The organism is Streptomyces sp. NBC_00328, assembly GCF_036139655.1.
Lineage (GTDB): Bacteria > Actinomycetota > Actinomycetes > Streptomycetales > Streptomycetaceae > Streptomyces.
The window spans coordinates 3,105,578-3,220,920 of record NZ_CP108013.1 but is presented as its reverse complement, the minus strand read 5'-3'; the positions used below and the strand labels follow the sequence as shown (position 1 = coordinate 3,220,920).

Here is a 115,343-nt window from a genome sequence, read left to right as displayed (position 1 = left end):
CGATTTCCACAGATTCCCCATGGTTTCCACCCGTGGGGGATGCTCGAGGGGGAGAAAGCTACATATGGCACAGAGTCTGCAACGGTGGAGAGGGACGGCTGCCGTCCTGGGGGCCGCCGGACTCCTTGCGCTGGGCATGGGGGCGCCCGGCGCGTCCGCGGCGGTCACGCCGCGGATCGACCTCAAGGTCCTGGTCGTGGACAACGGCGCGGGCCAGGTCGGAGCCATCACCGCGGAGCTCAGGAACTCCGGTGTCCCGTACACCACGGTCAACCTGGGCGACACGAACCGCCCGACCGTCAACGCGACGTTCCTGAGCGACACCGTGAACGGCGTCCCGCGCGCCAAGTACCAGGGCGTCGTCCTGCCGAACGAGGCTCCGTTCGGCGCGGGTTCGGCCGAGCAGACCGCGCTGGAGTCGTACGAGAAGACGTTCGGCATCCCGCAGGTCGACGCCTACACCTGGGCCCACCCCGAGGTCGGTCTCGACTACACCGACCAGAACGGCGGCTGGTCCGGTGTGCTGGACGGCCAGACCACCCAGATCACCGCGGCGGGCACGACCGGCCCGTTCCGCTACCTCGACGGACCGCTGACCTTCGAGGACAACGACCCGGCCGTGCAGGAGACCTACGGCTACGCGGCCCACCCGAGGGAGGGGTTCACCAGCTACCTGAACGCGCCCAGCGGCGGTTCGATGCTCGGGCAGTACGAGCACGACGGGCGCCGCGAGCTCGTGGTCACCTTCGCGTACAACCAGTACCAGAAGCAGTTCAAGGTCCTGGCGCGCGGAATCGTCGAATGGCTCACCCAGGGAGTGCACCTCGGACAGGCCAGGAACTACTTCGCCGTCCACGTCGACGACGTCTTCGCGCCGGACGCCCGCTGGGACTCCCAGCGCAACTGCACCCCGGGCGACATCGACTGCGCGGGCGGCAACGGCGAGGACACCACCACGCCGATCCGGATGACCGCGGCCGACGCCGCCTACGCCGCCCAGTGGGAGGCCGACCACGGGTTCACGCTCGACATGGTCTTCAACGCGGGCGCGGGCGAGGAGTGGAAGGCCGAGAACGGCGGCACCGACGCCCTCACCACCCGACTGCTCGCCGACAAGGCCAAGTTCCGCTGGATGAACCACACCTACACGCACCCGTTCCTCGGCTGCGTCCAGGACACCACGACCGTGCCCTGGACCTGCTCGAAGAACGCCGACGGCTCGACGAAGTACATGAGCCGGGCCGACATCTCCGCGCAGATCTCGCAGAACAACAACTGGGCGTCCTCCCACGGCCTGTCCACCGACCGCACCGAGCTGGTGACCGGTGAGCACTCGGGCCTCAAGACGCTGCCCCAGCAGCCCGTCGACAACCCGAACCTCGCGCGCGCCATGTCCGACAACGGCGTCAAGTGGACCGGGTCCGACAACTCCCGTGAGCCCGAGCAGCGTTCGGTCGGCAACGGCGTGATGACCGTCCCCCGCTACCCGATGAACGTGTACTACAACACCGGCACGCCCGAGGAGATGGCCGACGAGTACAACTACATCTACACCTCGAAGGCCGCCGGCGGCAGCGGCCTGTGCGAGAACAACGCGACGTCCACCTGCCTGCCGGCCCCGCTGAACACGGCCACCGGCTACGCCGACTACATCGTCCCGGCCGAGGCGCGCACCGCGCTCGGGCACGCCATCGGCAACGACCCGCGTCCGCACTACGTCCACCAGTCCAACCTGGCCGAGGGGCGCATCCTCTACCCGGTCCTGGACAAGGTGCTCGCCGACTACAAGGCGATCTACGCCGACAACACCCCGCTGCAGAACCCCCGTCAGAGCGCCATCGGCACCGAACTGCAGCGCCGTACCGACTGGCAGACCGCCCTGGCGAGCGGCAGGGTCACGGCCTACCGCATCGGCAACCAGGTCACCGTCACCGCCCCGTCCGGGACGCAGATCCCGGTGACCGTGCCCGAGGGGACCACCAAGCAACTCCTGCTCGGTACCACCCCGTTCGGGACGGCGTACGCGGGAGCGCGCAACGACTGGACCAAGCCGGAGCTCCTTCAGTCCGCGGTCAAGCTGAACCTGCCCGCGTAAGCACGGCGATACCGCGGCTCACGACGCGCACCCCGGCCCCGACCCGGCCGGGGTGCGCTCGTGAGCCGTGCGACGGGGAGCCGGGGGGGCTCTCCGAAGAAACAGTCCCAGGGGGGAACCACACATGATGCGCACAGGCCGTCATGTCACCATGCTCACCGAAGGCACCTACCCACATGTCCACGGCGGGGTCAGCACCTGGTGCGACCAGCTGATCAAGGGCATGCCGGAGGTCGACTTCCACATCGTCTCGCTCACCGGCAGCGGCCGCGAACCCGTGACCTGGGAACTGCCGCCCAACGTCTACCGGCACACCCGCGTACCGACCTGGGGACCGCGCCCCGGCCGCGCCCGCCCGCCACTGGGCCGCGCCCAGCGCCGCTTCGCCGAGATCTACGAACGCTTCCTGCTCTCCTTCCTCGACCCCGACTCGCCCGAGGACTTCGGCGACGCCCTGTACGAACTGGCCGCGCTCGCCCGCGACGGACGCCTCTCGGCCGCCCTGCGCGGCGAACCGGCGCTGCGCTCGCTGATGTGGATCTGGACCATGCCGCACCTGCCGACGGCGGCGGCCCGGCCCACCGTGCACGACGCGCTCACGGCGACGGACCTGCTGGAACACGCGCTGCGCCCGCTCGGCGTCCGGATCCCGGAGGACTCCGTCGCCCACGCGGTCAGCAGCGGCCTCGCCACGCTGCCCGCCCTCGTCGCGCACCACCTGGACGGGGTCCCGTTCCTGCTCACCGAGCACGGCATCTATCTGCGCGAGCGCTACCTCGGCTACCGCGGCGCCGGACAGCGCTGGCCCGTCAAGGCGTTCATGCTCGGCTTCTACCGGGAGCTGAACTCCCTCGGCTACCGCGCCGCCGACCTCATCACCCCCTGCAACCAGTACAACCGCCGCTGGGAGGAGCGCGGCGGCGCCGACGGGGACCGGATCCGCACGGTCTACAACGGCGTCGACCCGCACGCCTTCCCGCACGCGGGACCCGAGCCCGCCGTGCCCACCCTCACCTGGTGCGGCCGGGTCGACCCCATCAAGGACCTGGAGACCCTCCTTCGCGCGTACGCCATGGTGCGCGCCGAACTGCCCGAGACCCGGCTGCGGCTCTTCGGTCCCGTGCCGCCCGGCGGGGAGGCGTACCGCACCCGCCTGGAGAAGCTCGCCGCCGAACTGGGCGTCACCGACGGGCTGACCTTCGAGGGGCGCATCACCGAGGTGTGGCGCGCCTACGCGGCCGGCCACGTCGTCATGCTGTCCTCCATCTCGGAGGGCTTCCCGTTCTCGATCATCGAAGCCATGTCCTGCGGCCGTACGACGGTCTCCACGGACGTGGGCGGGGTGCGGGAGGCGGTCGGCGACACCGGGATCGTCGTCCCGCCCCGCGAACCGGAGAAGATGGCCGCCGCCGCCCTCACCCTGCTGCGGGACGAGGAACGGCGCCTGGACCTCGGCGAGTTGTCCCGCCAGCGCGTCATCGACCGGTTCACGCTGCGCCGTTCCGTCGACGCGTTCAGGACGGTCTACCAGGAACTGGCGGGCCGGCCCGCGGTGTACGAGCCCGCCGTGGAGACCGTCGACGACTGGACCCTCGAACTGCGCGACCCCTGGTACCAGGCCGTCGCCACGGACGGGACCGGCTGGTGAGCGGCTCCCTGCGCACCCAGCCCGGGGCGCCCGAGGCCACCCGTCCCCTGGTGCCGGGCCAGCGCCGCCCGGCGAGCTGGGGACGGCCCGACCCGATCGGCGAACTCGCCGCGGACCTCGCGGAGTTCGTGACCGCCGCCGTCCATCCCGACGAGGTGGCCGCGCTCCTCGAATCCGACGGCCTCTCGGACGACCAGATCCGCGAACGGTACGGCGTCACCAACTCCTTCGCCCTCGCCGAGGAGTTGTTCGAACGGGTCGAGCGCGGTTATCCCGAGCCCGGGGAGCCGGCCCCCGACCCCTGGCGGACCGGTTTGATCGGCTGCCTCCTGCGCGGCATCGTCTTCGCCCTCCCCGGCCTCGGCTACGTCCTCGCCGGACCCCTCCTCGCGGGACCGAAGGGCGCCTTCGGACTCCCGGCCGGCACCGTTCCGATGCTCGCCGGGGCGCTGTGCGGCTGGACCTGGAACCAGGGGCTCGCCCACCGCGCGTACACCTGGATGGGGCTCGGCGACCGCTCGGCCGCCCGCCGCGCGCTGCTCGTCGGCACCCCGGCCGGTGTCCTGCTCGGCTCCCTGGTGGCCTTCGCGGCGGCGGGATCGGCCGGAGGGGGCGCCGTCGCCTTCGCCGCCGGGCAGTCCGGCTATCTGGGCGCGGCCACCGTTCTGCTGGTCATGGGCAGGGAACGCACGCTGCTCGCCGCCCTGGCCCCCATGACGGCGGGCGCCGCCGTCACCGTGTTCCACCCGGTCCCCGACCTGGCGCGCATGGCCCTGCTGCTGGGCTCCCTGGCGGCGGTCGCCCTGCTCGGACTCCTCGAAGTGGCCCCTGCGGTACGCGAGCTGGGCGAGGGGAGCTGGGGCGCGGGACTGGTCGCGCTGCTGCCGTACGGCCTTCTGCGGGGCGGCGCCGAGCCGTCCGGGCGGGCCGGTGAGCCGCGCGCGGCCTCTGCGGGCCGGCCGGCCGCGGGGAAGCCGGGAACCGCTCCGGGCCGCCTCGGCACCCTCGCCGCGCGGCTGCGTGCCCGCCGGTCCGCCGCGCGCCGGAACGCCGGAACCCTCGCGTACGCCCTCTTCGGGCTCGGCAGCGGTGTCCTCGTGCTGTACGCGGCGCTCGGAGACGTCCTGACGGGAGCCCGTACGGCGGTCGCCGCACCGGCCGCGGTCGCGCTGACCCTCAGCATGGGCCCCGCCGAGTGGCTGCTGTTCCGGTTCCGCAGCGGGAGCCTCGCCGGACTGCGCTCCAGCACCTCGGCGAGGAGCTTCCGGCGGGCCTCCGCCGGCACGCTCCTGAGATGCCTGACCGGCTACCTCGCCTCCCTGCTCGTGCTCGGCCTCGGCGTCTCCGCGCTGTGGCCGCACGCGCCCGCGGCCGCGGACGGGGTCAGGCTCGGCGGACTGCTCCTGCTGGGGGTGGTCATGTGGACCGGGCTGCTGCTCCAGTCCTTCGGCGCCGTCACCGGCACCGCCGCCGTCGTCTGCGCCGCCGCGCTCGCCCAGACCGCGGCACTGGTCACGCGCACGGGCGACGCGCACTGGGTCGGCCTGATCGTGTACGGCTCGGCGGCGGGCGCCCAGACCCTGCTCGTCTGCGCCCGGCTGGGAAAGGTGACGGCCCACCGGTGAAGTCCCTCCTCGTCCCGTACTACGAGCACCCCGCCGTCCGCCCGGCCGAGTGGGACGCGCTCGTCGCCGCCGCGCCCCGGCTGTACGGCGTGGTGCTCAACCCCGCCAGCGGCCCCGGCGACCGTCCGGACCCGGAGTTCGCGGCGGTCGCCGGACGGCTGCGGGCCGCGGACGTCCGGGTCCTCGGGTACGTCGACACGGCGTACGGGCGCAGGCCGCCCGGGGACGTCCGGCGCGAACTGGCCCGGCACCGCGACTGGTTCGGCACCGACGGTGTGTTCCTGGACCAGGTGGCCGCCACGGAGGCCGGGTTCGGCTACTACCGGCGGCTGGCGACGGCGGTGCGGGCATCGGGCGGCGGCACCCTCGTCCTCAACCACGGCACGGCACCGCACCCCTCGTACGCCCGTATCGCCGACGTCCTCGTCACCTTCGAGGGGACCTGGGCCACCTACCGCAGGAAGCCCCCGCCGCCGTGGACGGGCACCGGCGTGCGCCTGTGCCATCTCGTCCACGGAGCGCCGGCCGACGCCGACACGGCGGCGCGGGCCGGGGAACGGGGGGCCGGACTGTACTGCGCGGTCCCCGGCACGGGAGACCATCCCTGGGGCACCCTGCCCCACGGCCTGGCCCCCGCCCCGTGACCGCCGGCCCCCGCCCCGTGACCGTGGTGATCAGCCCAGCGAGAGCACCACGAGCGCGGTCGTCGCCGCCGTCTCCGCCAGGCCGCCGAACACATCGCCGGTGACACCGCCGAAGCGCCGGGCGCAGTGCCGCAGCAGCAGTTCGGCGGCCAGACACGACAGGCCCACCGCCACCGCGGCGCGCACGAGGTCGTACGTCCCCACGAGCGCGCCGGCGCCCGCCGCCACACCGGTCACGGCCGCCGCCACCAGCAGCGCGCCGCGCACCGGCACGGTGCCGGCGACCGCCGCGCCCAGCCCCCCGGGGCGGGCCGCGGGCACCCCGGTGCGGGCGGCGAGCGTGAGAGCGAGGCGGGCCGCGGCAGCCGAGACGACGGCCGCGAGGACACCCCGGCCCCACGAGACCTCGTACGCCTGGGCGAGTGCGGCCACCTGGGCGAGCAGGACGAACAGGAGGGTGATCACGCCGAACGGCCCGATGTCCGACTGCTTCATGATCCGCAGCGCTTCCTCGGCGGGCTTCGCGCTGCCCAGCCCGTCGGCGGTGTCGGCGAGACCGTCGAGGTGCAGGCCCCGGGTCAGCGCGGCCGGTACGGCGGCGGTGGCCACGGCCGCGAGCAGCGCGCCCGATCCCATGGCCAGCAGCGTCACGCCGGCCAGCGCCGCGCCCGCCCCGACCACCAGACCGGCCAGGGGGGCGCAGAGCATGCCGCCGCGCGCCGCGTCACGGTCCCAGCGGGTCACCTTCACCGGGAGCACGGTGAGGGTGCCGAAGGCGAAGCGGAGGCTGTCGGGCAGCGAGGCGCCGGAGGCGGTCTTGGACATCGGCGCAGGGTACCCGGACGCCCGGCGGGCGGATACGGCGGCAGTGGATAAAGTTCGCATATGGGTCATTGGTGGTATCGGAACATCGTCGAGCCCGGGAAGCTCCCCCTGTTTCTGGCGCTGGCCTCGTTCATCGTGACCTTCGCGGTCACGCGCGCCATCGTGCGGATGATCCGGGCCGGCAAGGGACCCTTCGGCAACGTCAAGGCCGGTGATCTGCACATCCACCACGTGGTTCCCGGTGTCGTGCTCACGGTGATCGGCGGCTTCGGCGCCGTCGCCGGCAGCCGGTACGGATTCTGGCCCTGCGTGAGCGCCGTGGTCTTCGGCGTCGGAACGGGCCTCGTGCTCGACGAGTTCGCGCTGATCCTGCATCTCGACGACGTCTACTGGACCGAGGACGGGCGCAAGAGCGTCGAGGTCGTGGTGCTCACGGCCGCTCTCGTCGGCCTGATGCTCAGCGGCTTCTCGCCGCTCGGCGTCAACGACCTCAGCGACCAGGAGGCGCAGAACCGCGCCAGCGCGATCGGGACCATCGCCCTGAACTTCTTCTTCGCGCTGCTCACCCTGAGCAAGGGAAAGGCCCGCACGGCGATCTTCGGTGTGATCGTTCCCTTCATCGCCCTCATCGGCGCCGTCAGGCTGGCCAAGCCCGCGTCGCCGTGGGCCAAGCGCTTCTACCGGAACCGGCCGCGCACCCGGGCCCGGGCACGGCTGCGCGCCTACCGGCACGACCGCCGCTGGGCGGGTCCCGCCCGCAGGGTTCAGGAGTGGATCGGCGGCAAACCCGACCCGGCCGCGGCCCGCTCCCTGCCCGAACAGCGGTGACGCGCGGCGGAGAGGCAGCACACCACCAGCACCGCGGCGATCGCCGCCAGGTGCTCCTTGCCCGCCAGGTTGTCCTTGACGATCACCTCGGCCGCCATGGCCCCGATCACGATCCCCGCCGTCGCGTACGCCCGGTAGCGCCAGCACAGGAACACGGCCAGGCCCACCACCGCCGCCGACGGGCCGGTGTCGACGACCAGCGCGTCCGCCCCGGGCAGCCCCGGCGGACGGTGCGGGCCGAGCGCGATGCCGGCACGGGCGTACAGCGTCCCGGCCAGCGTGGCGACGTACGCGACGACCAGGGTGCGCCACCAGCCCAGACAGATCTCGGCGATCCCGAAGACGACCAGGATCTGTGCCAGCGCGCCCCACACGGGCAGATCCAGCGCCGGCACGAACAGGGAGAGCGGGGTGCGGACCAGGGCGAGCCACAGCGGGTCCCCGGCCCGGACGGCACCCGTGTTCTGCACCAGCCGGTAGCCCCAGGACTGGTTCTGGACGACCTGGAGGACGGCCGTCAGGCACACCGCGCCGAGGGTCATCGGGGCCGCCCGCCACCCTCTCGCCCGCAGCGCCCGGCGCACGGTCGCGTACAGCAGACCCCACTCGGCGCGGGCCCAGTGGGCGGGTGCGCTCATCCGGCCGCCCCCACGGCTCTCCCCCCGCGGGTCCGCGCCGGTCTCATCTGTGCGACTCCAGGTGCTTGCGGTGCAACCACTTCGGCAGGCCCGGTGCCTCCAGGAACCCCTCGGCGCGCGCGGACGCGACCCCGATGCGCAGCAGGTCCGCGCTCTTCTCGAAGAGCAGGAACCGCGGCTCCCAGATCGGCCGGTACTTGGCGTTGGCCCGGTACAGCGACTCGATCTGCCACCAGCGGGAGAAGAAGCTGAGCAGCGAGCGCCACAGCCGCAGCACGGGGCCCGCGCCGAGACGCGCCCCCCGCTCGAAGACCGAACGGAACATGGCGAAGTTGAGGGAGACCTGGGTGATCCCGATCTCCCGGGCGCGCCGCAGGAGTTCGATCACCATGAACTCCATGAGCCCGTTCTCCGCGTCGCGGTCGCGCCGCATCAGGTCGAGGGAGAGCCCGCCGGGCCCCCAGGGAACGAAGGACAGCACCGCCCGCAAGCCACCCTCGGCGTCCGTGCATTCGAGCATCACGCAGCGCCCGTCCTCGGGGTCGCCGAGCCGGCCCAGCGCCATGCTGAAACCGCGCTCGGTCGCGCCGTCGCGCCAGTCGTCCGCGCGCTGGAGCAGATACGCCATCTCGGCGGCCGGGATGTCCTCGTGCCGCCGGATGCGCACCCGGTACCCGGCCCGCTTGACCCGGTTGTAAGCCTGCCGGACGGTCCGCATGGCCCGTCCTTCGAGGGTGAACTCGGCCGTCTCGACGAGGGCTTCGTCGCCCAGTTCCAGGGCGTCGAGTCCATGCCGGGAGTAGACGGTGCCGGCCTCCTCGCTCGCGCCCATCACCGCCGGGATCCAGCCGTGCTCCCGGGCCTCGGCGAGCCAGGGCTCGATGGCTCCGGGCCAGGCCTCCGGGTCGCCGATGGGGTCGCCGCTCGCCAGGGAGACCCCGCCCACCACCCGGTACGCCACCGCCGCCTTGCCGGTGGGCGACCAGACCACGCTCTTCTCCCGGCGCAGCGCGAAATAGCCCAGCGAGTCCCGGTCCCCGTTGCGGTCGAGGAGTTCCCGCAGCCGTTTCTCGTCGTCCTCGGTGAGCGGGTCGACGGCGCGCCGGGAGCGGAAGGCCGCGTAGAGCACGGCGAGGACCAGCAGGGTGCTGAGCACGTTGACGGTGACGTCGGCCCAGTTCGGTGTCGAGATCCCCGGGTAGTGGGAGTCGTCGGCGGCGACCGAGACGAGCCGCAGGGTGCCGTAGCGCCAGCGGTCCAGGAAGGTCGAACGGTGCGCGTCGTGCGCGTCGTTGGTGACGGTGACCAGCAGCGCGGCGAGCAGCGAGGTGACCAGGAGTCCCCCGAGCGCGACGGCCGCGGCCAGCTTCGGGTTCGACCGGTCGCCCTTGGCGTAGAACTCCCGGCGGCCGACGGCCAGGGAGCCCACGAAGGCCGCGGTCAGCGCGAGCGAGACCCAGTTCTGCGCGTACTGGCGGATCTCCGGGAACGCCATCGCGATGCCGAACAGCAGCAGGAACAGCCCGCTGAGCACCGAGTTGAGGATCCACGCGGCCCGCTTGCGCCGCCGCATCGTGATGGCCAGGAACATCGTGAACACACCGGAGGCGAAGCCGGCGGTCAGCAGATACGGCGTGAAGTAGTTCTCGGTGTTGTGCCGTCGGACGTCCTGTCCGAGCGACACCCAGGCGGCGCTCAGAAAGTTGATGAACGTGACCGCGCGCAGGTACCACACGGCGAACGCGGCGGACCGCCGGGAGGCAGCCGTGGACCGCCGGTCCCCGTCACTCCGGCGGCCCGAAGCCCGCTCCTGCTCAACGGCAACGGCAACGGCAATCCGGGCATCTCCCATAGAGCGGGATGATATGGGGCACAACGGCCACCGCGAGGGAGGTCCGGTCCGACCGCGGGCACGTGAAATTCAGCCCCGGCCGGGCAAGGCCCAGCTCCGGCCGCAGCAAACCCGTCCCCTCCGACCCACTTCTCGGGCACAGGAGGAATCCAGCCGCTCCGACCCGCCTTCCGGGCACGGGGAGAATCCAGCTCCTTCCGCCCGCTTTTCGGGTCCGGAGGGAATCCAGCCGCTCCGACCCGTCTTTCGGGTGCGGGGAGATTTCAGCCCCTCCGGCGTTTGAGGAGCGGGGTCTGGGGCGGAGCCCCAGGTACGGGAAGGGCAGGGGCGGAGGGGGCGAAAGAAGGGTGCGGTGATGACCGGCCGACCGGATCCGGAACCCGGCCGGGCCCGACTCCGGCCGGAACCTGGCCAGGGCTGCATGTCGGAGCCGGGCTCGGGCTCCGGCTCGGGACCTGGGCCGGAGCTACGCGTCGGAGCCGGCGCTCGCACCGGGCTCGGAGCCGGGGTCGGACGCGGGGTCGGGCTCGGAGCCAGACGCGGAGCCGGGGTCGGACGCGGAGTCGGACTCGGGCTTGGAGGGCTCCTCCGGGGTTTCCTCCGTCGCCGGAACAGAGGCTTCCGGAAGCTCCGCCGCGAGGCTCGCCGCAGCCTGGACCAGCGGCAGGGCGAGCAGCGCACCCGCCCCCTCGCCCACCGACACCCCGTGGTCGAGCAGCGGTTCGAGAGCCATCCGGTCCAGCGCCTTCGCCTGGGCCGGCTCCCCGCTGCGCTGCCCGGCGAGCCACCAGTCCGGCGCACGGAAGGCGACCCGCTGGCCGACCAGCGCGCACGCGGCCGACACCACACCGTCGAGGATCACCGGCATCTTCCGTGCCGCGCTCTGCAGCAGGAACCCGGTCATCGCCGCCAGGTCGGGCCCGCCCACCGTCGCCAGGAGCTGGAGCTGGTCCCCGAGCACGGGCCGCGCCCGCCGCAGCGCGTCGCGTACCGCGGCGCACTTGCGCATCCACGCGAGGTCGTCGATGGCCTGTCCGCCCCGCCCGGTCACGACGGACGCGTCGGTCCCGCACAGCGCCGCGATCAGGACGGCCGCAGCCGTGGTCCCGCCCACGCTGATGTCACCGAGCACCACCAGATCCGTACCGGAGTCCGCCTCCTCGTCCGCGATGGCGACCCCGGCCCGGAACGCGGCCTCCGCCTCCTCCAGGGTCATCGCGTCCTCGACGTCGATCCGCCCCGAACCGCGCCGGATCCGGTGCCGTACGACCTCGCCGGGCAGCCCCTCGGGGTCGGCCTCCAGCGACATGTCGATCACCCGCACCGGCACGCCGAGCCTGCGGGCCAGCACCGACGCGGGGCTCGCGCCCTCCAGGACCGCCCGCACCAGCCGGCCCGCCCCGCCCGCGGGGCGCGCCGACACGCCGAGGGCCGCGACCCCGTGGTCGCCCGCGAACAGCAGGGCGCGCGGGTGCTCGATCGGCCGTACCGGCACCGCGGACTGCGCCGCCGCCAGCCATTCACCCAGGTCGTCGAGGCGGCCCAGCGCGCCGGGCGGCACGTTCCGGCGCTCCCGGTGCGCCTCGGCGTCCCGGCGGACGCCTCCGTCGGGACGCTCGATCAGATCGGTGAAGTCGTCGAGATTAAGCGAGCTCATTCGCCGAACAGTACCGGCACTGATCGAACGTGTCCGCGCCACGTCGTTGCGCTCCGGATCCCCATCGCATACGTACCGTTTGTATCGGATTGTCGTACGGCTCGTCCCCGACAGGAGCGTCCATGCCCCCCACCCCCCAGCCGATCGCCGAACGCCGTGCCGCCTACGCGGCCGAACTCGCCCAGGGCACCGCCCGGTTCCACGAACCGCGCCGCGCCGACTGCCCGTGGTGCGGTTCGAAGCGCCTGCGCACCCGGCTGCGCACACCGGATCTGCGGCAGCGCAAGCCGGGAACGTTCGCCGTCGACGTGTGCGGGGACTGCGCCCACGCCTTCCAGAACCCCCGGCTCACCCCCGAGGGGCTGGCCTTCTACCGGCGGGACCCCCGCGAGGACACCCACGACGGCCTCGCCGAACGGCTGCTCCGTGCCCGCGGCGGCGCCGGACACCACCTCGCGGCAGCCCGCGCCCTGCTGCCCTTCGCGGAACCGGAGAGCTGGCTCGACATCGGCACCGGGCACGGACACTTCCCGGCGGCGGCCAAGGAGGTCCACCCGTACACGTCCTTCGACGGCCTCGACCCGACGCGGCGCGTCGAGAAGGCGCGGGCCGCGGGACGGGTGGAGGAGGCGCACGTCGGACGGCTCACCGACCCGCGGATCGCGGAGCGGCTGCGCGCCCGCTACGACGTCGTGAGCATGTTCCACCACCTGGAGCACACGCCCGAACCGCGCCAGGAACTGCGCGCCGCGCTCGCGGTGTTGAGACCCGGCGGACACCTCCTGGTCGAAGTACCCGACCCCGACTGCGCGTTCGGCGCGCTGCTCGGCAAGTGGTGGCCGGCGTACGGCCAGCCGCGCCATCTGCACCTCATGCCGCTGCCCAACCTGCTCGGCGAACTCGAGTCCCTGGGCTGCGTCGTCGTCGCCACGGACCGGCGCGAACCGCACATCCCCCACGACCTCTCGGCGGCTCTCGCCCTGGCGCTCGGACGTGCCCTCCCCGGCCCCGACGCCCCCTGGTGCCCGGCCCCGCCGACCCCCTTCCAGCGCACCGCGCGCCGGGCCCTGAGCCGGGCGTCCCTCCCGCTCCTCGCCTCCGCCGCCGCGCTGGACCGGCTGTCGGCCCCCCTGCTGCGCCGCACCCGCTTCTCGAACGCGTACCGCGTCGTCGCCCGCAAGGAGGCCTGAACCGCCGCCGCCCGCGGTCAGCCCCGCAGCGTCAGGGCCTGCCCCGCCACCACCAGCAGCACGTGCTCGCACTCCCCGGCGAAGGCCGCGTTCAGCCGCCCGAGTTCGTCGCGGTAGCGGCGACCGGAGGCCGTGGCCGGCACGATGCCCGAGCCGACCTCGTTCGAGACGGCCACGAGCGTGCGGCGGGTGCGGCGGACCGCGGCGACGAGTTCCTCCACGCGGGCGCGCAGGGCGCGTTCACCGCCCCCGGACCACTCGGCGTCGTCCCACGCGTCGACCGAGTCCATCGCGTCCGTCAGCCACAGCGAGAGACAGTCGACGAGCAGCGGCGGGCCGTCCTCGTCGAGGAGGGGGACCAGGTCGCACGTCTCGACGGTCTGCCAGGAGCCGGGCCGCCGCTCACGGTGGGCGCCGACCCGCTGCGCCCACTCGGCGTCCCCGCCGCGGGTGCCACCCGTGGCGACGTACAGGACGTCGGCGAAGGTCTCCATCCGCCGCTCCGCCTCCACCGACTTGCCCGAACGCGCCCCGCCGAGCACCAGCGTCCTGCGCGGCACATCGGGCACGTCCTCGTACACGCCCACGTCGAGCGTGGCCCCGTCGGGCACGGCCCGCGCGCCCGCCGCGGCGAGCCTCCTGCGCAGCTCGGCCCCCGGGGGCACGTCGTGGCCGAGGTGCACCGCGATCACGTCCGTCGTCGGGTCGACCGCGCCGGCCGCGCGCAGCTTCGCCAGGGCGTCAGGACGTCCCACCACGTCCAGGAGCACCATGTGATACGCCTCGCCGTTGTCGTCCAGGCCGGCCGGCGCCGCCCCCGGCGGCAGGTACAGCAGCCGCTGTCCGGCCGGGCCGGTCACCGCGTATCCCGTACCGGGCGCGTCCATCGCCACCGCCCGCACCCGGTGTCCCGTCATCAGCGCCAACTCCCGTCCGTCGGGCACCCGGCCGGGCTGCGGCAGCCCGGCCGGCACCTCCATCGCGGGCCCGTCGTGCGGGTGGGAGAGCAGTACCTGCCGTACACCGCCCAGCGAGTGCCCGGCGCGGGCCGCCGCGAACGCGGCGCCGGGGGTGAGGTCGAGCAGCAGCGTGCCGTCCACGAGCAGCGCGGTGGCCGCCCGCGCCTCCTCGCCGAGCGCGCTCGCGCAGGCAGCGCAGGGACAGTCGGGGCGGGGCAGGCCCGCTGGGGCACCGGTGCCGAGCAGAGTCAGTTCCACGCCGCCGATCTTTCCGTGTCCCCGCACGTCTTGCGCGTCCGGCTAGGCTTCGGACGGAAGACGGATCTTGTCCGGCTTCCGCTGTGCAGTGTGCTCACACCTTGGAGGCGTACATGGCGGCATGGACGTGGCGGTTCGAGAAGTCCGACGGGACAGAGGTCCAACCCGCGGTGCAGCCCGAGGAGTTCACCACCCAGGGTGACGCCGAGTCCTGGATCGGTGAGGTGTGGAAGGACCTTGTGGCGGGCGGCGCGGACCAGGTGTTCCTCTTCGAGGACAGCACGCAGATCTACGGCCCGATGAGCCTGCACGCCGAAACGGAGTAGGCCGGTAGGGGTTGCCGGGGACACACCCCGGCAACCCGCCTCCCACCACGGCACCCGTGCGAGCGACATCAGCGGCCCGGGGCCGGCCGGTGGCCGGGGTCGATCAGCGGCCCGGGGCCGGTCAGCCCCGCACGCCGCACAGATGAAGAAGGGCCGCCACCTGGCGGTAGGGGTCCGTCCGGCCGGCCCGCTCCTCGGCGGCCAGCATCGTCTCCGCGTCCGGCGGCACCGGCGCGCCGTCGGCCGCCGTGTCCGTGAAGACGCGCACCCCGTACCAGGCGTGCAGAGGAGCCCCGATCCCGGCGAGCGTGCCGGTCAGCGTGGCGAGCCGGTCGGCGCGGACGTCGAGACCGAGCCGGTTCGTGTACGCGGTCGTGTCGAACGAGGCCAGCGCCGTCGCCCAGTCCCCGCCGATCCCGGGCCGCATGGCCAGCGCGTCCGCGTTGCGCACCAGCAGCGAGAGCAGCCCGCCCGGGGCCAGCATCCGCGCCAGCCCGGCCAGCAGGGCGTCCGGCTCCTCGGCGTACATCAGGACTCCGTGGCACAGCACCACGTCGAAACTGCCCGGCAGGAAGTGCACACCCGTCTCGTGCCCGTCGCCCTCGACGAGGCGCACCCGGCTCCGGATGCCCTCGGGCTCGGCGGCCAGCGCCTCACGGGCCACCGACATCATCGTGGCGTCCCGTTCGAGCCCGGTCACCTGGTGGCCGGCCCGCGCGAGCCGCAGGGCCTGTGTGCCCTGGCCCGCCCCGACGTCGAGCACCCGCAGGCGCTGCCCCACCGGATAACGCCCGGTTATCTGCTCATCGAGCTGCCGGGCCACCAGTTCCTGCCGTACGACATCCCGCAGCCCGCCCAGCCTGCTCAGCCAGGCATCCGCCGCGCCCCCGGAGAACGACGTAGTGCTCAGGGCCGCTCTCCGCGCTTGACCTGCGGCTTCGGCAGCCGGAGTCGACGCATCTGGAGAGTGCGCATCAGCGCGTAGCGGACCGCGCCCTTGGTGTTCTCCTCCGGGAAGCGCGCGTTGAGCTGCTTCCTCAGGCGGATCGCGATGACGAACGAGTCGACCACGATCATCACGATGACGACCAGCCAGAGCAGCAGCGCCACGTTCTTGAGCACGGCGACCGGCACCACGCTCAGCATGAGGATGATCACGGCCAGCGGCAGGAAGAGCTCGGCGATGCAGAGCCGCGAGTCCACGTAGTCACGCGCGAACCTGCGCACCTTGCCCTTGTCGCGCACGGGCAGGTAGCGCTCGTCGCCACTGGCCAGGGCCTGGCGCTGCCGCTCCATCGCCGTACGCCGGTCGTCACGCTGGCGCTTGGCCGCCTCCTTGCGCGTCGTCGGCGTCTGGGCGACGCTGCGGCGCTGGGTCTGGGCCTCACTGCGCTTCGGCGTGGGGCGGCCCTTGGGGGCCTGAGGGTCACGGGTCACTTTGGAGTCGGTCACCGGCGCCTTGTCGGCGGGGGCCTTCTCTTCCTTCGCACGGCTACGGAACACAAAACCCAAGGGTACGGGGTCCGCGAGCATGGACGTCGATCGAGTGGGGAACGATCCGGCAACACCGTGCGTCTGTGGTGGACAGAGGGGACGTCGTTCCGGGGTGCACCCCCGGGTACCACCTACTCCTTACGCCGGAGCGGTGGCGGGCGCAGTCGTCCTTGGGGATGAGCGCATCCGTCCCCGAACAGTGCGGTAATGGATGCAGGGCCCGTACTGTGGGTCCTGTTGTAGTACCTGGAGCTGGAGTCCGTCAGAAGGGGGCGCGCGAAGCCCATGAGCGGTGTCATGAAGCGTATGGGGATGATCTTCCGCGCGAAGGCGAACAAGGCCCTTGACCGGGCCGAGGACCCGCGCGAAACCCTCGATTACTCCTATCAGAAGCAGCTGGAGCTGCTCCAGAAGGTCCGGCGCGGTGTCGCCGACGTGGCGACCAGCCGCAAGCGTCTCGAACTGCAGCTGAACCAGCTCCAGAACCAGTCCTCCAAGCTGGAGGACCAGGGCCGCAAGGCCCTCGCGCTCGGCCGCGAGGACCTCGCCCGTGAGGCGCTGTCGCGCCGTGCGGCGCTCCAGCAGCAGGTCACCGACCTGGAGACGCAGCACCAGACCCTCCAGGGCGAGGAGGAGAAGCTCACCCTCGCCGCGCAGCGTCTGCAGGCCAAGGTCGACGCCTTCCGTACGAAGAAGGAGACGATCAAGGCGACGTACACGGCGGCCCAGGCGCAGACCCGGATCGGTGAGGCCTTCTCCGGCATCTCCGAGGAGATGGGCGACGTGGGGCTTGCCATCCAGCGTGCCGAGGACAAGACCGCGCAGCTCCAGGCGCGGGCCGGCGCGATCGACGAGCTGCTCGCCTCCGGCGCCCTCGACGACCAGTCCGGGCTGGCGAAGGACGACATCCAGAGCGAGCTGGACCGGATCTCGGGTGGTTCGGACGTGGAACTGGAGCTCCAGCGCATGAAGGCCGAGCTGGCCGGCGGTTCCTCGTCGCAGAAGCAGGCGATCGAGGGCGGCACGGGCCAGTCCCAGCCGTCGTCGCAGCCGCAGGACACTCCGCGCTTCGACAAGCAGTGACCTGGCGGGCCCATGCCTGAGGAGGCGACATGATCGTACGGATCATGGGGGAGGGGCAGGTGAGGCTGGACGACGCCAGGCTCACCGCCCTGAACAAGCTGGACAACGAACTGCTCACCGAGATGGAGAGGGGTGACGAGTCCGGCTTCCGCCGCACTCTGGCGGCCCTCCTGGACGCGGTGCGCGGTGCGGGGACCCCGCTCCCCGACGACTCGCTGGAGCCGTCGGAGCTCATCCTCCCGTCTCCGGACGCCACGCTCGAAGAGGTCCGCGAGATGCTGAGCGACGACGGCCTGATCCCCGGCTGACCCGCTTTCCGCTCCGGCTTCCGGGCCCGAGGGCACAGCCCGCCGGCCCGGGACACGGGGACGCACAGGTGCGGGGGAGCACGCGGCACGGACCGCGTCACGCTCCCCGGACGCGGCACCGGTACGTCCGGCACCGCCCCTGGCCCCCGGACCCTGGCACGGCACCCGAGCGCGTTGCCGGGACGCACGTGCCGCCCCGCGCCGCGGCCGGGAGACGGACCGGGTGCGGCGCCGGGACGTCCGGCACCGCCCCTGGCCCCCGGCCCCTGGCACGGCACCCGAGCGCGTTGCCGGGACGCACGTGCCGCCCCGCGCCGCGGCCGGGAGACGGACCGGGCGCGGAGTGGTGGCGTACCGGCCGGTCCCCAGCCCGGCAGGGCCCCGTACCGTGGACCGGATGAGCACTCTGGAGCGTATGAGGGACTGGCTGCGGGACCACTGCCTCGCCCTGGACGCCGCCCTCGCCGCCGGCGTCCTCATCAGCATGGTGGCCGGCTCCTTCGTCGACGCGCACGGCGCCGACGGAACGACCTGGAGCGCCCGCACTCCCGACATCCTCAGCCTCGCCCTGATGGTCCTCGCCGCAGCGGCCCTGGTCTTCCGCCGCCGCGCCCCGATGAAGGTCCTCGCGGCGACCGTCGGTGTCTCTCTGGTGGAGCTGGTGACCGCCGACCCCCGCGCCCCGGTCACCATGTCCGCCGTCGTGGCCCTCTTCACCGTGGCCTCGGCCACCGACCGCCCCACGACCTGGCGCGTCGGCCTGCTCACCATGACCGTCCTCACGGCGGTCGCCATGCTCTCCGGACCGCTGCCCTGGTACGCCCAGGAGAACCTCGGCGTCTTCGCGTGGACCGGCATGGCCGCGGCGGCCGGTGACGCCGTCCGCAGCCGGCGCGCCTTCGTGCACGCGATCAAGGAACGCGCGCTGCGGGCCGAGCGCACCCGGGAGGAGGAGGCGCGCCGCCGTGTCGCCGAGGAGCGGCTGCGGATCGCCCGCGATCTGCACGACGTCGTCGCCCACCACATCGCCCTCGTCAACGTGCAGGCCGGAGTCGCCGCCCACGTCATGGACAAACGCCCCGACCAGGCCAAGGAGGCCCTCGCCCACGTACGGGAGGCCAGCCGGTCCGCGCTGAACGAACTGCGCGCCACCGTGGGCCTGCTGCGTCAGTCGGGCGACCCCGAGGCCCCGACCGAGCCCGCCCCCGGGCTGGCCCGGCTCGACGAGCTCGCGGACACCTTCCGCAACGCGGGGCTCCCCGTCGAGGTGGCCCGTTCCGACTCCGGCACGGTGCTGCCCGCGGCCGCCGACCTCGCCGCGTACCGGGTGATCCAGGAGGCCCTGACCAATGTGCGCAAGCACGCGGGCCGGGGAGCGAAGGCCGAGGTCAGCGTGGTCCGCGTCGGGCCGGTGGTGGAGGTGACCGTCCTCGACAACGGCCCGGGCCGGGACACGGTCCCCGGACAGGACACCGGCCCGGAACAGGAGTACGGCCGGGGAGACGAGCACGGCTCCGGACCGGACACCGGACCGCAGGAGGGCGGCGGTCACGGGCTGCTCGGCATGCGCGAACGCGTCACCGCGATCGGCGGGAGCTGCACGGCCGGTCCCCGCTACGGAGGCGGTTTCCGCGTCCATGCGATCCTTCCGGTCAAGAACCACGCGTCTGCCCTGGGGGACCCCGTATGACGATCCGTGTCGTGCTCGCCGACGACCAGGCATTGCTGCGCAGCGCCTTTCGCGTGCTGGTCGACTCGGAACCCGACATGGAGGTCGTGGGGGAGGCGTCCGACGGCGCCGAGGCCGTCGCGGTGACCCGGGACGAGCGGGCCGACGTGGTGCTGATGGACATCAGGATGCCGGGCACCGACGGACTCGCCGCCACCCGGATGATCACCGCCGACCCGGGCCTCGCGCACGTACGGGTCGTGATGCTGACGACGTTCGAGGTCGACGAGTACGTGGTGCAGTCGCTGCGCGCCGGCGCCTCGGGCTTCCTCGGCAAGGGCGCCGAGCCGGAGGAACTCCTCAACGCCATCCGGATCGCCGCGGGCGGGGAGGCGCTGCTGTCCCCGGCGGCCACCAAGGGCCTCATCGCCCGGTTCCTCGCGCGGGGCGACGACGAGGGGCCGGGGGCCGCCCGCTCCGAGCGGCTCTCCGCGCTCACCGGACGCGAGCGCGAGGTGCTCGTCCAGGTCGCCGCGGGCCACTCCAACGACGAGATCGCCGAGCGCCTCGAAGTGAGTCCGCTCACGGTGAAGACCCACGTCAACAGGGCCATGGCCAAACTCGGCGCACGCGACCGGGCCCAGCTGGTGGTCATCGCGTACGAGTCGGGGCTGGTACGCCCGAGGGTGGACTGAGCGTTACCTGCGCGTACTGCGCCTGGAGTAGGTTCCGGGTAAGGAAATGGACCCAGGGGCTACGGATCGTCGCCCGTTCATGGCCCAAGGTGTGACGTGGGGCGTTCCCCAGTTCACCGCCTTCCGCTCGAACCACAGAAGAGAGACCCACCACCCATGTCCTGGCTGTCCAGATTCAGCCTCGCGCAGCGGGCCCTCATCGGGCTGATGTCGATCATCGCGCTCGCTTTCGGGGCGATAGCGATCCCCCAGCTCAAGCAGCAGTTGCTGCCCACCATCGAACTGCCCATGGTGTCCGTGCTCGCGCCGTACCAGGGTGCGTCTCCGGATGTGGTCGAGAAGCAGGTCGTCGAGCCCATCGAGGACAACCTCGAAGCCGTCGACGGCATCACCGGTGTCACCTCCACCGCGAGCGAGGGCAACGCCGTGATCATGGCGTCCTTCGACTACGGCAACGACACCAAGCAGCTCGTCGCCGACGTCCAGCAGGCCGTCAACCGGGCTCGCGCCCAGCTCCCGGACGACGTCGACCCGCAGGTCATCGCCGGTTCGACGGACGACATGCCGACCGTCGTCCTCGCCGTCACCTCCGGCAAGGACCAGCAGGCCCTGGCCGACCAGCTCGACCGCACGGTCGTCCCCGCCCTCGACGGCATCGACGGCGTCGGCCGGGTCGCGGTCACCGGTGTGCGTGACCTCCAGGTCACCGTCACGCCCGACGACAAGAAGCTGGCGAAGGCCGGCCTCACCACGGCCGCCCTCGGCCAGGCCCTCCAGGCCGGCGGAGCGACCGTCCCAGCCGGCTCCTTCGACGAGGACGGCAGCAACCACACCGTGCGGGTCGGCGGCGGCTTCACCTCGCTGGGGCAGATCCAGGACCTGATGGTCACGGGTCAGCCCGGCAAGAAGCCGGTGCGCCTGGGCAGCGTCGCCACCGTGAAGCAGGAGCCGGCCAAGGCCGACTCCATCACGCGCACCGACGGCAGCCCGAGCCTCGCCGTGATGGTCACCATGGACCACGACGGCAGCGCCGTCGCCATCTCCGACGCGGTCAAGGACAAGCTCCCCGGCCTGCGCGCCGACCTGGGCGCCGGATCGGCGATCACCGTCGTCAGCGACCAGGGCCCGGCGGTCTCCAAGTCCATCCACGGGCTGACCACCGAGGGCGCCCTCGGCCTGCTGTTCGCGGTCCTGGTCATCCTGCTCTTCCTGGCGTCGGTCCGCTCGACGCTGGTCACCGCGGTGTCCATCCCGCTGTCCGTGGTGCTGGCCCTGGTCGTGCTGTGGACGCGTGACCTGTCGCTCAACATGCTGACGCTCGGCGCGCTCACCATCGCGATCGGCCGGGTCGTCGACGACTCGATCGTCGTCCTGGAGAACATCAAGCGGCACCTCGGATACGGCGAGGAGCGCCAGGAGGCGATCCTCACCGCGGTCCGCGAGGTGGCCGGAGCGGTCACCTCCTCGACGCTCACCACGGTCGCCGTCTTCCTGCCGATCGGGCTGACCGGCGGCATGGTCGGCGAACTGTTCGGCTCCTTCAGCCTCACGGTCACGGCGGCGCTCCTCGCGTCCCTGCTCGTCTCGCTGACGGTCGTCCCCGTGCTCTCGTACTGGTTCCTGCGCGCGCCCAAGGGCACCCCGGCGGACGCCGAGGAGGCCCGCCGCCAGGCCGAGGAGAAGGAGGAGCGCAGCCGTCTCCAGCGCTTCTACGTCCCGGTCCTGCGCTTCGCCACCCGCCGCAGGCTGACCAGCGTGCTGATCGCGGCCGCGATCCTCGTCGGCACCTTCGGTATGGCGCCCCTGCTGAAGACGAACTTCTTCGACCAGGGTGAGCAGGAAGTCCTCAGCGTCAAGCAGCAGTTGAAGCCGGGCACCAGCCTGGCCACGACCGACGCGCAGGCGAAGAAGGTCGAGAAGCTCCTCGACGGCGTCAAGGGCGTCAAGGACTACCAGGTCACCATCGGCTCCTCCGGCTTCATGGCGGCCTTCGGCGGCGGTACGGACACCAACCAGGCGTCGTACCAGGTCATGCTGGAGGACTCCGCGTCCTCGAAGGACGTCCAGGACCGCGTGGAGAGGGAGCTCGGCAAGCTCTCCGGCGCCGGCACCATCACGGTCGCGGCCGGCGACGGGTTCGGCAGCCAGGACCTCAAGGTCGTCGTGAAGGCCGCGGACGGGGATGTGCTGCGCAAGGCGGCCGGCCAGGTCCGCGACGAGGTCGCGAAGCTCGACGACGTCACCGACGTCACGAGCGACCTGTCCCAGAGCGTGCCGCGGATCTCGGTCAAGGCCAACTCCAAGGCGGCGGCGGCCGGTTTCAACGACGCCACGCTCGGCGCGGCGGTCGGCCAGGCGGTACGCGGAACCACCAGCGGCAAGGCGATCCTGGACGACACCGAGCGGGACGTCGTCATCAGGTCCGCCGAGCCGGTCACCACGATCCAGGAGCTGCGCGGGCTGCGGCTCGGCGCGGTGAAGCTCGGTGACATCGCGGACGTGAAGCTGGTCGACGGGCCGGTCTCGATGACCCGGATCGACGGACAGCGGGCCGCCACGATCACCGCCAGGCCGACCGGTGACAACACCGGCGCGGTCAGCAACGACCTCACGGCGAAGCTCGCGAAGCTGAAGCTGCCCGCCGGCGCCACGGCGTCGATCGGCGGTGTCTCCTCGGACCAGAGCGACGCGTTCAAGAACCTCGGCCTGGCGATGCTCGCGGCGATCGCGATCGTCTTCATGCTGCTGGTGGCGACGTTCCGCTCGCTGGTCCAGCCGCTGATCCTGCTCGTGTCGATCCCGTTCGCGGCGACCGGCGCGATCGGCCTGCTCATCGTCACGGGCACCCCGATGGGTGTCCCCGCGATGATCGGCATGCTGATGCTCATCGGCATCGTGGTGACGAACGCGATCGTGCTGATCGACCTCGTCAACCAGTACCGGGCGCAGGGCTACGGCGTGGTCGAGGCCGTGATCGAGGGCGGCCGGCACCGGCTCCGCCCGATCCTGATGACGGCGCTGGCGACGATCTTCGCGCTGCTGCCGATGGCGCTGGGCGTGACCGGTGAGGGCGGCTTCATCGCGCAGCCGCTCGCGGTGGTCGTGATCGGCGGACTCATCAGCTCGACGCTGCTGACGCTGCTGCTCGTGCCGACGCTCTACGCGATGATCGAACTGCGCAAGGAGCGCCGGGCGAAGAAGAAGGCGGCGAAGCGGGAGTCGCCGAAGAAGGAGTCGCCGAAGAAGGAGTCCGAGCCGGCCGCGTCCGGCGAGAGCTCCGTAGGCGACGAGGACAAGTCCCCGGAGCCGGCCGGAGTCTGACCGGGTTCCAGGAGGCGGCCCCCGCCCCGGCGTTCACGCGCCGGGGCGGGGGCCCGCCGTTTTCCGGCCGTCGTCGCAGGCGGTCCGACGGCAGGGGGCGCCCCTCGGGCATGAGGGGCGCCCCTTGTGTGCGACTGCGCCATGGGCGCCACGCGGCACGTCTACGGCAGTGCCAGCATCCGCTCCAGCGCCAGCTTCGCGAACGCCTCGGTTTCCTTGTCGACCTCGATGCGGTTGACGAGGTTGCCCTCGGCGAGGGACTCCAGGGTCCACACCAGGTGGGGCAGGTCGATGCGGTTCATCGTCGAGCAGAAGCAGACCGTCTTGTCGAGGAAGACGATCTCCTTGCCCTCGGGCGCGAACCGGTTCGCGAGACGCCGTACGAGGTTCAGCTCCGTGCCGATCGCCCACTTGGAGCCGGCCGGGGCGGCCTCCAGGGCCTTGATGATGTACTCGGTGGAGCCGACGTAGTCCGCCGCCGCGACGACCTCGTTCTTGCACTCGGGGTGCACGAGGACGTTGACGCCCGGGATGCGCTCGCGCACGTCGTTCACCGAGTCCACGCTGAAGCGGCCGTGCACCGAGCAGTGGCCGCGCCACAGGATCATCTTCGCGCCGCGCAGCTCCTCCGCGGTCAGCCCGCCGTTCGGCTTGTGCGGGTTGTAGAGCACGCAGTCGTCCAGCGACATGCCCATGTCGCGGACGGCGGTGTTGCGGCCGAGGTGCTGGTCGGGCAGGAACAGCACCTGCGACCCCTGCTCGAAGGCCCACTCCAGGGCGCGCTGGGCGTTCGACGACGTGCAGATCGTGCCGCCGTGCTTGCCGGTGAACGCCTTGATGTCCGCGGACGAGTTCATGTACGAGACGGGCACGACCTGCTCGGCTATGCCGGCCTCGGTCAGCACGTCCCAGCACTCGGCGACCTGCTCGGCGGTGGCCATGTCGGCCATCGAGCAGCCCGCGGCGAGGTCCGGCAGGACGACCTTCTGGGCGTCGCCCGTCAGGATGTCGGCGGACTCCGCCATGAAGTGCACACCGCAGAAGACGATGTACTCGGCCTCCGGGCGGGCCGCCGCGTCGCGGGCCAGCTTGAAGGAGTCGCCCGTGACGTCGGCGAACTGGATGACCTCGTCGCGCTGGTAGTGGTGGCCGAGCACGAAGACCTTGTCGCCGAGCTTCTCCTTGGCCGCCCGTGCCCGCTCGACCAGGTCCGGGTCGGACGGCGAGGGCAGGTCGCCGGGGCACTCCACGCCCCGCTCGCTCTTCGGGTCGGCCTGGCGGCCGAGCAGCAGCAGGGCGAGGGGCGTCGGCTGGACGTCGAGCTCCTGGGGCTGGGCGGTGGTCACGACACGCACCCTTTCTGTTCTGCGGGTCGCCGGGCTCGAAGGGGAGCGGTCCGGCGGTACGATGCCTTTTCGTCTATTTGACGCTATCTATCATAACCGCTTCACGTCACGTTGACGATGGCCATAGCGTCCATGTGACGTGAATCCCGGTCGCCTCTCCGGCAGGTGGCAGCCGGGTGTCCGTGGGGTTGTCCACAGGCATGTGTTCGTGCGCGGGAGCATGTGCGAGCATGAAGAGAGAAGGCACAAGACATGAGCTCGGCCCGGAATGAATCCGCGGCCCCGCCGGTTGCAACCGTCGGCAAGCAGTCTCCGTACAACCCGGGAGAGAAGCAGATGTCCGTATCGGACGAGACCACCACCGTGAGCGACGGCATCATCCTGTCCGACGCCGCCGCTGCCAAGGTCAAGGCCCTGCTCGACCAGGAAGGCCGCGAGGACCTGGCGCTGCGCGTCGCCGTTCAGCCCGGCGGCTGCTCCGGCCTGCGGTACCAGCTCTTCTTCGACGAGCGCTCGCTCGACGGCGATGTCCTCAAGGACTTCGACGGTGTGAAGGTCGTCACCGACCGCATGAGCGCCCCGTACCTGGGCGGCGCCTCGATCGACTTCGTGGACACCATCGAGAAGCAGGGCTTCACGATCGACAACCCGAACGCGACGGGCTCCTGCGCCTGCGGCGACTCCTTCAGCTAGTCGGCCGGCACAAAAGCCGGTACGGACGAAAGGCGGCGCCCCCTGTGACGGGGACGCCGCCTTCGCGTGTCCGGGACCGGTTCGGCCGCTAGCGGGGCCCGGCCGACGTCGCCGCGGAGGGCCCGGGGAGGCCGAAGCGCCCGTGGTGGACCGCCTTGCCGTCGCTCCCCACGACCTCCCGGCCGCCGAGCGGCTCGTCCAGGCGCACCGTCTTCTCGTAGATCTTGGCGATCAGGATGCAGACCTTGTTCTTCCAGGGCTTCTCCGTCACGGTGACGGTGACCTTGCCGGAACTCTCGCTCGCCGACACCGTGTAGTCGGCGCACACCCCGCCGGTGAAGCTGACCGTCAGGTCCCTGCCGTCGGCCGTGTAGCCCTGGACACCGACGTCACGGGTGGCCGCCGGTGAGGACGGCTGCCCCGGAGGCTGCGTCGGATCCGCGCTCGGCGGCGCCGGCGACTCCGGTGAGGCCAGGAACGCCGGCTCGACCGCCGGATGCGTCACGGTGTACGTGTCCTGCGCGCCCGGCGACCGCACCTCGAACAGCCAGGACGGCACCAGTGCCTGCCGCCCGTTCGCGCGCTGCGCCGCCAGTCCGAAGGTGGCCTTCTCGACGGTCACCGCCTCCGGCTTCGGCGCGGGGGAGGGGTGCTCGCACGGCGTCTCGTCCCGGTCCTTCAGCGGTACGGGGCTGGCGCAGCCGCCGATGCCCATGCGCCCCTCGCCCGTCGCCGACGCCGACCCGTTCATCAGGTCCAGCGTCTTCTTCGCGCCGATGACCGGGTACGCGTCTCCCTCCACCGGTGTCTTCAACTGGCCGCTGCCGCCGACGACATGACCGTCCGGGCCGATCCGCAGGCCGGTCGTCCACCCGTACGTGGGCAGTCCGCCCACGACCGGATCGGCGTTCACGACCCGCACCCGGTTCATGAGCTGGCTCGCGTCGAGCTTCGCGTCGTCCTGGCCCACCGCCTTCAGCACGGGCGCGGCAGCCCTCTCGGCCGCCGCCTCGCTCACCGGACCCGGCGCGGAAGCGGAATCGGAATCGGACTTGGAGCCGGAGCCCACGGCCGCGCACACCGTGACCTTGGTGCAGTTGTCGCCTCCCGGCAGGGAGGAACTGAAGGTCCAGGTCCCCGGTGCGTCCGCGGTCACCCGCAGATTGGGTTCGGTGCCGTCCGCGGCCGTGCCGACCGTCCAGGCGTCCCCGGCGAGCCGGGGTGTGCCCGCCAGGCCCAGGGCCTTCGCGAGCCGGGCCACCTCGGCCCGGGTCACCGTGCCCTCGGCCCACCGCACGTGCGCCGAGCCGGGTCCCGCGGGGAGTGTGCCGCTCGCGCGGTAGGTCGTGCCGTAGGGGTTGGGCTCGCCGGGCGCGATGCCGGCGGTACCGCCCGTGGACCCGTTGCCGGTGGTCGCCGCGGCGTAGCCGTCGAGGGCCAGGCGCGGGGGAGCGGGGTCGGCCGCGGGGGTGCCGGAACGGCCGCCGCCGGACGCCGTCGCCGCGACGTACGCGCCGCCGCCTCCGACGAGCAGCACGGCGGCGACGACCGAGGCGACGGCCATCGGGGTGTGCCGCCCACGCGCCCTGCCGATCCCGTCGTCCGCGAAGGGACCCGCGACGGACACGTCGGGGTGCTCGGTGCGGGAGTCCTCGTCATGATTGCCGGCGCCGTCATGGTCGGCGTCGCTTCGCGAGGTGCCCACGTCGGCACGCACGTCGGCGCCCGTGTCGGCACCGGTGTCGGAACCCGCGGGGGCTTCGGCGGAAACCTCGCCGGAGCCTTCGCCGGAACCCGCGACGGTGCCGGACGTGCCGGGGGCGGTCGAGTCGACGGCACCTTCCACCGCCCCGCCGGCCGCGTCCTCGGCGGAACCCTCGGCCGCGTCCTCGGCGGAACCTTCAGCTGCGTCCTCGGCCGCGTTCTCGGGGGAACCCTCGGCCGCGTTCTCGGCGGAACCTTCAGCTGCGTCCTCGGCCGCGTTCTCGGGGGAACCTTCGGCTTGGCTCTCGGCGGAACCCTCGGCCCGGTCCTCGGTGGGCCCCTCGGCGGCATCCTCGGCCCGCCGCTCGGCGGGATCCGCGGCGGCCTCCTCGGCGGCATCCGTGACGGCGCCCTCCGGAGGACCCGCGACGGCGTCCTCTGCCGCGCCCTCGACGGGACCCTCGGCGTGACCCCTGACGGGATCGGTCGCGTCGTTGTCGGGTCGCTCGGTGCTCACCGCATCGCTCCTTCGGCTCCACTGCTGTCCCACGACCCGGCCCTGTCGATGACGGGCACTCCAGGGTCGTACGGCGCATCCCTTTTACGGGGGACGGCGATGGGACGCAGCGGGGGAGCGCACGGTTCCCTGCGAGCGCACCCCTTCTTCACCCGGTCGGCGCCGCCGGACTCTCACCCGTCCGGCGGCGCCGACCGGACGCCGCCGGTCAGTCGCCGTAGTCGGACATCGCGTCCAGCAGCCGTGCCGAGGCGGGCGGAACGGTCACCCCGTGGATGAGGGAGGGGGAGACATGGAGCGGCGGGACAGGCGCGGGGGCCGACCAGTGACCGGCCATCCGGGCGCAGTCGCCACGCAGCGACGCCAGATCGCCTTCCAGGTCGCCGACCGGGCCGAGCGGGGTGGTGCCATGGACCTTGAGGTTCGTCATACCGGAACCGTATGCACCGTTGCCGTCACGAAGAAAGATCTACTATCGGGTAGTTTTGGCCCTTCAGGGGCCGTGTGCGGACCCGGTAGCGTTAAGTGTCAATCCCCTCCCCTCGCAGGAGCGTGTCCTAGCCGTGCGTATCGCAGTCACCGGCTCCATCGCCACCGACCACCTCATGACCTTTCCCGGCCGTTTCGCCGACCAGCTGGTCGCCGACCAGCTGCACACGGTCTCCCTCTCCTTCCTGGTCGACAACCTCGATGTCCGCCGCGGCGGCGTCGGCGCGAACATCGCGTTCGGCATGGGCCAGCTCGGTACCCGTCCGATCCTGGTCGGAGCGGCCGGCTCCGACTTCGACGAGTACCGCGCCTGGCTGGACCGGCACGGCGTCGACACCGCCTCCGTGCGTATCTCCGAGGTGCTGCACACCGCGCGCTTCGTGTGCACCACGGACGCCGATCACAACCAGATCGGCTCCTTCTACACGGGCGCGATGAGTGAGGCCCGCCTCATCGAACTCAAGGCCGTCGCGGACCGCGTCGGCGGTCTCGACCTCGTCCTGATCGGAGCGGACGACCCCGAGGGGATGCTCCGCCACACCGAGGAGTGCCGCTCGCGCGCGATCCCCTTCGCCGCCGACTTCTCGCAGCAGATCGCGCGCATGAACGGCGACGAGATCCGGGTCCTGCTGGACGGGGCGACGTTCCTCTTCTCGAACGAGTACGAGAAGGGGCTCATCGAGTCCAAGACGGGCTGGAGCGACGAGGAGATCCTCTCCAAGGTCGGCCACCGGGTGACCACCCTCGGCTCGCGCGGTGTCCGCATCGAGCGCGTCGGCCACGACCCGATCGAGGTCGGCTGCCCCGAGGAGGAGCTCAAGGCGGACCCGACGGGCGTCGGTGACGCGTTCCGCGCCGGCTTCCTCTCCGGTCTCGCCTGGGGAGTCGGCCTGGAGCGCGCCGCCCAGGTCGGCTGCATGCTCGCCACCCTCGTCATCGAGACGGTCGGCACCCAGGAGTACCAGCTGAGCCGGGCCCACTTCATGGACCGTTTCACCAAGGCGTACGGCGACGACGCCGCCCTCGAGGTCCAGGCGCACCTGTCCTAGACCCGTTCACCGGGCCGAGAGCCGGGCCCGCCTCCGTCCGACGGAGGCGGGCCCGGCCCGCGTTCCGACGGAGGCGGGCCCGGCCCGCGTTCCGACGGAGGCCGGTACGGCCCCCGTTCCGACGGAGGCCGGGCGGCCCGGGGCGCGGGGCGCTTCTACGACAGCCGGCGGACGACGTAGGCCGAGCCGTGATCCGCCGGCTCCTCCCCCACGTACTCCTGGCCCCGCATCTCGCACCACGCGGGGATGTCGAGGCGGGCCGCCTCGTCGTCGGACAGGACCCGGACCGTGCCGCCGACCGGCACGTCCCCGATGACCTTGGCCAGCTCGATGACGGGGATCGGGCAGCGCCTGCCCAGCGCGTCGACCACCAGCGCGTCGACGGACGCGGGGACCTTCGACACCGCCGCCGGCGCCCCCAGCTTCTCGCGGACCCCCGAGACCACGCCCGGGAGCACCGACAGGAAGCGGTCGACGTCCTCCTCGCCGGTGCCGGGCGGCAGCGACACCCGCACATTGCCCTCGCTCAGGACACCCATGGCCTTCAGGACATGGCTGGGGGTCAGGGTGCTGCTCGTGCAGGACGAGCCCGAGGAGACCGAGAAGCCCGCGCGGTCCAGTTCGTGCAGCAGGGTCTCTCCGTCGACATAGAGACAGGAGAAGGTGACGATCCCCGGGAGCCGGCGGACCGCGTCGCCGACCACCTCGATGTCCGGCACCAGCGCGGGCACCCGCGCCCGGATCCGCTCCGTCAGTTCCCGCAGCCGTACCGCCTCCGCCGCCGCCTCCGCGTGGACGGCACGCAGCGAGGCCGCCGCGGCGACGATCGCCGGGATGTTCTCGAAGCCGGCCGCCCGCCCCGACTCCCGCTCGTCCGCGGGCCCTTGGGGCGCGAACCGCGTGCCCTTGCGTACGACGAGGAGTCCGACACCCGAGGGGCCGCCCCATTTATGGGCACTCGCGGCCAACAGGGACCAGTCGCCCTCCACCCGCCCCCAGCCCAGCGACTGTGCCGCGTCCACCAGCAGGGGCACCCCCGCCTCCCGGCACATCTGTGCCACCTCCGCCACCGGTTGCTCCGTGCCCACCTCGTGGTTGGCGGACTGGAGGCAGGCCAGCGCGGTGCCCGGAACCAGGGCCTCGGCATAGGAAGAAGGGGACACCCGTCCGGTGCGCTCGACCTGAACGCGGGTCACCGCACCGCCCGACGCCTCGTGGGCGTCCGCCGAATGGAGGACCGACGAGTGTTCGACGGCTGACACGATCAGGTGGTCTCCGACGCGCCGCCGGCCCGCCAGGGCACCCTCGATCCCCGAGTGCACCGCGCGGGTGCCGGAGGTGGTGAAGGCCAGTTCGTCGGGACGGCAGCCCACCGCCTCGGCCGCCGCCTCGCGCGCCGCGTCGAGGAGCAGCCGGGCCCTCCTGCCCTCACGGTAGAGGCGGGCGGGATCGGCCCACCCCTCGTCGAACGAGGCCTGAAGGGCCTGCCGGGCGACGGGGTGCAGCGGGGCCGCGGACGCGGCGTCGAAGTAGGACACGCCCCCACGCTAGCTCCGCGACAGGCAACGATTGGCCGTCGCCCACCCTTCCAAGGGGGCGTCAGAAGTCATCCGGACCGGGGCATTCCAGGTGTCCTGACATGGCCTTGCAGGCGAAACAGCACTCCTTCGGGGAGTAGGGCGGCGCGTTGGGCACCCTCCCCGCGCGACCCCAAATAGCGTCCAGTAGGGTTTGGTCCGCATAAACATCCAAACCCCTGCCCGACGCAGGGCGGCGACCGACCAGCGAGAAGGCCGCAGCCAACAGCGCGGGCGAGACTCTCGGGAAGGCGCTACGTGAGTCCCAACGGCTCCGACCGCTCGCCGCGGCGCCCGATGCGGCGGAAGCTGCTGCAGGCAATGACTGCGGGCCTGGTCCTGGCGACAGCCACTGGTTGCTCGTACAACTGGGAAGACTTCCCCCGCCTTGGTATGCCCACCCCGGTCACGGAGCAGGCTCCGCGGATCCTCTCCCTCTGGCAGGGCTCGTGGGCGGCCGCGCTCGCCACGGGCGTGCTGGTCTGGGGCCTGATCCTGTGGAGCGTCATCTTCCACCGGCGCAGCCGGACCAAGGTCGAAGTTCCTCCGCAGACCCGGTACAACATGCCCATCGAGGCGCTGTACACGGTGGTCCCGCTCATCATCGTCTCCGTGCTGTTCTACTTCACGGCACGCGACGAGACGAAGCTCCTCAGCCTCAAGCCGAAGCCCGACGTCACGGTCAACGTGGTCGGCTTCCAGTGGAGCTGGGGCTTCAACTACATCGAGGACGTCCCCGGTTCCTCCGGGAACGCCAAGACCGACCCGAACCTGGCCGCCATTCCGGACCGGTTCAAGAAGGACTTCCCGGCGAACGCCGGCGGTGTCTACGACGTCGGCACCCCCGCCACGCGGAACCCGCAGACGGGCAACCCCGGTCCGACCCTCTGGCTCCCCAAGGGCAAGACGGTCCGCTTCGTCCTCACTTCGCGCGACGTCATCCACTCCTTCTGGGTGGTGCCGTTCCTCATGAAGCAGGACGTCATCCCGGGGCACACCAACGCCTTCCAGGTGACCCCCAACCGTGAGGGCACCTTCCTGGGCAAGTGCGCCGAGCTGTGCGGCGTCGACCACTCCCGGATGCTCTTCAACGTGAAGGTCGTCTCCCCCGAGCGCTACGAGGCCCACCTCAAGGAGCTCGCGACCAAGGGACAGACCGGTTACGTCCCGGCCGGCATTGAGCAGACGGGCCACGAGAAGAACCGGGAGACGAACAACCTGTGAGCATCCTCAACGAACCCCAGGGTGCCGCCGAAGACTCGTACGAGAACGAGCTGCCGGTGCGGCGCAAGCAGCCCGGCAGTGTTGTGATCAAGTGGCTCACCACCACTGACCACAAGACGATCGGCACGCTCTATCTGGTCACGTCGTTCGCGTTCTTCCTGGTCGGCGGCGTCATGGCGCTGCTCATGCGCGCCGAGCTGGCGCGTCCCGGACTGCAGATCATGTCGAACGAGCAGTTCAACCAGGCGTTCACGATGCACGGCACGATCATGCTGCTGATGTTCGCGACGCCGCTGTTCGCCGGTTTCACGAACTGGATCATGCCGCTGCAGATCGGCGCGCCCGACGTGGCGTTCCCGCGGCTGAACATGTTCGCCTACTGGCTGTACCTCTTCGGCTCGACGATCGCGGTCGGCGGCTTCCTCACCCCGCAGGGCGCGGCCGACTTCGGCTGGTTCGCCTACAGCCCGCTGTCGGACGCGGTCCGCTCGCCGGGCATCGGCGCCGACATGTGGATCATGGGTCTGGCCTTCTCCGGCTTCGGCACCATCCTCGGCGCGGTCAACTTCATCACCACGATCATCTGCATGCGCGCTCCCGGCATGACGATGTTCCGTATGCCGATCTTCGTGTGGAACGTGCTGCTCACCGCGGTTCTGGTGCTGCTGGCCTTCCCCGTCCTCGCGGCGGCGCTGTTCGCCCTGGAGGCGGACCGAAAATTCGGGGCGCATGTCTTCGACGCGGCAAACGGCGGAGCCTTGCTCTGGCAACACCTCTTCTGGTTCTTCGGCCATCCAGAGGTGTACATCATCGCCCTGCCGTTCTTCGGCATCATCTCCGAAGTCATCCCGGTGTTCTCGCGCAAACCGATGTTCGGTTACATGGGCCTGATCGGCGCGACCATCGCGATCGCCGGTCTCTCCGTGACGGTGTGGGCGCACCACATGTACGTCACCGGTGGCGTTCTGCTCCCGTTCTTCTCCTTCATGACGTTCCTCATCGCCGTACCGACCGGCGTGAAGTTCTTCAACTGGATCGGAACGATGTGGAAGGGCTCGCTGTCCTTCGAGACACCGATGCTCTGGGCCGTCGGCTTCCTCATCACCTTCACCTTCGGTGGTCTGACCGGCGTCATCCTGGCCTCGCCGCCGATGGACTTCCACGTGTCCGACTCCTACTTCGTGGTGGCGCACTTCCACTACGTGGTGTTCGGCACCGTGGTGTTCGCGATGTTCTCCGGCTTCCACTTCTGGTGGCCGAAGATGACCGGCAAGATGCTCGACGAGCGTCTCGGCAAGGTCACCTTCTGGACGCTGTTCGTGGGCTTCCACGGCACGTTCCTGGTGCAGCACTGGCTGGGTGCCGAGGGCATGCCGCGTCGTTACGCGGACTACCTCGCGCAGGACGGCTTCACCGCGCTGAACACGATCTCGACGATCAGCTCGTTCCTGCTCGGCCTGTCGATCCTGCCCTTCCTCTACAACGTGTGGAAGACGGCCAAGTACGGCAAGAAGGTCGAGGTCGACGACCCGTGGGGCTACGGCCGTTCGCTCGAGTGGGCGACCTCCTGCCCGCCGCCGCGGCACAACTTCCTCACCCTGCCGCGGATCCGCAGTGAATCCCCGGCCTTCGACCTGCACCACCCGGAGATCGCCGCTCTCGACCAGCTCGAGAACGCCGGTCACGGTTCGTCGGCCCTTCCTGGCGGAAAGGAGGCCGGCAAGTGAAGGTCCAAGGCAAGATGTTCATCTGGCTGGCGCTGTTCATCCTCATCATGGGGGTTGTCTACGGCGTCTGGTCCAAGGAGCCGGCCGGCACCACGGCCCTCTTCATGGGCTTCGGCCTGAGCATGATGATCGGCTACTACCTGGCCTTCACGGCCCGGCGGGTCGACGCCATGGCACAGGACGACAAGGAGGCCGACGTCGCGGACGAGGCCGGCGAAGTGGGCTTCTTCAGCCCGCACAGCTGGCAGCCGCTCTCGCTCGGCGTCGGCGGCGCGCTCGCCTTCATGGGCGTCGTCTTCGGCTGGTGGCTGCTGTACTTCTCGGCGCCGCTGATCATGCTCGGCCTGTGGGGCTGGGTCTTCGAGTACTACCACGGTGAGAACCGCACCCAGTAGCACCCGCGATACGCACGGGAGCCCGGACACTCCGTCAGGAGTGTCCGGGCTCCCTCGTTTGCCGTGACTTCCGTCCCTCGCTCGGCTCACCCGGCGCGCCGTGCTTGACGGACGTTCATAGCGTGGACTCATGAACCACTCACCGCGAATCCGCACGGTCGTCAGCTGCACCGCGCTGGTGGTCGCCCTCGGCGCCGGCGCCGCCGCCTGCGGCTCCGACGACCACCCGCTCTCGGCGAAGCCGTACGACGCGGCGGGACAGATCTCGTTCAAGGGCCTCTCCGAGGACAGCAAGAAGCAGACCAAGGTCGACCCCGACAAGCCCCTGGAAATCACCTCCGAGAGTGACGAGGGGCGCATCACCGACGTGACCGCCACGGACGCGTCAGGACGCCATGTCGCGGGCGAACTGGCCGCCGACGGCAGCCGCTGGCACAGCACCTCGCCACTCGCCGCAGGCGCCCACTACACGGTGAGCGTGAGCACCGAGGACGAGGACGGCGCCCCCGGCCGCAAGGTCATCGGCTTCGACACCAGCACGCCGAAGACGAAGAAGCTGCTGAACGTCGCATTCGGTCCCAAGGCGGGCAAGTACGGCGTCGGTCAGCCGATAACCGCCGAACTCAGCGCCCCCGTCAAGGACAAGGCGGCCCGCACGATCGTCGAACGCGCCCTCAGGGTCGACTCCACCCCCGCGGTGGACGGCGCCTGGCACTGGGTGGACGACAAGACGCTGCACTACCGGCCCAAGGAGTACTGGCCCGCCCACGCCACCCTGACGGCCCACAGCAACCTCGCCGGCGTCAGGATCGGCGAACGCCTCTGGGGCGGCGACGCCAAGACTGTGAAGATCACCACGGGCGACCGCCTGATCGCCCTGACCGACGCCGCCACCCACTCCATGACGGTCTACCGCAACGGCCAGGACATCAAGCGGATCCCCGTCACCACGGGCAAGCCCGGCTTCGACACGCGCAACGGCGTCAAGGTCGTACTCGGCAAGGAGTCCCTCGTACGGATGCGCGGTACCAGCATCGGCATCGCCGAGGGCAGTTCGGACTCCTACGACCTGGAGGTGCGCTATGCGACCCGGGTGACCTGGAGCGGCGAGTACGTCCACGCCGCGCCCTGGTCGACCGGCTCCCAGGGGTACGCCAACGTCAGCCACGGCTGCACCGGCATGAGCACCGAGAACGCCGAATGGTTCTTCAACACGTTCAACGAGGGCGACATAGTCAAGGTCGTCAACTCCGACGGCAAGACCATGGACGCGTTCGGCAACGGGTTCGGCGACTGGAACCTCGACTGGAAGAACTGGCGCGACGGCAGCGCGCTGATGGCCGGGTCCCCGGACGCCCCGAACCCGGCCCAGCGCGCCAGACTGCGCCCCGAAAGCGTGTGAGGCCGCGCCCCCACGGTGGGGGCGCGGGTTCCTCAGGCGCTCAGAAGGTTCCTGCGACGCAGCAGGGAGGCCAGTGAGGCGGCGAACTCCACCGGGTCGACCGGTAGGGTCACCGCGGCGTCGGCACGGCTCCAGGTGGCCAGCCAGGCGTCCTGCGGGCGCCCGATGAGCACCAGCGCGGGCGGGCAGTTGAAGATCTCGTCCTTGATCTGCCGGCACACCCCCATGCCGCCCATCGGCACCGCCTCGCCGTCCAGCACACAGACGTCGATGCCGCCCTTGTCGAGCTCCTTGATGACGGCGGCCGGCGTCGCGCACTCGATGAACTCGACGAGGGGAACGTCCGGGGCGGGCCTGCGCCCGGTGGCGAGCCGCACCTGCGCGCGGGTGTTGGAGTCGTCGCTGTAGACCAGCACCGTGGCGGTCGGCTGCATTCTTCCTCCGAGACGTCAGCGTCGTACGGACATCGTGCGATCGGGCTGATCGTCCCCGGCCCGATGCGCGGATGCTACTCCCTTGAACACCTCGTCAGCACCGGTTCGGACACGGCTTCGATGGTCCATCCGGGCTGGACACACCCGGTCAACACCCCGAACGGCACCCCCCGGCGTGAGGGCGGGATAAGCGACCGACATAATGTCGGTCGTGGCGACAGCAACGACAGTAGAAACCGGGCACGCGCACCCGTCGGTCAATCGGCCGAACCTCACCAGCGTCGGAACCATCATCTGGCTGAGTTCCGAGCTGATGTTCTTCGCGGCCCTCTTCGCGATGTACTTCACCCTGCGATCGGTGACCGGGCCGGATCACTGGAAGGAAATGGCGTCCAGCCTGAACCTTCCGTTCTCGGCGACGAACACCACGATCCTGGTGCTCTCCTCCCTGACCTGCCAGCTCGGCGTCTTCGCCGCCGAGCGCGGGGACGTGAAGAAGCTCCGGATGTGGTTCATCGTCACCTTCATCATGGGTGCGATCTTCATCGGCGGTCAGGTCTTCGAGTACACCGAACTGGTCACGAAGGACGGGCTCTCGCTCTCCTCCGACCCGTACGGCTCGGTGTTCTACCTGACCACCGGCTTCCACGGACTGCATGTGACGGGCGGACTCATCGCCTTCCTGCTGGTCCTCGGTCGCACCTACGCGGCTCGGAGGTTCACTCACGAGCAGGCGACCGCCGCCATCGTCGTGTCCTACTACTGGCACTTCGTCGATGTCGTCTGGATCGGCCTTTTCGCCACGATCTACCTGATCAAGTAATCGGGCCCACCGCCCGAAACATCCAGAAGCACCGACGCAGAAGATCCTGACACCGGGGTAATCCGTGAAAAAGCTCTCCGCACGACGACGCCATCCGCTGGCGGCGGTCGTCGTCCTACTCCTCGCGCTGGCGGCCACCGGGGGGCTGTACGCCGCGTTCGCACCCGCGAGCAAGGCGCAGGCCGACGAAACCGCCCAGTCCCTCGGGATCACCGAGGGCCAGAAGCTGTACTCCGTGGGCTGCGCAAGCTGCCACGGAACCGGCGGTCAGGGCAGCTCCGACGGTCCCAGCCTGGTGGGTGTGGGCGCCGCGGCGGTCGACTTCCAGGTCGGCACCGGCCGTATGCCGGCCCAGCAGCCGGGCTCTCAGATCCCGCGCAAGAAGGTCATCTACACGCAGGCCGAGATCGACCAGATGGCGGCCTACGTCGCCTCGCTCGGCGCCGGCCCCGTGATCCCGACCAAGAACCAGGTCAGCCCCGAGGGCGCGGACATCGCCAACGGCGGTGAACTCTTCCGTACCAACTGCGCCCAGTGCCACAACTTCACCGGCAAGGGCGGCGCGCTGACGCACGGCAAGTACGCGCCGAGCCTGGAGGGTGTCGACCCGAAGCACATCTACGAGGCCATGCAGACGGGCCCGCAGAACATGCCGTCCTTCCCCGACACCACGCTGACGGAGAAGAACAAGCAGGACATCATCGCGTACCTCGACGCGGTCAACGGTGACGACACCGAGAGCCCGGGCGGTCTTGAACTGGGCGGCCTCGGGCCGGTCAGCGAGGGCCTGTTCGGCTGGGTCTTCGGTCTCGGAACCCTGGTCGCCGTCGCCGTCTGGGTCGCCGCTCGGACCGCAAAGGCCAAGAAGTCATGAGTAGCCAAGACATTCCAGAAGAGAACGTGCCCGCTGAGCGGGCCTCCGACGACCACGCCGGTCACGGTCACGGTCCGGTAGCCGTCGCGGACGAGCAGAACCCGTTCGCGGACCCGGGGCTGCCGCCCCACGAGCACCGCATCCAGGACATCGACGAGCGGGCCGCCAGGCGGTCCGAGCGTCTGGTCGCCATGCTGTTCGTGCTGTCGATGGTGGCCACCGTCGGCTTCATCGCCTCCTACGTGGCGATCCCGAACGACAAGTCGGTCTACGTGTTCCCGCTCGGGCACATCAGCGCGCTGAACTTCGCGCTGGGCATGTGCCTCGGCGTGGCGCTGTTCGCGATCGGCGCGGGCGCGGTCCACTGGGCCCGCACCCTGATGTCCGACGTGGAGATCGCCGACGAGCGCCACCCGATCGAGGCGGAGCCCGCGGTCAAGGCCAAGGTCCTGGCCGACTTCAAGGAAGGCGCCAAGGAGTCCGCGCTCGGCCGCCGCAAGCTGATCCGCAACACGATGTTCGGCGCGCTGGCCCTGTTCCCGCTCTCCGGCGTCATGCTGCTGCGCGACCTCGGCCCGCTGCCCGGCACGAAGCTGCGCCACACGCTGTGGTCCAAGGGCAAGCTTCTCGTCAACATGAACACGAACGAGCCGCTGCGTCCTTCGGACCTGGCCGTCGGTTCGCTCACCTTCGCCAAGCCCGAGGGCCTGGAGGAGCACGACGAGGACTTCCAGAAGGAGATCGCCAAGGCGGCCCTGATGGTCATCCGGCTCCAGCCGGACGACATCAAGGACAAGCAGGAAGTCGAGTGGTCCTACGACGGCATCGTGGCCTTCTCGAAGATCTGCACCCACGTCGGCTGCCCGATCTCCCTGTACGAGCAGCAGACGCACCACGCGCTGTGCCCGTGCCACCAGTCCACCTTCGACCTCTCCGACGGTGCCCGGGTCATCTTCGGCCCGGCGGGTCACGCCCTGCCGCAGCTGCAGATCGGCGTGAACGCTGAGGGCTACCTCGAGGCGCTCAGCGACTTCCAGGAGCCCGTCGGTCCTGCATTCTGGGAGCGCGGATGAGCACTACCACCACCTCCGACTCGCGCTCCTCGCGCGAGAAGGCACCCGCCGGTGAGCGGGTGGCCGACTGGGCGGACGGACGCCTCGGGATCTACTCCCTGGCCAAGTCCAACATGCGCAAGATCTTCCCCGACCACTGGTCGTTCATGCTGGGTGAGGTCTGCCTCTACAGCTTCATCATCATCATCCTCACGGGTGTGTACCTGACCCTGTTCTTCCACCCGTCGATGAACGAGGTGGAGTACCACGGCAGCTACGTCCCGCTGCAGGGCCAGCTGATGTCCGAGGCGTTCAACTCGACCATGCACATCTCCTTCGATGTGCGCGGTGGTCTGCTGATCCGTCAGATCCACCACTGGGCCGCGCTGATCTTCCTCGCCGGCATGTTCGTGCACATGATGCGCGTGTTCTTCACGGGTGCGTTCCGCAAGCCGCGTGAGGTCAACTGGGTCTTCGGATTCCTGCTGTTCGTCCTCGGCATGTTCACCGGATTCACCGGTTACTCGCTCCCGGACGACCTGCTCTCCGGCACCGGTGTCCGCTTCATGGAGGGCGCGGTCCTGTCCGTGCCGATCGTGGGCACGTACCTGTCGTTCTTCCTGTTCGGCGGCGAGTTCCCGGGCGGCGACTTCGTTGCCCGCTTCTACTCGGTGCACGTGCTGCTGCTGCCGGGCATCATGCTCGGCCTCGTGGTGGGCCACCTGATCCTGGTCTTCTACCACAAGCACACGCAGTTCGCGGGCCCCGGCAAGACGAACAACAACGTCGTCGGCATGCCGCTGCTGCCGGTCTACATGGCCAAGGCCGGAGGCTTCTTCTTCCTGGTCTTCGGTGTCATCGCGGTCATCGCGGCGATCGCCTCGATCAACCCGATCTGGGCCATGGGTCCGTACCGTCCGGACATGGTGTCCACGGGCGCCCAGCCCGACTGGTACATGGGCTTCTCCGAAGGCCTGATCCGTGTCATGCCGGGCTGGGAGATCAACCTCTGGGGTCACACGCTCGTCCTGGGCGTGTTCATCCCGCTGGTGATCTTCCCGCTGGTCCTGGTCGCCATCGCGGTCTACCCGTTCATCGAGTCCTGGGTCACCGGCGACAAGCGCGAGCACCACATCCTGGACCGCCCGCGCAACGTCCCGACCCGGACCGCGTTCGGTGCCGCCTGGATCAGCTGGTACTTCGTCCTGCTCGTCGGCGGCGGCAACGACATCTGGGCCACGCACTTCCACCTGTCGATCAACTCGATCACCTGGTTCGTGCGCATCGCGTTCTTCGTCGTGCCGGTGCTCACCTTCATCGCCACCAAGCGGATCTGCCTCGGCCTCCAGCGCCGGGACCGGGACAAGGTGCTGCACGGCCGCGAGTCGGGCATCATCAAGCGCCTGCCGCACGGTGAGTTCATCGAGGTCCACGAGCCGCTCAGCCAGGACGCGCTGCACACGCTCACCGCGCACGAGCAGTACAAGCCGGCCGAGATCGGCCCGACGGTCGACGAGAACGGTGTCGAGCGCAAGGTCTCGGGCACGCAGAAGCTGCGCGCCAAGATGAGCCAGGGCTTCTACGGGGAGGAAGGCCAGATCCCCAAGCCCACCGTCGAGGAGTACAAGGAGATCACGAGCGGCCACGGCCACCACTGATCCCCGGCTGTTCGCCACGGCTGGAGCCCCGTCCATGACATGGACGGGGCTCTTTGCCGTCCTCCGGGCTGGATAGGGTGGACTCACCCGGTGCTGCGGGGCGATCCACCCCGCGTCACCCACGACCCGTGTCACCCGCGACCGCGTGACCCACGAACCCAGGAGCGACCATGAGCGCTGTGAACCCCGCTGGAGGCGACACCGCGGCGGGCCGTTCCTGGCCCGCGGTACTGAACGGCCTGCTCGAAGGCCGCGACCAGAGCGCGGACGACACGGCCTGGGCGATGGACCGCATCATGCGCGGCGAGGCGACCGACGCGCAGATCGCCGGGTTCGTGGTGGCCCTGCGGGCCAAGGGCGAGACCGTCCAGGAGATCACCGGACTCGTCCGGGCGATGTACGAGCACGCCAATGTCATCGAGGTGCCCGGACACACCGTCGACATCGTCGGAACGGGCGGCGACGGCGCGAAGACCGTCAACATCTCCACGATGTCCTCGATCGTGGTGGCCGGCACCGGCGCCAAGGTCGTCAAGCACGGCAACCGGGCCGCGTCCTCCGCGTCCGGCGCGTCGGACGTCCTGGAGAAGCTCGGCGTCAATCTCCAACTGCCGGTGAAACGGGTGGCCGAGGTGGCCGAGGAGGCCGGGATCACCTTCTGCTTCGCGGTCAAGTTCCACCCGGCGCTGCGTCATGTGGCCGCGGCCCGCGGTCAGTTGGGCATCCGGACCACCTTCAACGTGCTCGGTCCGCTGACCAACCCGGCGCGCGTGAAGGCCCAGGCGGTCGGCGTCGCCGATCCCCGGATGGCGCCGATCGTGGCGGGCGTGTTCGCCGAGCGCGGCAACTCCTCGCTCGTCTTCCGCGGCGACGACGGCCTCGACGAGCTGACCACCACCGCGGGCTCCCACGTCTGGGTGGTCCGCGACGGCAAGGTCACCGAGGAGCGCTTCGACCCGCGCGACGTCGGGCTCGACATCGTCCCGGTGGAGGCCCTGCGCGGCGCCGACGCCTCGTACAACGCGGAGGTCGCCCGGCGCCTCCTGGACGGCGAGCGGGGGCCCGTACGGGACGCGGTCCTGCTGAACTCGGCGGCGGCCCTGGTGGCCCTGTCGCCGACCGGCGCGCCGCTCGCGGACCAGCTCCGCGACGGAATGGAGAAGGCGGCCGAGGCGATCGACTCCGGGGCCGCGAAGCGCACCCTGGAGCGCTGGGTGGCCGCCAGCAACGCCTGATCCACCGGTGACACGGAGCGAGGCGCAGTCCAGAATCCGGACTGCGCCTTGCGCGTGGAAGATCCTCTGGCAAGATGCTGTATCAGGTCATGAGTGACAGCCATCAGGCCCCGGCCGGCTGTCCGGCAACCCTCCGTCCGTGGCGGGGTGCCCCGGGTGAAGACCAGGTCGTAGGCAGCGAGGCCTACGGCAAGCGCGGACCCCTCCCGTCCTCCGGGCGGATGCAACCAGGGGTCCTGGTCGTTCGAGGGAGCCTTCTGTGAGCAAGCGAATGCGATAGGGCGCCGAGCCCCGCCTCCGCACACCCTTTTCACCTTTTCCCGCGCTGAGCCCAGCCCTGCCTCCGGGCGGCCGGCTCGCGCGGTGATCCCGCCTGCCTCTCACAGGAGCTCGCCATGTCTGTCTCCACCGTTGCCGCCGACCAGTCCGTTTGTGCCCCCCTGGCCGTTCTGGGCCGGGATGTCACCGTCCCGCTCGTCACCGGCGGCGAGGTGACCTACGCGGCCCTCGACTACGCCGCCAGCGCGCCCGCCCTCCAGCGGGTGTGGGACGACGTGGCCGCGTACGCGCCCTACTACGGCAGCGTCCACCGGGGCGCCGGCTACCTCTCGCAGCTCTCCACCGACCTCTTCGAGAACGCCCGCAGGACCGTCGAGGAGTTTCTCGACTGCCGCGCCGGTGACCAGGTGGTCTTCACCCGCTCCACCACCGACTCGCTCAACCTGCTCGCCGCCGCGCTCCCGGCCGACTGCCAGGTCTTCGTCTTCGAGACCGAGCACCACGCCTCGCTGCTGCCCTGGCGCGACGCCCGGGTGACGTACCTGAACGCCCCGCGCACCCCGGGCGAGGCCGTCGCCACCCTGGAGCACGCCCTCGCCGCCCGCGACCCTCACGGACCGGCCCTGGTCTGCGTCACCGGCGCCTCGAACGTCACCGGGGAGCTGTGGCCGGTGCGGGAGCTGGCCGCCGCCGCCCACGCCCACGGCGCCCGCATCGTCCTCGACGCCGCGCAGCTCGCCCCGCACCACCCGGTGTCGGTCCAGGACCTCGACGTCGACTGGGTCGCGTTCTCCGGGCACAAGCTGTACGCGCCGTTCGGCTCCGGTGTCCTCGCGGGCCGCTCCGACTGGCTGCGCGAGGCCGACCCGTACCTCGCGGGCGGCGGCGCCAGCCGCAAGGTCACCCGGCGCACGGACGGCGGCGTGGACGTGGAGTGGCACGACAGCGCCGCCCGGCACGAGGCCGGCTCGCCGAACGTCATCGGGGCCTACGCGATCGCCTCGGCCTGCAAGGCGCTCACCGAGGAGGGCTTCGACAGCCTTCTCGCCCGTGAGCGGCACCTGATCCGTACCGTCCGCGCGGGCCTCGCCGAGGTCCCCGAGGTCCGGGTCCTGTCCCTCTTCGGCGACGACGCCCCGCGGGTCGGCGTCATCTCCTTCGTCGTCGAGGGCTGGAACAGTTCGCACTTCGCGGCCGCGCTCTCCGCCGAGTACGGCATCGGCGTCCGCGACGGCCTCTTCTGCGCCCACCCGCTCGTCCGCACGCTGCTCGGCAGCGCCCCGGAGACCCAGGGGGAGTGCGGAGCCCCCGAGGCGGCGCCCGGGGAGAAGTCCCTCAACGCCATCCGCGTCAGCTTCGGCGCCGGTACCCCCGACGAGCACGTCGAGCGCTTCGTCCGCGCGGTGCGCGAACTCGTCAGGGACGGCGCGCGCTGGCAGTACCGCACCGAGGACGGCCGCTGCGTCCCGGCGGTCTGACGCCCACGGCGGCCTCGCCCGGAGGCGGTGCCGCGTCGGTCAGGAGTCGAGACCGATCGCGAACGCCGCCTCCAGGTCGTGCTGGGAGTACGTACGGAACGCCACGTGCGTGTCCGTCGCCTCGACGCCCGGGATCTTGCTGATCTTGCCGGGGATGACGTCCGCCAGGTCGTCGTGGGCCTGGACCCGGACCATGGCGATCAGGTCGTAGGTGCCCGTGACGGAGAAGACCTCGCTGACGCTCTCCAGGGACGCGATCGACTCGGCGATCTCGGGGATCCGGTCCACGCTGGTCTTGATGAGGACGATCGCGGTGATCACGGCTGGTTCTCTCCCTAGGGGGCCACTGCTGGGGATCTCACCCTACTCGCGGTCCACCTGGCCCGGCCGCTCCACCGGGGGCCCCGGCAGCACCCCCCGAACGGGCGCGAGCGGCCTTCGGGGCCGGAACCGCGCCCACGCGTAGACGAAACCCAGGGAGAAGCCCACGAGGTGGGCCAGATAGGCGACTCCGGGGCCCGGGGAGCTGCGGCCGGCCGCCAGCCACTGGAGCGTGAACCAGAACGGCAGCACCACCCAGGCGGGGAACCGCAGCGGCAGGAAGAACAGGAACGGGAAGAGACTGGTCACCCGGGCCCTGGGGAACAGGTACAGGAACGCGCCGAGCACCGCGGAGATCGCCCCGGAGGCCCCGACCAGGGACTGCTGCGAGGTCGCGTTGGCGGCGGCGTAGCCGAGCAGGGCCAGATAGCCGCAGCCCAGGTAGAAGAGGGCGAACTCCAGATGGCCCATGCGCTCCTCGGTCATGAGCCCGAAGACGTAGAAGAAGAGCATGTTGCCCAGGAGATGGAGCCAGCTTCCGTGGATGAACAGGGCGGTCGCGGGGGTGAGCGCCTCGCCGGGGGCCCCGCCGAACAGGGCCGCCGGCACCACGCCCCAGCGGCGGAAATAGGCCCGCTGCGCGACCAGCAGCTCGTCCCCGGTGCCGTACGCGGGATCCAGGCCCGAGGCGGGACCGATCACGAAGATCAGACAGCACAGGGCGATCAGCGCGTACGTCACCGGCGCCGGCCGGCCCCGCAGCGCCCTGCCGACCGTCGCACTCCAATTGCCGATCATGGTGCAGAGCATGACGTAACCGCACCGATGCGCACGGACCGCCTCGCCGCCGCGGACGGCCGAGCGTCGAGTACCCGCCAGGCCGTAGGGTTACGAGCCATAGCACCGGGAAACCGGCGCCGGACGGACACGAGAAGGAAAGCGGCTGCCCTATGACAGTTCCCCTGCCCGACGCCAAGACCCGCTGGCGCTGCGCCCTCTGCGGCAACCTCACGCGTTTCGACGTGACCCGTTCGTCGAAGGTCGTCGAGTATGTGCACCTGGACCTGGCCGGTGAGCCCAAGGTCGAGGAGCGCGAGGTGGTCAGTGAGACCATCGAGTCGGTGCGGTGCCGTTGGTGCAACGCGGTGGATCAGGTCGAACTCGTGGACAGGCCGGGCGCCGGCTCCTGAGGGAGCGGGCCCCGCACGGATATTGGGGTGAACGGATGGTGGAGACCACGGGTGGGGAGCCGGACGACGGCACCGCCGAGGTGCTCGACCGTCCGCTGCCCGACGGCGTGCGCCGACGCGTCGTACAGATCGTCTCGGACGGCTTCGGCGGGCTGACGATGTCCGAACTGCCCACACAATTGCGGCAGTACGCCCGGTTCGCCCCGAATCGCCGTGCCAAGTTCGCCGGCAACGCGATGGCCTCGGCGCTGGAGACGGACCCGCTGTTCAGACAGCGCATCGCCGAGAAGCTCAGAGAGGCCCAGCCGGAGCTCGTCGGCGCTCTCGACTCGGGCGCGCCGTCCCCGGCCGCGGATCCGCTGGACGTGGCGGCCGCGGCCTATGTCGTGCGTCCCGCCGGCTGGGTGAAGCTGGTGACCGCCGCGGGCGAGGAGGCCCTGCGGGCGGACGCCGAGCGCGCCGGTGAGGAGAGCCGCGCCGAACTGGACCGGCTGCGCGCGGAACTCGCGGAGGCCCGCGGGCAGACGCGTGACGAGACCGAACGGCTGCGCGCGGAGCTGGAAGCGGCCCGCAAGGAAGCGGAATCGCTTCAGCGCAAGCTGCGCGGGGCTCTCAGTGACGTCAAGCGCGGTGAGGCGGCCCTGCGCAAGCTCCAGGCCGAGACGGACGGGGCGAAGGCGGAGAGCCAGACCCGGGTGTCCGCGGCCGAGAGCGAGACGCGGCGGCTCAAGGCGCGTCTCTCGGAGGCCGAGGCGGCCCTGGAGGCCACCCGCAAGGCGGCCCGGGAGGGGCGCAGCGTCGAGGACATGCGGATGCGCCTGCTGCTCGACACCGTGCTGGAGGCGGCCCAGGGGCTGCGCCGGGAACTGGCGTTGCCTCCCGTCTCGGTGCGGCCCGCGGAGACGGTCGAGGCGGTCGAGCCGGGACGGATGACCCCGAAGGACATCGCCGCCCGCGCTCTGTCCGAGAACGACCCCGCGATCCTGGACCAGTTGCTCGCACTGCCCCAGGCGCATCTGGTCGTCGACGGCTACAACGTCACCAAGACCGGCTATCCCCAGATGCCGCTGGAGAAGCAGCGGCTGCGGCTGCTCGGACAGCTCTCGCAGCTGGCCGCGCAGACAGGCGCCGAGGTCACCTGTGTCTTCGACGGGGCCGAACTGCTCGCGCCGGTGCTGCTCGCGCCTCCGCGCGGGGTGCGGGTGCTGTTCTCCAAGCCCGGCATCACGGCCGACGAGCTGATCCGTCAGCTCGTTCGGGCCGAGCCGCCCGGCCGGCCGGTCATCGTGGTCTCGACCGACCGCGAGGTCGCGGACGGGATCGCCAAGGCGGGCGCCCGGCCGGTGGCGTCCGTGGTGCTCCTCAAGCGCTTCTCGCGCGGCTGAGCGACTCCCGCGGGCACGTTCCCGTCGTACGTCCCCCCTCGCGATCCCCTCGCGACTCCCGCGGGTTCCTTTCGCGATCCCCTCGCGCCCGTTTCGCGCCTTTCCTCCGGCATGGATCCTTCCGCGTGCTTCCTCCCGTTCGTCATGTTCCGCGGGCTCTTCCGTGCCCGCTCCGGAGTCTCATCCCGCTCTCCGGGGACCGGGTTTCACGCGCGCGGCGATCGGTGGCCTAAGTCGCGTGAGTCGCGTACGCACCATGCGTAACGTCTGGGCCTGATGCCCCAATTCGCCGGATGTTCACGCGACGTAGTGTCAAGCGGACATCACTGCTGGTGAGTTGATGGCAAAGAATGCGCTCCGTGACAAAGAATTTTCAGGTTTGGATTTGAACTGATCACAAGTAGGTCACTAGGGTCATGGCCTGAACCTCCAACTAGGGTGATCACTCATGGGGAGTGACGGTGGAGGGGCACCGCCCGTCGGCGTTTTCGGCAGGCGGCTGGAGGAAGAAGGAGCTCGCCTTCGTGGCGTCCCACCGTCGACCCAAGCAGCCGAGCCGCGCCCGTGTGACCGTGCTCACCACTGCCGCCGCTGCCGCTGTTGTCCTCAGCGCGAATGCCGCCAACGCGGCGCCGTCCGAGAAGCCCAACAAGGACGAGGTCAAGACCAAGGTCGACAAGCTCTACGAAGAGGCCGAGCAGGCCACTGAGAAGCTCGACGGCGCCAAGGACAAGCAGCAGAAGCTGCAGAAGCAGATCAGCGCTCTCCAGGACAACGTCGCCCGCGGCCAGGAAGAGCTCAACGACCTGCGCGAGGGCCTCGGTTCGATGGCCAGCGCCCAGTACCGCACCGGTGGCATCGACCCCTCCGTGGCGCTCTTCCTCTCCTCCGACCCGGACGACTTCCTGGACAAGGCCTCGGCCATGGACCAGCTGAGCGCCCAGCAGGTCGAGTCGCTCAAGAAGGTCCAGGAGAAGCAGCGTTCGCTCGCCCAGCAGCGTGCCGAGGCCTCCGCGAAGCTCAAGGACCTCGCCGACACCCGGGCCGAGCTCGCCAAGAAGAAGAAGGAAGTCCAGAACAAGCTGGGCTCCGCGCAGAAGCTCCTGAACACGCTGACGGCGCAGGAGAAGGCGGCGCTCGCCTCCGAGGAGCAAGAGCGGGCCACCCGCGCCAGCGAGCGCGTCGACCTCGGCGACACCCCGGCCGCCTCGGGCCGCGCCGCCGCCGCGTTCGCCGCCGCCAAGACCAGGATCGGCTCGCCGTACGTCTACGGTGCCTCCGGCCCCAGCTCGTTCGACTGCTCGGGCCTCACCTCCTGGGCCTACGCCCAGGCCGGCGTGACCATACCCCGCACCTCGCAGGCCCAGGCCAACGCGGGCACCCGCATCTACTCGCAGAGCGACCTCCAGGTCGGCGACCTGGTCATCTTCTACGGCGACCAGCACCACGTCGGTCTCTACGCGGGCAACGGCCAGGTGCTGCACGCCCCGCGCACCGGCACGGTCGTCCGCTACGAGTCGATCGGCAACATGCCCTTCCAGTTCGGCGTCCGGATCTGATCCGCACGGGCGGACGGGGAAGTGAAGCCCGCCGCCCGGAGCGCCCTCCTGCCGCGCCGCCCAAACGGGCGAATTGCGACAACTCGCGCTGACCCCACGCCCCGTCGGTGACCTGCGTCTCCGGCGGGGCGTCACTGTGCGTGCCCGCGGAGGGCTTTGGTCGCCGCGTGGTCGCACGGTTACTGTCTGCCACGTTCCCCCGGCGGAGGGGACCGTCAGCGGAAGGGAGTGCGGCAACTCGTGGGGTTCCATCGCCGCCTTGCACCGACCGGCTTCGACCGGGGCGCCGGCGCCTTCGGTGTCGCGGCCTGCGTGATGTCCGCGGCGGCCGCCGCGCTCGGCACCCTGCCCGCCTCCGCGGCGCCGCGGGGCGACACCCGGGCCGAGGTGGACCGCCTCTACGCCCAGGCGGAGAAGGCCACCGAGGCGTACAACAAGGCCGACGAGCGCGGCGACCGGCTGCGTGAGCAGATCGGCACGGCGCAGGACGAGATCGCCCGGCAGCAGAACCGTGTCAACACCATGCGGGACGCGCTGGGTTCGCTCGCCGGGGCGCAGTACCGCTCGGGCGGCCTCGACCCCTCCCTCGCGCTGCTCTTCTCGGCCGACCCGGACGACTACCTCGACAAGGCCTCCGCGCTCGACCGGATGAGCACCCGCCGGGCCGGCGAACTCAGGGAACTCCAGCTCGCCTTGCGCGGCCTCTCCCAGGAGCGCGAGGAGGCGGACGGGAAACTCGCCGAACTGGCGCGCAGCCGCACGACGGTCGCCCGGAACAAGCGGGTCATCGAGGGCAAACTGGCCAAGGCCCGGAAGCTGCTCGACTCGCTGCCGTACGCCGAACGCGCCGCCTACGACCGGGCGTCGCGCTCGCTGCGTACCGGCGTGGCCGGCCTCGGCGGCTCGGTCGCCTCCTCGTCGCGCGCGGCCGTCGCCGTCGCCGCGGCCCGCTCGGCGCTCGGCCGCCCCTACGTGTGGGGCGCCAACGGGCCCGGCGGCTTCGACTGTTCGGGCCTCATGCAGTGGTCCTACGCGCACGCCGGGGTCGGTCTGCCGCGCACCTCGCAGGCCCAGCGGTTCGCCGGACGGCAGATCCCGCTCTCCCAGGCGCGGCCCGGTGACCTGGTCACCTACCGGTCGGACGCCGGCCACGTCGGGATGTACGTGGGCAACGGCCAGGTGATCCACGCGCCCTATCCCGGCGCCCCGGTGCGCTACGACCCGGTCGGGATGATGCCGATCTCGTCCGTCACCCGGGTCTGACGGGGCGAGGACCGGGCGAGGGGGCGGGAGGGGCGAGCGTTCCGGCGGGTGGGCGCGGGCACCGTACGATCGGGAGAATGGCTGGTCGAAGGTGCGCGTCGCGAGCGGGGCTCTCCGTGGTGCTGCTGCTCGCCGGGCTCGTCGGCTGCGGCGGCCGGACGGCGCCGGACACCGCGGCGGCCGACGTGCAGCGCGTCCTCGACCGGCGGGCGGCCGCGGTCCTGGACCGGGACGACGCGGCGTTCCGGGCCACCGGCGCGGCGGCCGGCGCAGGAACCGGCCTCGCGAACCTGCGTGACGTACCGCTGGCGGGCTGGTCCTACCGGCTGGCCGGTCTGAGCCGCTCCGGCGACAGCGCGACCGCCCGCGCCGAGCTGCGCTACCGCATCGCGGGCTACGACACCGCGCCGGTCAAGGTGGACCGCGCCCTCGCGCTGACCCGCGCCGGCGGGACCTGGCGCGTCACCTCCGACAAGCCGTCGGGCAAGGGCGGCGACCAGTTGTGGGACGAGGGGGCCGTGACGGCCGTACGGGGTGAGCACAGCCTCGTCCTGGGGGTCGGGCAGTCCGGCGAGCGGCTGCGGGCCTTCGCGGGTCTCGCGGACCGTGCCGTGCCGGCCGTGTCGGACGCCTGGGGCGCGGACTGGTCGCGGCACGTCGTGGTCCTCGTACCGAAGTCGCTGGAGGGGATGGCGGGGCTGCTCGGGGCTCCGGCGTCCGGGTACCGGGGGATCGCCGCGGTCACCACCGGGGAGGCGGGACCTTCGGCGAAGGCGCCCGCGGACCGGATCATCGTCAACCCGGACGCGTACGGCGTTCTCGGCGGCCTCGGCAAGCAGGTCGTGCTCACCCACGAGACCACGCACGTGGCCACCCGCGCCCACACCACGGCCGCCACCCCGCTGTGGCTCTCCGAGGGGTACGCGGACTGGTCCGGCTACCGCGGCAGCGGGCGGGCGCCCGGGCAGGTCGCGCCGGAACTCCAGCGCGCGGTGGCCGAGGGGCGCGTCCCGGCCGCGCTGCCCGACGACAAGGACTTCGGGTTCACCGCGGACGCGAGTGCGCTGGCACGGGCGTACGAGGGTGGCTGGATGGCCTGCCGGCTGATCGCGGACCACTGGGGCGAGGTCCGGCTGAACGACTTCTACCGCGCGGTGGGCGACCACGGGAAGCGCGAGGGTGCGGTCCAGGGCGCGCTGCGGGACGTGCTGCACACGACGCCGGAGCGGTTCGCCGAGCTGTGGCGGCAGTACCTCGGGGACCAGCTCGGCTGACGCGTGGAGCCGTTCACCCCTCCAGCCGGTGGACGGCCTCCGCGAGCCAGGTCCGCTCCGCCTCGCCGGTCGCCCGCGCCACCCGCAGCATGCCCTGCCGGAACAGGTCGTCGGCCTCCTCCGCGCGCACCGGCCGGCCGCCCTCGTAGAAGAAGCTCGTCGGGGCCTCCAGGAACTCCTGGCGGCGCCGCAGCACCGCGGCCTGCTCGCGGGGGTCGCCCAGGTGGCGCAGGAAGGCCAGCAGGGTGTTGAAGCGGACGTGGTCGGTGATCTCGGCCTGCTTGGGGTGCCGCAGCCGCTCCAGCAGGTCCTCGCGGCCCTTCTCGGTGAGCGACAGGATGCGCCGCGGGGCCGCGCCGCTGCCGGGCTCGGTGTGCTGGTCGAGCAGGCCGGCGGCGACCAGGCGGGTGATCGCCGGGTAGAGGGCGCCGTCGCTGACCGGCCGGACATGGCCGGTGAGGGCCTTGATGCGCTCCTTCAGCTCGTAGCCGTGCAGCGGCTCCTCGTACAGGAAGCCCAGGATCGACAGCTCCAGCATCAGGCCGGCCCTTCCTTCGTGGGCGCCGACGCCCCGCGAGGCCGGCGGGTCCGGGTGGTTGAAGGGTTCACCCGTCCATGGTACCTCTTATCGAGCTACCTCTAAACGAGGTAGCTCGTATCGAGGGAGCCTTCGTGAACGCGCACCGCAGGCAGCTCATAGCGCTCGCCCACCCCGTCTACCTCTCGCTGCTCGCCTCCGTCGCCGCCGGAATCATCAACACCGTCTGGGTCTCCCGGCTCGGCCGTGACGCCGTGGCCGCCGTCGCCGTCGCGACGAACACCGAGAACGTGCTGCTCGGCGTCGCCCTGGTCTTCGCCTCCGGCACCACCGTCCTGGTCGCGCACGCCCGGGGCGCCCGCGACCCGGGAGCGGTCCGGGCGGCCGTCCGCGGAGGCTGGGCGCTGTGCGCCGCCGTCACACCGGTGATCGCCCTGGGCGGCTTCCTGCTGCGCGAGCCGCTGGCCCGGCTGGTCCTCGGCGGCGACGGACGCGCGCTGACCCTCGCCGTCCAGTACTTCGCCGTCTCCCTGCCCGGCATCGCCGTCTTCTTCGCGCAGAACCTCGTCGACGGCATCCTCAAGGGCACCGGCGACACCCGCACCCCGATGCGCCTCGCCCTGCTGGCCAACGGCCTGATCCTCGGCCTCGACCCGCTGTTCATCCACGCGTACGGCGTCCGGGGCGCCGCCGTCTCGACCGTGCTGTGCCGCTCGGTGGCCCTCGTCGCGGGCCTGCGCGCCCTGCGCCGCGACACCCTGCTGTCGAAGGCGGCCGGTGCGACGCCGGCCGAGGGCACCGGCGCGGCCCTGCGCCGGTGCCTCACCACGGGGCTGCCCATGTCCGCCGACTTCACCGTGCGGCAGGGCGGCGCCCTGGTCCTGGTCGCGATCGTGGCCCGGCTCGGCACCACGGCGGTGGCGGCCTACGCGATCGCCTACAAGGTCATGTACGTGGCCACCATGGCGTTCTACTCGGTCCGGCAGGCCGCCTCGATCCACACCGCGCACAGCCGGGGCGCGGGCCGTGACGAGCGCGGCGCCATCGGACGGCAGGCCGTCCTCGTCTCGGGGACCGCCGGCCTGTTCGCCGCGGGACTGCTCGGGGCCCTGGCTCCCTGGATCATGCGGGCCTTCGGCGCCGGCCCCGAGGTCGCCCACGACGGCGTGCTGTTCCTGCGCTGCGTCGGCCCCTACCTGCTGCTGATGGCCTGCTTCATCGCCCTCGGCGGGGTCTTCGAAGGCAGCGGGGGAGCGCCGGTGCTGCTGCGGGTGACGCTGACCGGCACGGCGGTCCAGCTGCCCCTCGCCCTCGCCCTGTCCGGACTGGGGCTGCCGGGCATCTGTCTGGCCCTCGCGCTGTCCATGGCGGTGCAGTGCGCGGCCCTGGGGCTGTGGGCCCGGCGGGCCGGGCGTCAGGAGGACGCCAGCGTCTCCTTGGCGCGGGCGGCCTGAGCGGGGAGCCCGGGCGCCGGCCGGGAGACCGTGGAGCGCCACAACTCCCGGGCGGCCAGTACCGAGGCGGCCACCAGCAGGCCGTTGCGCAGCACCAGGAGAGTGATGCCGAGGTCCGTGCTGTCGACGACGTCGCCGAACCAGGTCGGGAACTCCAGGACCGTCACGAAGCACGCGACCAGCACCAGGAAGGCGGGCAGCACCATCCGGCTCGCCCGGAAGCACAGGCAGACCGCGGCGATCCCGACGAGCCACACCAGATACTGCGGGCTGATGACCCGGCTGGTCGCGGTGAACATCAGGACGGCGACGAACGCCGCGTCGGCGAGCGTGTGCGACAGGAACCGCTTGGCGCACAGCCGCCACAGCAGCAGCCAGCCGAAGGCGAACCCGGTCAGGACCAGGGCCGCCGTGCTCACCGCGCCGACGTAGGGGCCGACGAACTCCACCGAGCCGTAGTTGAGCAGCACCCGCCCGTTCCAGCCGTGGTGCCTGGCCACGTGGAAGACGAGGGAGCCGAGCGACTCCACCTCGGTGCCGCGGTCGCGCTGGAAGGTCAGGAAGGCGAACGCGCCCGGCATCGTCGCGAAGAACACCGCCGCGATCCCGGTCGCCGTCCCCGCCGCCCAGGCCCAGGACCGCCGGCGCACGGCGCCGAGCAGCAGCAGGACCGGCCAGACCTTCACCATCGCGCCGAAGCCCGTGAGCGCCCCCATCACCCGGGGGTGGCGGGAGCCGGCGAGCAGCGCGGCGACCGCGACGGCCGTCACCATCACGTCGTAGCGGGCGTACACGGTCGGCCCGAGCAGCGGAACCCCGATCATCCACACCCAGGCACCGCGCACGCTCTTGCCGGAGCGAGAGCCCGCGAACAGGAGCAGCCCGAACACCAGCAGGTCGGCGACGAAGGCCAGCACGAAGAAGGCGTGCGCGTAGTCGAGGAAGGGCAGCAGGGCGGGTGAGAGGATCGCGAGGGAGGCGGCCGGCGGGTACTGCCAGGTGACGTCGTGCAGCGGGAACCGGCCGTCCTGGAGGACCTCGTACCAGCCGTGGTAGATCACGGAGACGTCGCTGGTGACGTCCGGGCCCGGGAAGACGTACACCTTGGCCACGAAGAGCAGCAGCGCCAGCCTGGTCAGACCCCAGATCGCCAGCAGTGCGGTCATGGCGAAGAGGAACCTCGCCCTCCGTGCCCCGGTCATGCCCACCTGGCCCTCATCGTCCCGAATCCGCGTGTGTCTCGCCGCCGCGCTGTTCGCGGCCCCAGGGTGACCCACCGGTCTGTGTACGAGCCGTCAAGCGCGGCCGTGCGGAGCTGTGAGTATAGGTTCGGTACTGTCGAACACGATGCACAAGACCCTGATCGTGACGAACGACTTCCCACCCCGCCCCGGCGGCATCCAGGCCTTTCTGCACAACATGGCGCTGCGCCTGGACCCCGGGCGGATCGTCGTCTACGCCTCGACCTGGAAGCGCGGCCACGAGGGCGCCGAGGCGACCGCCGCGTTCGACGCCGAGCAGCCCTTCACCGTCGTACGGGACCGTACGACCATGCTGCTTCCGACACCGGGCGCCACCCGGCGGGCGGTCGGCCTGCTGCGTGAACACGGCTGTACGTCGGTGTGGTTCGGGGCGGCTGCACCGCTCGGCCTGATGGCGCCGGCCCTGCGCAGAGCGGGCGCGACCCGCCTCGTGGCGACCACGCACGGCCACGAGGCCGGCTGGGCCCAGCTTCCCGCCGCCCGGGCGCTGCTGCGCCGGATCGGCGAGTCCACCGACACGATCACCTACCTCGGGGAGTACACGCGCTCGCGGATTGCCTCCGCGCTGACCCCCGAGGCGGCCGCGCGCATGGTGCGCCTGCCGCCCGGCGTCGACGAGCGGACCTTCCACCCCGGCTCGGGCGGTGACGAGGTCCGGGCCCGCCTCGGCCTCACCGACCGGCCGGTCGTCGTCTGCGTCTCCCGCCTGGTCCCGCGCAAGGGCCAGGACACCCTCGTCCTCGCGATGCCGCGGATCCTGGCCAAGGAGCCGGACGCGGTGCTGCTGATCGTCGGGGGCGGACCGTACGAGAAGGAGCTGCGCAAGCTCACGCACGAGACCGGGGTCGCGGACTCGGTCCGGTTCACCGGGGCGGTGCCCTGGTCGGAACTGCCCGCGCACTACGGGGCCGGGGACGTGTTCGCGATGCCGTGCCGGACCCGCAGGGGCGGACTCGACGTCGAGGGGCTCGGCATCGTCTACCTGGAGGCGTCGGCGACGGGTCTTCCGGTGGTGGCTGGCGACTCGGGGGGCGCGCCCGACGCCGTGCTCGACGGCGAGACGGGCTGGGTCGTCCGAGGCGGCTCCGCCGAGGACGCGGCCGACCGCATCGTCACCCTGCTCGGCGACCCGGAACTCCGCCGCCGCATGGGCGAACGCGGCCGGGCCTGGGTCGAGGAGAACTGGCGCTGGGACCTCTTGGCGGAACGCCTGCGAGAGCTGCTCTAGCGGTACCGGGTTCGCCCACGGGGCTGCCACTTGCCGCCCGCCGGCGTCTGCGGGCCGCCTTCGCTTGGCCGCGCAGTTCCCCGCGCCCCCGGACGGCCGCCCTGGCGGGCGCCTCGACGGGCGCCCGCCAGGGCGCTCAGGGGCGCGAGGAACTGCGCGAGCAACCACGACGCACCGTCCGCCCGGGACGAACACTCACCCCCACGGCGGGAGCCGGAACCCCCTCCACGGCGGGAGCCGGAACCCCCGTCGGGAGGCGGCCCCCACCCCGCGCCCGAAGGCAAACGACCCCGGGACGGAAAACGGCTCGGCCCCCTTCACTGGAGGGGGCCGAGCCGTGAAGTTCCCGGCCGGGCTGGAACCCGGTCGCTAGGGCATCAGCCCCGATAAAGTGCCTCGATCTCGTTCGCGTAGTCCTTCGCCACCACGTTCCGCTTCAGCTTCAAGGACGGCGTCAGGTGCCCCGACTCCTCGGTGAACTGGTGGTCGAGGATGCGGAACTTGCGGACCGACTCGGCCTTGGACACCGCGGCGTTGCCGTCGTCGATCGCGTCCTGGATGGCGGCGACCAGGTCCGCGTCCTCGCGCAGCGAGGCAGCGGTGGAGCCGGCCGGCTTCCCGTGCTCCGCGGTCCAGCGGGCCAGGAACTCCTCGTCGACGGTGACCAGCGCGCCGACGAACGGCCGCCCGTCGCCGACCACCATGCACTCCGCGACCAGCGCGTGGGCACGGATACGGTCCTCTATCACCGCCGGAGCGACGTTCTTGCCGCCCGCCGTGACGATGATCTCCTTCTTGCGGCCGGTGATGCGGAGGTAGCCGTCCTCGTCGAGGGTGCCGATGTCACCGGTGTGGAACCAGCCGTCGGCGAGCGCCTCGGCGGTGGCGGCCTCGTTGTTCCAGTACCCCTGGAACAGGTGCTCGCCGTGCAGCAGCACCTCGCCGTCGTCGGCGATACGGATCACGGAGCCGGGCAGCGGCTGGCCGACCGTGCCGATCTTCGTACGGTCCCACGGGTTGAAGGCCGTGGCCGCACAGGACTCGGTGAGGCCGTAGCCCTCCAGGACCGTGAAACCGATCCCGCGGAAGAAGTGGCCGAGCCGCTCGCCCAGCGGGGCACCGCCGGAGATCGCGTACTCGCCGCGACCGCCGAGCACCGCGCGCAGCTTGCTGTAGACGAGCTTGTCGAACGTCTTGTACTTGATCTTCAGACCGAGGGACGGCCCCGAGGGGGTGTCCAGCGCGCGGCTGTACGCGATCGCCGTGTCCGCGGCCTTGTCGAAGATCTTGCCCTTGCCGTCCGCCTGGGCCTTGGCGCGCGCCGAGTTGTAGACCTTCTCGAAGACGCGCGGTACACCGAGGATCAGCGTCGGCCGGAACGAGGCCAGCTCGTCGGTGAGGTTCTTGATGTCCGGGACACAGCCCAGCTTGATCGGCGCCATCATCGGCGCGACCTGCACGAGCCGTCCGAAGACGTGCGCGAGCGGGAGGAACAGCAGGACCGAGCACTCACCGGTGCGGAACAGCGGGCGCAGCCGCTCCACGATGTTGCCGCACTCCGCGAAGAAGGCCCGGTGGGTCAGGACACAGCCCTTGGGGCGGCCGGTGGTCCCGGAGGTGTAGACGATGGTCGCCGGGTCGTCCGCCTTGGCGAACGAGCTGCGCTCCTCGACGGTGGCGTCACTGACGTCCGCGCCCAGGCGCCCCAGCTCCTCGACGCCGCCGGCCTCGATCTGCCAGACGTGTTCGAGGGCGGGCAGCCGGTCGCGTACCGACTCGACGCAGGCCGCGTGCGCGGGCAGTTCCACGATGCAGGCGGTGGCGCCGGAGTCGCCGAGGATCCACTGCACCTGCTCGGGGGAGCTGGTCTCGTACACCGGCACGGTGATGGCGCCGGCGCTCCAGATCGCGAAGTCGAGCAGCGTCCACTCGTAGCGGGTACGGGACATCAGGCCGACCCGGTCACCGGGCCGCACGCCCGAGGCGATCAGACCCTTGGCCGCGGTCAGCACCTCGGCGAGGAAGGTGGTGGCGCTGACGTCCGTCCAGGTGCCGCCCACCTTGCGGGCGATCACGGCTACGTCGGGATGCTGCGCGGCGTTTCTGCGGACGATGTCGGTGAGATTTCCGTCCGCAGGGACCTCGTACAAAGCCGGAAGGCTGAACTCGCGCAAGACTGCTGCTCCTCATAGGGCGCCGGCGCCACGACTCTGTGTGATGCGACGGTGCGGTCCAAGGCTCGGGCAGTACTCAAGAGATCACTTGTTGAAATCCTGAGTACGACTGGACTGCCCGGACGTTACCCGCCGGTATGGGGTCTTCGACAGGGGGTCCCGGCGAGATGTTCCATGCGTCACACGTGGTGGCGTTCCTGCGCGCACAGTAGTCCACGCCCTTCCGCGCGTGCCAGTAATCGCAGGTCCGGCCGCCTCTGTTCACGTTTGCCGCACCGGCCTACGCTTGATCGTCATGGCATTCACACCGGTCGGCCGTCCCAGGACGCGTATTCATGTGGTCAGCGACGTGCACGGCAACGCCCGCGACCTGGCGCGGGCCGGCGACGGCGCCGACGCTCTGATCTGCCTCGGTGACCTGGTCCTCTTCCTCGACTACGCCGACCACGCGCGCGGCATCTTCCCTGACCTCTTCGGCGTGGAGAACGCCGACCGCATCGTCGAGCTGCGCACCGCCCGCCGCTTCGAGGAGGCGCGCGCGTTCGGTGCCCGGCTGTGGGCGGGCATCGGCACCGACCGGGCCGCGGCGATCGAGAAGGCGGTGCGCAAGCAGTACGCCGAGATGTTCGCCGCGTTCCCGGAACCGACGTACGCGACCTACGGCAATGTCGACATGCCGGCCCTGTGGCCGGAGTACGCCGGCCCGGGCACCACCGTCCTCGACGGCGAGCGGGTCGAGATCGGCGGCCGCGTCTTCGGTTTCGTCGGAGGGGGACTGCGGACACCGATGCGGACGCCTTACGAGATCAGCGACGAGGAGTACGCGGCCAAGATCGAGGCGGTCGGCGAGGTCGACGTGCTGTGCACGCACATTCCGCCGGAGGTGCCGGAACTCGTCTACGACACCGTGGCGCGGCGCTTCGAGCGCGGCTCCCTCGCGCTGCTGGACGCGATCCGGCGCACGCGCCCCCGTTACGCGCTCTTCGGCCACGTCCATCAGCCCCTCGTCCGCCGGATGCGTGTGGGGGCGACGGAATGCGTCAATGTGGGGCACTTCGCGGGGTCGGGCCGACCCTGGGTGCTGGAGTGGTGACGCCGCGACGGTTCCGAGGGCCAGGTGGGGTGAGGCGTCCGCGGTCGTGCGCGGTAGCCTTCACGCTGCACACACGTGCGCACCGACCTCCCTCACCGGACCGCATCTGGAGGAGCCACCGCGATGGCGGAACACACCAGTTCGAGCATCACGATCGAGGCGGCACCGGCTGACGTCATGGCGGTGATCGCCGACTTCGCCCGGTACCCGGACTGGACGGGTGAGGTGAAGGAGGCCGAGGTCCTCAAGTCGGACGAGCTCGGCCGCGCCGAACAGGTCCGGCTCGTCATGGACGCCGGCGCCATCAAGGACGACCAGACTCTCGGCTACACCTGGACCGGCGACCACGAGGTCTCCTGGACCCTGGTGAAGTCCCAGATGCTCCGTTCGCTGGACGGCTCCTACCTCCTCAAGCCCGCGGGCAAGGGCGCCACCGAGGTCACCTACCGGCTGACCGTCGACGTCAAGATCCCGATGCTCGGCATGATCAAGCGCAAGGCCGAGAAGGTCATCATCGACCGCGCCCTGGCCGGCCTGAAGAAGCGCGTAGAGGAAACGGCCTAGTCCCCCAAGGGGGCCCACCCTCACACCCCGGCCCGGTCTGCCCGGCGTCTCATCCCGCCCCAGGTCCAGCGGCCTCCACAACCACGTCTTCGCCCCTACCCGACCCGGGGCTGGAATGGTCACCACGACGCACCCGCAGTCGGCCGCGCGCCGTCGGGGACGTGCCGGTACATCGATGCCCGTCGCCACCGACGGCCACGCCTCACCCAACGGCGACGGGCTGATGCACCGGCGCGGCCCCGACCCACGCCCCGAACCCGGCCCGCGACGCCGGCGCAGCACACCCGCACCGCAAACGTCAGCGCGGCGTCCCGGTAGCGTTCACCCCCATGCGCACCATCCTGATCACCGGCCAAGGCGGCACAGGCCGTACCACCGTCGCCGCGGCCACCGCGCTGAAGGCGGCGAGGCAAGGCACCCGCACCCTGGTGCTCACCGCCGACCGCACCGACACCCTCGGCGCCGTCCTCGGCGTCCCCACCGGCCCCGACCCCGTGGAAGCCGCCCCCGGTCTCACGGCCTGGCGCCCCGACGCCGCCGCCCGGTTCCGCGACGACCTCACCGCTTTCCAGCGGCGCGCCACCACCGCCCTCGACCTCCTCGGCGCCTCCCGCCTGGACGCCGAGGAAGTCACCCCGCTCCCCGGCGCCGAGGAACTCGCCCTGCTGCGCGCCCTGCGCGACGCCGCGCTGTCGGAGGCGTACGGCCTGCTCGTCGTGGACCTCCCCCCGGCCCCGCAGGCCCTCGCCCTCCTGGCGCTGCCCGAGGAACTCCGCCGCTATCTGCGCCGCCTGCTCCCGCCGGAGCGCCAGGCGGCCCGAGCCCTGCGCCCGGTCCTCGGTCGGCTCGCGGGCGTGCCCATGCCCGCCGAGTGGCTGTACGAGACCGCGGGGCGCTGGGACATCGAGCTGGCCGCCGTGCAGGGCGTGGTCGAGGACCGCGCCACGACCGTACGGCTGGTCGCCGAGCCCGGACCCGCCGGAACCGACGCCGTCCGCACCGCCGCCACCGCCTTCGCCCTGCGCGGACTGCCCGTCGACGGACTCGTCGCGAACCGGGTGCTGCCAGGCGCCACCAACGACGCCTGGCTGGGAGCCCTCGCGGCCCAGCAGCGCAAGGCCCTGGACGAGTGGCGGGAGACGTACACGGTCCACGAGGTCCCGCACCGCGGCCACGACCCGCGCGGCACCGACGACCTCGCCGCGCTTGCCGTGCCCGGCGTCAACACCGCGCCCACCCCCGTCGAGTGGCCCGTCGCCGACCGGCTCGCCGACGACGGCGTGCTCGTGTGGCACATCCCGCTGCCCGGCGCGATACGCGACGAACTCGACCTCATCCGGCGCGGCGACGAACTCGTCGTCACCGTCGGCCAGTTCCGCAGGATCGTCCCGCTCCCGTCCGCGCTGCGCCGCTGCACGGTGGCCGGAGCCGCGCTGCGCGAGGGCGAGCTGCGCATCCGTTTCACGCCGGATCCCGGGCTGTGGCCGCGTGAGAAGTGAAGTGCCGCCGAGAACCGGCCGTGTCCGATCCGGGGAGCCGGGCACGGTGAACGAGGTACCCCCGTTCGGGTAACGTCGAGAGCAAGGAAAACGTAGGCAGGAGTCCCGCCATGAGCGAAGAGCGCCCCCCATCCGACGCCGCTCAGGAGGAGACGGCCGACGAGGTGCGCGTCGACGAGGTACGCGTCGAGGACGCGCACGCCACGGACGACGACGCCTGGGCGACGGCCTGCGCGGAGGACCTCGCCGCGGAGCAGGCCCGCCGTCGCGCCCAGCACGGCCCGCCGCCCGGCTCGGCCGCCGAGGAACTGCGCAAACTCGTCGACGCCGTCGCCGACAAGCTCTCCGGGCTCCAGTCGCCGCTGTTCGGCGCGGTCGCCTCCGGCACCGCCCAGCAGATGGTCAGCCAGGTCGTGCAGCAGGCCAAGGCCGCCGTGGAACCGGTGCTGGAGCGCAACCCCGAGGTGTTCGACCACCTGGCGGCCGCGGGCTCGGAACTGCTCGCCGCCTACCGCTCGGCCGTCGAGAACCAGGAGCGCCGCTGGACCACTCGGGGCACTGGTTCCCGCGACGACGAGTCCGGTCCGGGCGAGCACATCGACTTGGACTAATCGCCCCTCGGGTACGGTTGGCCGTAGCGGGGCTCGACCGAAACTGAGGGATTCATGGGACTCACCATCGGCGTCGATATCGGCGGCACGAAGATCGCGGCCGGTGTGGTCGACGAGGAAGGCAATATCCTCTCGACGCACAAGGTGCCGACCCCGACCACGTCGCAGGCGATCATCGACGCCATCGCCTCGGCCGTGGAGGGCGCGCGCGCCGGTCACGACATCGTGGGCGTCGGCATCGGTGCCGCCGGATACGTGAACCGCCAGCGCTCGACGGTGTACTTCGCGCCGAACATCGACTGGCGCAACGAGCCGCTCAAGGCCGAGGTCGAGCAGCGTGTCGGTCTGCCGGTCGTCGTGGAGAACGACGCGAACGCGGCCGCCTGGGGCGAATACAAGTTCGGGGCGGGCAAGGGCCACCGCAACGTCATCTGCATCACCCTGGGCACCGGCCTCGGCGGCGGCATCATCATCGGCAACAAGCTGCGCCGCGGCCACTTCGGCGTGGCCGCCGAGTTCGGCCACATCCGGATGGTGCCGGACGGACTGCTGTGCGGCTGCGGCTCGCAGGGCTGCTGGGAGCAGTACGCCTCCGGGCGCGCCCTCGTCCGTTACGCCAAGCAGCGGGCCAACGCGACCCCGGAGGCGGCGGAGGTCCTCCTGGGGCTCGGCGACGGCACCCCCGACGGCATCGAGGGCAAGCACATCTCCATGGCCGCCCGGCAGGGCGACCACGTGGCGGTGGACTCCTACCGCGAGCTGGCCCGCTGGGCCGGCGCGGGTCTGGCCGACCTCGCCTCGCTCTTCGACCCGTCCGCCTTCATCGTCGGCGGCGGCCTCTCGGACGAGGGCGAGCTGGTCCTTGACCCGATCCGCAAGTCGTACAAGCGCTGGCTGGTCGGCGGCAACTGGCGCCCGGTCGCCGATGTGATCGCCGCCCAGCTGGGCAACAAGGCGGGTCTCGTCGGAGCGGCGGACCTGGCCCGGGAGCCCGACCCGATCATGTAGGTCCCGCACCTCTCGCACGGCAGCGCCCGCCGCACCCTCACGGGGTGGCGGGCGCCGCCGTGTCCGCCCCGTCCCCGGGAGGCGTCGGCCGCCACATCCCCGGAAGGCCACGGGAGGCGTCGCCCCGTGCCCGCCGTATCCCCCGGGAGGCGTCGGGCCGCGTCCGCCCGACTCCACGGGACCAGCGGGCCGCCCCCTGTCCGCCGTATCCCCCGCCCGGGCGTCCGCCTCACCCGATCGAGGGGTCCCTCGGCGCGTCAGGAGCACCGCTGCACCGGCCCGGCGCCCCGTGCGGGCGAGCCATGTGGTTCTTCGGCCCTTCCGGCGGGCTCCCGGCGCGTATCTTGATCGCCATGCCGACCAGCTCCTCCGCCAGTCCGCTGCCCGCGTCCCGCACCGAATCCGACGGTTCGGCCGTCATCCGCGTGCTCAGCTACAACATCCGCTCGATGCGCGACGACACCGCCGCGCTCGCCCGGGTGATCAGCGCCTGCGCACCGGACCTCGTACTGGTCCAGGAGGCGCCGCGGTTCTTCCGCTGGCGCAAGAAGCTCGCGCGTCTCGCCGCCGCCTCCGGCCTCGTCATCCTGTCCGGAGGCGCCACCGCCTCAGGGCCCGCGCTGCTGTGCACCCTGCGGGCCACCGTGGAGCGCACCGAGGACGTCCTGCTCCCGCTGACCCCGGGACTGCACCGGCGGGGCTTCGCCACGGCGGTCGTGCGGTTCGGCGGAGCCCGGCTCGGCGTGCTGAGCTGCCATCTGTCGCTCCAGAAGGACGAGCGTCACGAGCAGAGCGGCCTGCTCCTCGACCGTCTCGCCGGTCTCGGCACCCCGCACGCCGTCGCGGGCGGCGACCTCAACGAACGCCCGACAGGACCGGCGTTCCGCCGTCTGGCGGGCGCGCTCCAGGACGGCTGGGCGACCCGTCCCTGGGGCGGGGAGCACACCTGGACGTTCGCGGGCCCCGACCGGCGCATCGACGCCGTCTTCGCCACGCCCGGCATCGAGGTCCTCGGCTGCGGAGTGCCGCTCGGCCTGCCCGGCGTGAGCGAGGACGACCTGAGGGCGGCCACGGACCATCTGCCCGTCCTGGCCGCCCTCAGAGTGCCCGCGTCCTGAGCGCGGCCCGGATCACCCCGTCCTGCGGACGGGCCGGAGCCTGCCGCCGCACCCCGGGGCCGGGGCGGGGCCGGGGTCAGACGACCGCGCCGCGTCCCGGGTCCTCGTGGTCCTCGTCGTCGTCCTTCATGCGCGTCACCAGGGTGGCGAAGCCGCCGAGGAAACCGCCGACGCCGAGGGTGGTGAGCCACCAGGTCATGTCCCAGCCGAACAGGACGGCCAGCAGAAGCAGCGCGGGGCCGCCGAGTACGCCGAGCCAGGCGAACTTGGCGGTCGTGTCCGCGGCGGGCAGCGGAGGCGGCTCGGGCGGAACGAAGTGGCCCTCGTCGTCCTCGTCGAAGTCGCCCTCGGACGGCTCGGGCGCGCGGTAGTCCCGCGGGCCGCCGACACCGGGCGCGAAGGCGATCGAGCTGCCGAGCGGCTTGACGACGGAGGGCAGGTCACCGGGGGAGGGCAGGTCGCCCGTGGAGGCCTCCGGCTCGGACCCGGCTCCCGGAGCCGGGGCGTCGCCCTCGCCGTCCCCGGTGCTTCCGGAGTTCCCGCCACCGGTCCCGGAGTCGGTGTCCGGCCCGGGCTCGGGGAGTGCCAGATCCTCGATCGACCGGAACGGCCGCGAGCCGGGCGGGTCCGGAGGCTCCTCGCCGTATCCCTCGACGATCGACTTCCAGGCGGCATCCTCGTCGAACGGCACGCTCTGTTCGTCGCCGGAGGACTCCCCGCGGGCATCACCGGGCGATTCCTCGAGCCGGTCCCCGGCGGACTCGGTGAGCGCGTCGCCGAGGCCCTCGCCGCGAGCCCCGTCGAGCGGCTCGCCGACGGGTACGCCCTTCTCCTCCGGATCGCCGCGGTCCGCGTCGTGCTCAGCCACCGGCTGCCGTCCCTTCCTGTGGGCCCATCCGACCGGCGTCGGCCTCCTTGCCGGCACCGGGCGCGAGCCGGGTGACGAAGGAGTGGCTCTCCTCGAAGATCCGGTCCGCGTCCAGGTCCAACGTCGCGACGTGGTAGCTCTGTTCCAGCACGATCTCCGTCACGTCCGTGGAGGACACCCGGCCGAGGATGCGCGCCGAGTCGGCGGGGGAGACCACATGGTCCTGGAGGCTGTGCAGCAGCAGGAGCGGCTGGGTGACCTGCGGCAGCTCAGCGTCCACGATCCCGCACAGCAGGCGCATCGAATGCGCGGCGTGCAGCGGCACCCTGCCGTAGCCGATCTCCTCGGAGCCCTCCTTCGCGATGTCGCTCGCGATGCCCTTCGTCGAGGGGACCAGGTGGCGCAGGACCGGCAGGAGACGGGCGGCGGCACCGTGCACCTTGTTCAGCGGGTTGACGACCACGATGCCGTCGATGTCGTCGCCGTGCCTGGCCGCGAGCCGCAGGGCCAGCGCGCCGCCCATCGACAGCCCGAAGACGAAGACCCGCGAGCACCTCTCGCGCAGCGCGCGCAGCTCGCGGTCGACCTCCGCGTACCAGTCCTGCCAGCCGGTGACCTGCATGTCCTCCCAGCGCGTGCCGTGCCCCGGGAGCAGGGGCAGCGCGACGGTCAGACCGCGCTCGGCGAGGTACTCCGCCCACGGGCGCAGCGACTGCGGGGAGCCGGTGAAACCGTGGCAGAGAAGGACGCCGACCTCTCCGCCCTCGTGGCGGAACGGCTCGGCTCCAGGAAGGACCGGCACCTCGGTCTCCTGTTCATGAGTTGGGGCGGAAAACGACTCCGGATGTGCTTCACCGTACGCGACCGTACTGACACCGACCAGGGTCGTCGGGTCCTTTGACGGTGCTCCGGGTTAAGGTCTGATCCACGACACAGGAGGCACGCGGGTGATCTACGGCGCAATGAAGTTTTCCATCGGAGGGCCACTGAAGCTCGCCTTCAGACCCTGGGTGGAAGGCCTCGAGAACATCCCCGCCGAGGGCCCGGCCATTCTGGCGAGCAATCATCTGTCGTTCTCGGACTCGTTCTTCCTGCCGGCGATCCTCGAACGCAAGGTGACCTTCATCGCGAAGGCCGAGTACTTCACGACCCCGGGCATCAAGGGCCGGATGACGGCCGCCTTCTTCAAGGGCGTCGGCCAGCTCCCGGTGGACCGGTCCGGCGCGCGCGGCGCGGGCGAGGCGGCCATCAAGAGCGGCATAGAGGTGATCGAGCGCGGTGAGCTGTTCGGCATCTACCCGGAGGGCACGCGCTCGCCCGACGGGCGCCTCTACCGCGGCAAGCCCGGCGGTCTCGCGCGCGTGGCCCTCGCCACCGGCGCGCCCGTCATCCCGGTGGCGATGATCGACACCGAGAAGATCCAGCCTCCGGGCAAGCTGATGCCCAAGCTGATGCGTCCGGGCATCCGCATCGGCAAGCCGCTGGACTTCAGCCGCTACAGCGGCATGGAGCACGACCGGTTCGTGCTCCGCGCGGTGACCGACGAGGTCATGTACGAAATCATGAAGCTGTCCGGCCAGGAGTACGTCGACATGTACGCGACGGCAGCCAAGCGGCAGATCGCGGAGGCGGCGAAGGCCGAGAAGGACGCCGAGAAGGCGGCCAGGGCGGCACTCGCCCAGGCCGAGAAGCAGGCCGCCAGGGAACAGGCCGAGGAGCAGGCCGAAGCGCAGGCCGAGAAGCAGACGGAAGCGCAGACCGAAGCGCTGAGCGAAGCACAGGCTGAAGTACCGCCCGCGGACCAGACCGCGGACCAGGCAGAGGACCCGGCCGGGGAACAAGGCGGGGAGCAGTCCGCGCCGTCGGACGGTTCGGGGGGCGTGGGGGAAGCCGAGCCGACCGACAGGCAACGGTCCGGCTCCCAGGAGCGTCCGTAGGGACGTCGGCAGTCGGGGGCGGGGGACATGGCCAAGCGCGAGAGAGTCATGAGGATGTCGGTCGAGCAGCCGCTGTGGCGTGCGCTGAGCGGCTACCGGGTGCTGACCGTGCTGTACGCGATCGGGCTCTTCGCCACCACGTACGACAAGTTCGCCCGCCCGTGGGTGGCCGTCGCGTTCTTCGCCTTCCTGCTCGTCTGGACGCTGGCCACGCTGCCGAGAGTCGCCGGCGCGGCCAACTGCACCAAGCGGTTCCTCGTCGCCGACCTCACCGTCGCGCTGGCCGGGATCCTGCTCACCCGTGTCGCCGACTCCGCCGCGCGCATCGACGCGGGCGGCCCGACGCTGCCGTCGATATGGACGGCGGGTGCCGTCCTGGCCTTCGCGATCAAGGGCGGCTGGCGGTGGGCGGCCTTCGCCTCCACACTCGTCGCCGCGGCCAACCTCGTCGAGCGCGGCGCCCCGGCCCGGGACACCGTGCACAACGTGGTCCTCGTCTGGGTCGCCTCCATCGCCATCGGCTACGTCGTCGAGGTGGCCCGCGCCTCCGAGCGCACCCTCGCCCGCGCCCTGGAGATCGAGGCGGCCACCCGCGAACGCGAACGCCTCGCCCGGGACATCCACGACGGTGTGCTCCAGGTCCTCGCCATGGTGCAGCGGCGTGCCAGCGCGCTCGGCGGCGAGGCCGCGGAGCTCGGCCGGATGGCCGGTGAGCAGGAGGCCGCGCTGCGCACGCTGGTGTCGGGCGGCATGGTGCCCGTCTCACGGGTGTCGGAGGACGCCGCGCTCGGCGCGGTGGTCCGCGCCGTCGACGAACCCGACGACGCGGACCCCGGGGCTCCGCTCGACCTGCGCGCCCTGCTCGCCCCGTACGCCACCGCGCGCGTGACCCTCTCCGAGCCCGGCGCGCCGGTGCCGCTCGGGCCGCCCGCCGCGCGGGAGGTGGCCGCGGCCGTGGGTGCCGCCCTGGACAATGTCCGTCAGCACGTGGGCGAGGACGCCCGCGCCTGGATCCTGGTCGAGGACGAACCGGACGCCGTGATCGTGACGGTGCGCGACGACGGCCCCGGCATCCCGGAGGGACGCCTGGCCCAGGCCGAGGGCGAGGGGCGGCTCGGAGTGGCGCTGTCGATCCGCGGCAGGCTGCGCGAGCTGGGCGGCACGGCGGAGCTGATCTCCGTCCCGGGACAGGGCACCGAGGTCGAGCTGAAGGTGCCGAAGGACACGCGGGGGAAGGCGAAGACGCGATGACGAAGGCGACGGTAGGGCGATGACGGGCGGGACTGCGGCGCAGCCGCGGGCGGAGGAGAGCCCCATCAGGGTCATGGTGGTGGACGACCACCCCATGTGGCGTGACGCCGTGGCCCGTGACCTGGCGGCCGCCGGGTTCGACGTGGTCGCGACCGCCGGCGACGGCGAACAGGCCGTGCGCCGTGCGCTGGCGGTGGCACCCGACGTGCTCGTCCTCGATCTGAACCTGCCCGCCAAGCCCGGCGTCCAGGTCTGCAAGGAGCTGGTCGGCGCCGATCAGTCCCTGCGCGTCCTGGTCCTGTCGGCCAGCGGCGAGCACGCCGACGTGCTGGAGGCGGTGAAGTCCGGCGCGACCGGCTACCTCCTGAAGTCGGCGTCCGCGGAGGAGCTGACCGAGGCGGTGCGCCGGACCGCCGCCGGTGACCCGGTGTTCACACCCGGCCTCGCGGGACTGGTCCTCGGCGAGTACCGCCGGCTGGCCTCGGAACCCGTCCCGGCCACGGGCGCCGACGAGCCGAGGGCCCCGCAGCTGACCGACCGTGAGACCGAGGTGCTGCGCCTGGTCGCCAAGGGCCTGAGCTACAAGCAGATCGCCGAGCGCCTGGTCATCTCCCACCGCACCGTCCAGAACCATGTGCAGAACACCCTGGGCAAGCTCCAGCTGCACAACCGGGTCGAGCTGGTCCGCTACGCCATAGAGCGCGGACTGGACGAGGCCTGACTGCCGCAGATGCCGTCTTTCGGGTGATCTATTGATCAACTGGCCGACAATTCACCGGAACAGCCCTTCCGCACCATGCCGAAGTGACCTGGATCACTATTAGCGTGAGTCCGACAGCCAACCGTGGCGAAGGGACTTTCCATGCGGGTCGGAGTACTGACCGGAGGCGGCGACTGCCCCGGGCTCAACGCCGTCATCCGGGGCATCGTCCGCAAGGGCGTGCAGGAGTACGGCTATGACTTCGTCGGCTACCGGGACGGCTGGCGGGGGCCGCTCGAAGGCGACACCGTACGGCTCGACATCCAGGCCGTGCGCGGGATCCTGCCGCGCGGCGGCACCATCCTCGGATCCTCGCGCACCAACCCCCTCAAGCAGGAGAACGGCATCCGCCGGATCAAGGAGAACCTCGTCAAGCAGGAGGTCGAGGCGCTCATCGCGATCGGCGGCGAGGACACCCTGGGCGTCGCCGCGCGGCTCGGCGACGAGTACGGCATCAACGTCGTCGGCGTACCGAAGACCATCGACAACGACCTCTCCGCCACCGACTACACCTTCGGCTTCGACACGGCGGTCAACATCGCGACCGAGGCCATCGACCGCCTGCACACCACCGCCGAATCGCACATGCGCGTCCTCGTCTGCGAGGTGATGGGCCGCCACGCGGGCTGGATCGCCCTCCACTCGGGCCTGGCCGGCGGTGCGAACGTCATCCTCATCCCCGAGCAGCGCTTCGACGTGGACCAGGTCTGCGCCTGGGTGACCTCGCGCTTCAAGGCCTCGTACGCGCCGATCGTCGTCGTCGCCGAGGGCGCCATGCCCAAGGACGGCGACATGGTCCTCAAGGACGGCAGCCTGGACTCCTTCGGACATGTCCGGCTCTCCGGTGTCGGCGAGTGGCTGGCCAAGGAGATCGAGCGGCGCACCGGCAAGGAGGCCCGCACCACGGTCCTCGGGCATGTCCAGCGCGGCGGGACGCCCAGCGCCTTCGACCGCTGGCTCGCCACCCGCTTCGGGCTGCACGCCATCGAGGCGGTCCGCGACGGCGACTTCGGCAAGATGGTGGCGCTGCGCGGCACCGACATCGTCCGTGTCCCGATCGCGGAGGCCACCGCCAGGCTGAAGACGGTCGACCCCGGCCTGTACGCGGAGGTCGGGGTGTTCTTCGGCTGAGGCGGCACCCCGCCCGCGCCTGAGCGGCTCCGGGGGTACGGGCCGTATATTCGGCCCGTACCCCAGCACGGGAGAGACCGGTGGAGATTCTGGCGTTCGGCGTCCAGTCCGACGAGAAGCCCCTGATCGAGAAGGCCTTCGAGGGACGTCACGAGGTCCGCTGTGTCGACGTCTTCCTCAGCGAGGACACCGCACCCATCGCCACCGGCTACGAGGCCGTGTCCACCAGCGTCAACTGCGCCCTGGGACACCGCGTTCTGCAGACCCTGGCGGCCGGCGGCACGCAGCTCGTCGCCCAGCGCTCCACCGGGTTCAACAACATCGACCTCGACGTCGCCGAGCGCCTCGGGATGACGGTCGCCCGGGTCTCGTCCTACTCGCCCTACTCGGTCGCCGAGTTCGCCTGGACCCTCGGCCTGGCCGTCAACCGCCGTATCGTGCGCGCGTCCAACCGCACCCGCGACTTCGACTTCCGTCTCGAAGGGCTGATGGGCCGTGACATGCACGGCCGCACCGCGGGAGTCGTCGGTACCGGGAAGATCGGCGAGGCCTTCGCCCGGATCGCCCACGGTTTCGGCATGAAGCTGCTCGGCTGGGACATCGCCGAGAACCCGGAGTGCGTCGCACTCGGCATGACGTACGTCTCCAAGGAGCGCCTTCTCGCCGAGTCCGACCTCGTCAGCCTGCACGTCCCGCTGATGCCGGGGACCCAGCACCTCATCGACGCCGACGCCCTGCGCGTCATGAAGGACGACGCGATCCTGGTGAACTCCAGCCGGGGCGGCCTGATCGACAGCCAGGCCCTCGTCGCCCAGTTGCGCGAGGGCCGCTTCACGGGTGTCGGCCTCGACGTGTACGAGGCGGAGGCCGGACTGTTCTTCCTCGACAAGTCCCTCGAAACCGTCGAGGACGACACCCTGGCCCGCCTGGTCACCTTCCCGAACGTCCTGGTCACCTCGCACCAGGCCTACTACACCCGTGACGCGGTCGGCCAGATCGTCGACGCCACCGCCGCCAACGTCCTCGACTACACCGAGGGCCGCCGCTCGGAGAACGTGCTCGTGCCGCGCAGCTGACCCGCCAGCTCCCGTACGACGGCCGCGCCGTTGAGCGTCAGCACCGACTCCGGGTGGAACTGCACGCCCGCGAAGCCGGGACCGCGCAGCGCGTGCACCTCGCCGTTCGCGGCCCGGCTGACCTCGACGCCGTGCGCCGACAGCTCCGCCAGCGTCTCGTCGTCGCAGTGCGCCACGAAGCTGTTGTAGAAGCCGACGGTCTCGGGCCGCCCGAAGAGGTCGACACGCGTCTGCGCGCCCTGGTAAGGCACGTCCTTGCGGACGATGTCCAGCCCCAGCTCGACCGCGATCAGCTCGTGGCCGAGGCAGACACCGAGGACGCCGTGCCGGTGCTCACGCAGCACCTCGGCGGTCAGGCCGCGCAGGAAGCGCATCTTGGGGTCCGCCGCGTCGCGGGGATCGCCGGGACCCGGGCCGAGGACCACCGGCCCCTCGTGCGCGAGGACGATCTCGCGCAGGCCCGGTTCGTCGTACCGGCGTACCGTCACATCGAGCCCGGACGAGCGCAGGACATGCGCGAGCATCGCGGTGAAGGTGTCCTCGGCGTCCACGACCAGCGCGTGCCCGGCGAGCTCCTGGGACCGCTCCTGCATCCGCAGCCAGAACGGCGCCAGCGAGGCCCGCCGCCCGTCCAGCGACGCCCGCACCCGCGGATCGTCGCCCAGCCCCGGCCGGGTACCGTCCGGGCGCGGCCGGCCGGGCCGCACCCCGAGTGCCGCCAGCACCCCCGCCGCCTTGGCGTGCGTCTCGGCGACCTCGCCCGCCGGATCCGATCCCCGTACGAGAGTGGCGCCGACCGGCACCCGCAGCCGGCCGTCCGCGTCGATGTCGGCCGTGCGGATGAGGATCGGGGAGTCGAGGGTCTGCGCCCCGGGCCCGCCGTCCGGCCCGTCCTCCCGTTGCCGCCCGACCAGCGCCAGCGCCCCCGCGTAGTAGCCGCGCCCGCCCACCTCGTGACGCTCGATGACCCGGCAGGCGTTCTGCACGGGCGAGCCGGTGACGGTCGCCGCGAACATGGTCTCGCGCAGGACGTCCCGCACGTCCAGCGAGGAGCGGCCCCGCAACTCGTACTCGGTGTGCGCGAGATGGGCCATCTCCTTGAGCCGCGGCCCGATCACCACCCCGCCCATGTCCCCGACCGTGCACATCATCTTGAGCTCCTCGTCGACGACCATCGAGAGCTCCTCGATCTCCTTGCCGTCGGCGAGGAAGGCGAGCAGGTCCTCGGGCGTCGGGCCCCCGGCCGGATAGCGGTACGTCCCGCTGATCGGGTTCATCACGACCGTCCCGGCGGACATCCGGACATGCACCTCCGGGCTCGCCCCGACCAGCGTCCGCTCCCCGGTGTGCACGACGAACGTCCAGTACGCGCCCCGCTCGCCGACCAGCAGCCGGCGGAACAGCGCCAGGGCGTCGGCCCGTCCGAACCCCGGGATCCGGCCCTCGTACGTCCGCCGGATCACGAAGTTGGCGCCCTCGCCGCGCCCGATCTCCTCCCGCAGCACCCGTTCGACGATCCCGGAGTACTCCTCGTCACCGACGTCGAAGCCGCCGCCCTCGACCCGTACGTCGTGCGCCGGCAGCTCGGCCAGCGCCTGTGCGAGCGGCAGTTCGTGGCGCTCCTCGGGGACGAGCACCGAGAGCGGGGTGCCGTCGTCGCGGACGTCGAAGCCGCGCTCCCTGATCTGCCGGAACGGGATCAGCGCGAGACCCTCGTCGGGGATGTCGGCGAGGCGCTCCACCTCGCGCACCGGCCCCAGCAGCAGTTCGACCACGTCGTGGTCGCGGCCGGGAGTGCGGCGGCGCAGCAGGGCGAAGGGACGGGGATCGTCCAGCAGGTCGAGCAGGTTCATCGGTGCGGTCCTTCTCTCGAATCGTGCATCTCGGAGAGGAACGGCCCGGGTCCGCAAACACCGAAGGCCGCCCCTCGGGCGGCCTTCGCGAAGTCGTGTCTACGCGCAGTCAGTGGGCCGCCGGATGAGCGGTCCACCACCAGTTCTGGTTCGAATGCGCGAACATGCGCCGCACCTTACCCGACGGTGAGGGGCGGGCAACAGCGTGAAACGGTCCCGCGGAGCGTTCCGACCGTCCGGTCACCGGCCATGGATGGCCAGACAGACCGAACGCACCGAGAAACGAGAACCATGCACGCAGTCCGTTCGTCCCAGCCCCGCCGGAAGGGCGTCCGCGCCCTGACCGTGCTCCTCGCGGCGGCCGCCCTCGCCGCCGGGCCGCTCGTCCCCGCGAGTTCCGCCCCGCGCACGGGCGACGCCGAGGACCTGACCCAGGTCGCCTACCGCGGCTACATCTTCACCGTCCCCGACTCCTGGCGGATCGTGGACCTGAAGAAGCATCCCGACACCTGTGTCCGCTTCGACCGGCACGCCGTCTACCTCGGCACCCCCGGCACCGACCAGAACTGCCCGGCCAGGGCCAGCGGCCGTACCGAGGCGCTGCTGGTCCAGCCCGCCCCCGTGGCCCCCAGGGCCGTCACGGAGAACCCGACGGCCCGCACCTACCGGGCCACCGCCGACCGCATCGCCGTCACCGCGGCCTACGGGTACGACCGCGCGCGCATCCAGGACGTCCTGAGCAGCGCCGGACTGCCTGTCGCCGCCGCCCGGCGCGAGGAACCCGCGCTGCAGCGTGCTGCGGCCCCGCTGCCGAAGGACGCGACCTCCTTCCGCGGCGAGGGCTTCGACGCCTGCACCGCCCCGAGCCAGTCGGCGATGGACGCCTGGCGCGACGACTCCCCGTACGGCGCCATCGGTGTCTACATCGGCGGGCTCAACCGCGCCTGCGCCCAGCAGCACCTGACCGCCGACTGGGTGCGGACGCAGTACACCCGCGGCTGGCGGTTCTTCCCGCTGTACGTCGGCAGGCAGCCCTCCTCCGACGGCGGCAGCTGCGGAGGCGGCTGCGCGGCCATCACCAGCCCGGTGTCGCAGGGCACCGCGGGCGCCGACGACGCCGTCAAGCAGGCGGCCGCGCTGGGCTTCGGCAAGGACACGGTGCTCTATCTCGACCTGGAGCACTACGAGCCCGGAGGCAAGGTCACCGACTCGGTGCTCGCCTACCTCCAGGCGTACACCGCGCGCCTGCACGCACTCGGCTACCGCTCCGGCGCGTACGGCAACACCTCGTCCCTGGTGTCCGACCTGATCGCCAACAAGAGCCGCGTCACCCTGCCCGACGTGATCCACTTCGCCCGCTGGAACCGGGTGTCGAGCACGTCGGACTCCTCGATCCCCTCGACGCTGTGGAACAAGCACCAGCGCGTCCACCAGTACGTGGGCGACACGACCGAGACCCACGGCGGTGTACGGATCTCCATCGACCGCGACCGGCTCGACGTGGACTAGTGCCGCGACAGGCAACGTTCGCCCCGTCGGGCAAACATTGCCTGCCGCGGCACCAGGCGCCGGCCGTCTTCTCTCCGGGCGGGTGCCGCGGCCGCCGTACGGCCGCCCGGAGAGTCGCCGATCGAGCGCGGTTCGTCTCAATTGATGAGCATGTGAATGGACGCCGGAGCCGACCCCGTAGTGTTGTCCGGGTGACCGTGAACGCTAAGTCCAGCGCGAGCGCTGGCAACACCTGGCGAGACCTGCCCGCGGCGCAGCAGCCCGAGTACCCCGATGCCGAGGCTCTGCGCGATGTGATCGCGGAGCTCGCGTCGTATCCGCCGCTCGTCTTCGCGGGCGAGTGCGACCAGCTGCGCGCCCGGATGGCGTCCGTCGCCAAGGGAGAGGCGTTCCTTCTCCAGGGCGGCGACTGCGCCGAGGCCTTCGACGCCGTGTCGGCGGACCACATCCGCAACAAGCTCAAGACGCTGCTCCAGATGGGCGCCGTCCTCACGTACGCCGCCTCGGTGCCGGTGGTGAAGGTCGGCCGGATCGCCGGCCAGTACTCCAAGCCCCGCTCCAAGGGCACCGAGACCCGCGACGGCGTGACCCTGCCGACGTACCGGGGCGACTCGGTCAACGGCTTCGACTTCGACGAGAAGTCCCGCATCCCGGACCCCGAGCGCCTGAAGCGGATGTACAACGCGTCCGCCTCCACGCTCAACCTGGTGCGCGCCTTCACCACCGGCGGTTACGCCGACCTGCGCCAGGTGCACGCCTGGAACCAGGACTTCGTGAAGTCGTCCCCGTCCGGCCAGCGCTACGAGCAGCTCGCGCGTGAGATCGACAACGCGATGAACTTCATGCGGGCCTGCGGCACCGACCCGGAGGAGTTCAAGACCGTCGAGTTCTACGCCTCCCACGAGGCGCTGCTCCTCGACTACGAGTCGGCGCTGACCCGCGTCGACTCGCGCACGGGCCACCTGTACGACGTCTCGGGCCACATGGTGTGGATCGGCGAGCGCACCCGCCAGCTCGACGGCGCGCACATCGAGTTCGCGTCGAAGATCCGCAATCCGATCGGGATCAAGCTGGGCCCGACGACGACGGCCGAGGAGGCGCTCCAGTACATCGAGCGCCTCGACCCGGACCGTGAGCCGGGCCGTCTCACCTTCATCGTGCGGATGGGCGCGGACAAGGTCCGCGACAAGCTGCCCGAGCTGGTCGAGAAGGTCACCGCCTCCGGTGCGACCGTGGCCTGGGTGACCGACCCGATGCACGGCAACACCTTTGAGGCCGCCTCGGGCCACAAGACCCGCCGCTTCGACGACGTGCTCGACGAGGTCAAGGGCTTCTTCGAGGTCCACAAGGGCCTCGGGACCCACCCGGGCGGTATCCATGTCGAGCTCACCGGTGACGACGTCACCGAGTGCGTGGGCGGCGGCGACGAGATCTTCGTCGACGATCTGCACCAGCGTTACGAGACGGCCTGCGATCCCCGTCTGAACCGCAGCCAGTCCCTTGACCTGGCCTTCCTCGTCGCCGAGATGTACCGCGACCAGTAGCAGATCAACAGGCGGCACACCTGTTACGGGCACCTGCAGTGGGGCGCGGATCACATACGATCCGCGCCCCACGCCACTTTTGTGGTTCCTATGTGACGGGTAAGGTTAGGTTAGCCTCACCGATCATCGGGACGGCGTGACCCAACGATTTCGGCGGGAGGTGAACCGGGTGTACGTCTGCAGTTGCTTCGGGATCACCGAACAGCAGGTGAAGAAGCACGCGGCGGACGGCGCGTGCACTCCGCGGCAGATAGCCTCGGCCTCCAAGGCGGGTACGGACTGCGGTTCGTGCGTACGCCGGATCCAGGCGCTGCTGGGCAGGGGCTCGTGTCCGCGCCGTGAGCTGGCCGACCAGGGCATGCCGGTGCTCTCCGAGGTCCTCGCGGAGGCCGGGACCGATCGGCGCGAGGCCGTCGAGTACGGGACCGCGGCGCGCGAGGCCGCCTAGCCCTGAAGCCGGCCGGCCCCAAGCCGCCTAGCTCTCCGGCTGCTCGATGAGCTGCGCGAGGTAGAGCGCCTCGCCGAGCTTCTCGACCAGTTCCAGCTGGGTGTCCAGGTAGTCGATGTGGTGCTCCTCGTCCTCGAGGATCGACTCGAAGATGTTCGCGGACGTGATGTCGCCCTTCGTGCGCATCACCTCGATCCCGCGCTTGAGGCGGTCGATCGCCTCGACCTCCACCTGCCGGTCGGCCTGGAACATCTCGGTGACGGTCTGCCCCACCCGGACATGGAAGAGCCGCTGGTAGTTCGGCAGTCCGTCCAGGAAGAGAATGCGGTCGGTGAGGACCTCCGCGTGCTTCATCTCGTCGAACGACTCGTGCCGGGTGTACTTCGCGAGCTTGGTCCAGCCGAAGTTCTCCTGCATCTTCGCGTGCAGGAAGTACTGGTTGATCGCGGTCAGCTCACCGGTCAGCTGCTCGTTGAGGAATTCGATGACCTCGGGGTCGCCCTGCATCGCAGAGGCTCCTTCCAAGCGGGGGACTGGGCAGATTGCGCCGCATCTTTGCACCGGTGTCCGGGGGCGTCCAGTAAGTACATGCTTACTCCGGGTTGCCCCGATCCTGGCCGTGCTGGTCATGGGCACTGTTCCGGGTCTGTCAGGATGGAGTCATGGGTCAGCCGGTGGAGCGCGAATCTGGAGAAACGGCACAGTCGGAGCTTCCGCCGGGACAGCGACTTCAGCGCGGCTGGCCGGTCACGCACTACGGTCCCGTACCCAAGTTTCGCCCCGAGCGCTGGGAATTCCGGGTCTTCGGAGCCACCGCCGACGGCGGGAAGCAGTGCTGGACCCACGACGAGTTCACCGCCCTCCCGTACGCCTCCGTCGTGGCCGATCTGCACTGCGTCACGAAGTTCAGCATGCTGGGGGCCGAATGGGGGGGTGTCCCCGCCCGTACGATCCTGGAGATAGCCCCGCCCGCGCCCACCGTGACCCACGTGATGGTCTGGGCCGAGTACGGCTTCAGCTCGAACCTGCGTCTCGCGGACTTCGTGTCCGAGCGCACCATCTTCGCCACCCACAAGGACGGCGAACTGCTGACGGCGGAGCACGGCTTTCCGCTGCGCCTGGTCGTCCCGCATCTGTACGCGTGGAAGGGGCCCAAGTGGGTGCGCGGCGTCGAGTACATGACCGCCGACCGCCGCGGCTTCTGGGAGGAGCGCGGCTACCACAACGTCGGTGACCCCTGGCGCGAGCAGCGGTACTCCTACCAGGAGGAACCCGGGGACGGTCCCGAGCTCTGAGCCCCTGGCCCGACTGCCGGCGCGCGTCCCCGGTGCCGGTGTCCCGGCAGGTCAGTGGTGGTACCGGTGCACCACGGCGTGCCCCCTGCCCCGGCCGATCGTCCACTTGTTGACCGGGGTCGTGACCACGAAGGCCACCACGAGCGAGATCAGCAGCGACCCCCAGAACAGCAGGTCGCCCAGCTGGGCGTCCATCGCGTCCGGCCACAGCACGATGACGCCGTTGTCGATCAGCTCCATCACCGCGATGGACAGCGTGTCCGCGGCCAGCGCCACCCGGAAGGCGGTGCGGAAGCCGACGCCCGCCCTCAGCACTCCGCGCAGGGTGAGCGCGTAGCCGAAGAAGAAGGCCAGCGCGATCGCCAGGACCGTCGTCGGCAGGTTTCCCCACCCGAACGCCGTGCCCACCACCATGCCCAGCACCTCGCCGATGGCGCAGCCGGTGAGGCAGTGCAGGGTGGCCTGGGCGGCCGTGGACCAGGTGGCCCCGGCCGGCCCGTGATGGTGGGCGTGGTGCGGGTCTTCGTGAGTGTCCGCCCGCGTATCCACGGGTGTGTCCGTGTGCGCGGGCCTGTCCGCGGGTGCCTCGTGCCCCATGAGATCCCCCAGTGTCGAGTCACGGCTCCTTCGCACTGAAGCAACCATATACCCCCCTGGGGTATTCCGAGGGTTGCGGGACCGGTCGTGGCCCTACCCGTCGCGGAGCTTCTTCAGCCGCTCCACATCGGCCGCGTGCCCTTCCTTTCCGCCGGGGGTCTCGATGATCAGCGGGACGCCCTCCGTGGCGGGATGTGTCATCAGAGCGCGGAACGGGTCCTCGCCTATGTGGCCGGAGCCGATGTTCTCGTGGCGGTCCTTGTGCGCGCCGACCACATCCTTGGAGTCGTTGGCGTGGATCAGCTTCAGCCGCCCCTCGCCGACGGTGTCGACCAGCAGATCGAGGGTCTGGTGCATCCCGCTCGGCCCGGTCAGATCGTGGCCCGCCGCGAAGATGTGGCAGGTGTCGAGGCAGACGCCCAGCTTGGGGTGGGCGTCCAGGGCCTCGAAGTAGGGGCCGAAGTCCCAGGTGCGTGAGCAGAGGGAGGCACCCTGCCCGGCGGTCGACTCCAGCAGCAGGAACGGGTCGTCGTCATGGGTCAGTTCGTCCAGCAGCGGCAGCAGACGGTCGCGCACCTGCTTCAGGGCGACGGACCGCTCCCGGCCGCCGGTGGCGCTCCCGGTGTGCACGACCACCCCCAGGGCGCCGATCTCCCGTCCGCGCCGCAGCGAGTGCCGCAGCGACTCCACCGATTTCTCGACCGTCGCCTCGGTGTGCGAACCGAAGTTGATCAGGTACGGGGCGTGGACGTACGCGGGGATCGATCCGGCGGCGCACGCGGCGCGGAAGTCCTCGTCCTGCTTCGGGTTCCCGGCGGGCGTCGCCCAGCCGCGCGGGTTGGCGACGAAGACCTGGACGGTCTCGGCCGCGAGGTCGCGGGCGTAGGCCAGGCCGACGGAGTTGAGGCCGCCGGCCACGGGGACATGGCCGCCGACGGGGTTGCGGAGCTGCTTGCTGGTCACACCCGTCAGGGTGTCACGCTCCGCCGGGCACCCCGCGGGCGGACCTCACGGACCTCCCGGGCCCCTGGGGGAGCGGCCTCCGAGCGGCTGCCCGGTCGGAGGCCGTACGTCGCCGGGCCCGGCGACGGATCGGCTCAGCGGATCTGGATCGTTATCGTCGAGCCCTTGGGCGCCGTGTCGCCGCCGTCCACCGACTGCTTCTTGACCGTGTCGCCGAAGAGCCCGAGCAGCCCGCGGTCCTTGTCGACCTGGAACCCGGCGTCCTCCAGCGCCTTCGTGGCGTCGTCCACGCTGTCGCCCACGACGTCCGGGACCTCCACCATCTCGGGGCCCTTGGAGAGGGTCAGCGTCACCGTGTCCCCCGTGGCGGCCTCGCGGCCCGCGCGCGGTGTCTGCTGGGCGACCTGGCCCTTGTCGAACTCCGAGTGGACCCGCTCCGCGGCGATCTTCACCTTCAGGCCCGCGCCCTCCAGCTCGGCCGTGGCGTCCTCGACCGACGAGCCGGTCACGTCGGGCAGCTCCACCGGGGCGCCCTTGCTCACGACGATCGCGATCGCCGAGCCCGAGTGCCGTTCGGTGCCCGCGGCCGGATCCGTACCGATCACGAACCCGTTGAGCACGTCCTGGCTGAACTCTCGCGTGACCATGCCCGCGGCGAGCCCGTCTCCCTTGAGCACTTCTCTCGCCTTGAACAGGGCGAGGCCCTTGAGGTCCGGCACCTTCACCGTCTGGGGGCCGTCGGAGACGGTCAGGGTCACGGAGTCGTTGTCGCGGATGCGTTCGCCGACACCGGGGTCGGTGCTGATGACCGTGCCGCGCTTCACCGTGTCGCTGTAGGCGTGCTTGACCCGCTTGACGTCCAGCCCGGCGTCCTGGAGCCGGGTCCTGGCCTGCTGCTCCGTCTTCGCCAGGACGGGCGGGACCTTGGTGAACTGGCCCGAGTTGATGTACCAGACACCGGCGCCGAGGCCGAGCACCAGCACGATCGCGGCGACGACCAGCATCATCCCGCGCCGCGGCCGCGTACCCGGAACCTGCGGCGGCCCGACCGGCGCGGTCGTGAACGGGCTGCTCTGCTCGAACCGGCTGGTCCGGTCGAGGACGCTGTCGTCCTCGTTCACGGGCAGCAGACGGGGGACGGACAGCGAGCGCGGGATCACGCTCGTACGGTCGTCGGTGTTGTCGTGGCCCACGGACAGCGCGCCCGGCGGGACCGCGTCGAGCTGCTCGGCGGTGAGACCGGCCCGGGCTTCGAGGACCTGGCCGAGCAGGGCCACCGCGTCGGCCGGGCGGACCTCGGGATTGCGGGCCGTGGCCGCGGTGACCAGCTCGTCCAGCGCGTACGCCATGCCCGGCACGGTGGCCGACGGAGGCGGCACGTCCTCGTGGAGGTGCTGGTAGAGCACCTGCGCGGGGGAGTCCGCGGTGTGCGGCTTGGCGCCGGTGAGCATTTCGTAGAGGACGACTCCGCAGGCGTAGACGTCGACGCGGGTGTCGGAGGTGCCGTGCTCGATCTGCTCGGGGGCGAGGTACGACACGGTGCCGAGGATGGTGCCCGTCGTGCTGGTCACCGTGTCCACGGCGCGGACGAGACCGAAGTCCGCGACCTTGACCCGGCCGTCGTCCCCGATCAGGACGTTCTCCGGCTTCATGTCGCGGTGCACGAACCCGGCGCGGTGGGCCGCGCCGAGCGCGGCGAGCACCGGCTCCAGGATGTCGAGCGCGGCCCGGGGCTGGAGGGCGCCGCGCTCGCGCAGCACGTCGCGCAGGGTGCACCCGGCGATGTACTCCATGGCCAGATAGACGTACGACCCGTCCGCCCCCTGGTCGAAGACCTGCACCACATTGGGGTGCGCCAGTCGTGCCACCGACTTGGCCTCGCGGATGAAGCGCTCGACGAACGAGACGTCCGCGGCCAGCGTCGGGTGCATCACCTTGAGCGCGAGCACGCGGTCCAGACGGGTGTCCAAGGCCCTGTAGACCGTGGCCATCCCGCCGACCGCGATCCGTGCGTCGACGCGATAGCGGCCGTCGAGCACGTGTCCGACAAGCGGGTCCTGAAGGGTCGTATCCACGCAGGTGAGTCTACGAGCCGCCACCGTCACGAGGTCCCGTTCGACCGATACGGGGGCCCGACTGCAGCCGACCTGTGACGCGCATCGCACGTACGAATGTCTGTTCGTCGTGCAGATGTCCGATCATGGCCCGTCTGTCACCGCAAGGCCGCAACGCGACAACCCGCACGCCCGCCCGGCCGGAAACCGATGGAAGCCGATGGAGAAACCGACCTGGAAACCGGTGCGGAAACCGGTGCGGAAACCGGTGCGGAAACCGGCGCGGAAACCGATGACCGGCGGACCTCGGTCAGAATGCCGGGCGCTCGGGGTCCAGCGCCGCCATGCCCTCCACGGGAGAGGACGCCGTGGCGAAGTGCCTCCGGGGGATGCGCCCGGCCCGCCGTGCCAGACGCCCCGCCTCCACCGCGTGCCGCATGGCCTCCGCCATCAGGACGGGTTCCTGAGCCCGTGTCACCGCCGAGGCCAGCATCACCCCCGCGCACCCCAGCTCCATCGCGAGCGCGGCGTCCGACGCCGTGCCCGCTCCCGCGTCCAGGATCACCGGCACGCGCGCGTGCTCGACGATCAGCTCGAAGTTGTGCGGGTTGCGGATCCCGAGCCCGGACCCGATGGGCGAGCCGAGCGGCATGATCGCCGCACAGCCGACGTCCTCCAGCTTCCGCGCCAGCACCGGGTCGTCGTTCGTGTAAGGCAGCACGGTGAAGCCGTCGTCGACCAGCGTCTCCGCCGCGTCGAGCAGCTCGATCGGATCGGGCAGCAGGGTCCGCTCGTCGGCGATGACCTCCAGCTTGACCAGATCGGTGCCCAGGGCCTCGCGCGCCAGACGAGCGGTCAGCACGGCCTCGCCCGCGGTGTAGCAGCCGGCCGTGTTCGGCAGGACACGGATGTTCAGCCGGCCGAGCACCGACAGGACCGAGCCGTGCACCGACGCGTCCACGCGCCGCATCGCGACCGTGGTCAGCTCCGTGCCGGACGCCACCAGGGAGCGCTCCAGCACGTCGAGGCTGGGCGCGCCGCCCGTCCCCATGATCAGCCGGGACGCATAGGTCGTACCGCCGAGGACGAAGGGGTCGTCTGCCATGGGTCAGCCTCCTTGGACGGCGGTGAGGACCTCGACGCGGTCGCCCTCGGCGAGCGGGGTGGAGGGCCACTGCGCGCGCGGGACGACGGTTTCGTTCAGGGCGGCGGCCACCCCGGACGACGACGGGGTGAGGGTCGCGACGAGCGCGTCGAGAGCGGTTCCCGCGGCGATCAGCCGCCGCTCCCCGTTGACGACGATGTTCATACGTGCAGCTCCGTGCGGGCCGTGGCGCCGAAGCGCAGGGGGGTGAAGGGGCGGGCTTCGGCGGGGAGTTCGCCGGTGGTCAGGACGTGGGCCAGCACGTCTCCGGTCACGGGCGTCAGGAGCACACCGTTGCGGTGGTGCCCGGTGGCCAGCAGCAGCCCGTCCAGCGCGCTCGGGCCGAGCAGCGGCGCGTTGTCGGGCGAGCAGGGGCGCAGCCCCGCGCGGGTCTCGGTGAGCGGCAGTTCGGTGATCCCGGGGACCAGCTCGTGGGCGTCGCGCAGCAGCTCGTACACGCCGCCCGCCGTCACGGTGGTGTCCCAGCCCAGCTCCTCGCTGGTCGCGCCCACCACGAGCTCGCCGTTCTCGCGCGGCACCAGATAGACGTGGCTGCCGCGCACCACGGCCCGCACGGTGCGATGGAGGAAGGGCGCGTACCGCGCCGGCACGGTCAGCCGCAGTACCTGCCCCTTGACGGGGCGCACCGGCGGCACGACGTCGTCGGGGACGCCCGCCAGGCGGCCGCTGAGGCTGCCCCCGGCGAGCACCACCTGACCCGCGCCGAGCCCGGTGCCGTCCGCGGTGACGACCCCGGTGGCCCGTTCCCGTACGACGGTCAGACGCTCCGCCCAGGTCCGGTGCATGACCACCCCGGCCCGCTCGCAGGCCGTGACCAGGGCCGCCGTGAGGCGCCTCGGGTCGATCTGGTGGTCGCCGTCGACCCGCAGACCCCCGCGCACGCCGGGCGCGAGCATCGGCTCCAGGCGGCGGCACTCACGGCCGCTCAGCCACTCGGACTCCAGCCCCGACCGGACCTGCAGCGCGTGCAGTTCCCGCAGATGGGCGCGGTCGTCGGCGTCCAGAGCGACGGCCAGCGTGCCGCTCCGGCGGTAGCCGAGGTCCTGGCCGGTGGCCTCGGTGAGCTCGGCGGCGAAGTCCGGATAGCGGCGCGCCGAGGCGAGGTTGAGGCCCAGCAGGGTCTCCTCGCCGAAGTGCAGCTCGGTGACGGCGGCCAGCATCCCGGCCGCGACCTGCGCGGCCCCGCCGCCCGGCTCGGGGTCCACGAGCGCGGTCGTGAACCCGCGCTGCGCGGCCCGCCAGGCCGTCACCAGACCGATGATTCCGCCCCCGACGACGAGGACGTCCGACGAACGTGCAGACGGCATGGGCGTCCAGCCCCTCCCTTCGCCGGCATGACCCGGATCAGGTTCGTACGGTCGGAGGCCGCCCAGCCTCCCTCTCAGCCCGGTGCGTCCGGGCTCCCGCGAGTGCTTTACGTTGGCCACCCTAGCCCGCCCCCTCTGTCTCAGTAAGGGAGCCTCCACCATGGCGCGACCGCTCGACGGCCTCGTGCTCGCCCCCGTCGCCGACCAGGCCCCGGGCCAGGTGGGCACCGGCACCCGGTTCACGTACCACGAGCGGGACGGCGTGGTCTGGGCCGACTACGCGGGCGGCGACATCGTCCGCGGACACCTCGTCGGCACCCGCGAGGGCGACCGCCTCGACTTCCGGTACGTACAGCTCAGGCGCGACGGGACCACCGCGTCCGGCCACTGCGTGTCGGCCGTCGTGGAACTGCCCGACGGGCGCCTGCGGCTGGAGGAGAGCTGGACGTGGGAGTCGCAGCCGGGCGCCGGGACGAGCGTGGTGGAGGAGCCGCGCGCGACCGGCCGTGTGGAACAGGTCACCGAGCACGTCCGCTGACTGACGAATCGTCACGTGTCTAAGGTGATCAGGTGAGCGATCAGACGCAGGCACAGTCACCGTCGCAGGGGCCCGCGGCCCGGCGGGTCGTCGTGGCGGGCGCGGGCATGGCCGGGGTGCAGACCGCGGTCGCCCTGCGCGAACAGGGCTTCACGGGCACCGTCACGCTGATCGGCGCGGAGCCGCATCAGCCGTACGACCGGCCCCCGCTGTCCAAGGCCGTCCTGCTCGGCAAGGCCGAGGGCTCCGCCTTCGACATCGACTTCGAGGCCCTGGACATCGACCTCAGACTGGGCAGCGAGGCGCTCGGTGTGCGCCCCGGCGACCACGAACTGGACACGGACGCGGGGCCCGTCCCGTACGACGTCCTGGTCGTCGCCACCGGCGCCGAACCGATCCGGCTCCCCGGCGCCGAAGGCGTGCCCGGCGTGCATCTGCTGCGCACCCTGGACGACGCCGACCGGCTGCGTCCCGTTCTCACCCGGCAGCACGACATCGTGGTGGTCGGAGCGGGCTGGATCGGCGCCGAGTTCGCCACGGCGGCGCGCGAGGCGGGCTGCGCGGTCACGGTCGTCGAGGCCGCCGACCGGCCGCTGGCCGAGGCGCTGCCCGCCGAGGTGGCCGCCCCGATGGCCGCCTGGTACGCGGACAGCGGGGCCTCGCTGCGCACCAGCGCGCGCGTGGAGCGCGTCGAGCCCGGGGCGGTCGTCCTGGACGACGGCTCCCGGGTGCCCGCGGACGCCGTCGTGGTCGGGATCGGCGCGCGGCCCGCCACGGCCTGGATCGCCGGCTCGGGCATCGAACTCGGCGCCCACCGCGAGATCGTCGCCGACGACCACCTGCGCACCTCCCTGCAGGACGTCTACGCGGTCGGCGACTGCGCCTCCTTCCCGTCCGGACGCTACGAGGAACGCCTCCTCGTCCACCACTGGGACAACGCCCTCCAGGGCCCGCGCACGGTCGCCCTGAACATCGTCGGACAGACGCCGGCCGCCTACGACCCCGTGCCGTACTTCTGGTCCGAGCAGTTCGGCCGCTTCGTCCAGTACGCCGGCCACCACACGCCCGCCGACACCCTGGTCTGGCGCGGCGACCCCTCGGGAGCCTCCTGGTCGGTGTGCTGGCTGCGCGAGACACGGCTCGTCGCCCTCCTGGCGGTGGGCCGCCCGAGGGATCTCGCCCAGGGCCGCAGGCTGATCGAGGCGGGCGCCACCATGGATCCGGAGCTGCTCGCGGACGCGTCGAGGCCGCTGAAGGGCGCCACGGTCTGATCCGGCACCCAGGTCGGGCGCCCTCGGCTTCCGACTGCCGGTCCGGGATGGCAGGCTTGTCCCGTGACCGAGATTGACGCAAAGATCGATGCTCTCGTCCCCGCCTGGCTCACCCTCCCCGACATCGCCGAACAGTTCGGCGTCGAGGTGACGCGCGTCCGGCAGCTGGTCAAGGACGGCCAGCTGATCGCCGTACGCCGTGGTGAGAACCGCGCGCTGCACGTCCCCGCCGATTTCATCGACGCGGACGAACAGAAGGTCGTCAAGGGCCTGGCCGGCACCCTGACGCTCCTGAGGGACGACGGCTTCTCCGACGAAGAGGCCCTCGAGTGGCTCTTCACCCCCGACCCGAGCCTGCCCGGCACCCCCGCACAGGCTCTGAGCGAGAATCGCGGCACGGAGGTGAAGCGCCGCGCCCAGGCGCTCGCCGTCTGACCTGAACGCGACCGTCCGGCACGGGGAGCGCGGCGGCGGGACCATCCCGGCCGCCGTGCTCCCCGCGCACCGACCAACGGGGGATCCACGCATGCCCGAGAACGCCGCCACGACCCCGCGGGGCCTGCTCGCCGACGCCCGCGTCTATCTGTGCACCGACGCCCGCAGACGTCAGGGCGACCTCGCCGAGTTCCTCGACGCGGTCCTGGCGGGCGGTGTCGACATCGTGCAGCTGCGCGACAAGGGCATGGAGGCGGGGGAGGAACTGGAGCACCTCCAGGTCTTCGCGGACGCCTGCGCCCGGCACGGCAAGCTCCTCGCGGTCAACGACCGGGCGGACGTGGCCCATGCCGCCCGCGCCGGCGTCCTGCACCTGGGCCAGGGGGACCTCCCGGTTCCCGCGGCCCGCGCGATCCTCGGCGACGAGGTGCTCATCGGCCGTTCCACGCACTCCGCCTCCGAGGCCGGCGCCGCCGCCGTCCAGGAAGGCGTGGACTACTTCTGCACCGGCCCCTGCTGGCCCACCCCCACCAAGCCCGGCCGGCACGCTCCCGGCCTCGATCTGGTCCGCAGCACGGCGGCCCTCGGCACCGGCCGTCCCTGGTTCGCGATCGGCGGCATCGACCTCGGCCGGCTGGACGAGGTGCTCGAAGCGGGCGCCCGCCGCGTCGTCGTCGTACGGGCGATCACCGAGGCGGACGACCCGGGCGCGGCGGCGGCGGAATTCGCGAAGCGGCTGCGCACGGCGTAGGCCGCCGGCCGCCCGCGTGGAGAGTCCCGGCGGGGCCGCTGTCCGAGGGGTGGACAAGAAATCGACAGATCGGACAAATGGCAGCGGTTCGGTTGGGTGACCGACGCCCTCTGGCTAACCTGCGGGTATGGCCCTCGGATCTGCTTCCACCAGGACTGATCGCGCACGCACCGTGCGCGACATGCTCGCGACCGGCAAACAGACCTTTTCCTTCGAGTTCTCGGCGCCGAAGACTCCCAAGGGCGAGCGGAACCTGTGGAACGCCCTGCGGCGGGTCGAGGCCGTGGCTCCCGACTTCGTCTCCGTGACCTACGGGGCCGGCGGCTCCACGCGGGCCGGCACGGTCAAGGAGACCGAGCAGATTGTCCTCGACACGACCCTCACCCCGGTCGCGCACCTCACCGCGGTCGATCACTCCGTCGCGGAACTGCGCAACATCATCGGGCAGTACGCGGACGCGGGCATCCGCAACATGCTCGCCGTGCGCGGCGACCCGCCCGGCGACCCCATGGGCGAGTGGGTGCCCCACCCCAAGGGTCTGGCCTACGCGGCCGAACTGGTGCGCCTCATCAAGGAATCCGGCGACTTCTGCGTCGGGGTCGCGGCCTTCCCCGAGATGCACCCCCGGTCCACGGAGTGGGACCTGGACGTCTCCCACTTCGTCGACAAGTGCCGTGCCGGCGCCGACTACGCGATCACGCAGATGTTCTTCCAGCCGGAGTCCTACCTCCGTCTGCGTGACCGCGTGGACGCGGCGGGTTGCGCGACGCCGGTCATCCCTGAAGTCATGCCCGTGACAAGTGTGAAGATGTTGGAACGGCTGCCCAAACTCTCGAATGCTTCGTTCCCGGACGCCCTGAAAGAGCGGATCCTCACAGTCAAAGACGATCCGGCGGCTGTACGCTCCATTGGGATCGAGTTCGCGACGGAGTTCTGTGCGAGGCTGCTGACCGAGGGAGTCCCCGGACTGCACTTCATCACGCTCAACAACTCCACGGCGACGCTGGAAATCTACGAGAACCTGGGCCTGCATCACCCACAGCAGGCCTAGACCGGTCGCACCCACGTACGACACACTGCGTAGCGGCCACTGGGAGAGGGGCGTACATGGGCTTGACGGTCCTCTATCTGGCATTCGGCATTGTCGCGCTGTGGCTGCTCGGCGAGGTGCTGCTGCAGTACAAGGCGCGGCTGCGCTTCCGGCTGCTCGCCTTCGTCGGCTTCCTCGGTGTGGTCCTCGGTGTGCTCATGCACTCGGTCGTGGTCATCGGCCTGGGCGCGGCCGCCTTCACGGTCGGCCAGACCTATGTGACGCTGTCGTTCCGCCAGGGCTTCGCGCAGGGCTGGGCCATCAAGGGCCCCGCCGTGGAGGACAAGCCCGGCAAGCTCGGCAAGCTCAGCAAGCGCCGCCGCGGCGAGCCCGACGAGGCGGAGCCGTCGGAGGAGAACTCCGACCTCGAAGAGGTCGAGGTGGCCGCCTACCGGCGCGAGGACCAGTACGCCGACGAGGACGACGTCTTCACGCCCGCCCCGTCCGACCGGTTCGCGCCCCCGGAGCCGGCCGAGCCCGCGGCCGCCGAGCCGACCTCGGTCTACGAGCCGCAGCCGCTGCCCGAGGACACCGGTTCCTACGGTGTCTACGACTCCGGCGCGTACGCCGCCGCCACCGACCAGTCCTACGCCGGCGCGTCCCAGGCCCAGGACCAGCAGGCCTACTCGACGGGCCAGAACCAGCAGGCGTACGCCACGGGCCAGAACCAGCAGGCCTACGCGTACGACGGCTACACGGGCTACGACCAGCAACAGCAACAGCAACAGCAGCAGTACGGCTACGGCCAGCAGCAGTACGCCACCTACACGGACCCGTACACCGGCCAGCAGACATACACGGGCGCCACGTACGACCAGACCGCCTACAACGGCGGCGACCAGCAGTACGCACAGCAGCAGAACTACGGTCAGGACCAGTACGCCACCGGCACGTACGGCGGCGAGACCCCGGCCGAGGGTGTCTGGGTGCCGCAGCAGCGCACCGACGAGTACGGCGGCGAAGTCCCGCCCGAGCAGCAACAGCAGTACCCGTACCAGGGCAACGGCAGCGCCGGGTACGACGAGCAGTACCGCTACTGACCGGCAGGCCGCGTCGACGGCCTCCCGCACCACTGCCCGCCGGCACGTTCACTGAGAGCCCTGGAACTCCGGCCCCTCCACGATCAGTCCGGCCACCAGAGCGCCCGACATGCCGGCGTGCGGCAGACCGCCGCCGGGGTGTGCCCAGCCCCCGGCCGCGAACAGCCCCGGTATCCGCGTGGTGTTCGACGGGTGCAGCAGCCGGCCGTCCGCCGCGGCGAGCGCCGGGGCGGGAACCGCGCCGCCCTCCACGCCGGTCGCCGCAGCGATGTCGGCCGGGGTGCGGACCTCGTGCCACAGGAGCCGGTCCCGCAGACCGGGCAGGGCCCGCTCGGCGGCGTCGAGAACCCGCTCCACGTCCTGCCCGGACACCTGAGCGCCGGACGGGACCGTGACGGTCAGCGTGACGGCCTCGTGCGCCGCGTCCGGGACGAGCGCCGGGTCGTCAGGACGTGCCACCACGACGGTCGGCGCCGCGGGCACGCCTGGACGCTCCCCGAAGAGCCGGTCCAGCTCACCCTCGCGGTCGGCCGAGTGGACCACCGTCCGGTGCGCCGTTCCGGCGGGCCGTCCGCCACGCAGCGCGAGCAGCAGCGTCAGTCTGCTGGAGGTGCCGGCCCGCGCCGGCACCTCGTTACCGCTGCGGAGCGCCGCCCCGGCGACGAGGCCGTCCAGGGCGCCGGGCGCCACGCCGGCTACCACGAAGTCGGCCTGCTCGAGCGTGTCTTCCCCGGATCCGGAGGAGTCCGGGCCGCTCCCGTCACCGGAAGCGGCGGAGCCGTCCCGGGAGAGCTCCACCCCGACGGCCCGGCCGTCCTTCTCGACGATCCGTCCGACGGGGGTTCCGAAACGGAACTCGACCCTGCGCTCCAGGCACCGCTCGTACACGGCGCGCGCCAGCTCCCGGATGCCGCCGCGCACGTACCAGCTGCCGAAGGCGTGGTCCATGTACGGCAGCACGGCGGCGCTCGCCGGGGTGGCGCGCGGGTCCAGCCCGTACACCAGGGCGTGGCTCTCCAGGAGGGCCGTCAGGCGCGGGTCGCGCAGCTCCCAGGCGGCGACCTCGGCGAGGGTCCCGGCCCGGCGGGTGCGCAGCAGCTTCTTGTGCGGCACCGAGGGATAGGGCTCGCGTTCGGCCAGCACCGTCCAGTTGGGCCACAGCGGCTCCTCCAGGAGCGGCCGGCGCGAGCGGTCCCACGCCTCCCGGGCCCGCACCAGGAACTCGCCCCACCGCGCGCCCGCACCGTCGCCGAGCGCTTCGTCCAGCGCGGTGAGCACACCCGCGCGCGAGGCGTTCGGCAGGGACACCCGGGTGCCGTCGGCGAAGACATGGCCGGCCGACGGGTCGACCTGCACCAGCTCGACGCACTCCTCCAGCGGCCGTTTCCCGGTCTTGACGAACAGGTCGCGATAGACCGCGGGCACTGGCAGCAGCCCCGGGCCCGTGTCGAACACGAACCCGTCCCGCTCGAAGCGGCGCACCGCACCGCCGTACGTCTCCGTCCGCTCGTACACCACCACCCGGTGGCCCGCGACGGCCAGCCGGGCGGCGGCCGCCATCGCGCCCATCCCGGCGCCGATCACCGCAATCCGTCCCATGGCGGCGACTTTATCCGCCGCCACCGACAGTCCCGTCAGTCGCGGTCCGCGTACGGCGCCCCGCCGGGCGTCCGCGCCGCCGCCGCGGCCGTCCGCCGTTCCTCCCGGCGCCGCGCCCGGCGGCGCAGGAACCGTCTGACGCGCGAGAGAAGGAAGCAGAGCGCCGCGAGCCCGGTGAAGAGCAGGGCACCGGCCACGACCGCCGCGGCCCAGGGATGGAAGACCGCGAGCGTGACGACGCCCGCGACCCCGAGATCCTCGACGGTGCTCACGGCGATGTTGCTGAAGGGCTCCGGCGAGGTGTTGACCGCCATCCGTGTCCCGGCCTTGACCGTGTGGCTCGCCAGCGCCGTCGAACCGCCGAGCAGGGCCGCCGTCAGATCCGAGACCGAGCCGCTCTGCCCGGCGAGCAGCGCCCCGACCCAGGCGCCCGCCGCCGGCCGGATCACGGTGTGCACGGAGTCCCACACCGAGTCGACGTACGGGATCTTGTCGGCGACCGCCTCGCAGAGGAAGAGAACGCCGACTGTGACCAGGATCTCAGGGCGTTGCAGGGCCTCCGGGACGTCGTCGCTCAGCCCGGTGGCGCCGAAGACGCCGAGGAGCAGCACGACCGCGTACGCGTTGACGCCGCTGGCCCAGCCGCTGGTGAAGACCAGGGGGAGTACGGACACGGAGGGGATCGTAACCAGGGGGCGACGGGGGCGTCCTGGGGTTGAGCACGTATGTCTGAGTATCCGTACCTACTGGGTGAGATGAGTAGGCGCACGGATGGGTCCGACCTGCGCGAACGAGAGAGTGGAGACACGGAAAGGGGCGCGGCTCCGGCACCGCCGACACGGGGCGGCGGAACGGACCTCGCGCCCTTGTCCGCTCCTTCCGCCGGCCCGCTCGGCGGGAGCGAGACACGGGGGAACCCGGGGGACGACCGAAACGGGGGCCCAACGGGGGGCACGGGGGAGCACGACGGAAGCGCCGGTACGGACGGCCCGCGGGGGAAGCGGCCGACCGGACCGGCGCTTTCGTGCGCACGGCGTGAGGCGGTGCGGCCGGCGGGGAGCCGCACCCGGTGTCAGCGGCGGCCGCTCACCCGCCCCTGGAGCAGCCGGGACAGGGCCGCGTGGACGTCGTCCAGGGAGCGCTCCGGCTGGAAGGCCTGCCAGTCCAGGGCGGCCACCAGGACCATTCCGACCAGCGCCGCCGCGGTCAGCGGAATGTCGATCTCGTCGCTGAGTTCCCCGCCCGCCACCGCGTCGCGCAGAACGCCCTCGACGACCGCCACCGCCTGCTGCCGCACCACCATCAGGGTGGACTGCCAGGCCCGGTTGGTACGCCAGAGCTCCGCCACGTAGAGCTGGGTGAACGCCGGATAGCGGTTGATGAATTCGAGCCCGGCCCGGATCATCGCGTCCAGTGCGTCGACCTTGCTGCCGCCGTCCCGGTCGGTCTTCTCCGCCGCCTCCCGCAGCGAGGCGGTGAGGAGCCCGACGCCATGGCGCAGCAGCTCTTCGAAGAGGACCGATTTGCTCGCGAAGTTGTAGTAGACCGTGCCCTTCGCGACCCCGGCCCGCTCGGCGATCTCGTCCACCGTGGTGGCGGAGAAGCCCTGTTCGGCGATCAGGGTGACGGCCGCCTCGTAGAGCTTCTGCCGGGTCGCCTCGCGGCGGCTGCCGCCGCCCGCCGTGGTGCTGCTGCTTTCCATGGCTCCGATTGTCACAGGAGCACCCGCGCGCGTGGTCACAGGCTCAGCTCCGGGTGCAGCCGGTCGAGGGTCCACACCTGCCTGCGCCGGGCCGTCAGGGCGGTGAGCGCGAGTGCGCCCACCGTGAAGGCCGTCAGGACGGCGCACGCGGTCCGTACCGGCTCCAGGCCGCCGCCGGTGATGAGCCTGCGGAGTGCCTCGACGATGTAACTCATCGGCAGGAAGGGGTGGATCGCGTTGAAGAAGCCCGGACTGGTCTGGACGGGGTACGTGCCGCCCGCCGAGGTCAGCTGGAGCATCAGGAAGGCCAGGACGAGGATCCGGCCCGCGGCTCCGAAGCGGGCGTTCAGCCACTGCACGATCGCCGCGAAGCAGGCCGTCACCAGGAACAGGAAGCCGACCGTTCCCGCCGCACGGACCATCTGGAGCCCGATCGCCCAGTGCAGCACCGCCATCAGGGCGGCCGTCTGAAGGATGCCGACGACGACGACCGGCAGCCAGCCCGCCAGCGCGATGCGCCACGCCGAGGCGCCCGCCGCGAGCGCGCGCCGGTTCAGCGGCTGGATCAGCATGTACGCCACCATCGCGCCGACCCACAGGGACAGCGGGATGAAGTAGGGGGCGAAACCGGTGCCGTAGTTGGGCGCCTTGTGCAGGTCCCTGGAGGCCATGCGCACCGGGTCGGCCATGACCTCGGTCCGCAGGTCGCGGTCGGGCTTGTCGTAGTCGGGGATCCGCTCGGCGCCGTCGTGCAGGCCGCCCGCCAGCTTCCCGGAGCCGCCGACGAGCTTGTACAGGCCGCCGTCGAGGTCACCCGCACCGGTCTTCAGCCGGCCGACGCCCTTGTCGAGGGTCGCCGCACCGGTCCTGGCGGTGCCGAGACCGGAGTGCAGCCGCTTCGCGCCCCTGGCGACCGCCGCGGCGCCCTCGTTCAGCTTGTCGATCTTGGAGACGGCGTCGTCGAGGTCCTCGGCGAGATGCGGCGAGCGACCGGCGAGGGCGCGCGCCTGCTTCTCCAGCGTCGCCAGGTTCTTGTCCAGTTCGACGAGGTCGCCGTCCTGGTCGCCGATCAGGGCGTTCACGTCGTCGGCGACCTTGACGACGTCCGAGGCGGCCTCCGCCGCCTTCGTCAGCTCGGGACACGCCGGGTCGGGGACCGGCAGGGTCTCGCACCGCGAGCGGTGGACGGCGTTCAGCGCGTCGGAAGCGGTGCGCGCGCCCTTGGCCGCGGCCGGAGCGGTCTTCACCAGGGTGTCGAGGTTGTGGCGGATCCCCGCGGCGGAGTCGGCGACCAGCCGCGCGGTGTCGCCGATCGACTTCTCGTTGTCCTCCAGGAAGGGGCCCACCTTGTCCGCGACCCCGTCGACCTTGTCGGCCAGCGCCCTGGTGCCGTCCGCGACCTGCCGCGAACCGTCCTCCAGGTCGCCCGCGCCCGTGGTGAGCTTCCTGAGGCCCCCGGAGAGCTTTCCGCTGCCCTGCTTGGCCTCCTTCAGACCGTCGGCGAGATCCTTGGAGCCCTTCTTGGCCCTGCCGATGCCGTTGCTGAGCCGGTCGGCGCCGTCGGCCGCCTGCACGGTCTTCCCGTGGATGTCCGAGAACGAGATGAAGATCTTGTCGAGGAACGAACGCGAGGCCTTCGTGGAGGCGGCCGTCCGTACCTCGCTGAACACCGTGCGGGAGATCTGTCCGACGATGTAGTTGTTCGCGTCGTTGGTCCGCACCTGGAGCGCGCTCGTCTCGGGGGAGGTCCCGGAGCTGGACGCGATCCTTCTGCTGAAGTCGCCCGGCATGGTCAGTGACAGGTAGTACGTGCCGTCCTCCACGCCCCGGCGGGCCTCGGCCGGGCTCACCTCGTGCCACTCGAAGGTGTCGCTGTCGCGCAGCCCCTTGGTGATGGTGTCCCCGACGGCGACCCTGCGGCCGTCGGCCGTCGCTCCCTCGTCGGCGTTCACCAGTGCCACGGGGATGCGGTCGAGACGGCCGTACGGGTCCCAGAACGACCACAGGTAGAGGGCGCCGTAGAGCAGGGGCAGCAGCAGGAGCGCGACCAGAGCGGCGCGCGGAAGCTTGCCCCGGCCGAAGCGGCGGAGTTCGAGAAGGGCCAGTTCAGGCGAGCGCATCGGCCGTCTTCCTGTCGCGGTTCCCGCTGTCGCTGTCGCTGTCGCTGTCGCTGTCGCTGTCGGCGGCGGGGGTGGTGGCGGTGTCTGCGTCTGCGTCTGCGTCTTTGTCTGCGACCGGTTTGTCTGCGTCCGCGTCGGTGGTCATGTCGGCGGTGCCGACGCCGTCCTCGGACGGTTTGGCGGGCGCGGCGGGCGCGGCGGGCGGGACGGTGCCGGGGGTCTCCTCGTCGGCGGTCCCCGCCGTGGCGGCCGGTGCGGTGGAGACGACGACGGCGCCCTCGGGAGCCTCGCTGCACACCGCCACGACCGTCGTTCCGGACTCGGTGAGAGATGTCAACAGGGCCCAGACCCCGGACCGTTCGGCGTCCGAGAGCTTGAGGTCGGTGTCGTCGACGCCGAGCAGCCTCGGGCGGCCGATCAGGGCCAGCGCGAGGGACAGCCGCAGCGTCTCGACCCGTTCCAGATCGCGTACCGCGGTCCTCGGTCCCTTGGGCAGGGTGTCCGGGTCGAGCCCGGCGGCGGCCAGCGCGGCGTCGATCCGCGACGCGGCCTCTCCCGCCCGCTCGCCGCGAGGCCGCAGCAGAGCGCGCAGCGAACCCCCGAACCGCCGCTGTAGCAGGGCCCGTTCCCGCAGGTGCTCCCCGACGGTCAGCGCGGGGTCGAGGTCCGTTACACCGGGCACGTGCGCGAGCGCGCTGGTCCGGCGCACCGCGGCCAGTTGCTTCGGCAGCCTCGCCGGACCCACGGCCGCCGTCCCCTCGGTGGCCTTCATCCGGCCCGTGAGGGCGAGCAGCAGGCAGGTGCGGCCGGATCCCGACGGCCCCTCGATCGCGATGAGCGATCCGGGTTCCGCGTCGAGACGGACCCCGCGGAAAGCCCACCCGCGGGGTCCCTCGAGTCCGAAGTCCTCGGCCGTGACACGCAGTCCGTGCGGACCGTCCACAGCTCCCCCATCCTCTGGAACACATCGAACTACTTTTGAACTGACTGGTCAGTGCAAAAACTAACCCGAACTTGCGATCGAAGCAAAAGCGCAGGTCAGAACGGATTGTCAGTGGCATACCGCACGATGGGCACATACGGCCACAGTGCCGTCACACGACGACAGGAGGTTCGTCATGGCCAACACTTCCGCAGCCGCCGCCCGTCGGCGCCGCGTCACCGGCCCTGCCCCCTCACTGACCACCGGACCGGCGGGCGACGTCCACCCCGTGCTCCGCCGGACCACGGCCCCGCCCGCCGCCCTCGACCTGCTCTCCCAGGCCCGCGCCGGACTTGACGAGGCGACGGCACTGGAGACGTCCAACGAGCGTTACGCGACGGCCCACTTGGCCGCGCTGCGCACCGCCGCCGCCGTCCTCGCCGCGCGTGCCCGCCCGGAGCCCTCGTCGCGGCGCAGGGCCCGGATCCGCAGCGCCTGGGAAGTCCTCCCGGAGATCGCTCCCGAACTGACCGAGTGGAGCGCGCTGTTCGCCTCCGGGGCCACCCGGCGTGCCCGCGCGGAGGCCGGCATCCAGGGGGCGGCCACGACCCGTGACGCCGACGACCTGATACGCGATGTCGCCATGTTCCTGCGCCTGGTCGAGCGGATGCTGGCGTTGCAGCCCGTGCTGCCCCAGCCGCGCCAGGACGGAGACCGTGACCAGAGCCGGGACGGGGTGGACGGCGCGGACAGGGAGGTTCCGGACGCGGGTTGACGGGAGGGAACCCCGGACGGGCGGGCGATCCGGTGTGAGCGCCTCGCGTGATCCGGCGCGCGTGAGACGGAGGGCCGGTCACGGTGGCGGAGGCAATAGGGTGGAGGCGCCTGCTGCCTCCCCGCCGGGAGGCCCGAAGATCGCTCCGCCGTTCAACAGGCGGTGCCGCGCCGAGGAGTCAACTGCCGTGTCGGACCCGATGCGCCCCCGCGCTTCTCTCCGTACCGCCGTGGTCTGGGAGGTCCTGAAGGACGCCCTGGACCGTCAGGTCAAGGCCGCAGGGCGGGAGTCGCTCGACGTGCTCGACACGGGCGGCGGCAGTGGCAACTTCGCCGTGCCCGTGGCCCGCCTCGGCCACCGGGTCACCGTCGTCGACCCCAGCCCGAACGCGCTGTTCGCGCTGGAGCGGCGTGCCGCCGAGGCCGGCGTCGCCGACCGCGTGCAGGGTGTCCAGGGAGATGCCCACGGCCTCTTCGACGTGGTCGAGCGAGGCCGCTACGACGCCGTGCTGTGCCACGGCGTCCTCGAATACGTGGACGACCCGGCCGAGGGCGTCCGCAACGTCGTGGACGCGCTGCGCCCCGAGGGCGTGCTCAGCCTCCTCGCCGCGGGCCTGGGCGGTGCCGTGCTGGCCCGCGCCCTCGCCGGGCACTTCAAGGAGGCCCGGCACGCGCTCGACGACCCGGACGGACGCTGGGGCGAGAGTGATCCCGTTCCGCACCGGTTCACCGCCGACCAGCTCACCTCCCTGGTCGCGGGCGCCGGCCTGCACGTCGCCGCCGTGCACGGCGTACGGGTCTTCGCGGACCTGGTGCCGGGGGTCCTGGTGGACACCGAGCCGGGTGCGCTGGAGGCCCTGCTGAAGCTGGAGGCGGCGGCGGCCGAGCTCACCGCGTTCCACTCCGTGGCCACGCAGCTCCATGTGCTCGGTGAGGCCCGAGGGGCCACGGAGGACTGAGCGGCCCCCGTGGTGCGGCGCTGATCAGGGGCTTGGCGGCAGATGGAGTACACCACAGACCACCCGATCGAGTGCTCGGCGCCGTATGATCGGGGGAGACCGTCCGGCATGACGGACCGTTCGCTGGGGAATGCACGCCTCAGCGCATCGGGGCGCCATGAAGGGTTCCGGTCGGTGAATTGGCGTAGAGGGCGGGTTTCACGGGGCCGATTCCCTGCCTATCCTGAAGGGGACCCCCGGTCGCCCCGGCGACTGCACGATGAGGAGGACTCCGTGCCGCTCTCGGAGCACGAGCAGCGAATGCTCGAGCAGATGGAGCGAGCGCTGTACGCCGAAGATCCCAAGTTCGCGACAGCGCTTGAGGGAAGCGGGCTGCGTACGTACACCCGGCGACGGGTCTACCAGGCGGTCGTCGGCTTCCTGGTTGGTATTGCGCTCCTCATGGCTGGAATGGTCGCGGTTCAGATCTGGCTGAGCGTGGTGGGCTTCCTCGTCATGCTGGGCTGTGCGGTGCTCGCCGTCACCGGTTGGCGCAAAGCTCCCAAGCCGGGTGAGCAGCCGACCGTGCCGGGCTCGCCCGCAGCTCGCCGGCAGAGCAGGCAACGCCGCTCCATGATGGACCGTATCGAACAGCGCTGGCAGCGTCGTCGCGACGAGCAGGGCGGCAACTGAGCCTCCGGCTTCGCCGCCGCAGACATACGCGTGAAGGGGCGTCCACCCACATCCGGGTGGACGCCCCTTCACGCGCATGTGCGGCCGAAGCCCCGGGAGCGCCGGCCCTTGAAGCACCAAGCCCGACGCACCGACCCCGACGCGTCGGCCCCGACGCACCGACCCCGACGCGTCGGCCCCGACGCACCGACCCCGACGCGTCGGCCCCGTGGTGCCGGTCGGTCCAGTGGAGCCGGTCCCCGCCAGGCCGGGGAATGCTCAAGCCTGGCGGAGGGACCTGGGCCGGTCCGCGTCAGCCGTTCTGGCGCGACGGGCGGTGGAACAGGGCCTGCCGACGGGCGGACAGCCGGGTTCTCAGACCTGTCCAGGCGGCCGAGGCCATCCAGATCACCCGGACGGCCGAACGGGGGAGGAGGAGAGCACGCAGGCGCGCGGGACCGCTCGCGGACGTCCTGAAGGATTCCCCGACCCGGCGCGCGTCGTTCGCGAGGCCCGCCACCGGCCGGGGGTGCGGAGCGTAGAGAACCAGCTCCACGGACACGGCCAGCCGGTACACCGCCGCCGCGGCCTCCGGATCCAGTTCCCCGAGCCCGGCGATCCGCTCGGCCGCCTTCCTCGGTGTCTGCGACTCCGTCGGTCCGATCCCGTAGTCCCACGCCGTATCGGTCACCTCCGACCAGGCCGCCAGCGTGTACGCCGCCACGTCCGCCTCGGTGCGGCCGTGGCCGCCGAGCCGGACCGCCCGTACCCGCATCCGCCACAGCATGGGCAGCAGCAGCACTCCCAGGACCAGGAGCCCGGCCAGCGTGGGTAGGAGGATGGTCGTCCAGGGCCCGTCGTCGTCCCCGGGGCCGACCGCCGTCCCCGCGGACTGTTCCTGGCAGGCCGACAGCTTCCGCAGCTCGGGCGAGCAGCTCTCGTTCGCCGACGGTTCGGCCGAGGGCGCCGCGGACGTCGAGAACGTCGGCTTCGGGGCCGCGGACTCGGCCGCGCCCGGGGTGTTCGTCTGGGTGTACAACGGCACCGAACCCCGGCTCGGGGTCGGCTCGAAACGGGTCCAGCCCACGCCCTCGAAGTACAGCTCGGGCCAGGCATGCGCGTCCCGCAGCCCCACCGCCATCGAACCGTCCGCCTGCGGGGTCCCCGACGTGAAGCCGACCGCCACGCGGGCCGGAATCCCGAGAGTGCGCGCCATCGAGGCCATCGCGAAGGAGAAGTGGACGCAGAAGCCCTCCTTCTCCTTCAGGAAGTTCGCGATCGCGGCGGAGCCGCTGCCGGCCTCCACCTCGGTGTTGTACCGGAAGTCGCCGCTGACGGCGAAGTAGTCCTGGAGCTTGACCGCCTGCTCGTAGTGATTGGCCGAGCCCGCGGTGACCTTGCGGGCCGTTTTCGCCACCACCGCGGGCAGCGACCTCGGAACCTGGGTGTACTCGCGCCTCATCGCGGGCGAGGCCTCCGGGGCGCCCGCCAGCTGCTGCGCCGTCGGCTCCACCATCAGGCTCGTGACCTCGTACCGCGCGCCACGGGTGGTCTGTCCGCGGTTGCCGACGAGGGTGCGCCCCACGGGTTCGTAACGCCAGCGGCCCTTGATGTCCACCTTGCTGGCCGGATACGGCATCGGCAGCCAGTCCTGCGCGTACCAGTCGGCCGCGGCGATCCGGGTCCGGATCGCCGCCCGCTTGACCTGGCCGTCCAGACCGGCCGGCGCCGGGAACGTCTCCGGCACGTCCACGATGTGGCGCTGCGCCGGCTTCCACGCCGTGCCGTCGAAGTCGTCCAGCGAGACGATCCGCAGATACAGGTTCTGTGTGTCCGTGGTGTCCGTGCGGTACGTCAGGACGGTGCGGTCCTCGTCCACGTTCAGGCTGTCGCGGAGCGAGACCAGCGGGTTCACCGCGGCGATCGTGCCGTTCCCGGGGCCGTTGCCGATGCCCCGGCCCGCGCCGCCCAGCAGACCGCCGTGGAGCCCGGGCAGCATGAAGGGCACGAACAGGGCGACGACCACGGCGACCGCCCCGATCCGCCGCCCGAAGCGGACGGGCGCGACGACACCGCTCGCGGACTCCTGGCCGGGTGCCCGGGCCGCTCCGCCGAAGACGCGGCCCCACTGCGAGAGCCGGTCCCGGCTCTCGGTCAGCAGCAGCATCAGATAGCCGACTGCCGCGAGCAGGAAGCACAGCCAGCCCGCGCCGCCGTTGAGGCCCGCGGCGACCGAGTACAGGGCCAGCAGCGGAAGGCCGGCGGGCGCGGCGCTGCGGTAGGTCACCGCGAGGGTGTCCACCACGAGCCCGATCACCAGTACGCCGCCGATCACCATCAGCCGGATCCCGTCCGACAGCGGAGCCGGGATCGAGTACCTGCCGATGTCGTCGGCGCCCGCCTGGAGCAGTGCCGAGAAGTGCTGGAAGGCCTCGGGCCCGGGGACGATCCCGGCGAGGGCCTGTTGCCGGGCGAAGACCAGCGTCAGCAGCATCAGCGTCGCCAGCGCCTGCGCCGCCACGGTCAGCGGCCGGGCCAGCGGGACCCGCCGGGTCAGCGCCCCGACACCGGTCTGCACGGCCAGCAGGAACGCCGCCTGGAAGATCCACGTCTCCGGGCTCACCAGCGGCAGCAGCGCGCTCGACGTCATCAGCGTGGCCGCCGCCGCCCACAGCGCCAATCGGGCCCGCCCGCTCATACGCCACCATCCCCCGCGGTAGTACCCGTCGACGCCGCATGCGTGCGCTGACGGTCCGCCTCGCGCCACAGCCCGGCGAGCGACGCCCCCCGCGGCACCCTCACGGCGGTCCAGCCCGCCTCGCGCAGCATGCGCAGCGGGTCCGTGCCCTCGTCCGACGGGCCGGGCGCCTCGGCCGGCTCCCGCACCCAGGACTCACTGTCCAGCAGAAACGCGATGGCCCCGCCGCTGCGCTGGCGCATCTTGCCGAGCACGTCCGCCTGCTCCTCGTCGAGATCGCCGAGAAAGGCGATCAGCAGTCCTTCGTTGCCGCCGCGCAGCACTTCGTACGCCCGGGACAGGCCCGTGCCGTCCGAGTGGTCGACGACGGCGAGCGTGTCCATCATCATCCCCGCCGCGTCCGCCGACTCCTGGCCCGAGCCCGCGAACCCGTCGGCGCTCTCGCCGGGCACCGAACTGCCGGTGTCCGTCAGAAGGCGTACCGAGAAGCTCCGTTCGAGCATGTGCAGCAGCGTGGACGCCGTTCCCGAGACCGCCCATTCGAAGGCCGAGTCGGGTCCCACGCCCTGGAAGGCGATGCCCCGGGTGTCCAGCAGCACGGTGCAGCGGGAGCGCTGGGGCTGTTCCTCGCGGCGGACCATCAGCTCGCCGTAGCGGGCGGTCAGCCGCCAGTGCACACGGCGCAGGTCGTCGCCGTAGCGGTACCCGCGCGGAATGATGTCGTCCTCGCCGGCCAGGGCGAGCGAGCTCTGCCGCCCGTCGCCGTACCCCTTCGCGTCGCCGGTCAGCCGCACCGGTGGCAGCGTCTCCACGCGCGGTATGACGGTCAGGGTGTCGTACGCCGAGAAGTCGCGGGTCAGCTCGCACATGCCGAACGCGTCGGTCAGCCGCAGTTGCAGCGGGCCCAGCGGATAGCGGCCGCGCAGGTCCGAGCGGACCCGGTAGGACACCTCGCGGCGGCCGCCCGCCTCCACCCGGTCCAGTACGAAGCGGGGGCGCGGACCGAGGACGTACGGAACCTTGTCCTGGAGCATCAGCAGGCCGGTGGGCAGCCGCGAGATGTTGTCCATGCACAGATGCACGCGGGCTTCGGAGCCCGCGGGCACACGCCCGGGGGAGAGCCTGCGGCTGCCCGCGACCCGGTAGCGGGTGCGGTACAGAACGGCCGCACAGAGCAGCGGCACGATCGCGAGGAGCAGGCCGACCCGGCGCAGATCGTTCTGCCCCAGCACGTACGCGCAGATCATGGCGGCCACACCGGCGGCCAGGAACGAGCGGCCGCGTGTCGTGAGCCCGGCGAGCGCGGTGCGCAGCCCGCCCTTGTCCCCCTCGGCGGTGTGCCCCGTGCCCGCCTGCGTCATCACAGCCTCCGGGGCGGCTGCTGACCGAACGTGGGCGCGCCCCGGCCCATCGAGAGGCCGGACTGCTGGGGAGCGGCGGGCACCGGGGTGCGCTGGAGGATCTCCTGCACGACCTGCTCGGACGTGCGGCGGTTCAACTGCGCCTGGGCCGTGGGCAGCAGGCGGTGGGCCAGGACCGCGACGGCGAGCGCCTGCACGTCGTCCGGCAGCGCGAAATCCCGGCCGCCGAGAGCGGCGGACGCCTTCGCCGCGCGCAGCAGATGCAGTGTGGCACGCGGTGAGGCGCCGAGTCTGAGGTCGGGGTGGGTGCGCGTGGCCGCCACGAGGTCCACCGCGTAGCGGCGCACCGGGTCGGCGACATGGACGGTGCGGACCGCGTCGATCAGTTTCACGATGTCGTGCGCGTGGGCGACCGGCTGGAGGTCGTCCAGCGGGCTCACGCCGCCGTGGGTGTCCAGCATCTGCAGTTCGGCTTCCGCGCTGGGGTAGCCGATGGAGACACGGGCCATGAAGCGGTCGCGCTGGGCCTCGGGCAGAGGGTAGGTGCCCTCCATCTCGACCGGGTTCTGGGTGGCCACCACCATGAACGGGCTGGGCAGTTCGTAGGTCTGCCCGTCGATGGTGACCTGGCGCTCCTCCATCGACTCCAGGAGCGCGGACTGCGTCTTCGGCGAGGCGCGGTTGATCTCGTCGCCGATCACGATCTGGGCGAAGATCGCGCCCGGCTTGAACTCGAAGTCCCGGCGCTGCTGGTCCCAGATCGACACACCCGTGATGTCCGAGGGCAGCAGGTCGGGCGTGAACTGGATGCGCCGCACCGAGCAGTCGATGGAACGTGCCAGCGCCTTGGCGAGCATGGTCTTGCCGACGCCAGGGACATCCTCGATCAGAAGATGGCCCTCGGCGAGCAGCACGGTCAGCGAAAGCCGTACGACCTCTGGCTTGCCCTCGATCACTCCTTCCACCGAACTGCGGACACGCTCCGCAGTGGCGGTCAGATCTGTGAGGCTCGCTCGATCGTCATAGGTCGTCACCCGGCCCTCCTAGGCCCGTTCGGGCCGACGCCCTGTGCGGACCGGCCCACCCCGAAACACGGGCACCACGCGCGAAAGGTTCCGCGTGACGCCACACCCGCATTCTTGTTGCCGTTACCGGTTCGTGTCATCCGCCTGTGGACAAGTGGCCGCGATATGTCAGTTCTTACGGCTCTTTGGGCACCGGACAGCCGGGGTTTTGGTGCAGAGAGAGTCCCACGAGCGGCGGAGGACCGGCGACCAGGGGCTCCGGCGGGGCCCGTCAGGAGGGGTCGATCTCCCGCAGCAGGCCCGTCGTGACGTCGAAGACGAAGCCCCGTACGTCGTCGGTGTGCACCAGAAAAGGGGAGGTGCGCACCCGCTGCATCGACTGCCGTACGTCCTGTTCGACGTCCCGGAAGGCCTCGACCGCCCAGGCGGGGCGCTGGCCGACCTCCATCTCCAGGTCGTGCCGGAACTCCTCCGTGAGGGATTCCAGGCCGCAGCCGGTGTGGTGGATGAGGGCCACGCTGCGGGTGCCGAGGGCGCGCTGGCTGATGGTGAGGGAGCGGATCACGTCGTCGGTGACCACGCCGCCCGCGTTGCGGATGGTGTGGCAGTCGCCGAGCTGCAGGCCGAGCGCGGCGTGCAGGTCGAGACGGGCGTCCATGCACGCGACCACGGCGACCCGCAGCACGGGGCGGGCGTCCATTCCCGGGTCGGAGAAGGCGGCGGCGTATTTCCCGTTCGCGTCGACGAGTCGGTCGGTGACCGTGCGCTCGTCGTCTATGGCCTCTTCGGGTTCGGCGGGAACAGATGCGGAAGTCGACATACCTGTGACGTTACTGGTCACGCTTGGGCCGGTCCTGTTGTGAGAGGGGACAAAGAATGTCATCGCGGCTTGTTGTGAGGTAATCCACACGGGCGGTGACGACGTGCCCGTTCGGGTGATTCTTCCGGATCCGCGGCTTCGGTCCGAGCGCCGTCCGCGACGCGCAAGCCAGTTGGTTGACCGCGCGACACCGTGGACTAAAGTGACGCGAAGCGGGAGGCGAGGCTCTCCCCGTTGGACTGTTTTCCCCAGGAGACCCGGCGACTTTCCGGAGTTTCCCCGCGTGCGCGGCGCGTACGTACGGCTCGGCCTCCTCCTGCTCCCGGTCGGCTGACGCCATTCATCCGGCGCCGGCAGGCCTCCCTTTCCCGAGCGGGTGGGGACCCGGCGGTGCGTACGGCCGCGCCGGACCTGAGAGGGCCCGGAATGAAAGGGCGCGAAGCGCTTCCCGACGAGGGTGACAGCGGGCGACCGGAGGGACAGAGCCGACACGTCCCGGTCATGCTCCGGCGGTGCCTGGACATGCTGGCCCCGGCCCTCGCCGAGCCGGGAGCCGTGGTCGTCGACTGCACGCTCGGGCTCGGCGGTCACAGCGAGGCACTGCTCACCCGGTTCCCCGGAGTGCGGCTCGTCGCCCTGGACCGTGACAAGGAGGCGCTGCGCCTCTCCGGAGAGCGGCTCGCCCCCTACGGTGACCGCGCCGCCCTGGTGCACGCCGTCTACGACGAACTGCCCGACGTGCTCGACCGCCTGGACATCCCGCGCGTCCAGGGCGTCCTGTTCGACCTCGGTGTCTCGTCCATGCAACTCGACGAGGCCGACCGGGGGTTCGCGTACGCGCAGGACGCCCCGCTCGACATGCGCATGGACCAGACGACCGGCATGAGCGCCGCCGAGGTGCTCAACACCTACCCGCCGGGCGAACTGGTGCGGATCCTGCGGGCGTACGGCGAGGAGAAGCAGGCCAAGCGGATCGTCTCCGCGGTCGTGCGCGAGCGCGAGAAGGAGCCCTTCACCAACAGCGCGCGGCTCGTCGAGCTGATCCGTGACGCGCTGCCCCAGGCGGCCAAGCGCACCGGCGGCAACCCCGCCAAGCGCACCTTCCAGGCGCTGCGCATCGAGGTCAACGGCGAACTGAGTGTCCTGGAGAGGGCGATTCCCGCGGCCGTGAAGGCCCTCGCCGTCGGCGGCCGCATCGCCGTGCTGTCGTACCACTCGCTGGAGGACCGGCTGGTCAAGCAGGTGTTCGCGGCCGGCGCCGCCAACACCGCGCCGCCCGGACTGCCGGTGGTCCCCGAGCGCTACCAGCCCCGGCTCAAGCTCCTCACCCGCGGTGCCGAACTTCCCACCGAGGAAGAGGTCGCCGAGAACCGGCGGGCCGCTCCCGCCCGGTTGCGGGGAGCGGAGCGCATCCGCGAGGAGTCTGCCGAGTGAGGCGCGGGGAGAAGGAGGGGCCGTGAGGCGGAAACCCGGGCTCGCGCGACGCCGTGGGCCCGATGTCCGGACCCGGCGGACGGCGGGGACCGGGCATCCGGACCCGCGCCGGTTCCCCGGGCCCGGGAACCGGACGCACGGTGGTTTCGTGAATAGGGGAACCGGACCCATGGAGCGGCCGTGAAGGCGGCGCACCAGAGCCACAGGGAGGGCGCGTGAGCGGCAGACCCGAACTCAGGGGACGGGCCGCCCGGCTCGCGCGGCTCCTCCCCGCCGGGGCCGGGCAGGCGGCCCGTACCCCCTTCGTCCTCCTGGTCGTCCTTCTCCTCGGCGGCGGCCTCATCGGGCTCCTCGTGCTGAACTCGGCGCTCAGCGAAGGCGCGTTCCGCCTCGACGACCTCCAGAAGGAGACCAAGAGCCTGACCGACGAGGAACAGGCCCTCCAGCGGGACGTGGACTCCTACTCGGCCCCCGACGCCCTCCAGCGCCGCGCCCGCGAACTCGGCATGGTCCCCGGCGGCGATCCGGCCTTCCTCGGCCCCGACGGCAAGGTCAAGGGCGTTCCCGGAGCCGCCGGAGCCGCCGCGAGCGCCCCGGTGATTCCCCCGCCCGAGGTCCTCGCCCCCTCTCCGGCCCGCACCCCGAGCCGGGCCGCGGGTCCGGCGCGCGGCGCGACACCGGCTCCCGGCTCGCGGCAGCGCTCCGCGGGAGCATCCACACAGCCCCCCACGACCCCTGGCAGGTGACGGAAGTGTCCGACAGGGAACCGCCGCGCCGCCGGGTGCCCGGCCCCGCCAGGCCCGCGCGCCCCGCCGGCCGGAACCGTCCGGGGCCGGGTGCCCGCCCGGTACGCCGCCCGGCCGCGAACCGCTCCGACGGCCCGCGTCTCATCCGGCTCGGCAGCCCGCGCCCCCGTCTGCGCATGGTCAGCCTCGCCCTGACGCTGGTGATGATCGCGTTCGTCGTACGGCTGCTCCAGGTGCAGGCCGTGGACGCGGGCGCCTACGCCGCCAAGGCCGAGCAGAACCGCTATGTCGGGCGCACCCTGGCCGCCGAGCGCGGTGGGATCACCGACCGGGACGGCGTCGAACTGGCGACGAGCGTGGACGCGTACGACATCACCGCGGACCCGACGATGTTCACCCGCGAGGCCACCAAGGTGGGGGACGCACCCGAACAGGCCGCCGCGCTCCTCGGCCCGATCATCGGCCAGGACGTCGACACCGTCGCCAGGAAGCTGCGGACGGAGAACACCCGCTACGTCCTCCTCGCGCACCGCCGCACCCCCCAGGTCTGGCAGCAGATCAAGGACCTCAAGAGCACCCTCGGGACCAAGGCCGAGACCGACCGGAGCACGGTCAACGTCCTCGCGGGCGTCCTCGCGGTACCGGCCAGCAAGCGGGTGTACCCGAACGGCGACCTCGCCGCCGGGATACTGGGCTGGGTCAACGCCGAGGGCAAGGGCGCCGGAGGCGTCGAGCAGCAGCTGGACAAGGAGCTCACCGGCAAGGACGGCAAGATCCGCTACGCCCAGTCCGGGGGCCGTCAGGTGCCGACCGTGGGTTCCACCGAGACACCGGCCGTGGCCGGTTCCGATGTCGAGCTCACCATCGACCGGGACATCCAGTGGGCCGCGCAGGACGCCATCAGCGAGCAGGTGAAGAAGTCCGGGGCGGACCGCGGCTACGTGATAGTGCAGGACACGAGGACCGGCCAGATCCTCGCCATGGCCAACGCGCCCGGCTTCGACCCCAACGACCTCACCCAGGCCGACGCGGCGGCCATGGGCAACGCGGCGCTCCAGGACGCGTACGAGCCCGGCTCCACCGCCAAGGTGATGTCGATGGCCGCCGTCCTCCAGGAGAACGCGGCGACCCCCGCGACCCATGTCGTCGTGCCCAACCGGCTGCACCGCGGCGACCGGCTCTTCCAGGACGACGTCGACCACAAGACCTGGAACCTCACGCTCAACGGCGTTCTCGCCATGTCCAGCAACATCGGCACCATCCTGGCGACCGGCCAGCTCGGAAAGACCCAGAAACAGGCCAACCAGGTCCTCTACTCGTATCTGCGCAAGTTCGGCATCGGCAGCCAGACCGGGCTCGGTTTCCCCGGCGAGACGGCGGGCATCCTCGCTCCCGCCGGCAAGTGGTCGACCTCGCAGCAGTACACGATCCCTTTCGGCCAGGGCGTGTCGATCAACGCGATGCAGGCGGCCTCCGTCTACTCGACGATCGCCAACGGCGGCGTCCGTGTCGAACCGACCCTGGTGCGCGGTACGAAGGGGCCCGACGGCCGCTTCGCACCCGCCGCCGAGCCGAGGAAGACCCGGGTCGTGAGCGAGAAGACGGCGAAGGCGCTCGCCCGGATGCTGGAGTCCGTGGTGGACGACAAGCAGGGCACCGGCATCAGGGCGCGCATCCCCGGGTACCGGGTCGCGGGCAAGACCGGTACGGCCAACCGCGTGGATCCGGCCACCGGGAAGTACCACGGCTACACCTCCTCCTTCGCCGGCTTCGCCCCCGCCGACAAGCCCCGGATCACCGTCTACTGCGCGATCCAGAACGCCACGAAGGGCAGCTACTACGGCGGCCAGATCTGCGGACCCGTCTTCAAGCAGGTGATGGAGTTCGCCCTGAAGACCCTTCAGGTCCCGCCCACCGGCGCGCCCGCCGCCCGTCTGCCCGTGGAGTTCACGCCGTGACCGCCTCCGACCGCACGCCCTGATCAGCCCTCACGCACAACGGACCAGGAACCACTCGTGACAACGATCACCCCGGACCCCGGGAACCAGCCCTCCGCTCACACCCCGTCCGCGCCCTCGCTTCGCCCCGGCGGGGGTGGGCCCGGTACGCTCACCGCCGTGCCACAAGCTGATCAGTCCCAAACCACCCAGAAGGGCGTCCCTGTGACATATCCGGGGCCGCCGCGTCCGGTTCACGTCTCCGCCATCCCCGTCGCGGAGCTGGCCGATCAGCTGGGCGCCGAGACGCCGTCGAGCGACGCCGGGGTCACGGGCATCACCCATGACTCCCGGGCGGTGCGGCCCGGCGACGTGTACGCCGCCCTGCCCGGCGCCCGACTGCACGGAGCCGACTTCGTGACCCAGGCGGCCGGCCTCGGCGCCGTCGCCGTGCTCACCGACCCGACCGGCGCCGACCGCGCCGCGGCCACCGGTCTGCCGGTCCTCGTCGTGGAGAACCCGCGCGGATCGATGGGAGAGCTGGCGGCCACCATCTACGGCCACCCGGGGCGCGATCTCCTCCAGATCGGCATCACGGGCACCTCCGGCAAGACCACGACGGCCTACCTCGTCGAGGGCGGCCTCAAGACGGTCCGCTCCACCGGCCTGATCGGCACCGTCGAGATGCGCATCGGGGACGAGCGCATCAAGTCCGAGCGCACCACGCCCGAGGCCACCGACCTCCAGGCCCTGTTCGCCGTCATGCGCGAGCGCGGGGTCGACTCCGTCGCGATGGAGGTCTCCAGCCACGCGCTGGTCCTCGGCCGCGTCGACGGCTGCGTCTTCGACGTCGCCGTCTTCAACAACCTCAGCCCGGAACACATGGAGTTCCACACGGGCATGGAGGACTACTTCCAGGCCAAGGCCCAGCTGTTCACGGCCAGGCGCAGCCGGCTCGGCGTCGTGAACCTCGACGACGAGTACGGCCGCAGGCTCGCCGGGGAGGCCACCGTCCCCGTCGTCACCTTCTCCGCCGAGGGCCACCCGGACGCCGACTGGCGCGCCGAGGAGGTCGAGGTCGGCCCGATGGACTCGACGTTCACCGCGGTGGGCCCGAAGGGCGAGCGGATCACCGCCCGCTCGCCGCTCGCCGGCCCCTTCAACGTGGCGAACACGCTCGCCGCGATCGTCGCCCTCGCGGCCGCCGGGATCGACCCGCAGACCGCGGCCGACGGCATCGCCGCCGTCCCCGGGGTCCCGGGCCGGCTGGAGCGCGTGGACGAGGGCCAGCCCTACCTCGCCGTCGTCGACTACGCCCACAAGACGGACGCCGTCGAATCCGTCCTGCGCGCCCTGCGCAAGGTGACCGAGGGCAGACTGCACGTGGTGCTCGGCTGCGGCGGCGACCGTGACAGGACCAAGAGGAAGCCGATGGGCGCGGCCGTGGCCCGGCTCGCCGACACCGCCGTCCTCACCTCCGACAACCCCCGTTCCGAGGATCCGCTCGCGATCCTCGCCACGATGCTCGCGGGAGCCGCCGAGGTACCGGCCCACGAGCGGGGCGAGATCCAGGTCTTCGAGGACCGGGCCGCCGCCATCGCCGCGGCCGTCGCGCGCGCAAAGCCGGGAGACACCGTGCTGGTCGCGGGCAAGGGCCACGAGCAGGGCCAGGACATCGCCGGGGTGGTGCGTCCCTTCGACGACCGCCAGGTGCTTCGCGAAGCTATCCAGCAGACCCAGGGATGAACTTGTGATCGCCCTTTCTCTCGCCGAGATCGCAGCAGTCGTCGGCGGGCAGACGTACGACATACCGGATCCGGCGCTACAGGTCACCGGACCGGTCGTCAGGGACTCCCGTGAAGTGGAGTCCGGCAGCCTCTTCGTCGCCTTCGTCGGCGAACGCGTGGACGGGCACGACTACGCCGGGGCGGTGATCGCGGCCGGCGCGGCCGCCGTCCTGGCGTCCCGCCCCGTCGGCGTGCCCGCCATCGTCGTCGACGACGTGCAGACGGCTCTCGGCGCCCTCGCCCGCCATGTCGTCGAACGGCTCGGCGCGACCCTCGTGGCCCTCACCGGCTCCGCGGGCAAGACCAGCACCAAGGACCTGATCGCCCAGGTGCTGCGGAGCAAGGCGCCGACCGTCTTCACCCCCGGTTCCCTCAACAACGAGATCGGACTGCCGCTCACCGCGCTCAGCGCCACCGAGGAGACGAAGTTCCTCGTGCTGGAGATGGGCGCCCGCGGCGTCGGCCACATCCGTTATCTGACGGAGCTCACCCCGCCGAAGATCGGTCTCGTCCTCAACGTCGGCACCGCCCACATCGGCGAGTTCGGCGGCCGCGAACAGATCGCGCAAGCAAAGGGCGAGCTCGTCGAGAGCCTCCCCGAGGACGGCGCCGCGATCCTGAACGCCGACGATCCCCTCGTCCGCGCCATGGCGTCGCGCACGAAGGCGCGCGTGATCCTCTTCGGAGAGTCCGACGAAGCGGACGTACGGGCCGAGAACGTCCGGCTCACGGAGAGCGGACAGCCTTCCTTCAGTCTTCGCACACCCTCCGGGTGCAGTGATGTGACCATGCGCCTGTACGGTGAGCACCACGTGTCGAACGCGCTCGCCGCGGCCGCCGTCGCCCATGAGCTGGGCATGTCCGCAGACGAGATCGCCCGCGCGCTCTCCGAGGCGGGCTCCCTCTCCCGCTGGCGGATGGAGGTCACCGAGCGTCCGGACGGCGTGACGGTCGTCAACGACGCCTACAACGCGAACCCCGAGTCCATGCGAGCCGCCCTGCGCGCGCTCGCGGCAATGGGCAAGGGACGTCGTACGTGGGCGGTGCTCGGTCAGATGGCCGAGCTCGGGGACGAGGCGCTCGCCGAGCACGACGCGGTCGGACGGCTTGCCGTCCGGCTCAATGTCGGCAAGCTCGTCGCGGTCGGGGGCAGGGAAGCGTCCTGGCTGCAACTGGGCGCATATAACGAGGGTTCGTGGGGTGAGGAGTCGGTGCACGTGTCCGACGCACAGGCGGCTGTCGACCTGTTGCGCAGCGAGCTGCGCCCAGGGGACGTCGTGCTCGTGAAGGCGTCCAGGTCCGTCGGGCTGGAACGGGTGGCGCTCGCGCTGCTCGCCGACGGTACCGAGGGTGAGGTTTCCGCCCGATGATGAAGCAGATCCTGTTCGCGGGAGTCCTCGGTCTTTTCCTGACCCTGGCCGGCACTCCGCTGCTGATCAAGCTGCTGGCCAAGAAGGGCTACGGCCAGTACATCCGCGACGACGGCCCGCGCGAGCACGCCAGCAAGCGCGGTACGCCGACCATGGGTGGTATCGCCTTCATCCTGGCGACGATCGCCGCCTACTTCCTGAGCAAGCTCATCACCGGCTACGCGCCGACCTACTCGGGTCTGCTGGTCCTCGGCCTGATGTTCGGCATGGGCATGGTCGGCTTCCTGGACGACTACATCAAGATCGTCAAGCGTCGTTCGCTCGGTCTGCGGGCCAAGGCGAAGATGGCAGGACAGCTGATCGTCGGCATCTCCTTCGCGGTGCTGGCCCTGATGTTCCCCGACAACCGAGGCAACACCCCGGCTTCCACCAAGCTGTCGTTCATCACCGACTTCGGCTGGACGATCGGCCCGGTGCTGTTCGTGATCTGGGCGCTGTTCATGATCCTCGCGATGTCGAACGGCGTGAACCTGACCGACGGTCTGGACGGTCTGGCCACCGGCGCCTCCGTCCTCGTCTTCGGCGCCTACACGTTCATCGGGGTCTGGCAGTTCCAGGAGTCGTGCGCCAACGCGACGACCCTGACCAACCCGGGTGCCTGCTACGAGGTGCGCGATCCGCTCGACCTGGCCGTGGTGGCCTCCGCCCTGATGGGTGCCTGCCTGGGCTTCCTGTGGTGGAACACGTCGCCCGCCAAGATCTTCATGGGCGACACGGGTTCGCTCGCCCTCGGCGGTGTCCTCACCGGCCTGGCCATCCTCTCCCGCACCGAGCTGCTGGTGGCCATCATGGGCGGCCTGTTCGTCCTCATCACCATGTCGGTGGTCATCCAGGTCGGCTCCTTCAAGCTGACCGGGAAGCGTGTCTTCCGCATGGCCCCGCTTCAGCACCACTTCGAACTCAAGGGCTGGTCCGAAGTCCTTGTGGTGGTCCGATTCTGGATCATCCAGGGCATCTGCGTGATCGTCGGACTCGGCCTCTTCTACGCGGGATGGGCAGCCAAGAAGTGACCAACTGGCAGGGGAAGCGCGTCACCGTCGCCGGCCTCGGCGTATCGGGAATCCCGGCGGCCAAGGTCCTGCACGGCCTCGGGGCGCTCGTCACGGTCGTCAACGACGGCGACGACGAACGGGCCCGTGCGCAGGCCGCGGACCTGGAGGCGCTCGGCGTCACCGTGCGCCTCGGTGACGGCGCGACCCTGCCCGAGGGCACCGAACTCATCGTGACCGCGCCCGGCTGGCAGCCGGACAAGCCGCTGTTCACCGCGGCCGCCGAGGCGGGCGTCCCCGTCTGGGGCGACGTCGAACTCGCCTGGCGGCTGCGGGGGCTGGACGGCAGGGAGCCGGCCCCCTGGCTCGCGGTCACCGGCACCAACGGCAAGACCACCACCGTCCAGATGCTCGCCTCCATCCTGAAGGCGGCGGGCCTGCGCACGGCGGCGGTCGGGAACATCGGCGTCTCCCTCCTCGACGCCGTCCTCGGCGAGGAGCCCTACGACGTCCTCGCGGTCGAACTCTCCAGCTACCAGCTCCACTGGGCGCCCTCGCTGCGCGCCCACTCCGGGGCCGTGCTGAACCTCGCGCCCGACCATCTCGACTGGCACGGCTCCATGGAGGCGTACGCCGCCGACAAGGGCCGTATCTACGAGGGCAATCGCGTCGCGTGCGTCTACAACGTGGCCGACAAGGCCACCGAGGACCTGGTGCGCGCCGCGGACGTCGAGGAGGGGTGCCGCGCCGTCGGCTTCACCCTCGGCGCCCCGGGGCCCTCCCAACTCGGCGTCGTGGACGGCATCCTGGTCGACCGCGCCTTCGTCGAGAACCGGCAGAAGAACGCCCAGGAGCTGGCGGAGGTCTCCGACGTCACTCCGCCCGCCCCGCACAACATCGCCAACGCCCTTGCCGCGGCGGCCCTCGCGCGCGCCTTCGGGGTGCCTCCCCGGGCCGTACGGGACGGGCTGCGGGACTTCACCCCGGACGCGCACCGCATCGCGCACGTGGCCGACGTGGACGAGGTCGCCTACGTCGACGACTCCAAGGCCACCAACACGCATGCCGCGGAAGCCTCCTTGGCGGCCTACGAGTCGATCGTGTGGATCGCCGGAGGGCTCGCCAAGGGCGCGACCTTCGACGAGCTCGTCGCCCGGTCGGCGAAGCGGCTGCGGGGCGTCGTCCTGATCGGCGCGGACCGCGCGCTGATCCGTGAAGCCCTGGCGCGACACGCCCCCGAGGTACCGGTCGTCGACCTCGACCGGACCGACACTGGGGCGATGCTCGCGGCTGTCCAGGAGGCCAGGGGGCTCGCCGAGCCCGGGGACACCGTGCTGCTGGCCCCGGCCTGCGCGTCGATGGACATGTTCGCCAACTACAACAAGCGCGGTGACGCGTTCGCGGAGGCGGTCCGCGAACTCGGCGCCTGACCCGGTTGCCTGGCCGGGCGAACCAGGGAGGGACGGACGCGTGACATCGCTGTGGACCAAAGACTCCGATGCCGACTAGCCGCACCGGCCGTCCTCCCGTGCGGCGGGCCGGCCGTCCCGCCGCCGGGGTGCCGCGCGACAACCCCGTACGCCGTCTCTACCTGCGTGCCCGCAAGGCCTGGGACCGGCCGCTGACCGCGTACTACCTGATCCTGGGCGGCAGCCTGCTGATCACCGTGCTGGGGCTCGTGATGGTCTACTCGGCCTCGCAGATCACGGCGCTCCAGCTCTCGCTGCCCGGCTCGTACTTCTTCCGCAAGCAGTTCCTGGCCGCCCTGATCGGCGGCGTGCTGCTGTTCGCCGCCTCCCGGATGCCGGTGAAACTGCACCGGGCGCTGGCCTACCCGATCCTGGCGGGCGCCGTCTTCATGATGGTTCTGGTGCAGGTGCCCGGGATAGGTCTCTCGGTCAACGGCAACCAGAACTGGATCTCGCTGGGCGGCTCGTTCCAGATCCAGCCCAGCGAGTTCGGCAAGCTCGCGCTCGTGCTCTGGGGAGCCGATCTGCTCGCTCGCAAACAGGACAAGCGGCTGCTGACCCAGTGGAAACACATGCTGGTGCCGCTCGTGCCCGCCGCCTTCATGCTGCTTGGCCTGATCATGCTGGGCGGCGACATGGGCACGGCGATCATCCTCACCGCCATCCTGTTCGGGCTGCTGTGGCTGGCCGGGGCGCCCACCCGGCTGTTCGTGGGCGTGCTCTCCGTCGCGCTGGCGATCGGCTTCCTCCTCATCAGGACGAGCCCCAACCGCATGTCCAGGCTGGCCTGCATCGGCGCGACCGAGCCGGGGCCGCACGACACCTGCTGGCAGGCCGTGCACGGCATCTACGCCCTCGCCTCCGGCGGACTCTTCGGCTCCGGCCTCGGGGCCAGTGTGGAGAAATGGGGCCAACTGCCCGAAGCGCACACCGACTTCATCTTCGCCATCACTGGGGAGGAACTGGGCCTCGCGGGGACGCTGTCGGTGCTCGCCCTGTTCGCGGCTCTAGGCTATGCGGGTATCCGCGTGGCCGGACGCACGGAGGACCCCTTCGTGAGGTATGCCGCGGGAGGCGTGACCACCTGGATCACGGCGCAGGCCGTGATCAACATCGGTGCGGTGCTCGGTCTGCTGCCGATCGCCGGTGTCCCGCTCCCGCTGTTCTCCTACGGGGGCTCCGCCCTGCTGCCGACCATGTTCGCCATCGGGTTGCTGATCGCCTTCGCGCGTGAGGACCCCGCTGCGCGGGCGGCTCTCGCGATGCGGCAACCCCGCTTTGGCAGAAAGCGGGGTGCGGTGAGAGAGTCCGCAAGGGCCGCGGGGCCCCGGAGATGGAACACGATGCGACGGCGTGCCTCTGCGGCGCGTTCGTCCGGAGAGCGGTGAATTTCGGTGCATGTCGTACTCGCCGGCGGGGGGACCGCCGGCCACATCGAGCCCGCGCTCGCCCTCGCGGATGCCCTGCGCAGGCAGGACCCGACCGTGGGAATCACGGCCCTGGGCACGGAACGCGGACTGGAGACCCGGCTCGTACCCGAGCGCGGCTACGAACTCGCGCTGATCCCGGCCGTACCGCTGCCGCGCAAGCCCACCCCCGAACTGATCACCGTCCCGGGACGGCTGCGCGGCACGATCAAGGCCGTCGAGCAGATCATGGAGCGGACCAAGGCGGACGCGGTCGTCGGCTTCGGCGGCTATGTCGCCCTGCCCGGCTACCTGGCGGCCAAGCGCCTCGGCGTGCCGATCATCATCCACGAGGCCAACGCCCGCCCCGGCCTCGCCAACAAGATCGGATCGCGGTACGCGGCGCAGGTGGCCGTCTCCACGCCCGACAGCAAGCTCCGCGGGGCCCGTTACATCGGCATCCCGCTGCGCCGCTCCATCGCCACCCTGGACCGCGCAGCGGTACGGCCCGAGGCGCGCGCCGCGTTCGGGCTCGACCCGAACCTGCCGACGCTGCTCGTGTCGGGCGGCTCGCAGGGCGCCCGCCGCCTCAACGAGGTGGTCCAGCAGGCGGCTCCGTACCTCCAGCAGGCCGGGATCCAGATCCTGCACGTGGTGGGTCCGAAGAACGAACTGCCGCAGGTGCAGCAGATGCCGGGAATGCCCCCGTACATCCCGGTATCGTATGTGGACCGGATGGATCTCGCGTACGCCGCGGCCGACATGATGCTCTGCCGCTCGGGCGCGATGACCGTCGCCGAGCTCTCCGCCGTCGGACTGCCCGCCGCCTACGTCCCGCTGCCCATCGGCAACGGCGAACAGCGGCTGAACGCCCAGCCGGTGGTCAAGGCCGGCGGCGGACTGCTGGTCGACGACGCTGAGCTGACCCCGCAGTGGGTGCAGCAGAACGTGCTGCCCGTGCTCGCGGACCCGCACAAGCTGTACGAGATGTCCGTCGCCGCCAGTGAGTTCGGCCGCCGGGACGCCGACGACCTGCTCGTCGGCATGGTGTACGAGGCGATCGCCTCGCGCCACCGCTAGGACCGCATGAGGGAAGGCAGGGAGTGTGGCCGGACCGACGACCGCCGAGCGCGGTGAACGGCAGAAGCTGGAGTCCGGCCCGCCCCGGCCGCCCCTCGCCGGGCGGCTCCGCCGCCTTCGCAGGCTCATCGTCCTTTTGCTCGCCGTGGTGTTGGCCGGGGCGGCCGCGGTGTGGATCCTCTACGGCTCCGCCTGGCTGCGCACGGAGCGCGTGTCCGTCTCCGGGACGCGGGTGCTGACCGTCGCGCAGGTGCGGGAGGCGGCCGGTGTACCGGTCGGATCCCCGCTGGTCTCCGTCGACACGGACGCGATCGAGGCGCGGCTGCTCAGGGAATTGCCCCGGATCGACTCGGTCGAGGTCTTCCGGTCCTGGCCGCACGGAATCGGTCTGCGCGTGACCGAACGGACTCCGGTCCTGATGGTCAGAAAAGGCACGAAATTCGTCGAAGTGGACGCCGGGGGAGTCCGGTTCGCCACGGTTTCCGCCGCTCCGAAGGGTGTACCCGTCCTGGAGTTGGCGGTGTCGAAGCGCGCCGCGGCGCGCCGCTTCCCCGCCGACCGGCTCGTGCGCGAGGCGGTGCGGATCGCGCGGGACATTCCGGACGAAGTCGCCCGTGACACCCGTACCGTCAAGGTCCGTTCCTACGACGCCGTTTCGCTGGAGTTGAGCGGCGGCCGGACCGTCGAGTGGGGCAGCGCCGAGAAGGGCCGGGCGAAGGCCAGGACGCTCCTTGCTCTCATGAAAGCCGATTCCGGGGCCCGGCACTTCGACGTAAGTGCCCCCACCGCCCCCGCATCGTCGAGCAGTTGACCCGCATCGATGCAGGCCAGCACCCTGGTTGGGCAGTGTCGAGCCTGATCACATAGGGTGAAAAGAAAAACGGGAGGTTCGGCGTGTTCGTTGAACGCGCACCACTTGTCGACTTAGTGTCCTGTTCG

The 115,343-nt window shown here is 71.5% G+C and carries 101 protein-coding genes, 1 pseudogene and 2 riboswitches; of the genes and pseudogenes, 65 read left to right on the top strand and 37 right to left on the bottom strand.

The window, feature by feature from the left end; translation table 11 throughout:
• The first annotated feature begins 64 nt into the window (after positions 1-64).
• The 4 genes from OG485_RS14115 to OG485_RS14100 all read left to right on the top strand — a co-directional run bounded on the left by OG485_RS14115 (position 65) and on the right by OG485_RS14100 (position 6,012).
• Positions 65-2,095 (top strand): hypothetical protein, encoded by a 2,031-nt coding sequence (locus tag OG485_RS14115; RefSeq protein WP_328668669.1) that lies wholly within the window; start codon positions 65-67, stop codon positions 2,093-2,095.
• A 124-nt stretch (positions 2,096-2,219) separates the two neighbouring features.
• On the top strand, positions 2,220-3,743 hold the full coding sequence (gene pelF / locus OG485_RS14110) for a GT4 family glycosyltransferase PelF (RefSeq protein ID WP_328668668.1): 1,524 nt from the start codon (positions 2,220-2,222) through the stop codon (positions 3,741-3,743).
• Complete coding sequence (locus OG485_RS14105; RefSeq protein ID WP_328668667.1) at positions 3,740-5,368, top strand: hypothetical protein; 1,629 nt, start codon at positions 3,740-3,742, stop codon at positions 5,366-5,368. The genes pelF and OG485_RS14105 overlap by 4 nt, the downstream gene beginning before the upstream one ends.
• Positions 5,365-6,012, top strand: a complete 648-nt coding sequence (locus tag OG485_RS14100; protein ID WP_328453268.1) for a spherulation-specific family 4 protein — start codon at positions 5,365-5,367, stop codon at positions 6,010-6,012. Before OG485_RS14105 ends, OG485_RS14100 begins: the two co-directional genes overlap by 4 nt.
• Positions 6,013-6,042: 30 nt before the next feature.
• On the opposite strand, the gene OG485_RS14095 is transcribed toward OG485_RS14100, so the two are convergent.
• Positions 6,043-6,837 (bottom strand): adenosylcobinamide-GDP ribazoletransferase, encoded by a 795-nt coding sequence (locus tag OG485_RS14095; protein WP_328668666.1) that lies wholly within the window; start codon positions 6,835-6,837, stop codon positions 6,043-6,045.
• 60 nt (positions 6,838-6,897) lie between these two features.
• Between OG485_RS14095 and OG485_RS14090 the strand changes: the two genes are divergently transcribed.
• Positions 6,898-7,665, top strand: a complete 768-nt coding sequence (locus OG485_RS14090) for a hypothetical protein (RefSeq protein WP_328668665.1) — start codon at positions 6,898-6,900, stop codon at positions 7,663-7,665.
• On the opposite strand, the gene OG485_RS14085 is transcribed toward OG485_RS14090, so the two are convergent.
• From OG485_RS14085 to cobT, 3 genes are all read right to left on the bottom strand, one after another.
• Positions 7,602-8,303, bottom strand: coding sequence for a hypothetical protein (locus tag OG485_RS14085; RefSeq protein WP_328668664.1), 702 nt, complete (start codon positions 8,301-8,303; stop codon positions 7,602-7,604). The genes OG485_RS14090 and OG485_RS14085 overlap by 64 nt on opposite strands.
• A gap of 43 nt (positions 8,304-8,346) precedes the next feature.
• The gene (locus tag OG485_RS14080) at positions 8,347-10,155 is read right to left on the bottom strand and encodes a phosphatidylglycerol lysyltransferase domain-containing protein (RefSeq protein WP_328668663.1); all 1,809 of its coding nucleotides are present in this window, start codon (positions 10,153-10,155) and stop codon (positions 8,347-8,349) included.
• 466 nt (positions 10,156-10,621) lie between these two features.
• A complete protein-coding gene (gene cobT, locus OG485_RS14075; RefSeq protein WP_328668662.1) occupies positions 10,622-11,812 on the bottom strand; it encodes a nicotinate-nucleotide--dimethylbenzimidazole phosphoribosyltransferase in 1,191 nt (396 codons plus the stop codon).
• 122 nt (positions 11,813-11,934) lie between these two features.
• On the opposite strand from cobT, the gene OG485_RS14070 reads away from it, so the two are divergent.
• A complete protein-coding gene (locus tag OG485_RS14070) occupies positions 11,935-13,002 on the top strand; it encodes a class I SAM-dependent methyltransferase (protein WP_328668661.1) in 1,068 nt (355 codons plus the stop codon).
• A 17-nt stretch (positions 13,003-13,019) separates the two neighbouring features.
• Here the strand turns inward: OG485_RS14070 and OG485_RS14065 are convergent, their stop codons facing one another.
• Positions 13,020-14,219, bottom strand: coding sequence for a bifunctional adenosylcobinamide kinase/adenosylcobinamide-phosphate guanylyltransferase (locus OG485_RS14065; RefSeq protein ID WP_328668660.1), 1,200 nt, complete (start codon positions 14,217-14,219; stop codon positions 13,020-13,022).
• A 113-nt stretch (positions 14,220-14,332) separates the two neighbouring features.
• On the opposite strand from OG485_RS14065, the gene OG485_RS14060 reads away from it, so the two are divergent.
• Positions 14,333-14,545 (top strand): hypothetical protein, encoded by a 213-nt coding sequence (locus tag OG485_RS14060; RefSeq protein ID WP_326788229.1) that lies wholly within the window; start codon positions 14,333-14,335, stop codon positions 14,543-14,545.
• A 121-nt stretch (positions 14,546-14,666) separates the two neighbouring features.
• Here OG485_RS14060 and OG485_RS14055 read toward each other — a convergent pair whose 3' ends face one another.
• Together OG485_RS14055 and OG485_RS14050 are read right to left on the bottom strand one after the other, a co-directional pair.
• A complete protein-coding gene (locus OG485_RS14055; protein WP_328668659.1) occupies positions 14,667-15,368 on the bottom strand; it encodes a class I SAM-dependent methyltransferase in 702 nt (233 codons plus the stop codon).
• 83 nt (positions 15,369-15,451) lie between these two features.
• The gene (locus OG485_RS14050; RefSeq protein WP_328668658.1) at positions 15,452-16,078 is read right to left on the bottom strand and encodes a DUF3043 domain-containing protein; all 627 of its coding nucleotides are present in this window, start codon (positions 16,076-16,078) and stop codon (positions 15,452-15,454) included.
• A gap of 246 nt (positions 16,079-16,324) precedes the next feature.
• Here OG485_RS14050 and OG485_RS14045 point away from each other — a divergent pair, with 246 nt between their 5' ends.
• From OG485_RS14045 to OG485_RS14025, 5 genes are all read left to right on the top strand, one after another.
• On the top strand, positions 16,325-17,122 hold the full coding sequence (locus OG485_RS14045) for a PspA/IM30 family protein (RefSeq protein WP_326790984.1): 798 nt from the start codon (positions 16,325-16,327) through the stop codon (positions 17,120-17,122).
• 29 nt (positions 17,123-17,151) lie between these two features.
• A complete protein-coding gene (gene pspAA, locus OG485_RS14040) occupies positions 17,152-17,430 on the top strand; it encodes a PspA-associated protein PspAA (protein ID WP_328668657.1) in 279 nt (92 codons plus the stop codon).
• Between the two features lie 397 nt (positions 17,431-17,827).
• Positions 17,828-19,120, top strand: a complete 1,293-nt coding sequence (locus OG485_RS14035; RefSeq protein WP_328668656.1) for a sensor histidine kinase — start codon at positions 17,828-17,830, stop codon at positions 19,118-19,120.
• The gene (locus OG485_RS14030) at positions 19,117-19,794 is read left to right on the top strand and encodes a response regulator transcription factor (RefSeq protein WP_328668655.1); all 678 of its coding nucleotides are present in this window, start codon (positions 19,117-19,119) and stop codon (positions 19,792-19,794) included. Before OG485_RS14035 ends, OG485_RS14030 begins: the two co-directional genes overlap by 4 nt.
• Positions 19,795-19,950: 156 nt before the next feature.
• Positions 19,951-23,115, top strand: a complete 3,165-nt coding sequence (locus OG485_RS14025; protein ID WP_328668654.1) for an efflux RND transporter permease subunit — start codon at positions 19,951-19,953, stop codon at positions 23,113-23,115.
• 161 nt (positions 23,116-23,276) lie between these two features.
• On the opposite strand, the gene nadA is transcribed toward OG485_RS14025, so the two are convergent.
• On the bottom strand, positions 23,277-24,461 hold the full coding sequence (nadA, locus tag OG485_RS14020) for a quinolinate synthase NadA (RefSeq protein ID WP_326788236.1): 1,185 nt from the start codon (positions 24,459-24,461) through the stop codon (positions 23,277-23,279).
• Positions 24,462-24,797: 336 nt separating this feature from the next.
• Here nadA and OG485_RS14015 point away from each other — a divergent pair, with 336 nt between their 5' ends.
• Positions 24,798-25,154: an iron-sulfur cluster assembly accessory protein gene (locus tag OG485_RS14015; protein WP_261706957.1), complete on the top strand. Its 357-nt coding sequence runs from the start codon at positions 24,798-24,800 to the stop codon at positions 25,152-25,154.
• Positions 25,155-25,242: 88 nt separating this feature from the next.
• On the opposite strand, the gene OG485_RS14010 is transcribed toward OG485_RS14015, so the two are convergent.
• Together OG485_RS14010 and OG485_RS14005 are read right to left on the bottom strand one after the other, a co-directional pair.
• On the bottom strand, positions 25,243-27,375 hold the full coding sequence (locus OG485_RS14010; protein WP_328668653.1) for a hypothetical protein: 2,133 nt from the start codon (positions 27,373-27,375) through the stop codon (positions 25,243-25,245).
• A 208-nt stretch (positions 27,376-27,583) separates the two neighbouring features.
• A complete protein-coding gene (locus OG485_RS14005) occupies positions 27,584-27,805 on the bottom strand; it encodes a hypothetical protein (protein WP_328668652.1) in 222 nt (73 codons plus the stop codon).
• 133 nt (positions 27,806-27,938) lie between these two features.
• On the opposite strand from OG485_RS14005, the gene OG485_RS14000 reads away from it, so the two are divergent.
• Positions 27,939-28,913 carry a carbohydrate kinase family protein gene (locus tag OG485_RS14000; protein ID WP_328668651.1) on the top strand — a complete coding sequence of 325 codons (975 nt, stop codon included), beginning with the start codon at positions 27,939-27,941 and terminating at the stop codon, positions 28,911-28,913.
• Between the two features lie 155 nt (positions 28,914-29,068).
• Here OG485_RS14000 and OG485_RS13995 read toward each other — a convergent pair whose 3' ends face one another.
• Entirely contained in the window at positions 29,069-30,451 is a 1,383-nt protein-coding gene (locus OG485_RS13995; RefSeq protein WP_328668650.1) for a cysteine desulfurase/sulfurtransferase TusA family protein, read from the bottom strand.
• A gap of 297 nt (positions 30,452-30,748) precedes the next feature.
• On the opposite strand from OG485_RS13995, the gene ctaC reads away from it, so the two are divergent.
• The 4 genes from ctaC to OG485_RS13975 all read left to right on the top strand — a co-directional run bounded on the left by ctaC (position 30,749) and on the right by OG485_RS13975 (position 35,238).
• The gene (gene ctaC / locus OG485_RS13990) at positions 30,749-31,714 is read left to right on the top strand and encodes an aa3-type cytochrome oxidase subunit II (protein WP_328668649.1); all 966 of its coding nucleotides are present in this window, start codon (positions 30,749-30,751) and stop codon (positions 31,712-31,714) included.
• Positions 31,711-33,441 (top strand): aa3-type cytochrome oxidase subunit I, encoded by a 1,731-nt coding sequence (gene ctaD, locus OG485_RS13985; RefSeq protein ID WP_328668648.1) that lies wholly within the window; start codon positions 31,711-31,713, stop codon positions 33,439-33,441. Before ctaC ends, ctaD begins: the two co-directional genes overlap by 4 nt.
• A complete protein-coding gene (locus OG485_RS13980) occupies positions 33,438-33,836 on the top strand; it encodes a cytochrome c oxidase subunit 4 (protein WP_328668647.1) in 399 nt (132 codons plus the stop codon). Before ctaD ends, OG485_RS13980 begins: the two co-directional genes overlap by 4 nt.
• Before the next feature lie 130 nt (positions 33,837-33,966).
• Positions 33,967-35,238: a L,D-transpeptidase gene (locus OG485_RS13975; protein ID WP_328668646.1), complete on the top strand. Its 1,272-nt coding sequence runs from the start codon at positions 33,967-33,969 to the stop codon at positions 35,236-35,238.
• Positions 35,239-35,270: 32 nt separating this feature from the next.
• On the opposite strand, the gene OG485_RS13970 is transcribed toward OG485_RS13975, so the two are convergent.
• The gene (locus OG485_RS13970; protein ID WP_261706948.1) at positions 35,271-35,672 is read right to left on the bottom strand and encodes a hypothetical protein; all 402 of its coding nucleotides are present in this window, start codon (positions 35,670-35,672) and stop codon (positions 35,271-35,273) included.
• 202 nt (positions 35,673-35,874) lie between these two features.
• Here OG485_RS13970 and ctaE point away from each other — a divergent pair, with 202 nt between their 5' ends.
• The 6 genes from ctaE to OG485_RS13940 all read left to right on the top strand — a co-directional run bounded on the left by ctaE (position 35,875) and on the right by OG485_RS13940 (position 43,071).
• Positions 35,875-36,495, top strand: a complete 621-nt coding sequence (ctaE, locus tag OG485_RS13965) for an aa3-type cytochrome oxidase subunit III (RefSeq protein WP_261706947.1) — start codon at positions 35,875-35,877, stop codon at positions 36,493-36,495.
• A gap of 64 nt (positions 36,496-36,559) precedes the next feature.
• Positions 36,560-37,369, top strand: coding sequence for a cytochrome bc1 complex diheme cytochrome c subunit (gene qcrC, locus OG485_RS13960; RefSeq protein WP_328668645.1), 810 nt, complete (start codon positions 36,560-36,562; stop codon positions 37,367-37,369).
• Complete coding sequence (qcrA, locus tag OG485_RS13955; protein ID WP_328668644.1) at positions 37,366-38,442, top strand: cytochrome bc1 complex Rieske iron-sulfur subunit; 1,077 nt, start codon at positions 37,366-37,368, stop codon at positions 38,440-38,442. The genes qcrC and qcrA overlap by 4 nt, the downstream gene beginning before the upstream one ends.
• Entirely contained in the window at positions 38,439-40,079 is a 1,641-nt protein-coding gene (gene qcrB, locus OG485_RS13950) for a cytochrome bc1 complex cytochrome b subunit (RefSeq protein WP_328668643.1), read from the top strand. Before qcrA ends, qcrB begins: the two co-directional genes overlap by 4 nt.
• Before the next feature lie 170 nt (positions 40,080-40,249).
• Positions 40,250-41,314, top strand: coding sequence for an anthranilate phosphoribosyltransferase (trpD, locus tag OG485_RS13945; RefSeq protein WP_328668642.1), 1,065 nt, complete (start codon positions 40,250-40,252; stop codon positions 41,312-41,314).
• Positions 41,315-41,399: 85 nt separating this feature from the next.
• Positions 41,400-41,516: riboswitch (SAM riboswitch) on the top strand.
• A 193-nt stretch (positions 41,517-41,709) separates the two neighbouring features.
• On the top strand, positions 41,710-43,071 hold the full coding sequence (locus OG485_RS13940; RefSeq protein WP_328668641.1) for an aminotransferase class V-fold PLP-dependent enzyme: 1,362 nt from the start codon (positions 41,710-41,712) through the stop codon (positions 43,069-43,071).
• A 39-nt stretch (positions 43,072-43,110) separates the two neighbouring features.
• On the opposite strand, the gene OG485_RS13935 is transcribed toward OG485_RS13940, so the two are convergent.
• On the bottom strand, positions 43,111-43,392 hold the full coding sequence (locus OG485_RS13935; protein WP_037624013.1) for an Lrp/AsnC family transcriptional regulator: 282 nt from the start codon (positions 43,390-43,392) through the stop codon (positions 43,111-43,113).
• 42 nt (positions 43,393-43,434) lie between these two features.
• Positions 43,435-44,190, bottom strand: a complete 756-nt coding sequence (locus OG485_RS13930; RefSeq protein ID WP_328668640.1) for a rhomboid family intramembrane serine protease — start codon at positions 44,188-44,190, stop codon at positions 43,435-43,437.
• Between the two features lie 152 nt (positions 44,191-44,342).
• Here OG485_RS13930 and OG485_RS13925 point away from each other — a divergent pair, with 152 nt between their 5' ends.
• The 5 genes from OG485_RS13925 to OG485_RS13905 all read left to right on the top strand — a co-directional run bounded on the left by OG485_RS13925 (position 44,343) and on the right by OG485_RS13905 (position 50,063).
• Positions 44,343-44,582 (top strand): hypothetical protein, encoded by a 240-nt coding sequence (locus tag OG485_RS13925; protein WP_261706939.1) that lies wholly within the window; start codon positions 44,343-44,345, stop codon positions 44,580-44,582.
• 35 nt (positions 44,583-44,617) lie between these two features.
• Entirely contained in the window at positions 44,618-45,967 is a 1,350-nt protein-coding gene (locus OG485_RS13920) for an NYN domain-containing protein (protein WP_328668639.1), read from the top strand.
• A gap of 524 nt (positions 45,968-46,491) precedes the next feature.
• Complete coding sequence (locus OG485_RS13915; RefSeq protein WP_328668638.1) at positions 46,492-47,526, top strand: C40 family peptidase; 1,035 nt, start codon at positions 46,492-46,494, stop codon at positions 47,524-47,526.
• Positions 47,527-47,766: 240 nt separating this feature from the next.
• The gene (locus OG485_RS13910) at positions 47,767-48,789 is read left to right on the top strand and encodes a C40 family peptidase (protein WP_328668637.1); all 1,023 of its coding nucleotides are present in this window, start codon (positions 47,767-47,769) and stop codon (positions 48,787-48,789) included.
• A 77-nt stretch (positions 48,790-48,866) separates the two neighbouring features.
• Positions 48,867-50,063: a hypothetical protein gene (locus OG485_RS13905; RefSeq protein ID WP_328668636.1), complete on the top strand. Its 1,197-nt coding sequence runs from the start codon at positions 48,867-48,869 to the stop codon at positions 50,061-50,063.
• Positions 50,064-50,076: 13 nt separating this feature from the next.
• Here OG485_RS13905 and OG485_RS13900 read toward each other — a convergent pair whose 3' ends face one another.
• On the bottom strand, positions 50,077-50,601 hold the full coding sequence (locus OG485_RS13900; protein WP_328668635.1) for a PadR family transcriptional regulator: 525 nt from the start codon (positions 50,599-50,601) through the stop codon (positions 50,077-50,079).
• A gap of 134 nt (positions 50,602-50,735) precedes the next feature.
• On the opposite strand from OG485_RS13900, the gene OG485_RS13895 reads away from it, so the two are divergent.
• Complete coding sequence (locus OG485_RS13895; protein ID WP_328668634.1) at positions 50,736-52,055, top strand: MATE family efflux transporter; 1,320 nt, start codon at positions 50,736-50,738, stop codon at positions 52,053-52,055.
• Here OG485_RS13895 and OG485_RS13890 read toward each other — a convergent pair.
• Positions 52,016-53,221, bottom strand: a complete 1,206-nt coding sequence (locus OG485_RS13890) for a glycosyltransferase family 87 protein (RefSeq protein WP_328668633.1) — start codon at positions 53,219-53,221, stop codon at positions 52,016-52,018. The two genes, OG485_RS13895 and OG485_RS13890, sit on opposite strands and share 40 nt — an antisense overlap.
• Before the next feature lie 181 nt (positions 53,222-53,402).
• On the opposite strand from OG485_RS13890, the gene OG485_RS13885 reads away from it, so the two are divergent.
• On the top strand, positions 53,403-54,545 hold the full coding sequence (locus OG485_RS13885; protein WP_328668632.1) for a glycosyltransferase family 4 protein: 1,143 nt from the start codon (positions 53,403-53,405) through the stop codon (positions 54,543-54,545).
• Between the two features lie 377 nt (positions 54,546-54,922).
• Here OG485_RS13885 and OG485_RS13880 read toward each other — a convergent pair whose 3' ends face one another.
• Positions 54,923-56,719 carry an AMP-dependent synthetase/ligase gene (locus tag OG485_RS13880; protein ID WP_328668631.1) on the bottom strand — a complete coding sequence of 599 codons (1,797 nt, stop codon included), beginning with the start codon at positions 56,717-56,719 and terminating at the stop codon, positions 54,923-54,925.
• 337 nt (positions 56,720-57,056) lie between these two features.
• Here OG485_RS13880 and OG485_RS13875 point away from each other — a divergent pair, with 337 nt between their 5' ends.
• The 6 genes from OG485_RS13875 to OG485_RS13850 all read left to right on the top strand — a co-directional run bounded on the left by OG485_RS13875 (position 57,057) and on the right by OG485_RS13850 (position 62,612).
• Positions 57,057-57,812: a metallophosphoesterase family protein gene (locus OG485_RS13875; RefSeq protein ID WP_328674430.1), complete on the top strand. Its 756-nt coding sequence runs from the start codon at positions 57,057-57,059 to the stop codon at positions 57,810-57,812.
• A gap of 123 nt (positions 57,813-57,935) precedes the next feature.
• Positions 57,936-58,376 (top strand): SRPBCC family protein, encoded by a 441-nt coding sequence (locus OG485_RS13870; RefSeq protein ID WP_328453341.1) that lies wholly within the window; start codon positions 57,936-57,938, stop codon positions 58,374-58,376.
• A 329-nt stretch (positions 58,377-58,705) separates the two neighbouring features.
• On the top strand, positions 58,706-59,875 hold the full coding sequence (locus OG485_RS13865) for an ArsA family ATPase (protein WP_328668630.1): 1,170 nt from the start codon (positions 58,706-58,708) through the stop codon (positions 59,873-59,875).
• A 110-nt stretch (positions 59,876-59,985) separates the two neighbouring features.
• Entirely contained in the window at positions 59,986-60,486 is a 501-nt protein-coding gene (locus OG485_RS13860; protein ID WP_328668629.1) for a DUF5304 domain-containing protein, read from the top strand.
• 54 nt (positions 60,487-60,540) lie between these two features.
• Positions 60,541-61,494, top strand: coding sequence for an ROK family glucokinase (locus tag OG485_RS13855; protein WP_266757842.1), 954 nt, complete (start codon positions 60,541-60,543; stop codon positions 61,492-61,494).
• A gap of 353 nt (positions 61,495-61,847) precedes the next feature.
• On the top strand, positions 61,848-62,612 hold the full coding sequence (locus OG485_RS13850) for an endonuclease/exonuclease/phosphatase family protein (protein ID WP_328668628.1): 765 nt from the start codon (positions 61,848-61,850) through the stop codon (positions 62,610-62,612).
• 76 nt (positions 62,613-62,688) lie between these two features.
• On the opposite strand, the gene OG485_RS13845 is transcribed toward OG485_RS13850, so the two are convergent.
• Both OG485_RS13845 and OG485_RS13840 read right to left on the bottom strand, forming a co-directional pair.
• Positions 62,689-63,480 carry a hypothetical protein gene (locus OG485_RS13845; RefSeq protein WP_328668627.1) on the bottom strand — a complete coding sequence of 264 codons (792 nt, stop codon included), beginning with the start codon at positions 63,478-63,480 and terminating at the stop codon, positions 62,689-62,691.
• Positions 63,473-64,282 carry an alpha/beta hydrolase gene (locus OG485_RS13840; RefSeq protein WP_328668626.1) on the bottom strand — a complete coding sequence of 270 codons (810 nt, stop codon included), beginning with the start codon at positions 64,280-64,282 and terminating at the stop codon, positions 63,473-63,475. Before OG485_RS13840 ends, OG485_RS13845 begins: the two co-directional genes overlap by 8 nt.
• 160 nt (positions 64,283-64,442) lie before the next feature.
• Between OG485_RS13840 and OG485_RS13835 the strand changes: the two are divergent.
• The 5 genes and pseudogenes from OG485_RS13835 to OG485_RS13815 form a co-directional block, all read left to right on the top strand.
• Positions 64,443-65,234 (top strand): annotated as a pseudogene (locus tag OG485_RS13835) (lysophospholipid acyltransferase family protein); the annotation flags it as partial.
• A gap of 210 nt (positions 65,235-65,444) precedes the next feature.
• Positions 65,445-66,668 carry a MacS family sensor histidine kinase gene (macS, locus tag OG485_RS13830; protein WP_328668625.1) on the top strand — a complete coding sequence of 408 codons (1,224 nt, stop codon included), beginning with the start codon at positions 65,445-65,447 and terminating at the stop codon, positions 66,666-66,668.
• Between the two features lie 19 nt (positions 66,669-66,687).
• Positions 66,688-67,389, top strand: a complete 702-nt coding sequence (locus OG485_RS13825) for a response regulator transcription factor (RefSeq protein ID WP_328668624.1) — start codon at positions 66,688-66,690, stop codon at positions 67,387-67,389.
• 141 nt (positions 67,390-67,530) lie between these two features.
• Positions 67,531-68,559 (top strand): 6-phosphofructokinase, encoded by a 1,029-nt coding sequence (locus OG485_RS13820; protein ID WP_328668623.1) that lies wholly within the window; start codon positions 67,531-67,533, stop codon positions 68,557-68,559.
• Between the two features lie 80 nt (positions 68,560-68,639).
• Complete coding sequence (locus OG485_RS13815) at positions 68,640-69,635, top strand: 2-hydroxyacid dehydrogenase (protein ID WP_328668622.1); 996 nt, start codon at positions 68,640-68,642, stop codon at positions 69,633-69,635.
• Here OG485_RS13815 and OG485_RS13810 read toward each other — a convergent pair.
• On the bottom strand, positions 69,587-71,488 hold the full coding sequence (locus OG485_RS13810) for an anthranilate synthase family protein (RefSeq protein WP_328668621.1): 1,902 nt from the start codon (positions 71,486-71,488) through the stop codon (positions 69,587-69,589). The genes OG485_RS13815 and OG485_RS13810 overlap by 49 nt on opposite strands.
• A gap of 109 nt (positions 71,489-71,597) precedes the next feature.
• Positions 71,598-71,654 carry a trp operon leader peptide gene (locus OG485_RS44010; protein WP_101392327.1) on the bottom strand — a complete coding sequence of 19 codons (57 nt, stop codon included), beginning with the start codon at positions 71,652-71,654 and terminating at the stop codon, positions 71,598-71,600.
• 125 nt (positions 71,655-71,779) lie between these two features.
• Here OG485_RS44010 and OG485_RS13805 point away from each other — a divergent pair, with 125 nt between their 5' ends.
• The 3 genes from OG485_RS13805 (at position 71,780) to OG485_RS13795 (ending at position 74,989) form a co-directional block, all read left to right on the top strand.
• Positions 71,780-72,997 carry a glycoside hydrolase domain-containing protein gene (locus tag OG485_RS13805; protein WP_328668620.1) on the top strand — a complete coding sequence of 406 codons (1,218 nt, stop codon included), beginning with the start codon at positions 71,780-71,782 and terminating at the stop codon, positions 72,995-72,997.
• A 191-nt stretch (positions 72,998-73,188) separates the two neighbouring features.
• Positions 73,189-74,541, top strand: coding sequence for a class II 3-deoxy-7-phosphoheptulonate synthase (locus OG485_RS13800; protein WP_328668619.1), 1,353 nt, complete (start codon positions 73,189-73,191; stop codon positions 74,539-74,541).
• 160 nt (positions 74,542-74,701) lie between these two features.
• Positions 74,702-74,989, top strand: coding sequence for a (2Fe-2S)-binding protein (locus OG485_RS13795; protein ID WP_328674428.1), 288 nt, complete (start codon positions 74,702-74,704; stop codon positions 74,987-74,989).
• A gap of 27 nt (positions 74,990-75,016) precedes the next feature.
• On the opposite strand, the gene bfr is transcribed toward OG485_RS13795, so the two are convergent.
• Positions 75,017-75,496 (bottom strand): bacterioferritin, encoded by a 480-nt coding sequence (gene bfr, locus OG485_RS13790; protein WP_326788272.1) that lies wholly within the window; start codon positions 75,494-75,496, stop codon positions 75,017-75,019.
• Positions 75,497-75,651: 155 nt separating this feature from the next.
• Between bfr and OG485_RS13785 the strand changes: the two genes are divergently transcribed.
• Complete coding sequence (locus OG485_RS13785) at positions 75,652-76,284, top strand: sulfite oxidase-like oxidoreductase (RefSeq protein WP_328668618.1); 633 nt, start codon at positions 75,652-75,654, stop codon at positions 76,282-76,284.
• Positions 76,285-76,335: 51 nt separating this feature from the next.
• Here the strand turns inward: OG485_RS13785 and OG485_RS13780 are convergent, their stop codons facing one another.
• The 6 genes from OG485_RS13780 to thiO form a co-directional block, all read right to left on the bottom strand.
• Positions 76,336-76,881 (bottom strand): DUF4396 domain-containing protein, encoded by a 546-nt coding sequence (locus OG485_RS13780; RefSeq protein WP_443048913.1) that lies wholly within the window; start codon positions 76,879-76,881, stop codon positions 76,336-76,338.
• A 93-nt stretch (positions 76,882-76,974) separates the two neighbouring features.
• Positions 76,975-77,844 carry a deoxyribonuclease IV gene (locus tag OG485_RS13775; protein ID WP_328668616.1) on the bottom strand — a complete coding sequence of 290 codons (870 nt, stop codon included), beginning with the start codon at positions 77,842-77,844 and terminating at the stop codon, positions 76,975-76,977.
• A 134-nt stretch (positions 77,845-77,978) separates the two neighbouring features.
• Positions 77,979-79,919 carry a Stk1 family PASTA domain-containing Ser/Thr kinase gene (gene pknB / locus OG485_RS13770; RefSeq protein WP_328668615.1) on the bottom strand — a complete coding sequence of 647 codons (1,941 nt, stop codon included), beginning with the start codon at positions 79,917-79,919 and terminating at the stop codon, positions 77,979-77,981.
• Positions 79,920-80,208: 289 nt separating this feature from the next.
• Positions 80,209-81,003, bottom strand: a complete 795-nt coding sequence (locus OG485_RS13765) for a thiazole synthase (RefSeq protein WP_326788276.1) — start codon at positions 81,001-81,003, stop codon at positions 80,209-80,211.
• A gap of 3 nt (positions 81,004-81,006) precedes the next feature.
• A complete protein-coding gene (thiS, locus tag OG485_RS13760; RefSeq protein ID WP_328668614.1) occupies positions 81,007-81,207 on the bottom strand; it encodes a sulfur carrier protein ThiS in 201 nt (66 codons plus the stop codon).
• Positions 81,204-82,370: a glycine oxidase ThiO gene (gene thiO / locus OG485_RS13755; protein ID WP_328668613.1), complete on the bottom strand. Its 1,167-nt coding sequence runs from the start codon at positions 82,368-82,370 to the stop codon at positions 81,204-81,206. Before thiO ends, thiS begins: the two co-directional genes overlap by 4 nt.
• Positions 82,368-82,480: riboswitch (TPP riboswitch) on the bottom strand. (Overlaps the previous gene by 3 nt.)
• A 50-nt stretch (positions 82,481-82,530) precedes the next feature.
• On the opposite strand from thiO, the gene OG485_RS13750 reads away from it, so the two are divergent.
• The 6 genes from OG485_RS13750 to OG485_RS13725 all read left to right on the top strand — a co-directional run bounded on the left by OG485_RS13750 (position 82,531) and on the right by OG485_RS13725 (position 87,495).
• A complete protein-coding gene (locus tag OG485_RS13750) occupies positions 82,531-82,908 on the top strand; it encodes a hypothetical protein (RefSeq protein ID WP_328668612.1) in 378 nt (125 codons plus the stop codon).
• Positions 82,909-82,940: 32 nt separating this feature from the next.
• Positions 82,941-84,179, top strand: coding sequence for an NAD(P)/FAD-dependent oxidoreductase (locus tag OG485_RS13745; RefSeq protein WP_328668611.1), 1,239 nt, complete (start codon positions 82,941-82,943; stop codon positions 84,177-84,179).
• Between the two features lie 63 nt (positions 84,180-84,242).
• Positions 84,243-84,614 (top strand): Rv2175c family DNA-binding protein, encoded by a 372-nt coding sequence (locus OG485_RS13740; RefSeq protein ID WP_261706908.1) that lies wholly within the window; start codon positions 84,243-84,245, stop codon positions 84,612-84,614.
• A 91-nt stretch (positions 84,615-84,705) separates the two neighbouring features.
• Complete coding sequence (gene thiE, locus OG485_RS13735; protein ID WP_328668610.1) at positions 84,706-85,365, top strand: thiamine phosphate synthase; 660 nt, start codon at positions 84,706-84,708, stop codon at positions 85,363-85,365.
• A 127-nt stretch (positions 85,366-85,492) separates the two neighbouring features.
• The gene (metF, locus tag OG485_RS13730; RefSeq protein ID WP_328668609.1) at positions 85,493-86,416 is read left to right on the top strand and encodes a methylenetetrahydrofolate reductase [NAD(P)H]; all 924 of its coding nucleotides are present in this window, start codon (positions 85,493-85,495) and stop codon (positions 86,414-86,416) included.
• 56 nt (positions 86,417-86,472) lie between these two features.
• Positions 86,473-87,495, top strand: coding sequence for an SCO2102 family sporulation regulator (locus tag OG485_RS13725; protein ID WP_328668608.1), 1,023 nt, complete (start codon positions 86,473-86,475; stop codon positions 87,493-87,495).
• A gap of 48 nt (positions 87,496-87,543) precedes the next feature.
• Here OG485_RS13725 and OG485_RS13720 read toward each other — a convergent pair whose 3' ends face one another.
• The 5 genes from OG485_RS13720 to OG485_RS13700 form a co-directional block, all read right to left on the bottom strand.
• Positions 87,544-89,094: a phytoene desaturase family protein gene (locus OG485_RS13720; protein ID WP_328668607.1), complete on the bottom strand. Its 1,551-nt coding sequence runs from the start codon at positions 89,092-89,094 to the stop codon at positions 87,544-87,546.
• A 35-nt stretch (positions 89,095-89,129) separates the two neighbouring features.
• Positions 89,130-89,768, bottom strand: coding sequence for a DUF4126 domain-containing protein (locus tag OG485_RS13715; RefSeq protein ID WP_328668606.1), 639 nt, complete (start codon positions 89,766-89,768; stop codon positions 89,130-89,132).
• 398 nt (positions 89,769-90,166) lie between these two features.
• Complete coding sequence (locus tag OG485_RS13710; RefSeq protein ID WP_328668605.1) at positions 90,167-90,796, bottom strand: TetR/AcrR family transcriptional regulator; 630 nt, start codon at positions 90,794-90,796, stop codon at positions 90,167-90,169.
• A 35-nt stretch (positions 90,797-90,831) separates the two neighbouring features.
• Complete coding sequence (locus OG485_RS13705; RefSeq protein WP_328668604.1) at positions 90,832-92,916, bottom strand: YhgE/Pip domain-containing protein; 2,085 nt, start codon at positions 92,914-92,916, stop codon at positions 90,832-90,834.
• Positions 92,903-93,859: an ATP-binding cassette domain-containing protein gene (locus tag OG485_RS13700; RefSeq protein WP_328668603.1), complete on the bottom strand. Its 957-nt coding sequence runs from the start codon at positions 93,857-93,859 to the stop codon at positions 92,903-92,905. Before OG485_RS13700 ends, OG485_RS13705 begins: the two co-directional genes overlap by 14 nt.
• Positions 93,860-94,034: 175 nt before the next feature.
• Between OG485_RS13700 and OG485_RS13695 the strand changes: the two genes are divergently transcribed.
• The 3 genes from OG485_RS13695 to OG485_RS13685 all read left to right on the top strand — a co-directional run bounded on the left by OG485_RS13695 (position 94,035) and on the right by OG485_RS13685 (position 96,243).
• On the top strand, positions 94,035-94,613 hold the full coding sequence (locus OG485_RS13695; RefSeq protein ID WP_328668602.1) for an SAV_6107 family HEPN domain-containing protein: 579 nt from the start codon (positions 94,035-94,037) through the stop codon (positions 94,611-94,613).
• Positions 94,614-94,800: 187 nt separating this feature from the next.
• Positions 94,801-95,571, top strand: a complete 771-nt coding sequence (locus tag OG485_RS13690) for a class I SAM-dependent methyltransferase (protein WP_326788290.1) — start codon at positions 94,801-94,803, stop codon at positions 95,569-95,571.
• Between the two features lie 273 nt (positions 95,572-95,844).
• Positions 95,845-96,243, top strand: coding sequence for a DUF3040 domain-containing protein (locus tag OG485_RS13685; protein WP_326788291.1), 399 nt, complete (start codon positions 95,845-95,847; stop codon positions 96,241-96,243).
• A gap of 292 nt (positions 96,244-96,535) precedes the next feature.
• On the opposite strand, the gene OG485_RS13680 is transcribed toward OG485_RS13685, so the two are convergent.
• From OG485_RS13680 to OG485_RS13665, 4 genes are all read right to left on the bottom strand, one after another.
• A complete protein-coding gene (locus tag OG485_RS13680; RefSeq protein ID WP_328668601.1) occupies positions 96,536-98,920 on the bottom strand; it encodes a transglutaminase family protein in 2,385 nt (794 codons plus the stop codon).
• On the bottom strand, positions 98,917-100,281 hold the full coding sequence (locus tag OG485_RS13675; RefSeq protein ID WP_328668600.1) for a DUF58 domain-containing protein: 1,365 nt from the start codon (positions 100,279-100,281) through the stop codon (positions 98,917-98,919). Before OG485_RS13675 ends, OG485_RS13680 begins: the two co-directional genes overlap by 4 nt.
• Entirely contained in the window at positions 100,281-101,315 is a 1,035-nt protein-coding gene (locus OG485_RS13670; RefSeq protein WP_328668599.1) for an AAA family ATPase, read from the bottom strand. Before OG485_RS13670 ends, OG485_RS13675 begins: the two co-directional genes overlap by 1 nt.
• A gap of 262 nt (positions 101,316-101,577) precedes the next feature.
• Complete coding sequence (locus tag OG485_RS13665; RefSeq protein WP_328668598.1) at positions 101,578-102,126, bottom strand: beta-class carbonic anhydrase; 549 nt, start codon at positions 102,124-102,126, stop codon at positions 101,578-101,580.
• A 426-nt stretch (positions 102,127-102,552) separates the two neighbouring features.
• On the opposite strand from OG485_RS13665, the gene rsmH reads away from it, so the two are divergent.
• The 10 genes from rsmH (at position 102,553) to OG485_RS13615 (ending at position 115,215) form a co-directional block, all read left to right on the top strand.
• Positions 102,553-103,560, top strand: coding sequence for a 16S rRNA (cytosine(1402)-N(4))-methyltransferase RsmH (gene rsmH, locus OG485_RS13660; protein ID WP_328668597.1), 1,008 nt, complete (start codon positions 102,553-102,555; stop codon positions 103,558-103,560).
• Between the two features lie 215 nt (positions 103,561-103,775).
• Positions 103,776-104,306, top strand: a complete 531-nt coding sequence (locus OG485_RS13655) for a septum formation initiator family protein (protein ID WP_328668596.1) — start codon at positions 103,776-103,778, stop codon at positions 104,304-104,306.
• Between the two features lie 5 nt (positions 104,307-104,311).
• Positions 104,312-106,264 carry a peptidoglycan D,D-transpeptidase FtsI family protein gene (locus OG485_RS13650; RefSeq protein WP_328668595.1) on the top strand — a complete coding sequence of 651 codons (1,953 nt, stop codon included), beginning with the start codon at positions 104,312-104,314 and terminating at the stop codon, positions 106,262-106,264.
• Between the two features lie 204 nt (positions 106,265-106,468).
• Positions 106,469-107,989 carry a UDP-N-acetylmuramoyl-L-alanyl-D-glutamate--2,6-diaminopimelate ligase gene (locus OG485_RS13645; RefSeq protein ID WP_328668594.1) on the top strand — a complete coding sequence of 507 codons (1,521 nt, stop codon included), beginning with the start codon at positions 106,469-106,471 and terminating at the stop codon, positions 107,987-107,989.
• 4 nt (positions 107,990-107,993) lie between these two features.
• A complete protein-coding gene (locus OG485_RS13640; protein WP_328668593.1) occupies positions 107,994-109,400 on the top strand; it encodes a UDP-N-acetylmuramoyl-tripeptide--D-alanyl-D-alanine ligase in 1,407 nt (468 codons plus the stop codon).
• Positions 109,400-110,470 carry a phospho-N-acetylmuramoyl-pentapeptide-transferase gene (gene mraY, locus OG485_RS13635; protein WP_328674426.1) on the top strand — a complete coding sequence of 357 codons (1,071 nt, stop codon included), beginning with the start codon at positions 109,400-109,402 and terminating at the stop codon, positions 110,468-110,470. Before OG485_RS13640 ends, mraY begins: the two co-directional genes overlap by 1 nt.
• Positions 110,452-111,879 carry a UDP-N-acetylmuramoyl-L-alanine--D-glutamate ligase gene (gene murD, locus OG485_RS13630; protein ID WP_328668592.1) on the top strand — a complete coding sequence of 476 codons (1,428 nt, stop codon included), beginning with the start codon at positions 110,452-110,454 and terminating at the stop codon, positions 111,877-111,879. The genes mraY and murD overlap by 19 nt, the downstream gene beginning before the upstream one ends.
• A 68-nt stretch (positions 111,880-111,947) precedes the next feature.
• Positions 111,948-113,306, top strand: a complete 1,359-nt coding sequence (gene ftsW / locus OG485_RS13625) for a putative lipid II flippase FtsW (protein ID WP_328668591.1) — start codon at positions 111,948-111,950, stop codon at positions 113,304-113,306.
• Positions 113,307-113,312: 6 nt separating this feature from the next.
• Positions 113,313-114,404: an undecaprenyldiphospho-muramoylpentapeptide beta-N-acetylglucosaminyltransferase gene (murG, locus tag OG485_RS13620; protein WP_328453423.1), complete on the top strand. Its 1,092-nt coding sequence runs from the start codon at positions 113,313-113,315 to the stop codon at positions 114,402-114,404.
• Positions 114,405-114,429: 25 nt separating this feature from the next.
• Complete coding sequence (locus OG485_RS13615; protein WP_328668590.1) at positions 114,430-115,215, top strand: cell division protein FtsQ/DivIB; 786 nt, start codon at positions 114,430-114,432, stop codon at positions 115,213-115,215.
• The last annotated feature ends 128 nt before the right edge of the window (positions 115,216-115,343 follow it).

Excerpts from the sequence above, each read along its gene's own strand:
- OG485_RS14095 (WP_328668666.1), bottom strand. The coding sequence starts at position 6,837 with ATGTCCAAGACCGCCTCCGGCGCCTCGCTGCCCGACAGCCTCCGCTTC.
- OG485_RS13855 (WP_266757842.1), top strand. The coding sequence starts at position 60,541 with ATGGGACTCACCATCGGCGTCGATATCGGCGGCACGAAGATCGCGGCC.
- OG485_RS13750 (WP_328668612.1), top strand. The coding sequence starts at position 82,531 with ATGGCGCGACCGCTCGACGGCCTCGTGCTCGCCCCCGTCGCCGACCAG.
- OG485_RS13780 (WP_443048913.1), bottom strand. The coding sequence starts at position 76,881 with ATGGGGCACGAGGCACCCGCGGACAGGCCCGCGCACACGGACACACCC.
- metF (WP_328668609.1), top strand. The coding sequence starts at position 85,493 with ATGGCCCTCGGATCTGCTTCCACCAGGACTGATCGCGCACGCACCGTG.
- OG485_RS13970 (WP_261706948.1), bottom strand. The coding sequence starts at position 35,672 with ATGCAGCCGACCGCCACGGTGCTGGTCTACAGCGACGACTCCAACACC.
- thiS (WP_328668614.1), bottom strand. The coding sequence starts at position 81,207 with ATGAACATCGTCGTCAACGGGGAGCGGCGGCTGATCGCCGCGGGAACC.
- OG485_RS14045 (WP_326790984.1), top strand. The coding sequence starts at position 16,325 with ATGAGCGGTGTCATGAAGCGTATGGGGATGATCTTCCGCGCGAAGGCG.
- OG485_RS14090 (WP_328668665.1), top strand. The coding sequence starts at position 6,898 with ATGGGTCATTGGTGGTATCGGAACATCGTCGAGCCCGGGAAGCTCCCC.
- OG485_RS13975 (WP_328668646.1), top strand. The coding sequence starts at position 33,967 with ATGAACCACTCACCGCGAATCCGCACGGTCGTCAGCTGCACCGCGCTG.
- OG485_RS13865 (WP_328668630.1), top strand. The coding sequence starts at position 58,706 with ATGCGCACCATCCTGATCACCGGCCAAGGCGGCACAGGCCGTACCACC.
- OG485_RS13680 (WP_328668601.1), bottom strand. The coding sequence starts at position 98,920 with ATGAGCGGGCGGGCCCGATTGGCGCTGTGGGCGGCGGCGGCCACGCTG.
- ctaE (WP_261706947.1), top strand. The coding sequence starts at position 35,875 with ATGTCGGTCGTGGCGACAGCAACGACAGTAGAAACCGGGCACGCGCAC.
- macS (WP_328668625.1), top strand. The coding sequence starts at position 65,445 with ATGGCCAAGCGCGAGAGAGTCATGAGGATGTCGGTCGAGCAGCCGCTG.
- OG485_RS13905 (WP_328668636.1), top strand. The coding sequence starts at position 48,867 with ATGGCTGGTCGAAGGTGCGCGTCGCGAGCGGGGCTCTCCGTGGTGCTG.
- OG485_RS13930 (WP_328668640.1), bottom strand. The coding sequence starts at position 44,190 with ATGATCGGCAATTGGAGTGCGACGGTCGGCAGGGCGCTGCGGGGCCGG.
- OG485_RS13920 (WP_328668639.1), top strand. The coding sequence starts at position 44,618 with ATGGTGGAGACCACGGGTGGGGAGCCGGACGACGGCACCGCCGAGGTG.
- thiO (WP_328668613.1), bottom strand. The coding sequence starts at position 82,370 with ATGCCGTCTGCACGTTCGTCGGACGTCCTCGTCGTCGGGGGCGGAATC.
- pspAA (WP_328668657.1), top strand. The coding sequence starts at position 17,152 with ATGATCGTACGGATCATGGGGGAGGGGCAGGTGAGGCTGGACGACGCC.
- OG485_RS14070 (WP_328668661.1), top strand. The coding sequence starts at position 11,935 with ATGCCCCCCACCCCCCAGCCGATCGCCGAACGCCGTGCCGCCTACGCG.
- OG485_RS13665 (WP_328668598.1), bottom strand. The coding sequence starts at position 102,126 with ATGTCGACTTCCGCATCTGTTCCCGCCGAACCCGAAGAGGCCATAGAC.
- OG485_RS14060 (WP_326788229.1), top strand. The coding sequence starts at position 14,333 with ATGGCGGCATGGACGTGGCGGTTCGAGAAGTCCGACGGGACAGAGGTC.
- OG485_RS14025 (WP_328668654.1), top strand. The coding sequence starts at position 19,951 with ATGTCCTGGCTGTCCAGATTCAGCCTCGCGCAGCGGGCCCTCATCGGG.
- OG485_RS14085 (WP_328668664.1), bottom strand. The coding sequence starts at position 8,303 with ATGAGCGCACCCGCCCACTGGGCCCGCGCCGAGTGGGGTCTGCTGTAC.
- OG485_RS13825 (WP_328668624.1), top strand. The coding sequence starts at position 66,688 with ATGACGGGCGGGACTGCGGCGCAGCCGCGGGCGGAGGAGAGCCCCATC.
- OG485_RS13890 (WP_328668633.1), bottom strand. The coding sequence starts at position 53,221 with ATGACCGCACTGCTGGCGATCTGGGGTCTGACCAGGCTGGCGCTGCTG.
- OG485_RS14115 (WP_328668669.1), top strand. The coding sequence starts at position 65 with ATGGCACAGAGTCTGCAACGGTGGAGAGGGACGGCTGCCGTCCTGGGG.
- OG485_RS13860 (WP_328668629.1), top strand. The coding sequence starts at position 59,986 with ATGAGCGAAGAGCGCCCCCCATCCGACGCCGCTCAGGAGGAGACGGCC.
- OG485_RS13675 (WP_328668600.1), bottom strand. The coding sequence starts at position 100,281 with ATGACGCAGGCGGGCACGGGGCACACCGCCGAGGGGGACAAGGGCGGG.
- OG485_RS13820 (WP_328668623.1), top strand. The coding sequence starts at position 67,531 with ATGCGGGTCGGAGTACTGACCGGAGGCGGCGACTGCCCCGGGCTCAAC.
- OG485_RS13695 (WP_328668602.1), top strand. The coding sequence starts at position 94,035 with ATGGCCAACACTTCCGCAGCCGCCGCCCGTCGGCGCCGCGTCACCGGC.
- OG485_RS13885 (WP_328668632.1), top strand. The coding sequence starts at position 53,403 with ATGCACAAGACCCTGATCGTGACGAACGACTTCCCACCCCGCCCCGGC.
- OG485_RS14035 (WP_328668656.1), top strand. The coding sequence starts at position 17,828 with ATGAGCACTCTGGAGCGTATGAGGGACTGGCTGCGGGACCACTGCCTC.
- OG485_RS13870 (WP_328453341.1), top strand. The coding sequence starts at position 57,936 with ATGGCGGAACACACCAGTTCGAGCATCACGATCGAGGCGGCACCGGCT.
- qcrB (WP_328668643.1), top strand. The coding sequence starts at position 38,439 with ATGAGCACTACCACCACCTCCGACTCGCGCTCCTCGCGCGAGAAGGCA.
- OG485_RS13940 (WP_328668641.1), top strand. The coding sequence starts at position 41,710 with ATGTCTGTCTCCACCGTTGCCGCCGACCAGTCCGTTTGTGCCCCCCTG.
- cobT (WP_328668662.1), bottom strand. The coding sequence starts at position 11,812 with ATGAGCTCGCTTAATCTCGACGACTTCACCGATCTGATCGAGCGTCCC.
- ftsW (WP_328668591.1), top strand. The coding sequence starts at position 111,948 with ATGCCGACTAGCCGCACCGGCCGTCCTCCCGTGCGGCGGGCCGGCCGT.
- OG485_RS13725 (WP_328668608.1), top strand. The coding sequence starts at position 86,473 with ATGGGCTTGACGGTCCTCTATCTGGCATTCGGCATTGTCGCGCTGTGG.
- trpD (WP_328668642.1), top strand. The coding sequence starts at position 40,250 with ATGAGCGCTGTGAACCCCGCTGGAGGCGACACCGCGGCGGGCCGTTCC.
- OG485_RS14030 (WP_328668655.1), top strand. The coding sequence starts at position 19,117 with ATGACGATCCGTGTCGTGCTCGCCGACGACCAGGCATTGCTGCGCAGC.
- murD (WP_328668592.1), top strand. The coding sequence starts at position 110,452 with ATGGGCAGCCAAGAAGTGACCAACTGGCAGGGGAAGCGCGTCACCGTC.
- mraY (WP_328674426.1), top strand. The coding sequence starts at position 109,400 with ATGAAGCAGATCCTGTTCGCGGGAGTCCTCGGTCTTTTCCTGACCCTG.
- OG485_RS13705 (WP_328668604.1), bottom strand. The coding sequence starts at position 92,916 with ATGCGCTCGCCTGAACTGGCCCTTCTCGAACTCCGCCGCTTCGGCCGG.
- OG485_RS13810 (WP_328668621.1), bottom strand. The coding sequence starts at position 71,488 with ATGAACCTGCTCGACCTGCTGGACGATCCCCGTCCCTTCGCCCTGCTG.
- OG485_RS13765 (WP_326788276.1), bottom strand. The coding sequence starts at position 81,003 with ATGGCAGACGACCCCTTCGTCCTCGGCGGTACGACCTATGCGTCCCGG.
- OG485_RS14015 (WP_261706957.1), top strand. The coding sequence starts at position 24,798 with ATGTCCGTATCGGACGAGACCACCACCGTGAGCGACGGCATCATCCTG.
- OG485_RS13900 (WP_328668635.1), bottom strand. The coding sequence starts at position 50,601 with ATGCTGGAGCTGTCGATCCTGGGCTTCCTGTACGAGGAGCCGCTGCAC.
- OG485_RS13785 (WP_328668618.1), top strand. The coding sequence starts at position 75,652 with ATGGGTCAGCCGGTGGAGCGCGAATCTGGAGAAACGGCACAGTCGGAG.
- OG485_RS14080 (WP_328668663.1), bottom strand. The coding sequence starts at position 10,155 with ATGGGAGATGCCCGGATTGCCGTTGCCGTTGCCGTTGAGCAGGAGCGG.
- OG485_RS13850 (WP_328668628.1), top strand. The coding sequence starts at position 61,848 with ATGCCGACCAGCTCCTCCGCCAGTCCGCTGCCCGCGTCCCGCACCGAA.
- thiE (WP_328668610.1), top strand. The coding sequence starts at position 84,706 with ATGCCCGAGAACGCCGCCACGACCCCGCGGGGCCTGCTCGCCGACGCC.
- OG485_RS14005 (WP_328668652.1), bottom strand. The coding sequence starts at position 27,805 with ATGACGAACCTCAAGGTCCATGGCACCACCCCGCTCGGCCCGGTCGGC.
- rsmH (WP_328668597.1), top strand. The coding sequence starts at position 102,553 with ATGAAAGGGCGCGAAGCGCTTCCCGACGAGGGTGACAGCGGGCGACCG.
- OG485_RS13805 (WP_328668620.1), top strand. The coding sequence starts at position 71,780 with ATGCACGCAGTCCGTTCGTCCCAGCCCCGCCGGAAGGGCGTCCGCGCC.
- OG485_RS13925 (WP_261706939.1), top strand. The coding sequence starts at position 44,343 with ATGACAGTTCCCCTGCCCGACGCCAAGACCCGCTGGCGCTGCGCCCTC.
- qcrA (WP_328668644.1), top strand. The coding sequence starts at position 37,366 with ATGAGTAGCCAAGACATTCCAGAAGAGAACGTGCCCGCTGAGCGGGCC.
- pelF (WP_328668668.1), top strand. The coding sequence starts at position 2,220 with ATGATGCGCACAGGCCGTCATGTCACCATGCTCACCGAAGGCACCTAC.
- OG485_RS14050 (WP_328668658.1), bottom strand. The coding sequence starts at position 16,078 with ATGCTCGCGGACCCCGTACCCTTGGGTTTTGTGTTCCGTAGCCGTGCG.
- OG485_RS13720 (WP_328668607.1), bottom strand. The coding sequence starts at position 89,094 with ATGGGACGGATTGCGGTGATCGGCGCCGGGATGGGCGCGATGGCGGCC.
- bfr (WP_326788272.1), bottom strand. The coding sequence starts at position 75,496 with ATGCAGGGCGACCCCGAGGTCATCGAATTCCTCAACGAGCAGCTGACC.
- OG485_RS13710 (WP_328668605.1), bottom strand. The coding sequence starts at position 90,796 with ATGGAAAGCAGCAGCACCACGGCGGGCGGCGGCAGCCGCCGCGAGGCG.